Origin of the sequence: Streptomyces sp. HSG2 (genome assembly GCF_016598575.1) — a bacterium.
GTDB lineage: Bacteria > Actinomycetota > Actinomycetes > Streptomycetales > Streptomycetaceae > Streptomyces.
Genome location: NZ_CP066801.1, coordinates 1170172 through 1285514 on the forward strand (window position 1 = coordinate 1170172; position 115343 = coordinate 1285514).

103 protein-coding genes, 5 tRNA genes, 2 pseudogenes and 1 riboswitch (2 of these 111 only partly in view) are annotated in these 115343 nt (G+C 71.5%); of the genes and pseudogenes, 26 read left to right on the forward strand and 84 right to left on the reverse strand.

Annotated features, from left to right (window positions below; all coding sequences use genetic code 11):
- The 9 genes from JEK78_RS04580 to rpsB all read right to left on the reverse strand — a co-directional run.
- Positions 1-723, reverse strand: partial view of an ABC transporter ATP-binding protein gene (locus tag JEK78_RS04580; RefSeq protein ID WP_200262814.1) — the 5' portion only. Its footprint begins 363 nt before the window's first position; the window shows 723 of its 1086 coding nt (coding positions 1-723); its start codon is at positions 721-723; its stop codon lies off the left edge, out of view.
- Position 724: 1 nt separating this feature from the next.
- Complete coding sequence (locus tag JEK78_RS04585; protein WP_200262815.1) at positions 725-2413, reverse strand: iron ABC transporter permease; 1689 nt, start codon at positions 2411-2413, stop codon at positions 725-727.
- Positions 2377-3468 (reverse strand): thiamine ABC transporter substrate-binding protein, encoded by a 1092-nt coding sequence (locus JEK78_RS04590; protein WP_242483266.1) that lies wholly within the window; start codon positions 3466-3468, stop codon positions 2377-2379. Before JEK78_RS04590 ends, JEK78_RS04585 begins: the two co-directional genes overlap by 37 nt.
- A gap of 75 nt (positions 3469-3543) precedes the next feature.
- A riboswitch (TPP riboswitch) is annotated at positions 3544-3649 on the reverse strand.
- A 53-nt stretch (positions 3650-3702) separates the two neighbouring features.
- Positions 3703-4809, reverse strand: a complete 1107-nt coding sequence (gene rlmN / locus JEK78_RS04595) for a 23S rRNA (adenine(2503)-C(2))-methyltransferase RlmN (RefSeq protein WP_200262816.1) — start codon at positions 4807-4809, stop codon at positions 3703-3705.
- A 185-nt stretch (positions 4810-4994) separates the two neighbouring features.
- Entirely contained in the window at positions 4995-6086 is a 1092-nt protein-coding gene (locus JEK78_RS04600) for a phosphatidate cytidylyltransferase (RefSeq protein WP_200262817.1), read from the reverse strand.
- Positions 6086-6643: a ribosome recycling factor gene (gene frr / locus JEK78_RS04605; protein ID WP_200262818.1), complete on the reverse strand. Its 558-nt coding sequence runs from the start codon at positions 6641-6643 to the stop codon at positions 6086-6088. The genes JEK78_RS04600 and frr overlap by 1 nt, the downstream gene beginning before the upstream one ends.
- 139 nt (positions 6644-6782) lie before the next feature.
- Complete coding sequence (pyrH, locus tag JEK78_RS04610) at positions 6783-7541, reverse strand: UMP kinase (RefSeq protein WP_200262819.1); 759 nt, start codon at positions 7539-7541, stop codon at positions 6783-6785.
- 188 nt (positions 7542-7729) lie between these two features.
- A complete protein-coding gene (gene tsf / locus JEK78_RS04615) occupies positions 7730-8566 on the reverse strand; it encodes a translation elongation factor Ts (protein WP_200262820.1) in 837 nt (278 codons plus the stop codon).
- 161 nt (positions 8567-8727) lie between these two features.
- Positions 8728-9594 carry a 30S ribosomal protein S2 gene (gene rpsB, locus JEK78_RS04620; RefSeq protein WP_200262821.1) on the reverse strand — a complete coding sequence of 289 codons (867 nt, stop codon included), beginning with the start codon at positions 9592-9594 and terminating at the stop codon, positions 8728-8730.
- A 325-nt stretch (positions 9595-9919) separates the two neighbouring features.
- Between rpsB and JEK78_RS04625 the strand changes: the two are divergent.
- Positions 9920-10483: pseudogene (locus tag JEK78_RS04625) on the forward strand (M23 family metallopeptidase); the annotation flags it as partial.
- Between the two features lie 106 nt (positions 10484-10589).
- On the opposite strand, the gene JEK78_RS04630 reads toward JEK78_RS04625, so the two are convergent.
- The 15 genes from JEK78_RS04630 to JEK78_RS04700 all read right to left on the reverse strand — a co-directional run bounded on the left by JEK78_RS04630 (position 10590) and on the right by JEK78_RS04700 (position 22618).
- A complete protein-coding gene (locus JEK78_RS04630) occupies positions 10590-11147 on the reverse strand; it encodes a TetR/AcrR family transcriptional regulator (protein ID WP_200263995.1) in 558 nt (185 codons plus the stop codon).
- A 128-nt stretch (positions 11148-11275) separates the two neighbouring features.
- On the reverse strand, positions 11276-12118 hold the full coding sequence (gene whiG, locus JEK78_RS04635; protein WP_200262822.1) for an RNA polymerase sigma factor WhiG: 843 nt from the start codon (positions 12116-12118) through the stop codon (positions 11276-11278).
- 273 nt (positions 12119-12391) lie between these two features.
- On the reverse strand, positions 12392-13561 hold the full coding sequence (dprA, locus tag JEK78_RS04640; protein WP_200262823.1) for a DNA-processing protein DprA: 1170 nt from the start codon (positions 13559-13561) through the stop codon (positions 12392-12394).
- Positions 13561-15183, reverse strand: a complete 1623-nt coding sequence (locus JEK78_RS04645) for a YifB family Mg chelatase-like AAA ATPase (protein WP_200262824.1) — start codon at positions 15181-15183, stop codon at positions 13561-13563. Before JEK78_RS04645 ends, dprA begins: the two co-directional genes overlap by 1 nt.
- Positions 15183-15554 (reverse strand): YraN family protein, encoded by a 372-nt coding sequence (locus JEK78_RS04650; protein ID WP_200262825.1) that lies wholly within the window; start codon positions 15552-15554, stop codon positions 15183-15185. The genes JEK78_RS04645 and JEK78_RS04650 overlap by 1 nt, the downstream gene beginning before the upstream one ends.
- A gap of 120 nt (positions 15555-15674) precedes the next feature.
- Complete coding sequence (locus tag JEK78_RS04655) at positions 15675-15983, reverse strand: DUF2469 domain-containing protein (protein ID WP_003965949.1); 309 nt, start codon at positions 15981-15983, stop codon at positions 15675-15677.
- A 432-nt stretch (positions 15984-16415) separates the two neighbouring features.
- Positions 16416-17303 carry a signal peptidase I gene (gene lepB / locus JEK78_RS04660; RefSeq protein WP_347341200.1) on the reverse strand — a complete coding sequence of 296 codons (888 nt, stop codon included), beginning with the start codon at positions 17301-17303 and terminating at the stop codon, positions 16416-16418.
- Positions 17260-18417, reverse strand: a complete 1158-nt coding sequence (lepB, locus tag JEK78_RS04665; RefSeq protein WP_242483268.1) for a signal peptidase I — start codon at positions 18415-18417, stop codon at positions 17260-17262. The genes lepB (JEK78_RS04660) and lepB (JEK78_RS04665) overlap by 44 nt, the downstream gene beginning before the upstream one ends.
- Positions 18410-19156 (reverse strand): signal peptidase I, encoded by a 747-nt coding sequence (lepB, locus tag JEK78_RS04670; protein ID WP_200262827.1) that lies wholly within the window; start codon positions 19154-19156, stop codon positions 18410-18412. Before lepB (JEK78_RS04670) ends, lepB (JEK78_RS04665) begins: the two co-directional genes overlap by 8 nt.
- Positions 19157-19200: 44 nt before the next feature.
- Positions 19201-19551 carry a 50S ribosomal protein L19 gene (gene rplS, locus JEK78_RS04675; protein ID WP_200262828.1) on the reverse strand — a complete coding sequence of 117 codons (351 nt, stop codon included), beginning with the start codon at positions 19549-19551 and terminating at the stop codon, positions 19201-19203.
- Between the two features lie 138 nt (positions 19552-19689).
- Entirely contained in the window at positions 19690-20523 is an 834-nt protein-coding gene (gene trmD / locus JEK78_RS04680; RefSeq protein ID WP_200262829.1) for a tRNA (guanosine(37)-N1)-methyltransferase TrmD, read from the reverse strand.
- Positions 20523-21068 (reverse strand): ribosome maturation factor RimM, encoded by a 546-nt coding sequence (gene rimM / locus JEK78_RS04685; protein WP_200262830.1) that lies wholly within the window; start codon positions 21066-21068, stop codon positions 20523-20525. Before rimM ends, trmD begins: the two co-directional genes overlap by 1 nt.
- A 78-nt stretch (positions 21069-21146) precedes the next feature.
- On the reverse strand, positions 21147-21386 hold the full coding sequence (locus tag JEK78_RS04690) for an RNA-binding protein (protein ID WP_200262831.1): 240 nt from the start codon (positions 21384-21386) through the stop codon (positions 21147-21149).
- A gap of 2 nt (positions 21387-21388) precedes the next feature.
- Positions 21389-21805 (reverse strand): 30S ribosomal protein S16, encoded by a 417-nt coding sequence (rpsP, locus tag JEK78_RS04695; RefSeq protein ID WP_200262832.1) that lies wholly within the window; start codon positions 21803-21805, stop codon positions 21389-21391.
- 216 nt (positions 21806-22021) lie between these two features.
- Positions 22022-22618 carry a hypothetical protein gene (locus tag JEK78_RS04700; protein ID WP_200262833.1) on the reverse strand — a complete coding sequence of 199 codons (597 nt, stop codon included), beginning with the start codon at positions 22616-22618 and terminating at the stop codon, positions 22022-22024.
- A gap of 653 nt (positions 22619-23271) precedes the next feature.
- On the opposite strand from JEK78_RS04700, the gene JEK78_RS04705 reads away from it, so the two are divergent.
- Together JEK78_RS04705 and JEK78_RS04710 are read left to right on the forward strand one after the other, a co-directional pair.
- Positions 23272-24087 (forward strand): methyltransferase domain-containing protein, encoded by an 816-nt coding sequence (locus JEK78_RS04705; protein ID WP_242483269.1) that lies wholly within the window; start codon positions 23272-23274, stop codon positions 24085-24087.
- Between the two features lie 257 nt (positions 24088-24344).
- Positions 24345-25622, forward strand: coding sequence for a cytosine permease (locus tag JEK78_RS04710; protein WP_242483270.1), 1278 nt, complete (start codon positions 24345-24347; stop codon positions 25620-25622).
- Between the two features lie 173 nt (positions 25623-25795).
- Here JEK78_RS04710 and ffh read toward each other — a convergent pair whose 3' ends face one another.
- The 5 genes from ffh to JEK78_RS04735 all read right to left on the reverse strand — a co-directional run bounded on the left by ffh (position 25796) and on the right by JEK78_RS04735 (position 33396).
- Positions 25796-27343, reverse strand: a complete 1548-nt coding sequence (gene ffh / locus JEK78_RS04715; protein WP_200262836.1) for a signal recognition particle protein — start codon at positions 27341-27343, stop codon at positions 25796-25798.
- A 158-nt stretch (positions 27344-27501) separates the two neighbouring features.
- A complete protein-coding gene (locus JEK78_RS04720; RefSeq protein ID WP_200262837.1) occupies positions 27502-29964 on the reverse strand; it encodes a [protein-PII] uridylyltransferase in 2463 nt (820 codons plus the stop codon).
- Between the two features lie 23 nt (positions 29965-29987).
- The gene (locus JEK78_RS04725; RefSeq protein WP_200262838.1) at positions 29988-30326 is read right to left on the reverse strand and encodes a P-II family nitrogen regulator; all 339 of its coding nucleotides are present in this window, start codon (positions 30324-30326) and stop codon (positions 29988-29990) included.
- Positions 30323-31609: an ammonium transporter gene (locus JEK78_RS04730; RefSeq protein WP_200262839.1), complete on the reverse strand. Its 1287-nt coding sequence runs from the start codon at positions 31607-31609 to the stop codon at positions 30323-30325. The genes JEK78_RS04725 and JEK78_RS04730 overlap by 4 nt, the downstream gene beginning before the upstream one ends.
- 308 nt (positions 31610-31917) lie before the next feature.
- On the reverse strand, positions 31918-33396 hold the full coding sequence (locus JEK78_RS04735) for a hypothetical protein (protein ID WP_200263996.1): 1479 nt from the start codon (positions 33394-33396) through the stop codon (positions 31918-31920).
- A gap of 444 nt (positions 33397-33840) precedes the next feature.
- Here JEK78_RS04735 and JEK78_RS04740 point away from each other — a divergent pair, with 444 nt between their 5' ends.
- Complete coding sequence (locus JEK78_RS04740) at positions 33841-34518, forward strand: bifunctional DNA primase/polymerase (protein WP_200262840.1); 678 nt, start codon at positions 33841-33843, stop codon at positions 34516-34518.
- A gap of 66 nt (positions 34519-34584) precedes the next feature.
- Here JEK78_RS04740 and JEK78_RS04745 read toward each other — a convergent pair whose 3' ends face one another.
- The 3 genes and pseudogenes from JEK78_RS04745 to ftsY all read right to left on the reverse strand — a co-directional run bounded on the left by JEK78_RS04745 (position 34585) and on the right by ftsY (position 36510).
- On the reverse strand, positions 34585-35028 hold the full coding sequence (locus JEK78_RS04745) for a zinc ribbon domain-containing protein (protein WP_347341201.1): 444 nt from the start codon (positions 35026-35028) through the stop codon (positions 34585-34587).
- Positions 34976-35266, reverse strand: a pseudogene (locus JEK78_RS23215) (recombinase family protein); the annotation flags it as partial. The gene JEK78_RS04745 and the pseudogene JEK78_RS23215, both read right to left, overlap by 53 nt.
- 38 nt (positions 35267-35304) lie before the next feature.
- Positions 35305-36510 carry a signal recognition particle-docking protein FtsY gene (ftsY, locus tag JEK78_RS04750; RefSeq protein ID WP_200262841.1) on the reverse strand — a complete coding sequence of 402 codons (1206 nt, stop codon included), beginning with the start codon at positions 36508-36510 and terminating at the stop codon, positions 35305-35307.
- Positions 36511-36713: 203 nt separating this feature from the next.
- Between ftsY and JEK78_RS04755 the strand changes: the two genes are divergently transcribed.
- Both JEK78_RS04755 and JEK78_RS04760 read left to right on the forward strand, forming a co-directional pair.
- Entirely contained in the window at positions 36714-38168 is a 1455-nt protein-coding gene (locus tag JEK78_RS04755; RefSeq protein WP_200262842.1) for a cytosine permease, read from the forward strand.
- A 57-nt stretch (positions 38169-38225) separates the two neighbouring features.
- Complete coding sequence (locus JEK78_RS04760) at positions 38226-39263, forward strand: LLM class flavin-dependent oxidoreductase (protein WP_200262843.1); 1038 nt, start codon at positions 38226-38228, stop codon at positions 39261-39263.
- On the opposite strand, the gene smc is transcribed toward JEK78_RS04760, so the two are convergent.
- The 3 genes from smc to JEK78_RS04775 form a co-directional block, all read right to left on the reverse strand.
- Positions 39241-42798: a chromosome segregation protein SMC gene (smc, locus tag JEK78_RS04765; RefSeq protein WP_200262844.1), complete on the reverse strand. Its 3558-nt coding sequence runs from the start codon at positions 42796-42798 to the stop codon at positions 39241-39243. The two genes, JEK78_RS04760 and smc, sit on opposite strands and share 23 nt — an antisense overlap.
- Before the next feature lie 248 nt (positions 42799-43046).
- The gene (locus JEK78_RS04770; protein WP_200262846.1) at positions 43047-43250 is read right to left on the reverse strand and encodes a hypothetical protein; all 204 of its coding nucleotides are present in this window, start codon (positions 43248-43250) and stop codon (positions 43047-43049) included.
- 376 nt (positions 43251-43626) lie between these two features.
- Entirely contained in the window at positions 43627-43908 is a 282-nt protein-coding gene (locus JEK78_RS04775; protein WP_200262847.1) for an acylphosphatase, read from the reverse strand.
- A gap of 207 nt (positions 43909-44115) precedes the next feature.
- Between JEK78_RS04775 and JEK78_RS04780 the strand changes: the two genes are divergently transcribed.
- Positions 44116-45294 (forward strand): CAP domain-containing protein, encoded by a 1179-nt coding sequence (locus JEK78_RS04780; protein WP_200262848.1) that lies wholly within the window; start codon positions 44116-44118, stop codon positions 45292-45294.
- 70 nt (positions 45295-45364) lie between these two features.
- Here the strand turns inward: JEK78_RS04780 and mutM are convergent, their stop codons facing one another.
- The 9 genes from mutM to JEK78_RS04825 all read right to left on the reverse strand — a co-directional run bounded on the left by mutM (position 45365) and on the right by JEK78_RS04825 (position 54618).
- Positions 45365-46237 (reverse strand): bifunctional DNA-formamidopyrimidine glycosylase/DNA-(apurinic or apyrimidinic site) lyase, encoded by an 873-nt coding sequence (gene mutM / locus JEK78_RS04785; protein WP_200262849.1) that lies wholly within the window; start codon positions 46235-46237, stop codon positions 45365-45367.
- A 76-nt stretch (positions 46238-46313) separates the two neighbouring features.
- Positions 46314-47138, reverse strand: a complete 825-nt coding sequence (rnc, locus tag JEK78_RS04790) for a ribonuclease III (protein ID WP_200262850.1) — start codon at positions 47136-47138, stop codon at positions 46314-46316.
- A gap of 7 nt (positions 47139-47145) precedes the next feature.
- On the reverse strand, positions 47146-47319 hold the full coding sequence (gene rpmF / locus JEK78_RS04795) for a 50S ribosomal protein L32 (RefSeq protein WP_003951102.1): 174 nt from the start codon (positions 47317-47319) through the stop codon (positions 47146-47148).
- Between the two features lie 2 nt (positions 47320-47321).
- A complete protein-coding gene (locus tag JEK78_RS04800; RefSeq protein ID WP_200262851.1) occupies positions 47322-47966 on the reverse strand; it encodes a YceD family protein in 645 nt (214 codons plus the stop codon).
- A gap of 121 nt (positions 47967-48087) precedes the next feature.
- Positions 48088-49206 carry a cell division initiation protein gene (locus JEK78_RS04805; protein ID WP_200262852.1) on the reverse strand — a complete coding sequence of 373 codons (1119 nt, stop codon included), beginning with the start codon at positions 49204-49206 and terminating at the stop codon, positions 48088-48090.
- Positions 49207-49305: 99 nt separating this feature from the next.
- Positions 49306-49785 (reverse strand): pantetheine-phosphate adenylyltransferase, encoded by a 480-nt coding sequence (gene coaD / locus JEK78_RS04810; protein ID WP_200263997.1) that lies wholly within the window; start codon positions 49783-49785, stop codon positions 49306-49308.
- Positions 49786-49811: 26 nt separating this feature from the next.
- Positions 49812-50399: a 16S rRNA (guanine(966)-N(2))-methyltransferase RsmD gene (gene rsmD, locus JEK78_RS04815; protein WP_200262853.1), complete on the reverse strand. Its 588-nt coding sequence runs from the start codon at positions 50397-50399 to the stop codon at positions 49812-49814.
- Between the two features lie 145 nt (positions 50400-50544).
- Positions 50545-52791 (reverse strand): ATP-dependent DNA helicase RecG, encoded by a 2247-nt coding sequence (gene recG, locus JEK78_RS04820; protein ID WP_242483272.1) that lies wholly within the window; start codon positions 52789-52791, stop codon positions 50545-50547.
- Between the two features lie 123 nt (positions 52792-52914).
- Complete coding sequence (locus tag JEK78_RS04825; protein WP_200262855.1) at positions 52915-54618, reverse strand: DAK2 domain-containing protein; 1704 nt, start codon at positions 54616-54618, stop codon at positions 52915-52917.
- Between the two features lie 262 nt (positions 54619-54880).
- On the opposite strand from JEK78_RS04825, the gene rpmB reads away from it, so the two are divergent.
- Positions 54881-55066 (forward strand): 50S ribosomal protein L28, encoded by a 186-nt coding sequence (gene rpmB / locus JEK78_RS04830; protein ID WP_004924906.1) that lies wholly within the window; start codon positions 54881-54883, stop codon positions 55064-55066.
- Positions 55067-55168: 102 nt separating this feature from the next.
- Here rpmB and thiD read toward each other — a convergent pair whose 3' ends face one another.
- Both thiD and JEK78_RS04840 read right to left on the reverse strand, forming a co-directional pair.
- Positions 55169-55966: a bifunctional hydroxymethylpyrimidine kinase/phosphomethylpyrimidine kinase gene (thiD, locus tag JEK78_RS04835; protein WP_200262857.1), complete on the reverse strand. Its 798-nt coding sequence runs from the start codon at positions 55964-55966 to the stop codon at positions 55169-55171.
- Positions 55963-56931 carry a thiamine-phosphate kinase gene (locus tag JEK78_RS04840; protein ID WP_200262858.1) on the reverse strand — a complete coding sequence of 323 codons (969 nt, stop codon included), beginning with the start codon at positions 56929-56931 and terminating at the stop codon, positions 55963-55965. Before JEK78_RS04840 ends, thiD begins: the two co-directional genes overlap by 4 nt.
- A 229-nt stretch (positions 56932-57160) precedes the next feature.
- Here JEK78_RS04840 and JEK78_RS04845 point away from each other — a divergent pair, with 229 nt between their 5' ends.
- Entirely contained in the window at positions 57161-57394 is a 234-nt protein-coding gene (locus tag JEK78_RS04845) for an Lrp/AsnC ligand binding domain-containing protein (RefSeq protein WP_200262859.1), read from the forward strand.
- A 175-nt stretch (positions 57395-57569) separates the two neighbouring features.
- Here JEK78_RS04845 and JEK78_RS04850 read toward each other — a convergent pair whose 3' ends face one another.
- The 3 genes from JEK78_RS04850 to JEK78_RS04860 form a co-directional block, all read right to left on the reverse strand.
- Positions 57570-58727 (reverse strand): D-alanine--D-alanine ligase family protein, encoded by a 1158-nt coding sequence (locus JEK78_RS04850; RefSeq protein WP_200262860.1) that lies wholly within the window; start codon positions 58725-58727, stop codon positions 57570-57572.
- Between the two features lie 65 nt (positions 58728-58792).
- Positions 58793-59803: an NAD(P)H-dependent glycerol-3-phosphate dehydrogenase gene (locus tag JEK78_RS04855; protein WP_200262861.1), complete on the reverse strand. Its 1011-nt coding sequence runs from the start codon at positions 59801-59803 to the stop codon at positions 58793-58795.
- Positions 59800-60633, reverse strand: a complete 834-nt coding sequence (locus JEK78_RS04860) for a lysophospholipid acyltransferase family protein (protein WP_200262862.1) — start codon at positions 60631-60633, stop codon at positions 59800-59802. The genes JEK78_RS04855 and JEK78_RS04860 overlap by 4 nt, the downstream gene beginning before the upstream one ends.
- 155 nt (positions 60634-60788) lie before the next feature.
- On the opposite strand from JEK78_RS04860, the gene cofC reads away from it, so the two are divergent.
- The gene (cofC, locus tag JEK78_RS04865; RefSeq protein WP_200262863.1) at positions 60789-61427 is read left to right on the forward strand and encodes a 2-phospho-L-lactate guanylyltransferase; all 639 of its coding nucleotides are present in this window, start codon (positions 60789-60791) and stop codon (positions 61425-61427) included.
- Between the two features lie 9 nt (positions 61428-61436).
- Positions 61437-61640, forward strand: coding sequence for a hypothetical protein (locus JEK78_RS04870; protein WP_200262865.1), 204 nt, complete (start codon positions 61437-61439; stop codon positions 61638-61640).
- A gap of 128 nt (positions 61641-61768) precedes the next feature.
- Here the strand turns inward: JEK78_RS04870 and JEK78_RS04875 are convergent, their stop codons facing one another.
- The 4 genes from JEK78_RS04875 to leuC all read right to left on the reverse strand — a co-directional run bounded on the left by JEK78_RS04875 (position 61769) and on the right by leuC (position 65057).
- Positions 61769-62407, reverse strand: a complete 639-nt coding sequence (locus JEK78_RS04875; protein WP_200262866.1) for an HU family DNA-binding protein — start codon at positions 62405-62407, stop codon at positions 61769-61771.
- A 135-nt stretch (positions 62408-62542) separates the two neighbouring features.
- Positions 62543-62773, reverse strand: coding sequence for a hypothetical protein (locus JEK78_RS04880; RefSeq protein ID WP_200262867.1), 231 nt, complete (start codon positions 62771-62773; stop codon positions 62543-62545).
- 253 nt (positions 62774-63026) lie between these two features.
- Entirely contained in the window at positions 63027-63620 is a 594-nt protein-coding gene (gene leuD, locus JEK78_RS04885) for a 3-isopropylmalate dehydratase small subunit (protein ID WP_200262868.1), read from the reverse strand.
- Positions 63621-63626: 6 nt separating this feature from the next.
- Positions 63627-65057 carry a 3-isopropylmalate dehydratase large subunit gene (gene leuC / locus JEK78_RS04890; protein WP_200262869.1) on the reverse strand — a complete coding sequence of 477 codons (1431 nt, stop codon included), beginning with the start codon at positions 65055-65057 and terminating at the stop codon, positions 63627-63629.
- A 188-nt stretch (positions 65058-65245) separates the two neighbouring features.
- Between leuC and ndgR the strand changes: the two genes are divergently transcribed.
- Complete coding sequence (ndgR, locus tag JEK78_RS04895) at positions 65246-65962, forward strand: IclR family transcriptional regulator NdgR (RefSeq protein ID WP_200262871.1); 717 nt, start codon at positions 65246-65248, stop codon at positions 65960-65962.
- 146 nt (positions 65963-66108) lie between these two features.
- Here ndgR and JEK78_RS04900 read toward each other — a convergent pair.
- From JEK78_RS04900 to JEK78_RS04940, 9 genes are all read right to left on the reverse strand, one after another.
- A tRNA-Glu gene (locus JEK78_RS04900) sits at positions 66109-66181 on the reverse strand.
- A 28-nt stretch (positions 66182-66209) separates the two neighbouring features.
- Positions 66210-66281, reverse strand: a tRNA-Gln gene (locus JEK78_RS04905).
- A gap of 19 nt (positions 66282-66300) precedes the next feature.
- Positions 66301-66373, reverse strand: a tRNA-Glu gene (locus JEK78_RS04910).
- 27 nt (positions 66374-66400) lie between these two features.
- Positions 66401-66473 (reverse strand) — tRNA-Glu (locus JEK78_RS04915).
- Positions 66474-66493: 20 nt separating this feature from the next.
- Positions 66494-66565, reverse strand: a tRNA-Gln gene (locus tag JEK78_RS04920).
- 91 nt (positions 66566-66656) lie between these two features.
- Positions 66657-67391: an HAD family hydrolase gene (locus JEK78_RS04925; protein WP_200262873.1), complete on the reverse strand. Its 735-nt coding sequence runs from the start codon at positions 67389-67391 to the stop codon at positions 66657-66659.
- Between the two features lie 138 nt (positions 67392-67529).
- Positions 67530-69014: a glutamate--tRNA ligase gene (gltX, locus tag JEK78_RS04930; RefSeq protein ID WP_200262875.1), complete on the reverse strand. Its 1485-nt coding sequence runs from the start codon at positions 69012-69014 to the stop codon at positions 67530-67532.
- Positions 69007-69792 carry a fumarylacetoacetate hydrolase family protein gene (locus JEK78_RS04935; protein ID WP_200262876.1) on the reverse strand — a complete coding sequence of 262 codons (786 nt, stop codon included), beginning with the start codon at positions 69790-69792 and terminating at the stop codon, positions 69007-69009. The genes gltX and JEK78_RS04935 overlap by 8 nt, the downstream gene beginning before the upstream one ends.
- A gap of 113 nt (positions 69793-69905) precedes the next feature.
- Positions 69906-70100 carry a hypothetical protein gene (locus tag JEK78_RS04940; protein ID WP_200262877.1) on the reverse strand — a complete coding sequence of 65 codons (195 nt, stop codon included), beginning with the start codon at positions 70098-70100 and terminating at the stop codon, positions 69906-69908.
- A gap of 601 nt (positions 70101-70701) precedes the next feature.
- On the opposite strand from JEK78_RS04940, the gene JEK78_RS04945 reads away from it, so the two are divergent.
- From JEK78_RS04945 to JEK78_RS04980, 8 genes are all read left to right on the forward strand, one after another.
- Complete coding sequence (locus JEK78_RS04945; RefSeq protein WP_200262878.1) at positions 70702-74358, forward strand: nitrate- and nitrite sensing domain-containing protein; 3657 nt, start codon at positions 70702-70704, stop codon at positions 74356-74358.
- A 9-nt stretch (positions 74359-74367) separates the two neighbouring features.
- Positions 74368-74781 carry a roadblock/LC7 domain-containing protein gene (locus JEK78_RS04950; protein ID WP_200262879.1) on the forward strand — a complete coding sequence of 138 codons (414 nt, stop codon included), beginning with the start codon at positions 74368-74370 and terminating at the stop codon, positions 74779-74781.
- A 107-nt stretch (positions 74782-74888) separates the two neighbouring features.
- A complete protein-coding gene (locus JEK78_RS04955; RefSeq protein WP_200262880.1) occupies positions 74889-75287 on the forward strand; it encodes a DUF742 domain-containing protein in 399 nt (132 codons plus the stop codon).
- Entirely contained in the window at positions 75268-75843 is a 576-nt protein-coding gene (locus tag JEK78_RS04960) for an ATP/GTP-binding protein (RefSeq protein ID WP_200262881.1), read from the forward strand. Before JEK78_RS04955 ends, JEK78_RS04960 begins: the two co-directional genes overlap by 20 nt.
- A gap of 414 nt (positions 75844-76257) precedes the next feature.
- Positions 76258-79509 (forward strand): sensor histidine kinase, encoded by a 3252-nt coding sequence (locus tag JEK78_RS04965; RefSeq protein ID WP_200262882.1) that lies wholly within the window; start codon positions 76258-76260, stop codon positions 79507-79509.
- 10 nt (positions 79510-79519) lie between these two features.
- Positions 79520-79933, forward strand: a complete 414-nt coding sequence (locus JEK78_RS04970; RefSeq protein ID WP_055421938.1) for a roadblock/LC7 domain-containing protein — start codon at positions 79520-79522, stop codon at positions 79931-79933.
- A gap of 95 nt (positions 79934-80028) precedes the next feature.
- Complete coding sequence (locus JEK78_RS04975; RefSeq protein WP_200262883.1) at positions 80029-80601, forward strand: DUF742 domain-containing protein; 573 nt, start codon at positions 80029-80031, stop codon at positions 80599-80601.
- The gene (locus JEK78_RS04980) at positions 80582-81163 is read left to right on the forward strand and encodes an ATP/GTP-binding protein (RefSeq protein WP_200262884.1); all 582 of its coding nucleotides are present in this window, start codon (positions 80582-80584) and stop codon (positions 81161-81163) included. Before JEK78_RS04975 ends, JEK78_RS04980 begins: the two co-directional genes overlap by 20 nt.
- A gap of 82 nt (positions 81164-81245) precedes the next feature.
- On the opposite strand, the gene JEK78_RS04985 is transcribed toward JEK78_RS04980, so the two are convergent.
- The 3 genes from JEK78_RS04985 to JEK78_RS04995 form a co-directional block, all read right to left on the reverse strand.
- Positions 81246-81443, reverse strand: coding sequence for an acyl-CoA carboxylase subunit epsilon (locus JEK78_RS04985; RefSeq protein ID WP_200262885.1), 198 nt, complete (start codon positions 81441-81443; stop codon positions 81246-81248).
- 65 nt (positions 81444-81508) lie between these two features.
- Positions 81509-83092, reverse strand: coding sequence for an acyl-CoA carboxylase subunit beta (locus tag JEK78_RS04990; protein ID WP_200262886.1), 1584 nt, complete (start codon positions 83090-83092; stop codon positions 81509-81511).
- A 247-nt stretch (positions 83093-83339) separates the two neighbouring features.
- Entirely contained in the window at positions 83340-84095 is a 756-nt protein-coding gene (locus JEK78_RS04995; RefSeq protein WP_242483362.1) for an SDR family NAD(P)-dependent oxidoreductase, read from the reverse strand.
- A 264-nt stretch (positions 84096-84359) separates the two neighbouring features.
- Here JEK78_RS04995 and hpnR point away from each other — a divergent pair, with 264 nt between their 5' ends.
- Together hpnR and JEK78_RS05005 are read left to right on the forward strand one after the other, a co-directional pair.
- Positions 84360-85859, forward strand: coding sequence for a hopanoid C-3 methylase HpnR (gene hpnR, locus JEK78_RS05000; RefSeq protein ID WP_200262887.1), 1500 nt, complete (start codon positions 84360-84362; stop codon positions 85857-85859).
- 13 nt (positions 85860-85872) lie between these two features.
- The gene (locus JEK78_RS05005; RefSeq protein WP_200262888.1) at positions 85873-86757 is read left to right on the forward strand and encodes a DMT family transporter; all 885 of its coding nucleotides are present in this window, start codon (positions 85873-85875) and stop codon (positions 86755-86757) included.
- A 10-nt stretch (positions 86758-86767) separates the two neighbouring features.
- Here the strand turns inward: JEK78_RS05005 and JEK78_RS05010 are convergent, their stop codons facing one another.
- Positions 86768-88072 carry a glycosyltransferase gene (locus JEK78_RS05010; RefSeq protein WP_200262890.1) on the reverse strand — a complete coding sequence of 435 codons (1305 nt, stop codon included), beginning with the start codon at positions 88070-88072 and terminating at the stop codon, positions 86768-86770.
- Positions 88073-88236: 164 nt separating this feature from the next.
- On the opposite strand from JEK78_RS05010, the gene JEK78_RS05015 reads away from it, so the two are divergent.
- Positions 88237-88800 (forward strand): YceI family protein, encoded by a 564-nt coding sequence (locus JEK78_RS05015; protein WP_200262892.1) that lies wholly within the window; start codon positions 88237-88239, stop codon positions 88798-88800.
- A 48-nt stretch (positions 88801-88848) separates the two neighbouring features.
- Here JEK78_RS05015 and JEK78_RS05020 read toward each other — a convergent pair whose 3' ends face one another.
- From JEK78_RS05020 to JEK78_RS05045, 7 genes are all read right to left on the reverse strand, one after another.
- Entirely contained in the window at positions 88849-90201 is a 1353-nt protein-coding gene (locus JEK78_RS05020) for a hypothetical protein (RefSeq protein WP_200262893.1), read from the reverse strand.
- A gap of 80 nt (positions 90202-90281) precedes the next feature.
- A complete protein-coding gene (gene cimA / locus JEK78_RS05025; RefSeq protein WP_200262894.1) occupies positions 90282-91886 on the reverse strand; it encodes a citramalate synthase in 1605 nt (534 codons plus the stop codon).
- A 421-nt stretch (positions 91887-92307) separates the two neighbouring features.
- Entirely contained in the window at positions 92308-93396 is a 1089-nt protein-coding gene (locus JEK78_RS05030) for a branched-chain amino acid aminotransferase (protein WP_200262895.1), read from the reverse strand.
- A gap of 194 nt (positions 93397-93590) precedes the next feature.
- Positions 93591-94634: a 3-isopropylmalate dehydrogenase gene (locus JEK78_RS05035; RefSeq protein ID WP_200262896.1), complete on the reverse strand. Its 1044-nt coding sequence runs from the start codon at positions 94632-94634 to the stop codon at positions 93591-93593.
- Between the two features lie 80 nt (positions 94635-94714).
- A complete protein-coding gene (locus tag JEK78_RS23650) occupies positions 94715-94846 on the reverse strand; it encodes a hypothetical protein (protein WP_277953061.1) in 132 nt (43 codons plus the stop codon).
- Positions 94847-95214: 368 nt separating this feature from the next.
- Positions 95215-96855, reverse strand: coding sequence for an L-glutamate gamma-semialdehyde dehydrogenase (gene pruA / locus JEK78_RS05040; RefSeq protein ID WP_200262897.1), 1641 nt, complete (start codon positions 96853-96855; stop codon positions 95215-95217).
- A gap of 45 nt (positions 96856-96900) precedes the next feature.
- Entirely contained in the window at positions 96901-97827 is a 927-nt protein-coding gene (locus tag JEK78_RS05045) for a proline dehydrogenase family protein (RefSeq protein ID WP_200262898.1), read from the reverse strand.
- 141 nt (positions 97828-97968) lie between these two features.
- Here JEK78_RS05045 and JEK78_RS05050 point away from each other — a divergent pair, with 141 nt between their 5' ends.
- Entirely contained in the window at positions 97969-99198 is a 1230-nt protein-coding gene (locus tag JEK78_RS05050; protein ID WP_200262899.1) for a helix-turn-helix domain-containing protein, read from the forward strand.
- A gap of 144 nt (positions 99199-99342) precedes the next feature.
- Here the strand turns inward: JEK78_RS05050 and serA are convergent, their stop codons facing one another.
- From serA to JEK78_RS05080, 6 genes are all read right to left on the reverse strand, one after another.
- Positions 99343-100944 carry a phosphoglycerate dehydrogenase gene (gene serA, locus JEK78_RS05055; RefSeq protein WP_200262900.1) on the reverse strand — a complete coding sequence of 534 codons (1602 nt, stop codon included), beginning with the start codon at positions 100942-100944 and terminating at the stop codon, positions 99343-99345.
- A 261-nt stretch (positions 100945-101205) separates the two neighbouring features.
- Entirely contained in the window at positions 101206-102204 is a 999-nt protein-coding gene (gene ilvC / locus JEK78_RS05060; protein ID WP_200262901.1) for a ketol-acid reductoisomerase, read from the reverse strand.
- A gap of 104 nt (positions 102205-102308) precedes the next feature.
- Positions 102309-102833: an acetolactate synthase small subunit gene (ilvN, locus tag JEK78_RS05065; RefSeq protein WP_200262902.1), complete on the reverse strand. Its 525-nt coding sequence runs from the start codon at positions 102831-102833 to the stop codon at positions 102309-102311.
- A gap of 20 nt (positions 102834-102853) precedes the next feature.
- Positions 102854-104713 (reverse strand): acetolactate synthase large subunit, encoded by a 1860-nt coding sequence (locus JEK78_RS05070; protein ID WP_200262903.1) that lies wholly within the window; start codon positions 104711-104713, stop codon positions 102854-102856.
- 238 nt (positions 104714-104951) lie between these two features.
- Positions 104952-108020: an EAL domain-containing protein gene (locus JEK78_RS05075; RefSeq protein WP_200262904.1), complete on the reverse strand. Its 3069-nt coding sequence runs from the start codon at positions 108018-108020 to the stop codon at positions 104952-104954.
- Between the two features lie 495 nt (positions 108021-108515).
- Positions 108516-109463, reverse strand: coding sequence for a 2-hydroxyacid dehydrogenase (locus JEK78_RS05080; RefSeq protein ID WP_200263999.1), 948 nt, complete (start codon positions 109461-109463; stop codon positions 108516-108518).
- A 92-nt stretch (positions 109464-109555) separates the two neighbouring features.
- Here JEK78_RS05080 and JEK78_RS05085 point away from each other — a divergent pair, with 92 nt between their 5' ends.
- Both JEK78_RS05085 and JEK78_RS05090 read left to right on the forward strand, forming a co-directional pair.
- Positions 109556-110554 (forward strand): aldo/keto reductase, encoded by a 999-nt coding sequence (locus JEK78_RS05085; protein ID WP_200262905.1) that lies wholly within the window; start codon positions 109556-109558, stop codon positions 110552-110554.
- 123 nt (positions 110555-110677) lie between these two features.
- Positions 110678-111844, forward strand: a complete 1167-nt coding sequence (locus JEK78_RS05090; protein ID WP_200262906.1) for a PQQ-dependent sugar dehydrogenase — start codon at positions 110678-110680, stop codon at positions 111842-111844.
- 72 nt (positions 111845-111916) lie between these two features.
- On the opposite strand, the gene JEK78_RS05095 is transcribed toward JEK78_RS05090, so the two are convergent.
- The 5 genes from JEK78_RS05095 to gatB all read right to left on the reverse strand — a co-directional run.
- Positions 111917-112273 (reverse strand): hypothetical protein, encoded by a 357-nt coding sequence (locus tag JEK78_RS05095; protein ID WP_200262907.1) that lies wholly within the window; start codon positions 112271-112273, stop codon positions 111917-111919.
- A 548-nt stretch (positions 112274-112821) separates the two neighbouring features.
- Positions 112822-113013, reverse strand: coding sequence for a hypothetical protein (locus tag JEK78_RS05100; RefSeq protein WP_200262908.1), 192 nt, complete (start codon positions 113011-113013; stop codon positions 112822-112824).
- Positions 113014-113284: 271 nt separating this feature from the next.
- Positions 113285-113929: a hypothetical protein gene (locus JEK78_RS05105; RefSeq protein ID WP_200262909.1), complete on the reverse strand. Its 645-nt coding sequence runs from the start codon at positions 113927-113929 to the stop codon at positions 113285-113287.
- Between the two features lie 35 nt (positions 113930-113964).
- Entirely contained in the window at positions 113965-114552 is a 588-nt protein-coding gene (locus JEK78_RS05110) for a GNAT family protein (protein WP_200262910.1), read from the reverse strand.
- A gap of 248 nt (positions 114553-114800) precedes the next feature.
- Positions 114801-115343, reverse strand: partial view of an Asp-tRNA(Asn)/Glu-tRNA(Gln) amidotransferase subunit GatB gene (gatB, locus tag JEK78_RS05115; protein ID WP_200262911.1) — the 3' end only. The gene runs 972 nt beyond the window's last position; the window shows 543 of its 1515 coding nt (coding positions 973-1515); its start codon lies off the right edge, out of view; its stop codon occupies positions 114801-114803.

A 115343-nucleotide genomic window follows, 5' to 3' on the forward strand; every position in this document is an offset into this window, starting at 1 on the left:
GTCCAAGGGGGTCCCGGTCTGGACGATCCGGCCGTCGCGCATCACCACGACCCGGTCCGCGAGCGCGAATGCCTCTCCCTGATCGTGGGTGACGGCGAGCACGGTGGTGCCGAGGCGTCCGAACACTTCGCGGAGTTCGACCACCAGCCGCTCACGCAGGGAGCGGTCGAGTTGCCCGAGCGGCTCGTCCAGCATCAGCAGGCGAGGTCGCGGCGCGAGAGCGCGTGCCAACGCCACGCGCTGCTGCTCACCGCCGGAGAGGGCGGATACCGCCCGATCACCCGCGTCCGGCAGACCGACCAGGTCGAGCAACTCCGCGACGCGGTCGCGCTGCTCGGCTCTTCCCGCACCCTGTGCCCGAAGGCCGAAGGCGATGTTCCCGGCCACGTTGCGTTGAGGGAAGAGCTGATGGTCCTGGAACATAAGGCCCACTCCACGCCGGTGCGCCGGCACCGACGTCTGGTCTCGGCCGTCGAGCAGGACCCGCCCGGCGTCCAGGGGGCGCAGTCCCGCCACGGCCCTCAGCAGGGTGGACTTGCCACTGCCGCTCGGTCCCAGCAGACAGACCAGCTCGTGCTCGGCCACCGCCAGGTCGACTGCGTCGAGCGCCGTTCGCCCGCCGAAACGCACGGTGGCCCCTTCCAGGGTCAGCAGCCCGGCAGGACCGGGCGAGGCCCCGTTCACCGGTCTCGGATCGGGCCGGCTCGACAGGTCGGACGACATCTCAGAACTCCCCGGTCCGGTCGGTACGCAGCCGCTCCAGCAACAACAGCGCCACAGCACAAACGATCATGAGTATCGTCGACAGGGCCATGGCCTGGCCGTAGTTCGTCTCCCCCGGCCTGCCCAGCAATCGTGCCACGGCCACCGGGAGCGTGGGATCGTCGGGACGAGCGATGAACACGGTCGCTCCGAACTCCCCGAGCGACACCGCGAAGGCGAACCCGGCGGCGACCAGCAGCGCCCTTCGGACCAACGGCAGGTCGATCTCCCGCCACACCCGCCAGGGCGTCGCTCCGAGCACGGCCGCCGCCTCTCGGAGCCGGGTGTCCACGGCACGCAGCACCGGCACCATGATCCGCACCACGAACGGCACCCCGACCAGGGCCTGGGCCAAAGGCACCAGCATCCACGACGACCGCAGGTCGAGCGGCGGCTCGTCCAAGGCGATCAGGAAACCGAACCCGACGGTCACCGCCGAGATCCCGAGCGGCAGCATCAGCAGCGCGTCGAGGCCACGCACCCATCGGCCGGCCTCCCGGCGGGCCAGGGCGGCGGCGGCGAGACCCCCGATCGACACCGCGAGGGCGGTGGCGACGGCGGCGAAGCGCAGGGAGTTGCCCACCGCCTCGATGGGGGGCACGAGGAAGGCACCGCCGTCCTCGCGGGTCAGGGCCCGGTAATAGCCCCACGCGGGGGCCCGCAAGGAGCGCCGCACCAGCACTCCGAGCGGCAGCAGTATCAGGGCGACCACGGTGGCCAGGACGGAGACCAGCAGAGCCCATTGCCCGACGCCTCGGGGGCGACTCGCGGTGACCGCCGCGTCCACGAGGGTCAGGGCGGTCTCCCGGCGGCGGACGGTCGCCGCGTGGACGGCGAGGATCGAGGCGACCGCGGCGAACTGCACCAGAGTCAGGACGGCGGCGGTCGTCAGGTCGAACGCCTGGGAGGTCTGACGGTAGATCTCCACCTCCAACGTGGCGAAGGTGGGACCGCCGAGGATCTGCACGACCCCGAAGGAGGTGAAGGTGAACAGGAAGACCATGAGCGAGGCGGCGCCGACGGCGGGCGCGAGCGCGGGGAGCGTGATCGTGCGCCAGGCCCGGCTGCGCGAGGCCCCCAGCATCCTGGCGGCCTCCTCCTGCCGAGGGTCCAGTTGGGACCAGAGACCACCGACCGTGCGGACGACGACGGCGTAGTTGAAGAACACGTGTGCCAAGAGGATCGCCCAGACCGTCGTGTCCAGCCGCACTCCCCACAGATCGTCCAGGAGACCTCCCCGACCGACGAGGGCGAGGAACGCCGTGCCGACGACCACGGTGGGAAGGACGAAGGGAATGGTGACCACCGCCCGCAGCAGCCGCTTGCCGGGGAAGTCCAGGCGGGCGAACACGTACGCGCCGGGCAGGGCGATCAACAGCGTGAGCGCCGTGGAGGCCGACGCCTGCCAGGTGGTGAACCAGAGCACACCCCGGATTCCGGGATCGGCGACGACCTCCCCGATCCGGCCCAACTCCCAGAAGCCCTCGGGGCGCAGTCCCCGCGCGACGATGGCGGCCACCGGATAGGCGAAGAACACCCCGAAGAACAGCACGGGGAGGATCATCAGCGCCAGGCGTGCGCGGTCCCCCCGTGACCGCCGACCGTCCGTCGCGGCTACCTGAGGACCAGCGACGTCCACGACTTGACCCATGCGTCGCGGTGCTCGGCGATCTCCTCCGGATCCATGGTCCGGGGGTTCGCGACCGGAGGACCGTGCTCGGCGAACGCCTCGGGTATCCGAGCGTCCTCCCGGACCGGGTACACGAACATGTTCAGTGGCATGTCCTCCTGGAAGGTCCGCCCCACGAGGAAGTCGAGGAGAGCCTTGCCGCCCTCGGGGTTCGCCGCGTTGGCCAGCAGTCCCGCGTACTCGATCTGTCGGAAGCAGGTGCCCGTCGCGACTCCGGTGGGGGCCGTGTCCGGCTGCGGGTCGGCGAAGATCACCTCGGCGGGCGGAGAGGAGGCGTAGGAGACCACGAGCGGGCGCTCTCCACCGGCCTGACGCCCTCCGGCGGAACCGGAGAACTCCTCGTTGTAGGCCTGTTCCCAGCCGTCCACGACTTTCACGCCGTTGTCGCGCAGCTTCTCCCAGTAGTCCGACCATCCGGTCTCGCCGTATTCGGCGGCCGTCGCCAGGAGGAAGCCCAGCCCCGGGGAGGAGGTGGCCGCGTTCTCGGTGACGAGGAGATCCTTGTACTCGGGATCGACCAGGTCGTCGAGGGTGTCGGGCGGCGGCGTCCCGCGTTCGTCGAAGTAGGCCTTGTCGTAGTTGACGCAGACGTCCCCGGTGTCGACGGGCGTCACGCGACGCTCCTCCTCGTCGACGCGGTACTCGGGCAGCACCCGGTCGATCCCCTCGGCCTCGTACGACTGGAACAGGCCGTTCTCCAGGGCTCTGGACAACAGCGTGTTGTCGACCCCGAAGAAGACGTCGCCCTGGGGGTTGTCCTTGGTCAGGATCGCCTTGTTCACGGCCTGCCCGGCGTCGCCGTCCTCCAGGACGCGCAAGCGGTATCCGGAGGTCTTCTCGAACTCGGCGACCACGTCGTCGGATACCGCCCACGAGCCGTGGCTCACGAGCGTGACGGTCGACCGCTGGCCGTCCGCCTCGTCGGCGGCGTCTCCGGACGCGCCACAGGCGACCAGCCCGCAGGCCATGCCGAGTGCGCCGAGCGCCGCGACCCATCGCTTGTCGGTGTTCCCCACTGCTTCCTCCCGGGTGACCAGGAGAAGACGCGGCCCCGCCCGGCACCCACGACGGGTCCGGGTGGGACGCAACAGCTCGAGCGGTGACCGATCTCCCTACCCAGAATGACCTGGGCCAGGTTCGGAGGGTCTGCGGCCGATGCCGCACTCTCAGCGCTGTGGCGCTCCCCTGTCGGAATATGAAGATGGTCGGACGGGTGACCCGTCCGCCGAGGTGCCCTCGGACCGGCCACCCTACCTCTCGGTCGCGGCCAGCTGACCACAGGCCCCGTCGATCTCCTGCCCTCGGGTGTCACGGATCGTCACCGGCACCCCATGGGCGGCGACGGCCTCGACGAACGCCTTCTCGTCCTCGGGACGGGACGCGGTCCAGCGGGAACCCGGCGTCGGGTTGAGCGGGATCAGGTTGACGTGCACCGGTCTTCCCTTGAGTAGCCGGCCCAGGCGGTCGCCCCGCCACGCCTGGTCGTTGACGTCCCGGATCAGCGCGTACTCGATCGACAGCCGCCGTCCGGACCTCGCGCCGTAGGCGAAGCCCGCGTCCAGCACCTCGCGCACCCTCCACCGGGTGTTCACGGGGACGAGGGTGTCGCGCAACTCGTCGTCGGGCGCGTGGAGCGAGATCGCCAGCCGGCAGGTGAGACCCTCGTCGGCGAAGCGGTGGATCGCGGGAACCAGGCCCACCGTCGAGACCGTGATGCCACGCTGGGACAGCCCGAGGCCATCCGGTTCCCGGTCGGTGAGCCGCCGGATCGCGCCGACGACGCGCGAGTAGTTGGCGAGTGGCTCGCCCATGCCCATGAAGACGATGTTGGACAGTCGCGCGGGCCCCCCGGGCACCTCGCCGTCCCGCAGGGCGCGCACCCCGTCGACGATCTGGTGGACGATCTCCGCGGTGGAGAGGTTGCGGTCCAGACCGGCCTGACCGGTGGCGCAGAACGGGCAGTTCATGCCACACCCCGCCTGCGAGCTGACGCACATGGTGACCCGGTCGGGGTAGCGCATCAACACGGACTCCACCAAGGTCCCGTCGAACAGACGCCAGAGGGTCTTGCGCGTGGTGCCCGCGTCGGTGGACAGATGGCGGACCACCGTCATCAGTTCGGGCAGCAAGGCCTCACGCAGCCGCGCACGCGAACCGGCCGGGATGTCGGTCCACCGCTCCGGCTCGGGCGCGTAGCGCGCGAAGTAGTGTCGCGACAGCTGCTTGGCGCGGAACGGCTTCTCGCCGAGGGCGGCGACCGCCTCCCCACGCTCGGCGGGCGACAGGTCGGCGAGGTGCCGCGGCGGCTTCTTGGCTCCGCGGGGGGCGACGAATGTGAGCTCTCCGGGCTTGGGCATGGTCGTACCAGTGTCGCAGATCCCCACCGATGCACCGGACGGGTCCCGGGTGCCCTCCGCGACGGCGCCGACGCACCCCACGGCGGCCTATTCGTCACGCCCCGGGGGCAGGCACCCTGAAGAGCCACGAGGCCGCTGCCGGTGTTCGGTGACGGCACACGGGACGAGCCGACCTCTCGGCGCGGTCAGCCGCCGACGAAGATCACCAGGAGCAGCCACACCACCGGCGCCGTCGGGAGCAGGGAGTCGAGCCGGTCCATGATGCCGCCGTGCCCGGGCAGCAGCGAGCCCATGTCCTTGATGCCGAGGTCCCTCTTGATCATCGATTCGCAGAGATCACCGAGAGTGGCGCTGACCGCGACCGCCAGGCCCAGGACCAACCCCTGCCACCAGCGGCCCCCGTCGATCAGGAACTGCGTGCACAGTGCCCCGACCACCATCGCGAAGGCCACCGCGCCCAGCAGCCCCTCGCGGGTCTTGCCGGGGCTGATCCGGGGGGCCAGCTTGGTGGTGCCGAAGCGCCAGCCCACGGCGTATGCCCCGGTGTCGCTCACGACGGTGAGCAGCAGGAAGGTCAGGACCCTCCACGGTCCGTCCTCGGCGGTCAGCATCAACGCGACGAAGGTCGCGAGGAAAGGCACGTAGAAGGCGGCGAAGACACCGGCCGTGACGTCCCTCAGGTAATTCTCGGGAGGTTCGGTCATACGCCAGACGAAGACCGCAAGGGCCGTCAACGCCATGGCCACCCAGGCACCGTCGGCACCCCGGGCGTATCCGGCGACCACCATCGCCGCACCACCGACGGCCAGCGGCACCAACGGCACCCGAATGCCCCTGCGCTCCCGCAGGCGACGAGCCAGCTCCCACAGCCCGACCACCACCGCCGCCGCGATCACACCGACGAAGACGGCCTTCTGGACGAACAACGACACGATGATGACCGCACCGAGCCCGACGCCCACTCCTATCGCCGCGCCCAGGTCGCGCCCCGCGCTCTTCTTCTGCGGTGCCGGCTGGGACGGAGGCGCCGGGTTCGAGGCGTCGGGCATGGGCTCCGGATTCTGTCGGTCGCCCCGTCCGCCGTCCCGGCGCGCGTCGTACCCGGCGTCCTCGGGCACGCCGGGCACCACGGGCAGCGGGCGGGTGTGCTGAGCGCTGTGCGTAGGGTAAGCGGAATCCACCGGCGGCACCCCGGGGACATGGCCGGGGCGAGGCACCCGTTCGGCGGTCCCCACGTACCCGGTGCCCGTGGGTACGCCCCGGGAAGACTCGTCCATCAGACTTCGAGAAGCTCGGCTTCCTTGTGCTTCAGAAGCTCGTCGACCTGGGCGACGTACTTCGCCGTGGTGTCGTCGAGCTCCTTCTCCGCGCGGCGTCCCTCGTCCTCGCCGACGTCGCCGTCTTTGACCATCTTGTCGATGGCGTCCTTGGCCTTGCGACGGACGGACCTGATCGACACCTTCGCGTCCTCGCCCTTGCCCTTGGCGACCTTGATGTACTCGCGCCGCCTTTCCTCGGTGAGCTCCGGGAACACCACCCGGATGATGTTCCCGTCGTTGCTCGGGTTGACGCCGAGGTCGGAATCGCGGATCGCCTGCTCGATGTTGCGCAGCGCGCTCTTGTCGAAGGGCGTGACGACAGCCATCCGTGGTTCGGGGACCGAGAACGAGGCCAACTGATTGATCGGCGTCATCGCGCCGTAGTAATCGGCCACGATCTTGTTGAACATCGCCGGATGCGCCCGGCCCGTGCGGATCGCGGCGAAGTCCTCCTTGGCGACCAGGACGGCCTTCTCCATCTTCTCCTCGGCCTCGAGGAGGGTCTCTTCGATCACCACTTGCTCCTGCGTCTCTTGAGCGGGCCCGGCCGTCCTCGTGTCGTAACGGCGGCCGGCCGCGTCGCGTCTTGTTCCTGCACCGTTCCCGACCCGCGGGACATTGTCCATCCCCCGAATCGGCGCGGCGGTCTCCGGGTCAGTCCCGACCGCCCTGGTCACCCACCAGCGTGCCGATCTTCTCACCCTTGACGGCGCGCGCGATGTTGCCCTCCTTCAAGAGCTCGAAGACCACGATGGGAAGTCGGTTGTCACGACAGAGCGTGATCGCGGTGGCGTCGGCGACCTTGAGGTCGCGGGTGATGACCTCGCCGTAGCCCAGCGCGTCGAACCTCACGGCGTCCGGGTTGGCCTTCGGATCGGAGTCGTAGACACCGTCCACACCGTTCTTGCCCATGAGGAGCGCTTCGGCGTCGATCTCCAAGGCTCGCTGGGCCGCCGTGGTGTCGGTGGAGAAGTAGGGCATGCCCATGCCCGCGCCGAAGATGACCACGCGGCCCTTCTCCAGGTGACGGACGGCGCGGAGCGGGATGTACGGCTCCGCCACCTGCCCCATGGTGATCGCCGTCTGCACGCGGCAGTCCACGCCCTCCTTCTCCAGGAAGTCCTGGAGCGCCAGGCAGTTCATCACGGTGCCGAGCATGCCCATGTAGTCGGAGCGCGCCCGATCCATCCCCCGGACCTGCAGTTCAGCCCCTCGGAAGAAGTTGCCCCCGCCGATGACGATGGCGACCTGCGCCCCGTCCCTCACGACGGCCGCGATCTCACGGGCGATGGCGTGCACCACGTCGGGATCGACACCCAGGCCCCCGCCACCGGAGAACGCCTCTCCGGACAGCTTCAGCAGAAACCGGCCCCGGACCTTGCCGTCGTCGCTCTTCTCGCCCTTGGTGCTCATGGAGATCCCGCCTCTTCTGCGTGCTTCCCACATACGTGGAAGGCCATTGCCGGTGGGGTCGCGAACCCTTACGCGGCAATGGCCTCCTCGTCAATTCCGCTCTCGCCCGTGATGCGCGGGCACTCGACGGTGCCCGCGGACGGCCGCTGTCGACCCTACCCGGGTCGTGCCTCCGTCGCGGCGCGGACTCAGATGCCGACCTTGATGCGCGAGAAACGCTTCAAGGTGACACCGGCCTCGTCCAGCACCTTCTGCACGGACTTCTTGTTGTCCAGCGCGTACGGCTGGCCCAGGAGCGTGGCGTCCTTGAAGAACCCGTTGAGACGACCCTCGACGATCTTGGGGAGGGCGGCCTCGGGCTTGCCCTCGGCACGGGTGGTCTCCTCCGCGATTCGCCGCTCGGCCTCGACGACGTCCGCGGGGACGTCCTCCTTGGCCAGGTACTTCGGCGCGAAGGCGGCGATGTGCTGCGCGACGCCCTTGGCGACCTCGGCGTCGGGCTTGTCGAGCTCGACGAGGACGCCGATCTGCGGAGGCAGGTCGGGCATCGTGCGGTGCATGTAGGCGGCGACGTAGCCGTCGGCGAAGCGCGCGAAACGGTCCAGGACGATCTTCTCGCCGAGATTGGCGTTGGCCTCGTCGACGTAGGCCTGCACGGTCTTGCCGGGCTCGATCTCCGAGGCGAGCAGCGCCTCCAGGTCCGCCGGGCCGACCTTGGCGACGTGCTCGGCGATCGTCTTGGCCACGGCCTGGAACCTGTCGCCCTTGGCGACGAAGTCCGTCTCGCACTTCAGCTCGACGATGACACCGGAGGAGTTGTCCTCGGCGATGAGCGAGACGACGGCGCCGTTCTCGGCGGAGCGGCCCTCGCGCTTGGCCACGCCCTTCTGGCCCTTGATGCGAAGCGCCTCGACGGCCTTGTCGACGTTGCCCTCGGCCTCGTCCAGCGCCTTCTTGCAGTCCATCATGCCGGCGCCGGTGAGTTCACGGAGCTTCTTGACGTCGGCGGCGGTGTAGTTCGCCATGAGTCTGTGAATCCTTCTCGAGGGTCTTGCGGATCGAGGATCTGCGGGTGCCCGGGTCCGCGCGGGAACGCGAGGGCGGGCACACCGCTGACCGGCGATGCCCAGGCGGGAGGGCGCTGGTGCCGACCGCTCCCGCCTGGGTCATCCACGGATGAGAGGCGTCAGGCCTGCTCAGCCTCGGCGGCGGGGGTCTCGGCCGGCTTCTCGGTCTCGGCGGCCGGGGTCTCCACCTCGGCGACCTCCGGCTCGGCCTTCTTCTCGCCCTCCAGCAGGTCGCGCTCCCACTCGGCGAGCGGCTCGCCGGCGGCCTTCTCGCCCTTGCCCTCGCCGGCGGCGCCGGAACGGGCGATCAGGCCCTCGGCGACGGCGTCGGCGATCACACGGGTGAGGAGCGTGACCGAACGGATCGCGTCATCGTTGCCCGGGATCTTGTAGTCGACCTCGTCGGGGTCGCAGTTGGTGTCCAGGATGGCGACGACCGGGATGTTCAGCTTCCGGGCCTCGCCGACCGCGATGTGCTCCTTCTTGGTGTCCACGATCCAGACGGCGCTGGGCACCTTCTGCATCTCGCGGATACCACCGAGCGTCTTCTCCAGCTTGGCCTTCTCACGCGAGAGGACCAGCAGTTCCTTCTTGGTCAGGCCCGAGGCGGCCACGTCCTCGAAGTCGATCTGCTCAAGCTCCTTGAGGCGCTGCAGACGCTTGTAGACAGTGGAGAAGTTGGTGAGCATGCCGCCCAGCCAGCGCTGGTTGACGAACGGCATACCGACACGGGTGGCCTGCTCGGCGATGGCCTCCTGCGCCTGCTTCTTCGTGCCGACGAACATGACGGTGCCACCGTGGGCCACCGTCTCCTTGACGAACTCGTAGGCGCGGTCGATGTACGACAGCGACTGGAGCAGGTCGATGATGTAGATGCCGTTGCGCTCGGTGAAGATGAAGCGCTTCATCTTCGGGTTCCAACGGCGGGTCTGGTGACCGAAGTGGACGCCGCTCTCCAGCAGCTCCCGCATCGTGACGACGGCCATGGCCGTACTCTCCTCGTGTTGCTCGGTTGTGCCGCGGGGCCGGACGGCTCCCGCGCCTGACGCCCACGACGCGCCGTGCCACAAGGGACCGAGGGGCGCTGACACGAGCTTCGACGAGCGCGTGTCGGGGCGTGCGAAGTCGACCCGGTCACCCGGGCCGCCAGCAGAAGTGTACGGGACCCGCGAGCCCTCGGGTGACGCCCCTGTCCACAACCGGTGAGTAGTCCACAGCGTCCGTCGGCAGCCACCACGCGGAGGGGAGAGTTCGGTCATGAGACGGCGGCGACGGCACACCGGGGCCACTCTCCCGGCCTTGACCCTGATCATGACGGTCCTTCCGGCGCTCTTCCTCGGCGTGGGCGCCCGCCCGTCGGAGCCGACGGCGGCGGGGAGACCCGCGCCGACCCCGGGATCGTTCGGCGACGACGCGAGCGTCCCCGCCCTCGGGGTGCGCCGACCGGTCGACACCTCGCCACCGGTGATCCTGCGCGGCTGGGAACCCCCGGCGACGCCCTACGCGGCGGGCCACCGGGGGGTCGACCTGGCCGCGCCACCGGGGACGCCGGTGCGCGCCGTGGCGGCCGGACGGGTCTCCTTCGCGGGCCGGGTGGGTGGCCGGGGCGCCGTCTCGGTGGAACTGGCCGGCAGCGGAAACCCTCCGCTGCGTACGACGTACCTTCCCGTGCGGCCGAGCGTGGCGAGCGGCCGGACGGTCGCGGCCGGCGACACGGTGGGCACGATCGAACCGGACACATCGAAGCCCGCAGTCCGCCACTGTCCCCGGTCGTGCCTGCACTGGGGCCTGCGTCGCGGCGACGCCTACCTGGATCCGCTTCTCCTGATGCCGCCCGGGTTTCCGGGGACCGGGCCTTCACGACTTCTGCCGATCCCCGAGCCGGGGGCTCCAGGGCGCGGGGCGAGCCGCCGACGCCCAGGACCTCGGCACCGGGACGCCGGGCGAGGGCACGCGGCCAGACCTCCACACGCCCCGCACCTCACATCCGGACCCCGCGCAACACCATGGCGACGGCCGCGTCCACGACCTGGGGCGGGTCCTCCGCCGCGCCCAGCTCGATCCGTCGGACGGCCGCGTCCACGACCCCCTGAAGCAAGGACGCGGCGAGTCTCGGGCGGTCGTGGCCCATAGTCGCCAGGGCGGCGACGACGATGGTGATCAGCGCTCCGTGCGCTGCGCGGATCCGCTCCCGCGCCCCCGCGTCCAGTTCGCTCGCGGAGATGGCCACCACGGCGCGGTGCCGACGGTCCCCCACCATCTCCAGTTGGGCGCGCACATACGCCTCCACCCGGGCCTCGGGACTCGCCTCACGGGCCACGGCGGCCTCGACCTCGGCGGCCCAGACGGGGAAGTCGACGGCGCACAGTTCCTCGATGACGGCCGCCCGCGATCCGAAGTACTCGTAGACGGAGGACCGGGCCAGCCCGGTGCGCTCCGCCAGGGCGGGGAAGGTCAGCGCCTCCGTTCCGCCTTCGGACAACAGGGAGCGTGCCGCGTCCAGCAAGGCGGCGCGCTGCATCGACCGGTGCGCGGCCACCGAGGCCGCTCTGATCCTTGGCACCGCTCCACTGTACGGACGGGCGCCGCGGCACGGGACCGGATCCACCCGACCCCCGGCACCGGCCCCGCCCTCGGCCACCGGCAGGCTCGCCGCGGCGGGGCCGGTCAGCGACCGAAGCCGGCCAGCTTGGCACGCAACTGCAGGACGGACTTCGTGTGGATCTGGGACACCCGACTCTCGGTCACCCCCAGGACGTTTCCGATCTCGGCGAGGGTGAGACCTTCGTAGTAGTAGAGAGTGACCACGGTTTTCTCCCGGTCGGGCAGGGAGGTGATCGCCCGAGCCAGGAAGCGCCGCAGCTCCCGGTCCTCGGCCACCTCGACCGGGTCGGCGGCGTCGGTGTCCTCCAGGGTGTCCAGGAAGGTCAGGCGGTCGCCGCCGTCCGTCCCGGCGTGCAACAGGTCCTCCAGGGCCACGACATTGGCCAAGGACAGCTGCCGGAAGACGGCGTGGAGATCCTCCACGGGCATCGCCAGCTCCTCGGCCACCTCGGCCTCCGACGGCGTCCGCCGCAGGCGCGACTCCAGCGTGGCGTAGGCCCGCTCCACGTTGCGTGCCTTCTGTCGGACGGACCGCGGGATCCAGTCGAGGGCCCGCAACTCGTCGATGATCGCCCCTCTGATCCGGGTGATCGCGTACGTCTCGAACTTGATCTCCCGGTCGACGTCGAACTTCTCGATGGCGTCGATCAGTCCGAAGACTCCGGAGGAGACGAAGTCGGCCTGCTCGACGCTGGGCGGGAGACCCACGCCCACGCGACCAGCCACGTACTTGACCAGGGGCGAGTAGTGCAGGATCAGTTGCTCCCTCAGCCGCACGTCCCCCGTCGTCTTGTAGGACCGCCACAACTCGTCGAGAGCCGAGGGGGCGGGCGGCCGGGCGCTTCGCCCGGTCCGGACGGCTGGGGAGGTGGCCGCCCGGTCGGGTCCGGAGAGGTGCTGGGGCATTCGTCGCCTTGTGCCGTTCTGCCGTTCTGCCGTGATGGCGTGCTGCCTTGCGTGGTCGTGACACGTCTGGATCGGTGCGCCCGTGAGGGGCATCGTGAGCGTAGCGTGACTGGACGGTGGCTTTGAGCGAAGGTCGGAGTGTGGGACATCGCGGATACGTTCCTCGCGCGCCAGTCCGAGAGGCCGCCACCGTCGAGAGCACACTCCCGCTTCCCTCAACTACACGTGCTCCCAACGGTGTCGGGCGTCCCTCGGACGGCCGAACGACCTGGGTCAGCCCCCGACGGCCTCGCCTCGACCCGTGGCTCTGCCCTGGCGTGTCAACTTCCAACCATCGACGTGTCGTTCGACATGGCCGAGCGCCCGAAGCTCGTACAGCCGGGCGAGTGCGTCACCCTCCACGGTCTGCGCCCGACAGGCGACGTCCGCCGCGGACACGGTCCCGCCGGCGGGCAAGGCCTCCAGCACCCGCCGGGCCGGTGACGGCAGGAGATCACGAGGGATCACGGGTCCGCGGCGCTCGGGAGCGAGTTCACCCATCGCTCCGACCAGTTCGACGATGTCGGCGGCGTCGGTGACGAGCTCGGCCTCCTCCCGTAGCAGACGGTGGACTCCGGCCGAGCAACCGCTGGTGGCAGGCCCCGGGACCCCCATGACGAACCGCCCCAGACGCGAGGCCGCTCGCGCCGTCACCAACGACCCGCTTCGGTAGGCGGCCTCCACCACGACCGTCCCTCGGGTCAGCGCGGCGATCAGGCGGTTGCGGAGCAGGAAGCGCGTGGCCGTGGGATGGTCTCCCGGCGGCAGCTCTCCGACCACCAGCCCCTGCTCGGCGACACGGTCGAGCAGTCGGCTGTGTCCCCGGGGGTAGGGTCGGTCCAGACCCGAGGCGAGGACCGCGATGGTGGCGCCGCCGACGCCCAGGGCACCGCGATGCGCGGCGCCGTCGACGCCATAGGCTCCGCCCGACACCACCACCCACCCTCGTTCGGTGAGGTCCGCCGCCAGGGTGGCCGCCATGTGCGCGCCGTACTGGGTACAGGCGCGCGCCCCGACCACGGCCACCGACCGCAGGGCCCAGATGCGCAGATCCGGTCGGCCGCGCACCCACAGCCCCAGCGGTCGGGCGTCGCCGAGATCCTCGAGCGGTCCCGGCCACTCCAGGTCGTCCGGGATCAGGAAGCGCATCCCCGCCTTCCGGGCCGCGGAGAGATCGAGATCCGGCCGAGCCCGCCGAGCCCGGGCCCGCAGCCCCGCCCAACGTCGAGGCCCGACGCCCGGGAGGGCGGGTCCTTCCTCCGTCAGTCGGCGCGCGACCTCCACGAGACCGATCTCGCGGAGCCAACGCCCTCCGAGCTCGTCGCCCGGTTCGAACACCCGGGTGAGGAAGATCCTGTCCAGGCGTTCGTCCTCGCCGAACCGGGGCGGGTGGGTACGAGGCATCACGTGAAGGATCCGATGGACACGGGAACGCCGCTCGGCACTCCTGTACGCAGTTGCAGCGCGAGCCCCACGTCCTCGGCACGAGGCCGGTCGTGGCCGGAGAGGTCCGCCACCGTCCAGGCCACCCGCAACACGCGGTCGAGTCCTCGCGCGGTCAACGAGCCTCGCTCCAGACCGCGCTCCGCCCGGTCGAGGGCGCCGGGAGCCGGGGGCCACCGATCGCGCAGCTCTCGGCCCGGGACCTCGGCGTTGCTCCGCCAAGGCGTGCCGGCGAGCCGGGCGGCGGTCCGCTCCCGGGCGCCGCGGACCCGGTCCGCGACCCGCGCGGTGGAATCGCCTCGGGCCCCGGCCTCGGTGAGCTGGGCCCGGGTGACACGTTCCACCTCCACCCTCAGGTCGACCCTGTCCAGGAGTGGGCCGGACAGGCGGGCCTGGTACCTGCGGATGGCCGAGGGCGGGCACTCGCAGAGAGCGTCCTCCCGAGCGAGACGCCCACAAGGGCAGGGATTCGCCGCGAGCAGCATCAGGAACCTGGCCGGATAGCGAACCATGCCCGCACTGCGTGCCACGACGACGTGGCCGTTCTCCAGTGGCTGCCGAAGAGCGTCCAAGGCATGCCGGCTGAATTCGGGCGCCTCGTCGAGAAAGATCACGCCTCGATGGGCCAGCGAGACGGCTCCGGGTCGCGCGACACCGGGGCCACCGCCCACCAGGGCCTGCATGGTGGCCGAGTGATGGGGCGCGCAGTAGGGAGCGGAATCGATCAACGGTCTTCCTGGTGGCAGCAGCCCGGCCACGGAGTGGACCGCGGTCACCTCCAGCGACTCCCGGCGGGTCAGCGGCGGCAGCACGGCGGGAAGCCGCTCGGCGAGCATGGTCTTGCCCGCACCCGGCGGACCCTCCAGGAACAGGTGGTGCGAGCCCGCCGCGGCGATCTCCAACGCGGTCCGTGCCACCCGCTGACCCACCACGTCCGAGAGGTCGGGCACCGTCTCGTGTGGAAGGATCCCCGCCATCACCCCGGTGGCATCGGTCGTCCCGGGCAGTCGGAGTCCGGCCCTCGAAGGGTCGGGGCGCCGGCCGAGCGCGGGCTCCTCGTCGGGGGCCGGCTCGTCGGCCAGGATCGCCACCAGTTGCCTGAGGCTGCGCACACCGAGCACGGAGACGCCCGGCACGAGCGACGCCTCGACCGCGGAGCTCTCGGGTACCACGACGCGCTCGTAGCCCGCCTCGGCCGCGGCCAGGACCGCGGGCAGGACGCCCCGGACCGGCCGAGCCCCGCCGTCGAGGCCGAGCTCGCCGATCATGACGATGTCCGCCAGCGCACGAGGGTCCACGCGCTCCGCGGCACCGAGCACGGCCGCGGCGACGGCGATGTCGAACCCGCTGCCGCTCTTGGGCACCGATGCCGGACTGAGTCCGACGGTGAGCTTCTTCTGCGGCCACTCGATGCCCGAGTTGACGACGGCGGCCCGGACGCGGTCCCGGCTCTCGGTGAGGCTTTTGTCCGGCAGCCCGACCAGGGTGAAGGCCGCGACACCCGGTTCCAGCCCCGCCTGGACCTCGACTGGCACACCCTCCACCCCGACCAACGCCACGGAGCAGGTGCGCGCGAACCCCATCACGCCACCCCCTTGGCGTGCTCGACGAGGGGCCCGCCCCGACGGGGCAACACGATTCCCACGAGGTCGATTCGGATGCCGCCCGGCGGCGCGCCCCCATGGTGGTGCGCCCAGGTCGCCGCGAGATCACGGAGGCGCGCGACCTTGGCGGGTGGGACGGCCGCCATCGGTTGGGGGAGCACGCCCGCTCGACGGGTCTTGACCTCGCAGACGACCAGGACGTCGCCGTCTCGGGCGACGATGTCGATCTCTCCCGTGCGGCCGCCGCGCCAGTTGCGCGCCAGCAGCGTCATGCCCGCCTGGGCCAATCGGCGAGCCGCCAGGTCCTCGCCGTACCTGCCGAGAGCCCTGCGTGCCTGTGGGGTGGTCATGTCGGCACCTCCTTCGGTGGTGCCAACGGTCGCGCCTTCCCGGCTCGACAGTGGATCTTGGTGGACCGGCGGGCGGGTGTGGAAAACTTCGCCACTCGGCCGGGTGATGCGGTGACGCGGTCAGCCGCCCGGCAGTTCGAGGTCGCTCTTGTTCAGCTCCTCGATATTGACGTCCTTGAAAGTGAGGACCCGTACCTGCTTCACGAATCGCGCGGGCCGGTACATGTCCCAGACCCAGGCGTCGGCCATGGAGACCTCGAAGAAGACCTCGCCCTGGACGGAGTGCACCTGCATCTCGTAGTCGTTGGTCAGGTAGAAGCGGCGCTCCGTCTCGATCACGTACTTGAACAGACCGACGACATCGCGGTACTCCCGGTAGAGCTTCAGCTCCATCTCGGTCTCGTACTTCTCGAGGTCCTCGGCGCTCATGGCATGTTCCCCTTCAGCCGTGCGTCCCCCCATTGTGCGCCGGCCCCGCCGACCGCCAGTCGATTTCGGTGCGCGGAGTCGCCGGCCGGGACCGCGGGCGAGCCGCTCGCGCGGCAACGCGGTGTACGTGGTCGAGTACACCGTCTCACGAGCGGGGGCAGGCCCCGCGCGCGTCCCCCGGAGCACCCGAAGGGCCGGGCCACACGAGACGGCGTCCGCCGCCCGGCATCGGTCGTGATCAGAGGGTCGTCCGTCGCGGGGCTGGACGGCCACGCTCGTGGACCCGTCGAAGACGGGACCATGGCGTCGGCTCGCACGGACGGCCTGACGGTCGACGAAGCGTCGGCGGTCGTGGAGGGGGCGGGAGAGGGCGGACCGACCCCAGACGCTCGTGCCCGTCGTCCCGCGCGCCACTGCGGACCAGCGACGCGGTCAGCCCCGCGTTTCGTCCGCTCGGCGCGCCAGGGGCGTGTCGATCCTCCGGCGCTTCCAGAGGAGAAGCGGCGCGGCCCCGGCGAGGGCTGCTCCGTGCGGCGCCACGGACAGCAGTCGGGCAGCGGACGCCTGGTCGTTGAGGCCGGCCTGGTCGAAGGTCGAGGGGATCGGCAGGGTGTGCCAACGGTCGATCGGCCAGGCGACCACGATGGCTCGTCCGATCACATCCTCCACCGGCACCATGCCGCCGTTCTCGTCGCCGGTGTTGTAGCGCGAGTCGCGCGAGTTCTGCCGGTGGTCGCCCATGACCCAGATGAAGCCGTCCGGGACGGTTTTGTCGAACTGACCGCCCTGTTCGTCCACGCTGCAGGGCGTGTTGCCCGGGTAGACGTAGGGCTCGTCCAACGCCTTGCCGTTGACCATGACCGGGCCGGTGCCCTGGCACTGGACCCTGTCGCCGCCCACCGCGATGACCCGCTTGATCAGGTCCTGCTCCTCGGCGGACGGCATCAGGCCGATCCAGCTAAGGAAGGTCTGCAAAGCGTTCGGATCGGCGGTGGGCTCGCCCGCGAGCCAGTCGTCGGGGTCGTGGAAGACGACGACCTCGCCCCGCTCCGGCTCGGATCCGAACCAGGGCGTCAGCTTGTCGACGAGTACCCGGTCGCCCTCGGTGAGGGTGTTCTGCATCGACGCGGACGGGATGGAGAAGGCCTGGACCAGGAACGTCTTGATGAGGAGGGCGAGCACCAAGGCGACACCGATCAGGATCGGCAGTTCCTTCCAGAAGGAACGCTGCTTCTTCGCCTGTCCTCCGCCGGGGGACGCTCGTCGGCCGCCCTCTTCACCAGCGCCGGCGCGTCCGTCCTCGGACCCGTCGTTCGTCACCGCGCCACCCTCTGTCGCCGGTCCGTCGTTCTCCGGGGTGGAAGCGCCGCCCGCGCCCGTGGTAGCCGCTTCCACGGACCGCCCGCGGTCGTCTTCGCCACCCTGTCCGGACCGTGCGCCAACCGCCACATCCCCCACGCCAACTCCTTCTTCCGTGCCGCCGCCCGCGCCGTGCGCGGCGCGGGCCCAGTACTCCCATAACGAGCGGGAGTACCGCAGGGATCGGGAGCCAGATCATCTCTTTCGCATCGTAGGCGCCAACCCTATGCGAAGCGGCGGAGGCGACTCCCGCGGGGGATTCCGCGTCGGGCACGGCGGCATAGGTGTCCGGCCTGTCCAGGGTGGCCCAGTGCCCGAACGGCCACGCGATGAGCATGGCCCGCCCCAGCACGTCGTCCTTCGAGACCGTACCGGAGTAGGTCTCCTGGTGTTCCCTGGAGTCGGCGGAGGCGGAGCGGTGGTCGCCCATGACCCACAGCCGGCCGTCCGGGACGGTGATGTCGAACTCCTCGCGGGAGGGCAGGTCCCCGGGGTAGAGGTAGGCGCGCTCGTCCAGCGGGACGCCGTTGACGGTGACGCGGCCCTCCGCGTCGCAGCAGCGGACACGGTCACCGCCCACACCCACCACCCTCTTGATCAGATCCTGCTCGTCGTCCGACGGCAACAGACCGATCAGGGCCAGGCCCTTCTTGACCTGCCCGACGACGAGGGGGTCGTCGGAGACCGGAGTACCCTCCCCTCGCAGCCAGCCGCCGGGATCGCTGAAGACGACCACGTCTCCCCGCTGCGGCTCGGCCCCGAACCATGGGGTGAGCTTGTCGACGATGACCCGGTCTCCGACCCGGATGGTCTGCTCCATGGACCCGGAGGGGATCACGAAGGCCTGGAGCAGGAAGGTCTTGAGGACCAGCGCGATCAGCACGGCCACGCCGACGAGAAGCGGCACCTCCTTCACGGCTCCGCTCCTGCGCCGCCGCCTGACCTTGCGCTGGAGCTTCCGCCGCTCCGCGCGGGAGCGACCGCCGGACGGTTCCCTGGCCCTCCTGGTGCCGGTGGGCAAGAGGCTCTCCGCGGAACCGGCGGCCCCCCCGCGCGGCTTGCCGCGACTACCCACGGGGCCCCTCCGGGACGCCTTGGTCGAGGTCCACCGGAGAAAGCCGACCGACCGACGGCGGGCCCGCCGCTCGTTCCAGGCGGGAGGCGTGGTCGCGGGGCCACACGATCCAGTCGGCGCGGCCGATCACCCGATCCGCCGGGACCATGCCACCCCCCGGCGAGCCCAGCAGGTCGCGCGAGTCGCGCGAAGCGGAACGGTGGTCGCCGAGGAGGAACAGCCTGCCCTCGGGCACCCGCACGTCGAAGTCCACGGCGGAGGCGCTGTCACCCGGGTGAAGGAACGTCGACTCGTCGACGGACCGTCCGTTCACCCGAAGCCTCCCCTCCTCGTCGCAGCAGGTCACACGGTCCCCGCCGACGCCCACGACGCGCTTGACGTAGACGCCGTCCCCGAAGTGGCCCGTACCGTCGAAGACGACGATGTCGCCGCGCATCGGCCGGTCATCGAAACGGTACGCCAACTTGTTGGCGAGTACGCGGTCTCCCACCGCCAAGGTGGGCTCCATGGATCCACTCGGGATCCTGAAGGGCTGCGCGACGAAGGCGGAGAGCGCCGGGGGGAACACTGCCAAGGCCAGCAGAACACACGTGACCAGGCCGCCCGGCACCAGGCGCGTGATCCGCCGTGGAACGAGCGAACGCGACCGCCCTCCTCGTTCCCTCGGAACCGAGATCTCCTCGGGCGAGGGGGAACGGGTCGAACGGTCGCGCTCGGGCCGATTCGGTGGGGTCTCCATCGAAGTCAGACGCCGTCCACGACGATGGACACGCCGAGGCGCGATCAGTTCTCGCGCTTCTCCTTGATCTTCGCGGCCTTGCCCCGAAGGTCACGCAAGTAGTAGAGCTTGGCGCGCCGGACAGCGCCCCGGGTGACCAGCTCGATCTTCTCCACGATCGGGGTGTGCACCGGGAAGGTGCGCTCCACGCCGACGGAGAAGGAGACCTTGCGAACCGTGAAGGTCTCGCGCACGCCGGAGCCCTGGCGACGGATGACCACACCCTTGAACTGCTGCACACGGGAGCGGTTGCCTTCGATGACCCGCACGTGCACGTTGACCGTGTCACCGGGGCGGAAGGCGGGGATGTCGCTGCGCAGCGACGCGGCGTCGACGGTGTCGAGCACGTGGGACATGTGGACTGCTTTCCTCGCCGATGCCACGGGTCATCAGCGGAACGTAGAGGTTCGATTCGGTGCCGCGCGAGTCGGGGCGGGCGTCGTCTCCCCCCGTGGCAGGGGCGCCCACCGGACATGCGTACGACCGGCAGCGGCCTATTCTTCCACGAGGTCGCCCCGGCGCCAAAACCGGCCGCGACGCTCCCCTCGCGGATCCGGTTCCCAACCCAGGACCGACAGTGTCTCGCGATCCCGCCGGTCGAAGGTCTCCGGCGGGCACCGCTCGATCAGATCGGGACGGTGGGCGGCGGTCCGCTCCAGTGCCGCGTTCCTACGCCACCTGGCGATGCGGCCGTGGTCCCCGCTGAGCAACACCTCCGGAACCGCCCGGTCCCGCCACCGCGGCGGCTTGGTGTAGACCGGCCCCTCCAACAGGTCGGCCATGGCGCCGGGCGCGAAGGAGTCGTCCCGGTGGGACTGCGCGTTGCCCAGCACTCCGGGCAGCAGGCGTGCGACCGCCTCGATGATCACGAGCACGGCGGCCTCGCCGCCGGCGAGGACGTAGTCGCCGATGGACACCTCGTACACCGGCATCCTCGCGGCGTACTCGTCCACGACCCGCCGGTCGATGCCCTCGTACCGGGCGGGCGTGAAGATCAGCCAGGGACGCTCCGAGAGGCGACCGGCGAGTTCCTGGGTGAAGGGGCGCCCCGAGGGTGTGGGCACGACGAGCGCCGGCCGGCGACCGCCCCGTTCGTAGCCGTCGGCCAACACCGTGTCCAGGGCGTCGCCCCAGGGCTCGGTCTTCATGACCATGCCGGGCCCGCCCCCGTATGGCGTGTCGTCGACCGTGTGGTGCCGGTCGTGGGTCCAGTCGCGCAGATCGTGAACGTGGACTCCCAACCGGCCTCGGGCACGCGCCTTGCCGACCAGGGAGACGTTCAACGGCTCCAGGTACTCGGGGAAGATGGTGACGACGTCGAGGCGCATCAGGCGTCGCCCTCGTCGGGTACCGGGGCGCCGACCGCCTCGTCGATCAGCCCGGGCGGCGGGTCGACGACCGCGCGCTGCGCGTCGAGGTCGATCTCGGTGACGATCTCGCCGACGAACGGCACGTAGACCTCGCCACCGTCCGCCCGCTCCACCACGAACAGGTCCTGGGTGGGCAGGTGGGAGATCCCGGTGATCCTGCCGACCGGCGTGCCGTCGACGGTGACCACGTCCAGGTCGATCAACTGGTGATCGTAGTACTCGTCCTCCCCGTCGGGTCGTTCGTCCGGGTCGACCTCGGCGATCAACAGAGTGTTGCGCAGTGCCTCCGCGGCACCGCGGTCCCGGATTCCGACGAAGCGCAGCAGCAACCGACCGCTGTGGACACGACCGGTCTCGATGGTCAGGGGGCCGACGGCGGGGGGGTCGGTCGCCAGGACGGCACCGGGGCCGAGCCGGAGCTCCGGCTCGTCGGTGCGCACCTCGACACTCACCTCGCCCCTGATGCCGTGGGCACGACCGATGCGCGCGACTACCAACTGCACTGTGTGATCTCCTGTCCCACGACCACGGGCCGGGGAGGGCCGACGGCCCTCCCCGGCCCGAGCCGGTGCTGCGAAGCTTCAGCGGACGTGATCCACGTCGACCAAATCGACGCGGACGCCCCGGCCGCCGATGGCGCCCACGACGGTACGCAACGCGCGTGCGGTGCGACCGTTGCGGCCGATCACCTTGCCGAGGTCCTCGGGGTGTACCCGAACCTCCAACACGCGGCCGCGCCGCAGGGTGCGCGACGCCACCCGCACATCGTCGGGGTTGTCGACGATGCCCTTCACGAGGTGCTCGAGAGCCTCCTCGAGCATGCTCAGGCCTCGGCGCCGGACTCGGCGGCGGCCTCGTCCTTCTTCTCAGCCTTCTTCTTCTGGGTGATCGCCTCACCCTTGCCCTCGTCCTCGCCGCCGAGCGCCTCGAACGTGGGTCGGGCCGCCTTCTCCGCCGGCTGCAGCAGCGGCGCCGGGGCGGGCTCGCCCTTGAACTTCTGCCAGTCGCCGGTCTTCTTCAGGATGGCGAGAACGGGCTCGGTCGGCTGGGCGCCGACCGAGAGCCAGTAGGCCACGCGGTCCGCGTCGACCTCCATCACCGACGGGTTGTACGTCGGGTGGTACTTGCCGATCTCCTCGATCGCACGGCCGTCACGGCGGGTGCGGGAGTCGGCGACGACGATGCGGTAGTGAGGCGAACGGATCTTGCCCAGACGCTTCAGCTTGATCTTGACTGCCACGGGAGTGGATTCTCCTGGATTGACGTGGTAGGGCACGGCGGGACGCCGCGTGGGGCTGCGGTACCCGAACTGCCCGATGGACGCGTCAGCCGGAGGAGAGAGGGATCCTGTGCGGCTGTCGAGTACAGCTGACCATTCTGCCACACGGCCCGGGCGGCCTCGGGACCGCTCCCGTTCCCCGACCTCGACCGGCGGCCACGAGACGCCGGTCGCGAGTCAGCCCGCCGCCGCGCCCACCGGTTCCGGGATCCGGAAGGGCTTCCCGCAGCCCCCACAGACGATCGGCGCCTGCGCCAGCACGGACGGGACGACCCGGACGTTGCGTCCACAGTCGCAGACGGCCTTGACCCGGACACCGCCCCCGGACGACCCGTGACGAGCGGCGGGGCCTCGGAAGGTCCGGGCGGAGTCCGCCTCGGTGGCCGCCGAGTGCGCCTTGAGCGCGCGGTGCAGGCGTTCGATGGTGGGCCGATAGCGGCGCTTCGCCTCGGCGCTGAGGGTGACCAGGGAGAAGCCGCTGCTGGGGTGGGGTTCCTCCGGGTGGTCCAGCCCCAGCTCCCCGGCGATCACCAGGAATCTGCGGTTGTGGTACCGCCCGGCTCGGGAGGTGTCACGGACTCCACGGGCGGCGGCGATGCCGTGGACCGCCTCGTGGAGCAATCGCTCGAAGGAGAGTCCGTGCCCGCAAGCGGACGACGACTCCCCGATCAGGGACTCGGGCGCGGCGAGATCCGGCAGTTCGGGGTGGTGCCGCTGAATGTCGGCCCACGCCCGCGCCAGCTCTGCGGCGAGAACAGGTGGTGTCGTGCTCACGTAATGACAACGAGCCCGGGTGCCTCGGTGTTCCGATTCCGGGGCATCGCAAATATTTTGCTCGTACCCGTCAGTTTCCGTTGATGCTTCCGGACGAGGGCGGCTGCGCGGTTCTGCGGACAAGTCTCGCGTCTCATGGCAAGCCGGTGCGTAGCTCGCGCTACGCACGCACCGGTAGCGGGCCCCATCGAGGTCCCACCGAACGCCCGAGGGGGTCGCGGAGCGGGAACGGCACCTTCGGCGAGCGTCCAACGTCACCGTGACGGTACCCAGTGGCCAGCGGGAGGGAGCCACCGGGGCCCGTGCGACCGGTGCGACGGACAGGCACCGGACCATCGCGCGAGGCCCGGGGGGCCGGGACGGGAGCCCGCTCGCACGCGTCCGGACGACCCGTGACGAACGGACCCCCGCCACCCCTGGACGCGAGGCCGAGCCGGCGGTTTCCTGACCTACGGGGGGAATGCGTGCGCTCACCCGGGGTCACGACCCCGGGTGCAGCGACAGCCGACGGACTCTCGTCGATCGGAGCGTTCTCGATGGCACCTGTGCTCACGGCACCCGCACACGCGCGCCGCCCTCTCCCGCCCGGGACCGGAGGATCCCCGAGAGAGGCTCCCTGCCCCGCCAGGGACTGGTCGGAGATCCAGGAACGGATGTTCGTCCCCCTCTACGAGGCGGTGTACCGGCGACTCGCCGTGGGGGCCGGGACGCGCCTGCTGGGAGTGGGCTGCGGATCCGGCCTGGCACTGCTGATGGCCACCGCGCTGGGCGCCAGAGTGACCGGCGTCGACGCGGACCCGGAACGCCGCGCGCTCGCGCGCGAGCGATTGGACCCGCGTACGCGGGACACCGGACGGGTTCCGACCCGCCACACCGGGCAAGGTGGGCCCCTGGAGGGCGGTCGGGGCCTGCCCCCGAACCGCGGTCGGGCCCCCGGGGGCGGGAACGTCGTCGGCGAGGCACATGCGCTGCACGGGACGGCGGACGGCCCGTACACCGTGGTGACCGCATTGGAACCGATCGGCCTCGGGACCGATCTCGACGCCGTCGTGGAGTCGCTGACGGCGGCGATCCGGCTGGCCGAGCACCAGACGCCGGTGGTGCTGACCGGCTGGGGGCCGACGGAGCGGTGCACGACGCCCTCCGTGCTGGCGACGGTCGCCCGTCTCGCCCAGGCATCGGACGGGGCCGCCTCGGAAACCGACGGCGACGCCGCGCTGCGGGAGGTGGCCCGTCGAACAGGGCTCGTCCCCGACGGCTCCGGGGAAGTCTCCTGCCCGTTCGGCTACGCGGATGTCGACAGCGCCGTCCGGGGGCTGTGGTCGACGGGGTTGCTGAACGCCGCCTGCGAGGCGGACCGGTCGCTGGTCGAGAAGGAGTTGGCCGAGGCGCTCCAGCCGTATCGCCGCGCCGGCGGGGCGGTGTGGATGCCGAACGTCTTCCGCTACCTCGTCACACGCACGCGCTGAGCGCGGGGCGTTCCCGCCGGGAGGCCATCGTCCATGACTGAGGGGTGGGCGGCGTGGCGGGAGCGCGCCCGCACCGTGAGTTCGAGAGGCTGTCGCGGAGCCCTGCCGCCGCGCGGGCGAGGAACTCCTCGTCGGGCGCCGAGGGGCACCCGCACGCGGCTCCGCTTCGCAGACCCTTCGAACGTGGAGGAACGATGCACGGCTCGCGTGCGCGGGGCCGGTCCGCAAAGGCTCCGAGGAGCCTTGACGACTACACGATGAGACGCGTCCCGGAGCGGGCGAAGCGGGTGTGGTACGTCATGCTCGTACAGAGACTCGGCCAGCTCTCCGCGCTCACGCAGTTCATGATCGGCACGACCCTCGGCATGGGGATGACGTTCCGCGACGCGGTGATCGCGATCACCATCGGCTCCGTCTTCCTGGAACTCGTCACGATCCTGACCGGAATCGCCGGAATGCGGGAAGGTCTGCCGACAGCGCTGTTGGCACGCTGGACAGGCTTCGGCGGCGGAGGATCCGCGATCGTGGGCCTCGTCATCGTGCTCACCACCGTCGGCTGGTTCGGGATTCAGAACACGTTCCTGGCGCGGAGCCTGGAGCGGACCGTGGGCGGTCCGCAGTGGGCCTGGTGCCTGCTCGGCGGCGCCATCGTCATCGCGGTCGTCGTCTACGGATTCGCGTCGATGACGTGGGTGGCCTTCGCCGTGGTCCCACTGTTCCTTGCATTGATCGCGTTCACCGTGCTGCGGACCCTGAACGCCCACTCGCCGGCCGATCTGGTCACCTCTCCTCCTCCTGGGTCACCGCTGACCATCGGCGCGGGCGCCACCCTGGTCGCCGGTGGCTTCATCGTGGGCGCGATCTTCACGCCCGACATGACCCGCTTCAACCGAAGCGCGTCGGACGTGGTCAAACAGACCGTCGTCGGTGTGACCGTCGGCGAGTACACGGTCTGCCTCAGCGGAGTGCTGCTCGCCCACGCGACGGGATCCTCGGACATCGTGGCCATCGTGCTGGGCTCGGGCGGGGTGGTCGCCGCAGTGATCGTGATCACCGCCGTGCTGAAGGTGAACGACTGGAATCTCTACGCCTCCTCGCTGGCCACGGTGAACTCGGTCGATGTGCTCTTCGGAGGCAGGAGGCCATCGCGCGTCGTGGTCGCCGTGACCCTCGGCTCGGCCGGATCGGCCCTCTCGGCCGTAGGCATCATCGAGCAGTTCACACCGCTGCTGACGGCGATGGGGGTGGTTCTGCCACCGGTAGCGGGCATCATGATCGCCGAGTACTTCGTGGTGAGGACGTGGCGGGGAGCTCTCGACGACGCTCGTCGACGCGGCGAGCTGCCCGCCGAACCGCCACGATGGTCGATCCCCTGCCTGGCGGTGTGGGCCGCCTCCGCCGCGGGAGGTCACTGGCTCCAATTCGGCGTCCCGGCGCTGAACTCCATCGCCCTGGCCTTCGGGCTCTACTCCGCCCTGGGAAGACTCGGATCGACCGGCGGCACCCGCGGGACTCGAAGCGGGCGCACCGCATGAGGGCGTCCGACCGGGCCACCCCGGTGCGTCTCGACGCTCGCCCCCGCACGGGAGGACCGCGCTCGCGAAGCCGGGACCCGAGCCCACCAAGGGCTCGGGTCGGCCGCTCCGACGGCTCGACATCGCCGAGCGGCCGGAGTGTCAGCGGGTCAGCGGGTCAGCGGGTCAGCGGGTCAGCCCATGAACTTCTTGAACTCGTCCGGCAGTTCAAAGTCCTTGTCGCCCTGCTGCGGGAGACCGAAGGCACCACCGCTCTGCGCGGCGGCGCGCCTCGCCGCCTCTTCCTGTTCCTGCTGGCGGCGCTTCATGGGGTTGCCGGAGCGCTGCTTGCCCTTGGCCTTCTTCGCCTGCTTCTTCTGACGGCCGGGCCCGCCTCCCGCCCCGGGCATCCCCGGCATCCCGGGCATGCCGCCCCCCTGGGCCATCCGCGACATCATCTTGCGGGCCTCGAAGAACCGCTCGACCAGGCCCTTGACGGCGCTGACCTCGACCCCTGAACCGCGCGCGATACGGGCACGGCGCGAGCCGTTGATGATCGTCGGGTCCTGTCGCTCGCCCGGCGTCATGGACTTGATGATGGCGGCGGTGCGATCGACGTCCCGCTCGTCCAGATTGTTGATCTGGTCCTTGATCTGCCCCATGCCGGGGAGCATGCCGAGCAGCTTGCTGATGCTGCCCATCTTCCGGACCTGCTCCATCTGGGACAGGAAGTCGTCCAGAGTGAAGTCCTGGCCCTTCTTGGACGCCAGTTTGGAGGCCATCTTCTCGGCCTCTTCCTGACTGAACGTCTTCTCCGCCTGCTCGATCAGGGTGAGGAGATCACCCATGTCGAGGATGCGCGAGGCCATCCGGTCCGGGTGGAACGCGTCGAAGTCGTCGAGCTTCTCGCCGTTCGACGCGAACATGATGGGCTTGCCGGTGACCTGTCGGATCGACAGGGCCGCACCACCCCGGGCGTCGCCGTCGAGCTTGGACAGCACGACACCGTCGAAGCCGACGCCGTCGCGGAAGGCCTCCGCCGTGTTCACGGCGTCCTGGCCGATCATCGCGTCGACCACGAAGAGGATCTCGTCCGGCGAGACCGCGTCCCGGATGTCGGCGGCCTGCCGCATCATGTCCTGATCGATGCCGAGGCGACCGGCCGTGTCCACGATCACGATGTCGTGGACCTTGGCCTTGGCGTGTTCGACGGAGTCCCGGGCGACCTCGACCGGGTCGCCCACGCCGTTGCCCGGCTCCGGGGCGTAGACGGCCACGCCCGCGCGCTCGGCGACGACACCGAGCTGGTTCACGGCGTTGGGGCGTTGCAGGTCGCACGCGACGAGCAGAGGGGAGTGCCCCTGCTCCCGCAGCCAGCGCCCGAGCTTGCCCGCGAGCGTGGTCTTGCCCGCGCCCTGGAGACCGGCCAACATGATCACGGTGGGCGGCTGCTTGGCGAAGCGCAGCCGCCGGGTCTCGCCGCCGAGGATGGTGACGAGTTCTTCGTTGACGACCTTGATGAACTGCTGTGCCGGGTTGAGGGCCTTGGAGATCTCGGCTCCGAGTGCCCTTTCCTTGACGTTCTTGATGAACGTCCGGACGACGGGCAGGGCGACATCCGCCTCAAGGAGCGCGATACGGATCTCGCGCGCCGTGGCGTCGATGTCAGCCTCGGACAGCCTGCCCTTGCCGCGGAGGCTCTTGAACGTCGCGCTGAGGCGGTCGGAGAGGGTATCGAACACGGTGGCGTCGGTTCCTCGAAGTCGGAGTCGGTGTGGATCGCACTCCAGGGTATCCGGCGCGACGGGCGGATCGCCCCCGCCCGTCGTCTCGCCCCCGGCCCTTCACCGAGGACGTCCTCGGCGACCTCGCGCGCCCGGTGTGGGACACGCCACCCACGTCACCCCCGGAGTGCCCGCTCCAGGCCGCTCGCCAGCGACGCGGCGGCGTCCCCCGGCAGCGGTGCGCCGTCGCTCGCGGTGACGTAGAAGGCGTCGACCACGTTGGCCCCCAGCGTCGAGACGTGGGCGCTGCGCACCCGTACCCCCGCTGCCTCCAACTCCCGACCGATGCGATAGAGCAGACCCGGCGCGTCCTGGGCCCGGACCTCGATGACGGTGGCGTGCCTCGACGCGGCGGGCGCCACGGCGACCCGGGGCGGCGCGGCGACGACTCCCCGACGGCGCGGCTGCGCCGCGTCGCGCTCCGCCAGTCTGGCGCCGATGTCCAGAGCACCGTCCAGCGCCCTCACCACGTCCGCGCGGAGGCGGGCCGCCTGGGGTGGAGATCCGTACTCGGCGGCGATGCGCCACTCCAGCAGCAGCACGGCGTCGCCGACGCGGTCGGGGAGCGGCAGGGTGCGCAACTCCGCCGTGCGGACGGTCAGACGATGCGTGGCGAGCACTCCGGCCACCGCGGGCAACACCCCTGGACGGTCGGGCAGGGCGATCAGCAACTCGACCCCGAGGGGGCGCGGTGCGGCGTCGGAGGTCGTCCGGGGAACGGCGCACTCGGTCGGCGGTTCGGACCGCGTGCGCAGCGCCAGCACAGGGCCGTCGACGCGCCGAGCCTCCACGGCGAGCCGTTCCTGCTCGGCGGTGGGGGTGGCCGGCTCGGGGGCGGGGGCCGGATCGCCGAGGAGCGCCCCGGAGACCCGCTTCACCAGGTCCCCGACGAGCGAGGCACGCCAGGACGACCACGCGGCGGGACCCGTGGCGAGTGCGTCCGCCTCCGTGAGGGCGTGGAGGAGGTCGAGAGTGCTCTGTGATCGGACGGCGTCGACGACCACCCGGACGGTGGTGGGGTCGTCCAGATCCCGTCGAGTGGCGGTGTCGACGAGAAGCAGGTGGTGCCGGACCAGGGTGGCGACGACGGCCGCGTCCGCGCGGTCGAAGCCGATGCGGCCGGCCACGTCGGCGGCGATCGTCTCGCCGGCGACGCTGTGGTCCCCCGGCCATCCCTTGCCGATGTCGTGGAGGAGGGCGGCCACCAACAGCAGGTCGGGGCGGTACACGCGACGGGCGAGTGCCGAGGCTCGCACCACGGTCTCGATCAGGTGGCGGTCCACCGTCCAGACGTGCACCGCGTTGCGTTGCGGACGGCAACGGATCCGCTCCCAATCGGGCAGCAGGGCGCCGACGAGGCCCTCGGCCTCCAGGGCTTCCCAGACCTCGACGGTGGGTCGACCCGAGCCGAGCAGGGTCACCAACAGCTCCCGCGCCTCGGCGGGCCAGGGTGTGGGCAGCGGACGCGCCGTGGCGGCAAGGTGCCGGACGGCGTGCGGCGAGAGCGGGAGACCGGCCTGGGCCGCCGCCGCGGCGGCCCTCAGCGGCAGGACCGGGTCCCTGTCGGGCCGGGCCGCGCGGGCCAGCCCCACTTCACCGTCCTGCTCCACCACCCCTTCGGCCAACGGGGTGCGGGCTGCCGCGGTCCGGCCACCCGGAAGCAGGGCCCGTAGGCGGGGGCGGGCCGATCGGGAGCGCAGCACCCGGGTCACCTCGCGCCAGGTGACGTCGCTCGCGTACGAGACGACACGCGCCGCCTCGTACACCTGGCGCAGCAGGTTGTCGGCGTCGAGCAGCCCCAGGGCCGCCGCGACCTGGTCCTGTTCCTGGAGCGCCAGTCTGTCGGTGGCCCGGCCGGTGGACAGATGCAGGGCGTCGCGGACGTCGAGCAGTGTGCGGCGTGCCTCGCCCAACCCCCGGCGCGGGGCGTCGGCGACCCAGGAGGCGGCCACCGCTCGCAGGGCCGTGGTGTCGCGCAGTCCTCCGCGTGACTCCTTCAGGTCGGGTTCCAGCAGGAAGCGCAGCTCTCCTTGACGCGCGGCGCGTTCGGAGCACATCTCCCGCAACTCGGGGAGGCGGCGTGTGGCGTGGTTTCGCCAGTCGGCCAGGACGGTGGTGCGAAGCGCCGCGGTGAGGCCGAGATCGCCCGCGATGTGACGGGCGTCCAGCAGCCCGAGATGGACCTTGAGGTCCTCTCCCGCCGTCTCGCGCGCCTCGGCCGGTGTGCGCACGGAGTGGTCCAGGGAGAGGCCGAGATCCCAGACGGGATACCAGAGGCGGTCGGCCACCTCCGCGATGCGGCCGGACTCGGCCCCATGGTGGAGCAGGAGCAGGTCGAGGTCGCTACGCGGCGAGAGCTCGCCTCGCCCGTACCCTCCGATCGCGATCAGGGCCACGCCGGGCCGCCCGCGGGCAGCCGTCGTGAAGAGCCCGGCCAACCAGCGGTCGGTGGCCTCGGCGAGGGCCGCGCGTCGGACCGCCCCCGTCCGCGCGTCCTCGGTGAGGATGCGCAGGCGGGCCGCCGCGTATCCGCCCGCGCCGGCGTCCCCGGCCTCTTTCGTCACGTCCACACGTGCCACCCGGCGACTCCCGTCCTGGTGTGTCAGAGCGCGTCGGGACCGCGCTCGCCGGTCCGTACCCGCACCGCGGTCTCGACGGGCACGGACCACACCTTCCCGTCTCCGATCTTTCCGGTTCGAGCCGCCTTCACCACGACCTCGACGAGCTGGTCGGCGTCCTCGTCCTCCACGAGGACCTCGATGCGGATCTTGGGGACCAGGTCGACGGTGTACTCGGCTCCCCGGTACACCTCGGTGTGGCCCCGTTGCCGGCCGTACCCGCTGGCCTCGGTGACCGTGAGGCCTTGGACGCCGAAGGACTGGAGGGCTTCCTTGATCTCGTCGAGTCGGTGTGGTTTGACGACGGCGGTGATGAGCTTCATGCCTCAACCTTCTTGCTCTGGTCCTGGGACGCGACGCCGGGGGCGACCGCGGCGGCGGTGCGGGCGGCGCCTCCGCCGGCACCGCTGAAGTCGTAGGCGGTCTCGGCGTGGGCGGCCTGGTCGATGCCGCCGACCTCGTCCTCCTCGGGGGCGCGGAAGCCGATGGTCTTCCGCAGGGCGAGGGCGAGGATCAGCGTCACCACGAAGGTGTAGCCCATGACCGCGAAGGCTCCGACGGCCTGCGAGACGAGCTGGTCCCAGCCACCGACGCCGTCGATCGCCAGGAGGCCGACCATGAGGGTGCCGAGCAGTCCCCCCACCAGGTGGACGCCCACCACGTCGAGGGAGTCGTCGAAGCCCAGCCTGTACTTGAGGCTGACGGCCCACGAGCAGGCGACTCCGGACACCAGGCCGATCGCCAGGGCACCGAAGACGTTCACGTTGCCCCCGGCGGGGGTGATGGCCACGAGTCCGGCCACGGCGCCGGAGCACGCGCCGAGCGTGGTGAAGGCCCCGTGTCGGATCCGCTCGTAGGCCAGCCAGCCCAGGACGGCGGCGGCGGTGGCCACCTGGGTGTTGATCGCCATCTGCGCGGTGGTCCCGTCCACGCCGAGTTCGGATCCCGCGTTGAAGCCGAACCAGCCGAACCAGAGCAGGGCCGTCCCGAGCAGGACGAGCGGCATGTTGTGCGGGCGCATCGGGTCCCTCTTGAAACCCACGCGGTTGCCGACGACGAGGACCGCCGCGAGGCCGGCCACGCCCGCGTTGATGTGGACCGCCGTGCCTCCCGCGAAGTCGATCACGGCCGGGGAGAGGTCGGCCAGCCAACCGCCGCCCCAGACCCAGTGGGCGACGGGGAAGTACACGACGGTGACCCAGAGTCCGATGAAGATCATCCAGGAGCCGAACCTGACGCGGTCGGCCAGCGCTCCACTGATCAGGGCGGCGGTGATCACCGCGAACAGCATCTGGAACAGGGAGAAGGCGAAGACGGAGATGTTCTCGCCGGCGAAGTTCTCCATCACGCTGTCGGCGGTCACACCCCGCAGTCCGACCATGTCCAGATCGCCGACGAATCCGCCCGAGTCACCGCTGAAGGCGAGGGAGTGCCCGTACAGCACCCACAGGACGCTGACGACCCCGAGCGAGATGAAGGACATCATCAACATGTTCAGGACGCTCTTGGAGCGGACCATGCCGCCGTAGAACAGGGCCAAACCAGGCGTCATGAGCATGACCAGCGCTGCGCTGATCAGTACGAATCCGGTGTCTGTGCCGTTCAATGCCGGTATCTCCTCGTCGTGGACACGGCCCCGTGCGCGAAGCCTGAGCGGGGTGAGGGGTGGGCCGGTTGTGGGCACGAGACTGACGCGGCGCGGTTTCGACCGGTGCCCGTCGCCGTTTCGCCGCGATGACGAACAGGCGCGGTGTGTTACGTCTCGGTGAACCGCCGCATGGGGGCGACGACCCGGTGGTGCGGCCCGCCACGACGGGTCCGGCCGCGGCCGGCCTTCCGACGACCTGGCGATGGGGGAGCCGAGTCGGGCGGTTCGGGAGGGCCGGCCACGGCCGGGGACTGGGAGCGGCAGAGTCAGACAGCCTCGGGGATCTCCCCGGCGGAGCGCTCGGTGAGGTCGACCACGTCCGCCAGGTCCCCGAAGTCGCGCACGGCGGTGTCGATCGTCTTGCGAATGCGGGTGTTGACGCGTTCCGAGCGGACCTTGCCGGCGACCCGTACCGCCTGGGCGGCGAGCGAGGCGCCCTCCTCGGGCTCGCGGCGCAGCAGGTGGACAGTGGCCAGGCCGATCAGATTGAGCGCGTAGGAGCGCTGGTACTCCCCGTCGGCGGCGAACAACTCCACCGCGCGCCGCATCAGGGGTTCCGCCAGCGAGGCGTAGGTCGGACTCCGGCCGGCGACGTAGGCCAGGTCGCGGAAGGAGTGAGAGTTCTCTCCGAACAACTCGGCCTCGGAGAAGAAGCGGATCCAGTCGGGATCGGGCTCGTCCCACTCGGCGGCCTCGGCGAAGGTGTCCTCGGCCATCCGCACGGCGCGCTTGCAGCGGCTCGGCTGCCCCATGTTGGCGTAGGCACGGGCCTCCATCGCATACAGCATGGACTGGGTACGCGGGCTCGCGCAGTCCCGACTTCCGTACTGCGCGAGATGGATCAGCTCCAAGGCGTCGTCGGGACGGCCCAGATGGATCATCTGACGGCTCATGCTGGAGAGGATGTACGAGCCGAGCGGTCGGTCCCCGGCCTCCTTCGCGGCGTGCAGCGCGAGGACGAAGTACTTCTGCGCGGTGGGCTGCAACCCGATGTCGTACGACATCCACCCCGCCAGCTCCGAGAGCTCCGCGGCGACCTTGAAGAGGCGGGCCCTGGTGGGACCGGAGTGAGGCTCTTGGAGCAGATCCGTGACCTCGTGCAGCTGCCCGACGACGGCCTTGCGGCGCAGTCCTCCCCCGCACTGCGCGTCCCACCGGCGGAACATGACCGTCGTGGTTTCCAGAAGGTCCAACTCCGGCCGGGAGAGCCGGATCCGCCCGGTGTCGGCGGGCGGCGACTCGCTCCCGGCGCCGGCCGGGGCCGGGACGAGCCAGCGCTGCATGGGCTCGACGAGCGACGGTCCGGCGCTGAGACCGAGCGAGGCACCGAGAAAACCTCGGCGCGCGAGCATCAGGTCGCTCCGCGAGAACTCGCTGAGCAGTGCCACGGTCTGCGGACCGGTCCAGGGGAGGTCGACCCCGGTCGCGGACGGGGCCGGACGGGCGCTCCGCAACCCCAGATCCTCGACCGACACCACCGAGCCGAACCGCTCGGAGAACAACTCGGCCAGGATGCGCGGGATCGGCTCCCGGGGGTTCTCCCCGTCCAGCCAGCGACGCACACGGGAGGTGTCGGTCGAGACGTGGTTGGCGCCCAATCGCCGCGCGCGCCGGTTGACTTGGCGGGCAAGCTCGCCCTTGGACCAGCCACTACGCACGAACCAGGAGGTCAGCAGGTCGTTCGCGCGCTTCTCGGCCAGCGGGGCGCCGCCGACGTTCTTCCCGTTCTCGCTGTCGCCGCCCACTGGCACGCCCCCATCCCTCAGCCGACCGCCCCTCGCCGCGTGCGACGGGCGCTAACAGAATGCCGGTGTCGCGGACGCACGTCCGACCCCTGTCATCCTTCGAACGAGGCCGACTTGCCTCCGGCATACCCACGACCCAGGAGTCTCGAGCCCTCGTACACACAACGTAATGCGACGATCACCCGTGTCGCCATGGCGTTCCAGGAAACGCCACCATTCGCCACCCCTTCGAAACCGGGCCCGACGCATATCGGGTGCCGTATACGGCCAAGGACCCGGGACATGGGCGCGATAGAGCACGCGGGGGCGCACGCCACCGAGTCGTACCACCAACCGCGCGACGCACGCCGTCGGTGGCTCGCACGGAGGCGACCGTCGCACACGGAAGGTCACGACCGGTGGTCGGCGCGTAACCGGGGCCTCCGTCCGGGCGTTGGACGGCGTATGGGGTTCGCGATCGGCGGCAGTCGGACCATGCGGGAACTCGCTCGGGGCGGATTGCGACGCGCGCACCCACCGGAGTGCGCCGTCGCCGCGGAGTTCACGAGGCTGTGGGGCTGGGATGTCGTACCGGGCGCACGCGCGGCGGGCGGCTCGTGTTCCTGCGGGCGACGAGGCTGCCCGACCCCCGGCGCGCACCCTCTCGACCTCGACGCCCGTTTACCCGCCGGCACGGGCCCCGACGAGGTGGCCAGGGCATGGGCCGAGGTGCCCGGGGCTTCCGTGATGCTGCCGGTCGGAAGGGCCTTCGACATCCTGGAGGTGTCGGCCGTGGTGGGAGCGCGAGCGCTGGCCCGGTTGGAGCGCATGGGACTGCCGAGCGGGCCGGTCATGGTCACGCCGCGAGGTCGAGCCCTGTTCCTCGTCGCCCCGGGAGCCGCGAAGGAGCTGCCCCGACTGCTGTACCGCACGGGTTGGGACCACCCGCTCGCCTTGGACCTGACGTGCCTCGGGCCCGGCGCCTTCGTGACCGCCCCTCCCTGCGACCACGGGGGAGAGGGTCCGGTCCGGTGGCTCAGGCGGCCCCCACTCGACGCCCCGGTCGATCCGCCGGAGGCCCGACTGCTCGTGGGCACCTTGGCGCACCTGGCACACCGCTCACGGAGGTGCAGGGACGGGTAGAACCGCCGCTCAGAGCCTCAGCGGCTCTCGGCATTCCGAGCACTTCGGCCCGGAAGGTCCGTCTCGTCACCAAAGCGTGAGAGCTTCGGCTTGAGTACGGTCTCTCGTTTCTGTCTGCCGCTGGTGGGGCGAGGTCGCGCCGCCTGCCCGCCCCGCCCCCACCTCGCGGCGGGTGCGGGTGGCGCGGGTCCTACGGTCGGCTCCACGAGGCTTCGACACCACCGGGGCGGTGCCCTGGTCTCCGGCCACTCCGGTACCGGTCACGCAGGCCGCCGCGAGAGCGGCGAGGTTGAGCGCGGCGTTGTCGTCCCGGTCGACGACCAGGTGGCAGGCGTCGCATTCGTAGGTCCGCATGTGCGGCGGCAGCTTGGCTTTCACTGTCTTGCACCCGGAACAGGTCTTGGAGGAGGGGTACCAGCGGTTCGCGACCACGAGGCGGGTGGCGTGGCGCCGTCCGGACGACCAGGCGCCACCCGGACGCCGGCAGGGCCGCTTCGAGGTGCTCGACACCGAACCGGGCCGGCCGGTCGCGGTGCTCGACCACGATCACCGCGGGCCTGCGGGTCGCACAGCACCCGGTGCAGCTCGCGCCGCCGCCCGTTCAGCCCCGACCCGACCTCGGTCACGACCTCCCCGACCGGAAAGCCCAGCCCGGTGGCCGCCTGGACCCGCGGGCCACCTGCCGGTCGAGGTCCGCTTCCTGGTCCGCCGAAGAGACCCGGCAGTACGCCACGACCCGCGCGGACGCCTCCGGGGCGGGCACATCGACGATCCGCGGCCGATCGCTCAGTCTCCGATCAGTGCGTCGACGAAGGCCTCCGGCTCGAACGGCGCGAGGTCGTCCGCGCCCTCTCCGAGCCCGACGAGTTTGACCGGCACCCCCAGTTCCCTCTGGACGGCGACCACGATGCCCCCCTTCGCCGTGCCGTCCAGCTTGGTCAGCACGATGCCCGTGATGTCCACGACCTCGGCGAAGACCCTGGCCTGGACGAGTCCGTTCTGGCCGGTGGTCGCGTCGAGCACCAGCAGCACCTCGTCGAGGGGCGCCTGCTTCTCCACCACGCGCTTCACCTTGCCCAGCTCGTCCATGAGACCGGTCTTGGTGTGCAGTCGGCCGGCGGTGTCGATCAACACCACGTCGGCGCCGATCTCCTTGCCCTCCTTGACCGCGTCGAACGCGACGGAGGCGGGGTCGCCGCCTTCGGGGCCGCGGACCGTGTGGGCGCCCACCCGGTCACCCCAGGTCCGAAGCTGATCGGCGGCGGCGGCGCGGAAGGTGTCGGCGGCGCCGAGGACGACCGTGCGGCCGTCGGCGACGAGCACCCGGGCCAGCTTGCCGGTGGTGGTGGTCTTGCCGGTTCCGTTGACTCCGACCACCATCACGACGCCCGGTCCGCCGGTCTCCGACTCGGTCCTGACCGTCCGGTCCTGCTCGACACCGACCAGCGCGACCAATTCGTCGCGGAGCAGTGCGCGCAGTTCCCCCGGCGTGCGGGTGCCGAGCACCTTGACGCGCTCACGCAGCCGCTCCACCAGTTCCTGCGTGGACTGGACTCCGACATCGGCCGTCAGCAGGGTGTCCTCGATCTCCTCCCAGGTGTCCTCGTCGAGGTGTTCACGGGACAGGAGGGTAAGCAGACCCCTGCCGAGCGCGTTCTGGGAGCGGGACAGCCGGGATCGGAGCCGGACGAGTCGACCGGCGGCGGGTTCCGGGATCTCCAGTCGGGGAGCCTCCGGCTCCTCGTCGGCCACGGGCGGTTCCGCGACGGGCGCGACCTCGGCGGGAAGATCGACTTCCTCGATCGTCCGGCGCGGCTCCTCGCGCGGTTTCTCGGCCTCGTCGCCGACGTGCGGCTCGGCGGGCGGGGCGGTCAGGTCGGGAGCGGAGGGCGGCGGTGGCACGCGCTTCGCGCGGCGCGTGCCCACGACGAGCCCGCCGAGCGCGCCGATCACGACCACGGCGATGACTACAGCAAGGATGACGATGTCCATAACCGCTCCAGTATCAGTCATGGCCCGCCGGACCCACGCCGGCCGCCCGACGGGGCACCCTGAACCACCCGCGAGGGACAAAAGCCCCTGGAAGGGATCACCTACGCCAAAGTACGATACGGGAGCCTCCTCCCCCCGCACGGAGTGCGCGCCCCACCCCTGATCGACCCGCGCGGGAGGGTCCCGGGAGCCACGGCCACCAGATGAGCAGGACGACCAGAACCGGAAGCACGCTGGAGACCCGGGGCATCGAGCAGATTCCCGACGCGGAGCGGACCGCCCGGGTCCGGGGGTTGTTCCCGACCTGGGTCGGTGCCAACATCAGCGTGCTGCTGCTCACCATGGGCGCGGGACTGGCCGTGGTGTACGGCCTGAACTTCTGGCAGGCGCTCGTCGTGGCCGCCGTGGCGCCGATCGTCTCCTACGGACTCGTGGGCCTCATCGGCATCGCCGGCAAGCGTGGTGGGGCGCCCGGCATGGCCCTGTCCCGGGCGGTGTTCGGGCAGCGCGGCAACCTGCTCCCCGGTTCGCTGATCTGGGTGGCCCGGTGGGGCTGGGAGACCATCAACGCGGTGGCGGGCGCGTACGCCCTGCTCACGGTCCTGGCCATCGTGTTCGGCGTGCGCCCCAACCCGGTGCTGGTCGTGACGATGCTGTTCGCGTTCGTCGTGGCCACCTTCGCCATCTCCGGGCTGGGCATCCACGCGGTGCGCAGGGCGGGCGCCTATGCCACTGCGCTCTTCGGTCTCTTCACGGTGCTGGTCCTCGCCCACCTGATAGCCGTCACCGACTGGTCGGCGGTCTTCGACCGCCCGGCCGGGCCGACGACCGCGGTGGTCGCGGGCGTCGGAATCATCGCGGCCGGTGGCGTCAGTTGGATCCCGTCGGCCCCCGACTTCACCCGGTATCTCCCGCGCACGGCCTCCGCCAAGGGCATCGTGGGGGTGACCGTGGGCGGTGCGGGCGTGGTCGTCCTGCCGATGGTGCTCATGGGCATGGTGATGGCCGTGGCCAGCCCGGGCCTCGCCTCGGCGGCCGACCCGGTCTCCTTCCTCGGGGAGATCCTGCCGACCTGGCTCGCGGTGCCCTACCTGCTGATCGCGCTGATCGGCATGTTGATGATCAACTCGATGTCGATGTACTCGGCGGGTTTCACCGCTCAAACCCTGGGCTTTCGGATGCCACGCCACTGGGCGGTCTCCGTCAACGCGCTGATATCCCTGGTCTTCGGCGGAGTGCTGATCATGGCCGCGACCAGCTTCCTCGGTTCGTTCATCGCCTTCCTGTCGCTTCTGGCCGTCGCGTTCTCCGCCTGGGTCGGCGTCTTCGGCGCCGACATGCTGCGGCGGACCGACTACGACGGGCGCGCGCTCGCCGACACCGGCCGCACCAGCGCGTACTGGTACCGGGGCGGTTTCTGCGTCGCCGCCTGCGCGGCCTGGGCGATCGGGTTGACCGCCGGGTTGATGTTCACGGCGTCCGACTGGTTCACCGGCCCGCTGGCCACGAACAACTTCGTCGGCGAGTACGGACTGGGCTGGGTGGCGACGATCCTGGTCTCCGGCCTGCTCTACCTCGCGCTGCCCAAGCCGCCCGGCCCCGTGCCCGCCCCGGCGCGCGAGGAACGCGACGAGGTTCCCGCGACCCTGGCGGACTGAGCCTCCGTCGGCTAGCGTCCCCCCCTCCGCGCCCGCCGGAGGAGGGGAGTCCCACCCGTGTCGGTCACCGTCATGCGGTTCAACCTGGTCGAGCCCTCGGCCACGCGCGCCTCGCTCGCCGCCCGCTACCGTGCCGCCTTGGAGATGGCCGCCTACGCCGACGACCACGGGCTCACGGCGGTGCAGACCGAGGAACACCACGGCTGCCCCGACAACTGGATCCCGTCGCCCCTGTCCTTCGCCGGGGCGGTACTCGGCGCCACCCGACGGCTCACGGTGACGGTGTCGGCGGCCATCGGCCCTTTGTACGACCCGCTGCGACTGGCCGAGGACATCGCCGTGCTGGACCTGCTGAGCGGTGGGCGCCTGGTGACCGTCGTGGGTGTCGGTTACCGGCCGGAGGAGTACGCGCGGGCCGGGGTGGACTTCGCCCGACGCGGTCGACTTCAGGACGAATTGCTCGCGACCCTTCTCGCGGCATGGACCGGCGAGGAGTTCACCCACCGCGGGCGGATCGTCCGGGTCACCCCACGCCCCTTCTCCGACCCGCATCCCCCTCTCATGGTCGGCGGCGCCTCGCGCCCCGCCGCGCGCCGGGCCGCGCGGTTCGGGCTGCCCTTCTTCCCCAGCGCCCACCTGCCCGAGCTGGCCGCGTACTACGAGGCCGCGAGCGCGGCACGCGGCGGGGGCGGTTTCGTGGTGATGCCCGCCCCCCGGACGCACCTGATCCATGTCGCCGAGCGTCCGGAGCGCGTGTGGGCCGAGTACGGCGGCCACTTCCTGCACGAAGCGCGGACGTACGCCTGCCGGCAACCCGACGGACAGCGCACGGCGGTCCGGTCGGTCGCCCGCACTGTCGAGGAGCTGCGCGCGGAGGGCGTGTACCGCGTGCTGACCCCGCAGGAGTGTGTGGAACTCGCCGCGCAGGACTCCGCCGCAACGGTGCTGCATCCGCTGGTCGGCGGGATGCCGCCGGAGGAGGGGTGGCGCGGCGTCCGACTGTTCTGCGAGCGGGTTCTGCCTCGACTCCGGGAGCGGGCCGGGGACCCGGGCCCGAGCCGTCCGGGCCGGGCTAGCGGAGGCGCTGACCGATGACCTTCGACACCCCGTCGCCCCGCATGGACACCCCGTAGAGGGCGTCGGCGACCTCCATCGTGCGCTTCTGGTGCGTGATGACGATCAGTTGGGAGACCTCGCGCAGCTCCCGCATGATCCGGATCAGGCGCCTCAGGTTGGTGTCGTCGAGCGCCGCCTCGACCTCGTCCATCACGTAGAAGGGGCTGGGCCGGGCTTTGAAGATCGACACCAGCAGGGCCACGGCCGTCAACGAGCGCTCCCCGCCGGACAGCAGCGACAGTCTCCTGACCTTCTTGCCGGGCGGCCTGGCCTCCACGTCCACGCCCGTGTGCAACAGGTCGTCCGGGTCGGTGAGAACCAGGCGTCCCTCTCCCCCGGGAAAGAGCCGGCCGAACACACCTTCGAACTCGCGAGCGGTGTCGGCGAAGGCCTCCGCGAACACCCGCTCGACTCTCTCGTCGACCTCCCTGACCACCCGGAGCAGATCGGCGCGCGTCTTCTTCAGATCGTCCAGCTGTTCCCCGAGGAATCGGTGTCGTTCCTCCAGGGCGGCGAACTCCTCCAGAGCGAGCGGGTTGACCTTGCCCAACCGCTGGTACGCGCGCTCGGCCGCCCTCAGACGCTCTTCCTGCTCCGCTCGGACGAAGGGCCGAGAGGCGTCCGCGCCGTGCTCGGCGGTGCTCCCTCGGTCGTCGGAGCCCTCGGACGCCGGGGCCGGGACGGGCTGCCCGGGACCGTAGTCGGCCACCAGGGAGTCCGGCTCGACGCCCATCTCCTCCAGCGCCTTGGTCTCCAACTGGGCGACGCGCAGTCGCTTCTCGGCTCCGAGGACCTCTCCCCGGTGCACCGAGTCGGTCAGACTGTCCAGTTCGGCCCGCGCTTGCCGGGCCGCCGTCCGCGCCGCCACCAACTCCCGCTCGGCATCGGCCTCCGCCTCCTCGGCCGCGACCCGTTCGGCATCGGCACGATCGGCCGACGCCTGGGCGCACACGAGCAGACGCCGGGCCCCCTCGGTGACCGCCTCGGCTACCGCCGCCTCCGCCCGCAGGCGAGCCCGCCGCCCCTCGGCACGCGCGCGGACCTCTCGCTCCCCGCGGGCCGCCCGGTCTAGGGCGTCGGCCCGACCGGCGAGGGCCTTGGCCCTCTCCTCGTGCGTCCGGAGCTGGAGACGTGCCTCCATCTCGACATGTCGGGCATCGGCGCCGGCGGCGGCCAGTCGCTCGCGTCGCGAGGTGTCGGGCTCCTCCTCCGTCGGGAGCTCCTCCGCGACGGCGAGTCGCTCGGCGAGTTCCTCGGCCTCCTGTCGCGCACGTTCAAGATCCCGCCGCGCGCGATCGGCGGCCCCCCGCGCGCGATCGGACTCGTCGTCGGCACCCCTGACCTGTCCGGCCAGGCGGGCCAGCCGTTGGTCCGCGGCGGCTCTCTCCCGGTCCGCGACCCGAATCCGCTCGCCCAGCTCCGCCACGCTCGTGGCACGCTCCCGAAAGCTCCTCTCGGCAGCGGTCCGCGCGTCGGCCAGGCCCTCGCGACGCGCGGCCAACTCGACCAACTCGGCGTCCGTCTCCTCCAGACACGCCCGCAACTCCAACAGGCCGGGTTCCCGGGCGGCTCCACCGCGCGCGAGGAGTGACCCGAGAACGTCGCCCTCGGAGGTGACAGCGGTCAACGCCGGCCGGGCCCGGACCACCTCCTCGGCCTCCGCCAGGGTGTCGACCACCACCGTGCGGCCGAGCAGTCGGCGCACGGCGGGCATCAGTTCGACCGGACCGCGCACCAGATCGGCGGCGGAGCGGAGCCCGGCCGGGACGACCACCGCGGGAGCGTCGTCCACGGCCTCGCCCGCCAGCAGCAGAACCACCCGGCCGGCGTCGTCCTTGCGCAGCGCCCGGAGAGCGTCGACGGCGGGACCCAGACCCCGGACGGCCACGGCTTCGGCCGCCGCGTCCAAGGCGGCGGCGAGCGACGTCTCGTGACCGGGCTCCACACGCAGCAGGTCGGCGACGGGCCCGAGTACGCCCGTGAGCCGATCCCCGGCACTCAGCAGTGCCGGGGTCCCGTCCTGCCGACGCAGCGCCAGGGAAAGGGCCTCATGCCTCGCCCGCGCCGCGGCGTGGCGGCGCTCGGCCTCCGTTCCGGCCTCACGGGCGGACTCCAGCGACCGGCGCGCGGCGTCCAGTCGTTCCTCGGCCGCCTCCCGCGAGGCGGCGAGCCCGGCGTGCTCGGCATCGAGAGCGGCGACCCGGACGCGCCACTCCTCGTGTTCGGCACGGGCCGCCGCCGCACGGGCGTGGCCCTCGTCTCGGGTGGCGGCCAACCGTTCGACCTCGGCTCCGGCCGCCGCCGCCCGGGATCGGGCCGCGGCCACCTGGCCCTCCAGGCGGGCCAGGCCCTCGCGGCGATCGGCGTCGGCACGGGCCGCGTCCTTGAGTCGGCGCTCCTCCCCGGCGAGTTCTTCCTCCAGTTCGGCGCGGTGGGAGACGGCGTCGCCCAGCGCCCTGCGAGCGGCCTCCAGTGCCGTCTGCGACTCCACCTCCCGCTCGCGGATCCGGGCGGCCTCCGCTTCCAGGTCCTCCGGGTCGCGTCCCCGGCGCTCCTCCGGTGGCTCGGCCGAGGCACGGTCGAACCGGGCCTCGGCGAGCGAGACGGTGCCGCGCACCCGCTCGGCGAGGCGGGAGAGCTCGTGCCAGTGGAGCTGTGACTGACGCGACCGCGGACCGAGTTCTCGAACCTCGGCCTCCCAGCGTTCCTCCCGGTGCCGCGCCTCGGCCAGTGCCCGTTCGGCGGCGTTCTTCCTCTCCTTCAGGGCGGCCTCGTCGGCGATCTCGGCCCGCAGGGCCTCGCGGAGCCGGACGAGGTCGTCGGCCAGCAGCCGCAGTCGGGCGTCGCGCAGATCGGCTTGGATCGTGGCGGCGCGGCGGGCCACCGCCGCCTGCCTTCCCAGCGGCTTGAGTCGTCGCCGGAGTTCTTCCGTGAGGTCGCGTACGCGTGCGAGGTTGGCCTGCATCGCGTCCAGCTTCCGCAGCGCCTTCTCCTTGCGCTTGCGGTGCTTGAGGACGCCTGCCGCCTCTTCGATGAAGGCCCGACGGCCCATGGGGTCGGCCCGCAGGACGGAGTCCAGCCGGCCCTGGCCGACGATCACGTGCATCTCGCGGCCGATGCCGGAGTCGGAGAGCAGTTCCTGGACGTCGAGGAGGCGGCAGGTGTCGCCGTTGATCTGGTACTCGCTGCCCCCGTTGCGGAACATGACCCGGGTGATGGTGACCTCGGCGTACTCGATGGGCAGGGCTCCGTCGGCGTTGTCGATGGTCAGCGACACCTCGGCACGCCCGAGCGGGGGGCGATCGGCCGTCCCGGCGAAGACGACGTCCTCCATCTTGCCGCCGCGCAGCGACTTCGCGCCCTGCTCGCCCATCACCCAGTTCAGGGCGTCCACGACGTTGGACTTGCCTGATCCGTTCGGGCCTACGACGCAGGTGATCCCGGGCTCGAAGCGGAGCGTGGTCGCCGAGGCGAACGACTTGAACCCACGGAGGGTCAGGGCCTTCAGGTGCACGCCGTCGGACTCTACCGGCCCGGATCGGCTCCCTCCACGACCCTTCGGATCCTCGCGGTTTCACCGGTGAACGGGTCGGGCACATCAGACGTTAGAGAAGGCGAGGAGGGGGATACGCCCGAAGGGGTCGAGACGGTCTGCGGCTCGACATGGGACAGGGACGCCTGGGGCGTCCCTGACAACGAGGCGATGGAGCAGGACAGAATGGACCGATCACAGCCCGCCGCCTTTTCTGCGCGGAGCGGTGATCAGGTCAGCGCGGGCTCCGCCTGGTGTGCGTCAACGCTCTCCATGATCCTGTCATGAGAAGCGGCGGCCGCCAGTGCCTCGTTCTCCGCCTGGATGCGCACGAGCTCGGATTCCAGGTCTTGGACACGCTGCTGGAGCCGTCGCATCTCGGCGAGGAGTCGAGGGTCCGAGCCGCCGACGTAACCGAGAAGCGCCTTTGCCATGATGGATGGTCCTCCACAAATGAGTGACCGACCGTAGCGGTTTGGGTCGTAGGGGTTACGCACCCGGGTGCCTGACACTCTTCACTTGTCTCTGCCGTTCATCCATGCCAAACAGCCGAGGTGCGCGGGGACTTTCAGCGTCTCACCAAAAAGTTTGACGGTCAACACGATCACACCCGCCGTCGGGGCTCGACCGACGGCCCGAGCCACCCCTCCGGGTACCCGCGTCGACCGGGGTCGGACTGTCGCCGGACACCCCGGTCGCGTCCGCATCCCTTCCCGGTGTCCGCCCCTCGCCGGTCACCTGCCGTTTTGCGGCGCACTTGTCCACCTGAGACGGCCTTCACCGGTCGGGCGGGCGGCGAGACCGGCGCGATCAGCGGATGGCGAATCCCTCGTACCGACCGCGCGGTGTGTCCCAGATCTCGGTGACACCATCGACCCGTCCGGGCGTGTCGCCACCGCGCAACCAGTTCAGCAAGTCCTCGCAGCAAGCCCTCGGCCCCTCCGCGACGATCTGCACCCGCCCGTCGGCCAGGTTGAGCGCGAAGCCGGTCACGTCGCCGACCTCGAGCGCCCGGGCCCGGGTGAACCAGCGGAAACCCACACCCTGCACGCACCCCCGCACCCACACGAGCAGGCGAACATCTTCGCTCACGGATGCGACGGGACCGGCCGATGTCGTTCCGGACACTTCCACCCTCTGCGCCATGCGGTACCGTCCCGACCCAATGAACTCATATGAAACTCACTCGATCAGGTGAGTTTAGTGATGCTCCTCGCGCCAGGCCGACCGGTCGTCGCGCCGAAGCCCCACCGGAGCATCGTGACGAAGGTTCGAGCGCGGACCAGGAAGGCGCACGACATGGGACGCCATCGACGCTCCGACACCCCGAACTCCGACACGGACCACCGGGGGGAAGCATCCGCCGCGGCGGCGCCGACGCCCGACGGCGACCCCACGCGACCGGGCCCGACGGAAGAGCACCCGGTGGGCATCGCCCTCTACCTGGACCCCGACGCCGCCGAGCGGGCGCGAGCCGACCAAGCCTACGCGTTCGCTCGGGGCGAGGACTCCTCCACCCCGGCGGAGGTCGGGCGGAGCGTCGGCCTCTCCCACCGTCACGGCTTCGCGCCCGACACCGGAGGTCGTCGAGTCCCCGCGCACCGACGCCGCCGTCCCCGCCCGGTGGCGGATCCGCTCCGTACCGGCCTGCTAGGCGCCACCGCCGCCGTCGCCTTCGGCACGATCGCGGTCGCCACCGGCGTGGTCCCCGGCCTCGACGACTACCGCATCGGGTCGGGGGAGGGCGGGGACGAACCGGCCAAGGCGGCGGCACCGACCGGAGACGCCGCCCCGCACGACGGCACCACCGAGGCTGGGGAAGCAGAACGCGGGGACACGGGCACCAGCCGAGACCGGGAGCGGACCGTCCTCCCCTCCGAGGACCCCTCGCCGGCCGTGCCCGACGCGCCGATCGCCACGCCTGAGGCCGACGAGACGGAGGCCCCGGCTCCGTCGACGACGACGCCCGAAGCCGAGGGCCCACGGGACGCCGAGGATCCACGCGCGCCGTCCGCCGCCGACGACGTGAACGACCCGGAATCGATTCCCCGGGAGATCGAGGAGGCGGAGCGGCCCGCGGCACCCGCGACGGAGCCGCCGGAGGGAGTCGCCGAGGCCGAGGTGGTGAGGCTGGTCAACATCGAGCGGGCCCAGGCCGGCTGCCGCCCGCTCGAAACGGACGGGGCTCTCGCGGGGATGGCGGGCGACTTCAGCCGGGCCATGGCCGAACAGGGCTTCTTCGACCACACCGCCCCAGGTGGGACGACCCCCTGGGACCGCGCCGAACAAGCCGGGATAGCCGACCTGGGCGGGGAGAACATCGCCCGCGGCCAAGCGGACGCGGCGACGGTGGTGGACGCGTGGATGAGCAGCCCGGGCCACCGCGCCAACATACTGAACTGCGACTTCCGCACCCTGGGGGTGGGGGTCCACTTCGGTTCGGGCGGCCCCTGGTGGACACAGGACTTCGGCTACTGACCGTTCCCGCCGGGCTGCCCCGAACTCCGATGAGCTCGCGTGAGGCCGTGTCGGGGCCGACCACGGCCCCTCAGTGGTCCGACCGCCGGACCGGGCGAGGTGGTGGCTGGCACCTCGGGCAGAAATGGCTGGAGCGGTTCATCCACGCCACGCGCCGTATCGGGGTGTCGCAGCGACGACAGGGCGCGCCTTCGCGCCCGTAGGCGTCCAGTGATCGGTCGAAGTAGCCGGATTCGCCGTTGACGTTGACGTAGAGGCTGTCGAAGCTGGTACCGCCCTCGGCCAGCGCGTCGGACATCACGTCGCGAGCGTGGTCGACCAAGGCCAGGCTCCGGTCGCGGCCCAGGGTGGCGGTGGGGCGGTCGTGGTGCAGGCGAGCCCGCCACAGCGCCTCGTCCGCGTAGATGTTGCCGACCCCACTGATCAGTGACTGGTCGAGCAGCGCTCGTTTGACCGTGGTCCGCTTCCCGCGCAGTGCCCTCTGGAAGGCCTCCGCGTCGAAGCGCGGGTCGAGCGGGTCCCGGGCGATGTGTCCGACGGCTTCCGGCAGGCCGTCGCCCCTGGTGTCGTGCAAAGACAGCCCGCCGAAGGTGCGCTGGTCGACGAAGCGGAGCTCGGTTCCGAGATCGTCCGCGAACCGGAATCGCGCCCTCAGGTGCCGCTCGTCCGGAGCGCCGTCGGGCCGGACCAGAAGCTGGCCGCTCATGCCGAGGTGGGCCAGGACCGCCTGCCCGGTCTCCTCAAGCGGCAGCCAGAGGTACTTCCCGCGGCGGCCGGGCGGGCCGATGAGGTGTCCGGCGGTCCGAAGCGCGAAGTCCTCGGGCCCGCCGGGGTGCCTGCGCACCGCGCGGGGGTGGAACACCTCGACGGTGTCGATCGTCCTGCCGGCGACCCACCTGTACAGGCCGCGCCGCACGACCTCGACCTCGGGCAGCTCCGGCATCGTTCCTCCCGGTGTGCCATGACGCCGCCCGCGCGGGTCGGCGACCGCGGCGGACGGTCGTTCGGCGCCCTCGTGTTCAGGTGCCGGGCGACGGCGGGGCGCCATGGGGGGGATCGGCCGCGTCCACCGCGCGTCGATCGGCGACGGACCGGATTGACCGCCAAGCGGTCTCGGCGGCCTGCTGCTCCGCCTCCTTCTTGCTGCGGCCGGTGCCGGTGCCGTACGAGACGCCTCCGACGCGGGCGGCAGCGGTGAAGACCTTCTCGTGGTCGGGGCCCGTCTCCGACACGAGGTACTCGGGGACACCCAACCCTTCGGTGGCGGTGAGTTCCTGCAACGAGGTCTTCCAGTCCAGACCGGCACCGAGACCAGAGGACTTCTCGATCAGCGGATCGAAGAGTCGGTGCACCAATTCGGACGCCGCGTCCAGTCCCCGGTCGAGGTACACCGCGCCGATCACGGCCTCCAGGGTGTCGGCGAGGATGGATGCCTTGTCCCGTCCGCCCGTGCCCTCTTCGCCGCGGCCGAGCCGGATGAAGGAACCCAGGTCGAGCCCGCGTCCGACCCCCGCCAGCGCGCGCGAGTTGACCACGGCGGCCCGTAGCTTGGCCAACTGGCCTTCGGGCAGGTCGGGGTGGGTGCGATACAGCGTGTCCGTGACCACGAGACCGAGGACGGAGTCCCCCAGGAACTCCAGCCGCTCGTTCGTGGGGAGGCCGCCGTTCTCGTACGCGTAACTCCGGTGCGTCAGCGCACGCACCAGAAGGGCGGACTCGACCTGGTAGCCGAGCCGCCCCTCCAGAAGCGTGTGGGACGAGGCCTGGTTGTCCGCCTTCTTCCTGACAGGAGGAGCCGACTGGGGGTCTTCCGTCTTCTTGGCAGTGGACACAGTGCCTGTCACCAGCCGCTCAGACCTCGAGGACCTGGCGCTTGTTGTAGGTGCCACATGACGGGCACGCGATGTGCTGCTGCTTGGGCTCGTGGCAGCGCTCACACGCAACCAGGGTGGGGACCGCAGCCTTCCACTGCGACCGGCGGTGGCGCGTGTTGCTGCGCGACATCTTCCGCTTCGGAACAGCCACGGCTACTTCTCCTGCTTCTCGTCGACGCCCGGTTCGGCGCCGCTCTTCTCGTCGTTCTCGCCGTCCCTGATGGATTCGGCGAGTCCCTGCAGTGCCGCCCAACGGATGTCGACGGCGTCATGGTGGTGTCCCGGGTCGTCCGCGAGCCGTGCTCCACACTCGGCGCACAGCCCGGGACAGTCCTCCCGGCACACCGGCCGCATCGGCAGTGCGAGCACCACCGCGTCACGCAGCACGGGTTCGAGGCCGATCAAGCCGTCCTCGACATGGAGCCTGTCCTCGTCGTCCTCGGCGTCGTCGCCGGGCTCCGCGATCACGCGGCCCCGGTCGTCGGCGTCAGGGTACGAGAACATCTCCTGGAAATCCGCTTCGAGCTCCAGCTCGACCGGCTCCAGACACCTTACGCACTCCCCCGTGGCCCGTGCACGGCCGGTGCCCGTGACGAGGACACCCTCCATCACCGACTCGAGCCGAAGGTCCAGCTCCAGCGGAGCGCCCTCCGGGACTCCGACGACCCCGGCGATCCCCAGCTCCGCCGGGGCGTCGAGGTCCCGGGTCAGCCGCCTCATCGCACCGGGTCGACGACCCAGCTCATGAGTGTCGATCACGAGGGGGTCACGGTGGTCGAGGCGGGCGTTCAGAGCCATTCCTGCTTTCGATCTTCGGGCTCGGTGAGCTGCCGCCGGCGACGGGGCAGCGCTGATCGCTGACGTGCGCGCGACCGAAGAGCCAGGATACTGGACCTTCCGCCGTTGACCCAACCCGGCCTCAGCGGCCCCCCTCGTCGTAGGGCGGATCATAGCGAATCGGCTGCTCAGGGCCGACCTCGGCGGTCCCGTAGGGGTCGGTGTCCGGGTAGCCGCCCCTCGCATCGCCGGGGGCCGCCGGATCGTAGGCGGCGACGCCGTAGCCCCCCACTCCGTCGCCGTACCCCTGATACCCGCCGTAAGGCTCGGCGGATCGACCGTCGGCGTAGGCGGCGTACCCAGGGCCGTATCCATAGGGTTCCGGGGCGCCCGGCGACACCGGTGTCGGTGGCTCGGCGTAGTCCTCCGTCCGCGACATGCGGACGCGCGGCGCAGGCACCGGCGTATGCGAGTAACCCTTGCCGGGCTCCTGGGCACGCGGCGCGGGCACCGTCGCCCCGCGGTCGGCGGGGGTGTCGGCGGGGGCCGCGAGGTCGGCCAGGTAGTCGGCGTCGCTGGAGTACCTCGACGGGCTCGACTCCTCGGCGAGAGCGCCGAGGTCGTCGGTCGCGATCCGGCCGTGCAGCTTCTCCCGGCCTCGTCCCACGGCCTCCAGGGTGGCGGTGAGCACCGACTCGAAGGCACCCAGCTTGGCGTCGACGTACGCGTCGGCGTCCTGGCGGCCGGACTCCGGGTCCTGACCGCGCCGAGGGTAGTCGTCCTCGGAGTCGAGGTTGCCGCCGCCGGTGCTCGGGAGATCACCGCCCAGGAGCCTCTCCCGTCCGCGACCCACCGATCCGAGCGTCTTGGTCAGGACCACCTCGAAGTTGGCGAGCTTGGAGTCGACGTACTCGTCGGCCTCGGCGCGGATCGCCTCCGCCTCCTCGCGGGCTTCGGCGAGCATCCGATCGGCCTCGGCCCTCGACCGGCGTGCCACCTCCGTGTCGGAGACGAGGGAGCCGCGTTCGGCGTGCGCGGCACCGATGATCCGGTCGGCCTCCTCCCGGGCCCGGGTGACCACCTGGTCGCGATCGCCGATCAACTCCTCGGCCCTGGCCAGGGAGCCCGGCAGGGCGTCTCTCACCTCGTCGAGCAGCGCGAGGAGACCGGCGCGGTTGATCACGCACGAGGCCGACATGGGCATGGCGCGGGCACCCGCGACCAAGGTGACGATCTCGTCCAGCTTCTTCTGCACGTCCACCGTGTGCTCGCCACTCCCTACGCGACTGGATGGTCGGACGGAAGACGACTGTACGGCGCCGCACCGCGGGAGGGGGACCGCCTCGGGGGCGGGTCCGCCTCAGCGGTCTCCCAACCGCGTGTCCAGCGCGGCCAGGACCGCGGGCGGGACCAGGTGAGCGACGTCACCACCCCAGGTGGCCACCTCCTTGACCAGGGACGAGGAGAGGAAGCTGTAGGTGGGGTTGGTGGGAATGAAGAGGGTCTCCACACCGGAGAGGCCGTTGTTCATCTGGGCCATCTGCAGCTCGTAGTCGAAGTCGCTGACGGCGCGCAGGCCCTTGACGATGGCGGGGATGTCGCGTGCCCGGCAGAAGTCGACGAGCAGACCGTGGAACGACTCGACCCGGACGTTCCCGTACTCGGCCGTGACCTCGCGGATGAGGTCGATGCGTTCCTCGATCTCGAACAGCCCCCGCTTGGACTGGTTGATCATCACCGCCACGTAGACCTCGTCGTACAGCCTGGAGGCACGGGCGATGATGTCGAGGTGTCCGTTGGTGATCGGGTCGAACGACCCGGGGCAGACGGCGCGGCGCACTGGTGATCCCTCGCTCTCCGGTCCGGTCATCGTGCGTGGTCGCACGGTGAGGCGGCGCGACCGTACCAAAGCGTGCCCTCGCCGTAGCGACGGGAGCGGAGCGCCCGGATGCCCTCCGGCCAGTCGAATTCGCCGCCCCTGCTACCGCGCTCCACGGTGACGAGGGCCTCGACGGCGAGCCACCCTCGTGCGAGGAGTGTGATCAGGATCTCTCGAAGATCGTCGTCCGCGACGGCGTAGGGAGGGTCGAGGAAGGCCATGTCGAAAGGGTGCTCCGGCGGGGCGCCGCGGACGATCCGCTCGGCCTGACCGATCCGGACCTCCGCGCCGGGCAGACCGAGGGCGCGGACGTTCTCCCGGACTGTGCGGGCGGCACGCGGCTCCGCCTCGACGAGCAGGGCGTGACTCGCGCCCCGGGACAGCGCCTCAAGACCGACGGCGCCCGAGCCCGCGTACAGGTCGAGCACGCGCTCGCCGCACAAGGGCCGCCCCAGGAGCGACCGCCAGGTGGAGAAGAGGGCCTCGCGGGCCCGGTCCGACGTGGGGCGGGTCCCCGTCCCGGGAGGGACGGCGAGTCGGCGTCCGCCGGCCACGCCGGCGATCACGCGGGTCATCTGTGTCGAATCCTTGGTGGAGGGGACGTGTGGCTCCCCAGTGTGGCAGGCGCGGCGGCGGTGACAGGGGGCGCGGCGTGCGGCCCGACGGGGTCGGTCGGCGGGTGCGGCCCGACGGGCGGCTCCAACGCCCGGCCCGCGGACCTCACCCCTTCTCCAGATAGCGCTCCCGCTCGGCGTCGAGCAACGCCTCCAAGGCCGTGCGCAGCCCGGGCAGATGAGTCAGCTCCGGGTCCGCGGACACCACCGCGAACGCCTCCTGTCGCGCCTCCTCGATGATGTCCTCGTCCTCCAGAACGGTCAGTACGCGCAACGACGTCCGAGCCCCGGACTGGGCCCTGCCCAGCACGTCTCCCTCACGGCGCTGCTCCAGGTCGACCCGGGACAGTGCGAAGCCGTCCTGCGTCGAGGCGACGGCTGCCAGCCGGCGGCGGGCCGGGCTCCCCTCCGGCGCCTCGGTGACCAGCAGGCACAGCCCGGCCGCGGCACCGCGACCGACCCGGCCGCGCAACTGGTGGAGCTGGGAGACCCCGAAGCGGTCGGCGTCCATGATCACCATGACGGTGGCGTTGGGTACGTCCACCCCCACCTCGACGACGGTGGTGGCGACGAGCACGTGCGTCTCCGCCGCCGAGAAGCGCCGCATCGCGGCGTCCTTGTCCTCGGGTGGCATCCGGCCGTGCAGGACGCCCACGGAGAGGCCGCGGAGCGGACCGGCGGCGAGCCGGTCCGCCATGTCGAGGACGGCGACCGGCGGGCGTCTGTCGGTCGTCTCCTCGGAGTCGGACGGCGCGTGCCCGGACGACCGCTCTCCGGGCTCGCCCTCCTCGTCCCCGATGCGGGGGCACACCACGTACGCCTGGTGCCCTCGGATCACCTCCTCGCGGACCCGCTCCCAGGCGCGGGTGAGGAAGTGGGGCTTGTCGGCGGCCGGGACGACGTGGCTGGCGATGGGCGAGCGTCCGGCCGGGAGTTGGTCGAGGACCGAGGTGTCGAGATCCCCGAAGACGGTCATCGCGACCGTGCGCGGGATGGGCGTGGCGGTCATGACCAACAGGTGCGGGGAGCCCCCGCCGCGGGCGTCCGCCTTGCCGCGCAGGGCGTCGCGTTGCTCCACACCGAAGCGGTGCTGCTCGTCGACGACGACCAGCCCCAGATCGTGGAAGCGCACGGAGTCCTCGATGAGCGCGTGGGTCCCGACGACGATCCCGGCCTCGCCGGTGGCCAGTTCGAGGAGGACCCGGCGCCGCTCCGCTGCGCTCGTGGAACCCGTGAGCAGTGTCACCCTCGTGGCGTGCTCGGCGGCGTCGAGCATGCCGCCCCGCCCCAGCCCTCCGAGCATCTCGACCATGGAGCGATGGTGCTGCTGCGCCAGCACCTCGGTCGGCGCCAGCATCGCGGCCTGCCCGCCCGCGTCGACGACTGCGAGCATGGCACGCAGCGCCACCAGCGTCTTGCCGGAGCCGACCTCCCCCTGGAGGAGTCGGTGCATCGGATGGTCGGAAGCGAGGTCGTCGAGGATCTCCAGGGACACTCGCCGTTGGCCGTCGGTGAGAGTGAAGGGCAGCCTCTCGTCGAAGGCGGCCAGCAGACCGTCCGGGGCCGCCTTTCTCGCCACGGCGGGGAGCAGGTTCTCCGCGTGCCGGCGGCGGGCCAGCGCGACCTGGAGGACGAAGGCCTCGTCCCACTTCAGTCGCGCGCGGGCGCGATCGACGTCGACCTGGGATCGAGGGCGGTGGATCTTGACCAGCGCCTGGGACAGGGAATCGAGGTCCCGCCCCTCGCGCAGGGTCGCGGGCAGAGGGTCGATCGCGTCCTCGGCGGCGGGCAGCACGGTCTGGACGGCCTTGGCGATCTTCCAGGACTCCAGCTTGGCGGTGGCCGGGTACAGGGGGATCAGGGAACCGGCCCAGTCCTCGGCCGCGGCGTCCTCGGCGGGCTCGCCCCCCTCGTCGCGCAACAACTCGTACGCCGGGTGCGCGAGCTGGAGCCGGCGGTTGAAGACGGAGACCCTGCCCGCGAACATGGCCCTGGTTCCCGGCAGCAGTTCCTTGTGGGGCTTGTGCGCGCCGGCGCCGAAGAAGACCAGCCGCAGCCGACCGCTGCCGTCGGTGATCGTCACCTCGAGTCGACGGCCCTTGCCGCCAGGAGCCCTGGCGGAGGCGAAGGCGTGGAGTCGGGCCTCCGCCACCTGGGCCACGACCGTGACGTGCTCGTCCATGGGCAGATCGACGAGGTGGGTGAGCCGGCCGCGCTCCTCGTACCGACGTGGGTAGTGGTGGAGGAGGTCGCCGACGGTGTGCAGGCCGAGATGCTCGGCCATCACCTTCGCCGTGGTGGGGCCGAGCACCGCCTTCAAGGGGCGTTCCAGAGGTTCTCGCAGCGCGGGCACGGGTCCATTGCACACCACGGCACCGACAGCGGCGCGGTACGCGCCGCTCCTCCCGCGTGTACGGCTCCGGCCCGCCGGGGCGCACGGCCTGGGCACCCGGTCGGGCGGCGCGAACCTCGGCGCCTATTCGACGCCGATGAGCAGGGGGGCGCCCTGCCGTCCCCCCCTGTGGACCACCGTGTCCACGGCGAGGTACGCGCCGCGCACACGCGCGCGCAGCAGGTCGGCGACGCCCTGCGGCGCGTCGTCGCCCAGGACCAGGGTGACCAACTCGCCACCGGCCGCCAACATCCGGTCCAGTACCGCCTCGGCGACGCCCGCCACGTCGGAGCCGATCACCGCGACGTCTCCGTCGATGAGGCCCAGCACGTCGCCCGCCTGGCAGACGCCGGCGGTGGTCCAGGCCCGCCTCTCGGCCACCGCCACCTCGGCGTACCTGGTGGCACCGGCCGCCGAGGTCATCGCCACGACGTCCTCGTCGAACCGGCGGCCGGGTTCGTGGACGGCGAGCGCGGCGATGCCCTGGACGGCGGAGCGGGTGGGGATCAGTGCCACCCGCGCCCCCTCCGCACGGACCTGCTCGACCGCGACCGCCGCGGTGTGGCGCAGCTCGGCGTCGTTCGGCAACACGACCACCTCGTGCGCGTGCGCCCGCCGTACGGCCTGTGCCAGTTCCCCGCTGGCGAGTGGCTCCCCGGGGCGAGCGAGCAGGGTCGTGGCCCCGCACTCGGCGTACAGCGCGGCCAGCCCTTCCCCCGGCACGACGGCGACCACCGCGCGCCGCGCCCGCTCGGCCGGGTCCTGGAGGGGCGTGGCCGGCATCCGGGCGTGCGCGTCGTCCCGGTCGAAGTGGGTGACGCGGATGCGGTGCGGCCGGCCCGCCTCCACGCCGGCCTCGATCGCGGCACCGGCGTCGTCGACGTGCACGTGGACGTTCCACAGTCCGTCGCCTCCGACGACCACCAGGGACTCGCCGAGGGTGTCCAGGCGGGCACGGAGGCGTTCGACCGAGGTGTCGTCGGCTTCCAGGAGGTAGACGACCTCGAAAGCGGGACCGCCCGCCGGGTCCCCCAAGCCGGCGGGATCGGCGGGAGTCTCGGCGTGGGGGGCGGGCGCGGCAGAGGTCGTCGAGGTGCCGTGCCCGTGCGCGTCCCCCCCGGACCGGCGCTCGGGTTCGCGGCGGGTCTCTCCGGTGAGGACCTCCAGCAGCGCGCCGAGCACGGTCACCAGGCCGAGCCCACCGGCGTCGACGACCCCCGCCCGGCCGAGGACGGACAGTTGCCCCGGGGTTCGCGCGAGCGCTTCGCGGGCGCCCCGGTGCGCGGCACGGACCACCCCGGCGCAGTCGGTCCCGCCGCCCTCGGCCGCCGCCGCGGCGGCGGCGGCCACGGAGAGGACGGTGCCCTCGACCGGGTGGGCCACGGCCTCGCGGGCGGAGTCGGAGGCCCGGCGCAGGGCCCGGCGCAGGGCGACGCCGTCGACGCCGGACCCCTCCTCGCCGCCCAGCACCTCGGCCATGCCGCGAAGCAACTGGGCCAGGATGGTGCCGGAGTTCCCGCGGGCGCCCAGGAGAGCTCCGTGGGCCATCGCCCGGACGGCGTCGGCGAGGGGAGGGCCGTCCGGCTCGTGGGCGGTGAAGACCGCCTCCACCGCCCCGGTCGCCGACTCAAGGGTGAGGTAGAGGTTGGTCCCGGTGTCGGCGTCCGCCACCGGATAGACGTTGATCGCGTCGATTTCCTCGCGCGCGCGGCCGAGCGAGGCCAACGCGGTCCCGCACCAGGCGCGCACGGCCGGAGCGTCGATGGTTCCCCTCGGCACCTGCGCCACCCGTGCCTCCCTGAGCTGCTCGATGTCCCCGCAGCGTAGACCGCCCGACGTCGGGCGCCGGAGCGGGGCGAGGCGTCCCCTTCACCTCACCGGTTTCCTCCTGCCGAGACAGTCGTTGTATGATGCTCCGGTTGCCCGATCCCGATCGGGCCGTTCCCCTGGCACAGCCACTCGGGTCTCGAAGCGTCCGTATGGACCGAGCGCCTCGATCCCGGCATGCCGGGATCAACCGTAAGTGCATCTGAAGTCTTTGGAGTGACCCGTGGCTGCCAACTGCGACGTCTGCGGCAAGGGGCCGGGCTTCGGCAACAACATCTCGCACTCTCACCGCCGTACGCCCCGTCGCTGGAACCCCAACATCCAGCGTGTGCGTACCGTGGTCGGCGGGACGCCGAAGCGCGTGAACGCTTGCACCTCGTGCATCAAGGCCGGCAAGGTCTCGCGCTGACGCTCAGCAACAGCGCGCGGTCACTGCCGGTCCGCTGCGAGAGCCGGTCCACCCTCGGGTGGACCGGCTCTTCGCCGTTCCCGAGCGGGGCACGGGCAGGGGTCACCCTCGCGGGCCGAGCGCCCAGCCGTGGTCCACGGGGCCGATCCCCGAACCCAGCGGGAAGCCGGCGCCGATCGCGCCCGTGACGTACGCCTTGGCGGCGGCGACCGCCTCGGGTACCGACCGTCCCCTGGCCAGTCCGGCGGCGACCGCCGAGGCCAGGGTGCAGCCGGTGCCGTGCGTGTGCCGGTTGTCGTGACGCGGAGCGCGCAACCAGTGCTCGACGGAGCCGTCGGTCAGCAGGTCCACGGGCTCACCGGGCAGGTGGCCGCCCTTGATCAGCGCCCATCGGGGCCCGAGGGCAAGCACCGCCCCCGCCGCGCGGCGCATGTCGGCCTCGGACTCCACCCGGACCCCGGTCAGTTGGGTCACCTCGTCCAGATTCGGAGTGGCGACGGTGGCCAGGGGAAGCAGCGCCGCCCGCACCGACTCCACGGCCGAAGCGGCCAACAGGGGGTCGCCGTGCTTGGACACGCCGACCGGGTCGACGACCAGCGGGGCGTCGGTTCCGTCGAGCAGTTCGGCGACCGCCTCCACGAGTTCCGCGGAGGCGAGCATCCCGGTCTTGACCGCCTGCACTCCGATGTCGTCGACGACGCTGCGGTACTGGGCGCGGACCGCTTCCGCCGGAAGCTCCCAGGCCCCCCGCACGCCCTGGGAGTTCTGGGCCGTCACCGCCGTCAGGACGCTCATTCCGTGGACGCCGAGCGCGAGCATCGTCTTCAGGTCCGCCTGGATCCCGGCACCGCCGCCGGAGTCGGAACCGGCGACGGTCAACACCCGCGGCGGGCCGCTCACGACTCGATCTCCCCTCCGAAGTGGTCCCAGCCGCCCTCGCCGGTCCACGGCGCGCCGTCGACGGTGATCCGGGGCAGCGCGGAAGGGTGGAGGACCTCCCCGATCACCTTCCAGCGGGCGGGCAGCTTCACCTCCGGCGGGAAGGTGGCGACGATGGCGTGGTCCTCTCCTCCTGTCAGCACCCACAGCATCGGATCGACGCCGACGGCCTGGCCGATGTCGTGCATCTGGGAAGGGATGTCCACTGCGCCGGATCGCAGGTCGATCCGGACCTTGCTGGCCTCGGCGATGTGGCCCAGGTCGGCGATGAGCCCGTCGCTGACATCGCACATCGCGGTCGCTCCCAGCCCCGCGGCGGCGGGACCGGCGTCGTATGGGGGTTCGGGGCGTCGGTGTGCCTCCACGAAGGCGCGCGGCGAGCGGAAACCGCGGGACAGGACTGCCAGGCCCGCGGCCGACCAGCCCAGCCAGCCCGTCACCGCGACCAGGTCGCCGGCTTGGGCTCCCCCCCGGGTCACGGGGTCCTGGTTGCGCAGATCGCCCAGGGCGGTGATGGACAGTGTGACGGTGTCGCCGCCGACGACGTCTCCCCCGACCACGACGGCTCCGGCCACCTGGCACTCGTCGCGCAGGCCGTCCATCAGCTCGGTGGGCCAGGTCACCGGCAGTTCGCCGGGGACCACGAGGCCGAGCAGCAACGCCGTGGGCACCGCGCCCATGGCGGCGATGTCGGCCAGGTTCTGGGCCGCGGCCTTTCGGCCCACGTCGTACGCGGTCGACCAGTCCCGACGGAAGTGGCGTCCCTCGACGAGGACGTCCGTGCTGGCCACGACGCGACGATCGGGGGCCGCGACCACGGCGGCGTCGTCGCCCGGCCCGACCCGCACCACCGGGCCGGATGTGAGGCGGGAGGTGAGCTCCCTGATCAGCCCGAACTCGCCGAGCTCACCTACCGTGCCCTTCATCGTCCACTCCCCTTCCGGCCCGGTCCTGCCAGGTCGCGCGTCGTCTGTGTCCTCGGCTACGGTCGAACGGACCGTCGGGGGCGAGGTGCCCCTCGCGATCGTCGCCGTCCTCCCGCCCCATGCTCCACGGTGGACGAGCCGTCCGGCCACGGGTCTCCCGGCCGGGGGCCCGGGCGCGATAGCGTGTCCCCCCACTCCCCCATGATCCTCGTGGCGACCTGGAGGCTCCGTGGTACAGGCGTACATCCTGATCCAGACCGAGGTCGGCAAGGCCTCGACCGTCGCCGAGACGATCGGTGAGATCCCGGGGGTGCTGCGGGCCGAGGACGTCACGGGGCCCTATGACGTCATCGTGCGGGCCGAGTCCGAGAGCGTCGACGCCCTGGGACGCATGGTGGTCGCCCGCGTCCAACAGGTGGACGGCATCACCCGCACGCTGACCTGCCCGATCGTCCACATCTGACCCCCGTCGCAGGTCCGCCCCGCCCGGCGCGATCGCATCCCGTGGTGCCGTCTTCGGACGACGCGGGGACGTGGTGTGGCGGGCTCTCGTCCTCGGACGGGAGCCCGCCGATCATACTGCGGACAGGTCGTAGGCCACACGGCCGGAGCGGCCGGGGCACCTCCCGGGAGCGGGGTCAGCGCAGGCCGGTGGATCGACGCAGTGCGGCCTGGAGCAGCCGGTCGACGAGTTCCGGGTAGGACACCCCGCTGGCCTCCCACATCTTCGGGTACATCGAGATCGGGGTGAATCCGGGCAGGGTGTTGATCTCGTTGATGACGAACTCGCCGTCGTCCCCGAGGAAGAAGTCCGCGCGGACAAGTCCCTCGCAGGAGACCGCCTCGAACGCCTCCACGGCCAGCCGACGCACCTCGGCCGACTGCTCGTCCGTCAGCGGGGCGGGCACGACCCCGGGCGTGGAGTCGATGTACTTGGCCTCGAAGTCGTAGTAGGCGTGGGCGGCGGGCGGGGGGATCTCGGCGGGCACCGATGCCCGGGGCCCGTCCTCGAACTCCAGCACCCCGCACTCGATCTCACGACCGCGCAGCGCGGCCTCGACCAGGATCTTGGGGTCGTGCCGCCGGGCCTCGGCGAGCGCCTCCTCCAGCCTGCCCGGCTCCTCGACCTTGGTGATGCCGATGGAGGACCCGGCGCGAGCCGGCTTCACGAAGATCGGCCATCCGTGCTCGCCGACCAAGTCCGCGATCTTCCTGCGGGCGCCGTCGGGCTCCCGCTCCCACTCACGCGGGCGGATCACCACGTAGGGACCGACCTTGAGCCCGAAGGAGGCGAAGACCCGCTTCATGTACTCCTTGTCCTGCCCCACGGCCGAGGCGAGCACACCGGAGCCGACGTAGGGGACGCCGGAAAGCTCCAGCAGTCCTTGCAGGGTGCCGTCCTCCCCGTAGGGACCGTGCAGCACCGGGAAGACCACGTCCACCTCGCCGAGTGCCTTGGGGACCGACCCGGGCTCGCTGTAGACGACTTCGCGGTCGGCCGGGTCGACCGGGAGCACCACTCCGCCCTCGATGGTCTCGGCGAGGTCGTCGACGCTGGGGGTGCGCCGGTCGGTGATCGCCATGCGCTCGGGGGCGTCCGCGGTGAGGGCCCAACGGCCGTCCGAGGTGATGCCGATCGGCAGCACGTCGTAGCGGTCGCGGTCGAGAGCCGCGAGGACGGCGCCGGCGGTGACCACGGAGATCCCGTGTTCGGAGCTGCGCCCTCCGAACACCACCGCCACACGCGGTCGGCGAGGCTGCTGCTGGGGGCTCTGGGGGAGGTTCTCGCTGCTCATATCGCGCTGAGCGTACCCGCCCTCGGGGGTGGGTGACAGCCTCGGCGTGGCGATCGGGCACCCGGTCAGCGCCGCTCCGGTTTGGCGCTGCGGGACATCAGCTCCTCCAGCGCGACCACGGGCGGCTTGCCTCCGTGGACGATCCCGACGACCGTCTCGGTGATCGGCATGTCCACACCGTGCCGCCGTCCCAGATCCAGCACGGACTCGCAGGACTTGACGCCCTCCGCCGTCTGCCGGGTGGCCGCGACGGTCTCGCTCAGGGACATGCCCTTGCCGAGGTTGGTGCCGAAGGTGTGGTTCCGCGACAGCGGGGAGGAACAGGTGGCCACCAGGTCGCCCAGACCCGCGAGTCCGGAGAAGGTCAGCGGGTCGGCTCCCAGCGCGGCTCCGAGCCGGGTCGTCTCGGCGAGGCCGCGGGTGATCAACGACCCCTTGGCGTTGTCCCCCAAACCCATGCCGTCGGCGATGCCCACGGCCAGCCCGATGACGTTCTTCACCGCTCCGCCGAGTTCGCAGCCCACGACGTCGTCGTTGGTGTACGGGCGGAAGTAGGGGGTGTGGCAGGCCGCCTGGAGTTCGCGGGCCACGCTCTCGTCCCGGCAGGCGACGACGGCCGCGGCCGGCATCCGCGCGGCGATCTCCCGAGCCAGGTTGGGGCCGGTGACCACGGCGATCCGATCCGCGGCCACCCCGGCGACGTCCTCGATCACCTCGCTCATCCGCATCGCGGACCCCAATTCGATCCCCTTCATCAGCGACACCAGCACGGTGTCCGGTTCCAGCAGGGGAGCCCACTCGGCGAGGTTGGCACGGACCGTCTGGGACGGCACGGCGAGCACGGTGAAGTGCGCGCCCGACGCCGCGCGGGCGGCATCGGTCGTGGCGCTCAGGGAGTCCGGCAGGCGCACGCCCGGCAGGTAGTCCGGGTTGGTGCGGGTGGAGTTGACGGCGTCGGCGAGGTCGGCGCGGCGCCCCCACAGGGTCACCTCGCACCCGGCGTCCGCCAGGACCATGCCGAAGGCGGTCCCCCAGGACCCGGTGCCGAACACGGACGCCTTGACGGGAGCCTTCACGCGCCCTGTCCTTCCACCTGTTTGCCGTGCGTTCCGGCACGACGGTCCACGGAATCCGAGCCCCGGTCGCCACGCCCGTCGTGCCGCCCTCGCGTCTGGGCCCGGGTACGGCGGCGTTGCTCGCCACGCTCCCGGCGGGGGTCGTAGGGGGTCTTCGGGGCCTTCTCCCCTCGGATCTCCTCCAACTGCCGGGTGATGGCCGCCATGATCTCCTCGGTGGCCTCCCTCAACAACTCGGCCGTCATCTCCCGGCCGTAGAAACGGGAGAGATCGACCGGGGGACCCGCCTGGACGTGGTGGGTCTTGCGGGGCAGCGGCTTGGGTCGCCTGGCGTAGGGGGGAAGCAGTTCGTTGCAGCCCCACTGGGCAACCGGGACGACCGGGCACCTGGTCTGCAGGGCCACCCGCGCCGCCCCGGTCTTTCCGGTCATCGGCCAGCCGTCCGGGTCCCGGGTGAGCGTTCCCTCGGGGTAGAAGGCGACGCACTCTCCCCGCTCGACCGCGTCGATCGCCGCTCGGAAGGCGCTCAGCGCGTCCGTGCTCTCGCGATAGACCGGAATCTGTCCTGTCCCGCGCATCACTGCGCCGACGAACCCTTTCCGGAAGAGGCCGCTCTTCGCCAGAAATCGCGGAACTCGCCCGGTCTCGTACTGGAAGTGCGCGTATCCGAAGGGGTCCACGTGCGAATTGTGGTTCACGGCCGTGATGAATCCGCCCTCGGCGGGGATATTGTGCATTCCCCGCCAGTCCCGCTTGATCAGAACCATCAGCGGCGGTTTGCAGATCACCGCGGTGAAGCGGTACCAGAACCCGATTCTGCGGCGGGGCACGCGAACACCTTCCTTCCAGGGCCCGGACGAGGCCGGGGGCCGCACAAGTGTCACCCCCGGCCGGCTTTCTGTCGAGCACACCGTACGCCCCGCTCACGTCGTCGCCTCGCCCGCCGGGTGACAATGGCGGCGACAGGGGGAGGGAAGGAACGCTCGTGCAGTGGACCTTGGTCGTACCGGTGAAGCCCTTGGCCCGGGCCAAGAGCAGGCTCGCCGACACGGCGGACGCCGGGGTGCGACCCGAACTCGCGCTCGCCTTCGCGACGGACACCGTGGAGGCCGCCCTGGACTGCCCGGCCGTGGCCGGTGTGGTGGTCGTCACGGGCGACGGGCGAGCCGGTCGAACACTCGCCGCGCTCGGCGCGAGGATCGTCGGGGACGAACCCGCCGGCGGGCTCAACGCCGCGCTCGCTCACGCGTCCCGGACCGTTCGTCGATCGCACCCGTCGTGCGCTTTGGCGGCGTTGAACGCCGACCTTCCGGCACTGAGATCGGCGGAATTGGGGAGGGTGCTGCGCGCTTCCGCGGATTTCCCCCGGGCCTTTCTTCCGGACGCGGCGGGAACCGGAACCACTCTCCTGACCGCCCGCCCGGGGCGGGAACTGCGCCCGGCCTTCGGGCATCGCTCGCGGGAGCGACACCGGAGCGGAGGGGCGGTGGAACTCACACTCGGCGCGGTCGATTCGGTACGACAGGACGTGGACACGGGCTCGGATCTTCGGACCGCTCTCGCCATGGGCGTGGGGGCCCGCACGGCGGGCGTCGCCGCGCGGCTGCTCATCCCGGGACAGTAGGCTGGACCCATGCAGGCGACCGCGTACACCTTCGATCCGCGGACCCGTTGCGGGCGGGTTCTCCTCGACGACGGCACCCCCGTGTCGTTCGACACCGCGGCCTTCGACGCGGGCGGCCTGCGACTGCTGCGGCCCGGCCAACGGGTGCGCCTGGAAACCGAGCGGCGAGGCGAGACGTACCGGATCACGTTGGTGACCCTGCAGACGCTGTGAGCAGCCTCGCCCGCCCCGCCCTCACGGCGCGGGACGACCCCGGGCGACGCCCCGCCCGCCGAGCCGCCGCGGGCCGGGCCCCGGGGAGGGGGCCGGCCCGGTGTGCGAAAGCCTCGGCGCGCCGCGCGCTACTTCTTGCGGGCGGCGGACTTCTTGGCGGTGGTCTTGCGCGCGGTCGACTTCTTGGCCGGCGCCGTCTTCGCGGTGGCCTTCTTCGCCGGGGCCTTCTTCGCGGCGGTCTTGGCCGCTGTGGCCTTCTTGGTGGCGGCCTTCTTGGCCGCCGCGGTCTTCGTGGCGGCCGTCTTCTTGGCCGCGGTGGTCTTCTTCACGGCGGCCTTCTTGGCCGCCGCGGTCTTCTTGGCCGCCGCCTTCTTGGCGGTGGTCTTCTTCGCCGCCGCCTTCTTCGCCGCGGCCTTGGCGATCGTGGGCGTCGGGCCGGAGAGGCTGCCCTTGGGCGCCTTCTTGACCGCGATGTCGTTCTTGGGAAGCTTCTTCGAGCCGCTCACCAGGTCCTTGAATCCCTGCCCCGCGCGGAAACGCGGCACCGAGGTCTTCTTGACCCGAACCCGATCCCCCGTCTGGGGGTTGCGGGCGTAGCGGGCGGGGCGGTCGACCTTCTCGAAGGATCCGAATCCGGTGACCGAGACCCGGTCCCCCGCGACCACCGCGCGGACGATGGCGTCCAGGACCGCGTCCACGGCGTCGGCGGCCTGCTGCCGACCGCCCATCTTGTCGGCAATCGCTTCTACGAGCTGCGCCTTGTTCACGTCTTCCCCTTCGGAGACATTGCCAGAACGAGAATGTTCAAGCTTTTCGCACGTTAGGCAGATATATACCGCAAATCAAACACGAAACGGGCTAATCACCCTTGTGCCGCAACGGACTCGGCCGTCTCCGGGGGTTCAGCGTTCCCGGTCGGGCAGGCGCCCGGCCTCCAGGTCCGTCGTGAACCGCTCCAGTCGCCTTGCCGCGTGGGCGAGATCGTGCTTGGCCGCGGCCGTAATGACCAGCAGCTTCCGGGTCAGCGCCATCCGTACGCCCTCCGGTACTTGCAGTGCGCGCACTGTCGCATGCGCTTCTTTCAGCCGGATCGCGACCAGCCGGTAGAGCTCGAGTTGGCCATCGCGTTCCATGCACAGATTGTGCCATCTGGGGCGAGTTGTCGCCCGCGCAGGGGGGCAACTACCGCCCCGGGGCCCTCCGCGTCCACCCGCGACAGGCATTCACATCCCCTCAACTCGCTTACAGCGCATACTCGTTGTCGACCACGGGAGTGACCCGGGGCAGCCTGCCTCGGACGACGAAAAGCCGTACCCCCGATCGGGCCGATCGGGGGTACGGCTGGCTCGTCGGGGTGGCCGAAAGTCGACCGTCGACGGGGAGGTGTCAGACCTGGAGGGTCCGCGGCTTGAACGAGGGGCGACGACTCTCGTAGGCGGCGATGTCCGCTTCGTCCCGGAGCGTGATCGAGATGTCGTCGTGCCCGTTCAGCAGCCGCCAGCGGGCATTCTCGTCCAACTCGAACGCCGCGGTGAAACCGGGCGCCCGCACCTCGCGGGCGTGCAGGTCGACGGTGACCTCGGCCTGCGGGTCGGCCTCGTGGATCTCCCAGAGCGCTTCCACCTCCCGCTGCTCCAGTACCACCGTGAGCAGGCCGTTCTTCAGCGAGTTACCACGGAAGATATCGGCGAACCGAGAGGAGATCACGGCCTTGAAGCCGTAGTTCTGCAAGGCCCAGACGGCGTGTTCACGGGACGAGCCGGTTCCGAAGTCCGGGCCCGCGATCAGCACCGAGGCGCCTTGGCGCTCCGGCTGGTTGAGGACGAACGCCTCGTCCTTGCGCCAGGCCTCGAACAAACCGTCCTCGAACCCGTCCCGGGTGACCTTCTTGAGCCAGTGGGCCGGGATGATCTGGTCGGTGTCGACATTGCCGCGGCGCAGCGGCACGGCGCGGCCGGTGTGGGTGGTGAACGCTTCCATGGCTGATCAGGCTCCTGCCGGAACGGGGGCTTCGACGGTGGTCAGGTCGGCCGGGGAGGCCAGTCGGCCCAGGACGGCCGTGGCGGCGGCCACCTGGGGCGAGACCAGGTGCGTACGCCCCCCCTTGCCCTGCCGACCTTCGAAGTTGCGGTTGGAGGTGGAGGCCGAGCGCTCTCCCGGGGCCAACTGGTCCGGGTTCATCCCCAGGCACATGGAGCAGCCGGCGTGCCGCCATTCGGCTCCGGCCTCCTTGAACACCCGGTCCAAACCTTCCGAGACCGCCTGGAGGCCGACCCTCGCGGAGCCGGGCACCACCAGCATCCGCACGCCGTCCGCGACTTCGCGTCCCCGCAGCACCTCCGCGGCGGCGCGCAGGTCCTCGATCCGGCCGTTGGTGCAGGAGCCCACGAAGACCGTGTCGACCTCGATGGCGCGCAGCGGCTGTCCCGCCGAGAGCCCCATGTACTCCAAGGCCTTCTCGGCGGCCAGCCTCTCCGAAGCGTCCTCGTACGAAGCCGGGTCGGGGACCTCGGCGGAAAGCGGCGCACCCTGACCGGGGTTGGTCCCCCAGGTGACGAAGGGCGCCAGTTCCGAGGCGTCGATGACGACCTCGGCGTCGAACTCGGCGTCGTCGTCGGTCCGCAACGTCTTCCAGTGGGCGACCGCCGCGTCCCACTCCTCGCCCCGCGGGGCGTGCGGGCGGTCCTTCAGGTAGGCGAAGGTCGTCTCGTCCGGAGCGATCATGCCCGCCCGTGCCCCGGCCTCGATCGACATGTTGCAGATGGTCATCCGGGCCTCCATGGAGAGCCGCTCGATGGCCTCCCCCCGGTACTCCAGGACGTAGCCCTGTCCGCCTCCCGTGCCGATCCGCGCGATGATCGCCAGGATGACGTCCTTGGCCGTGACTCCCTCGGGTGGCTGACCGACCAGGGTGACGGCCATGGTCCGCGGACGGGTCATCGGCAGTGTCTGGGTCGCCAGCACATGCTCGACCTGGGAGGTTCCGATGCCGAACGCCAACGCGCCGAAGGCACCGTGCGTCGAGGTGTGCGAGTCGCCGCAGACGACGGTGGTGCCCGGTTGGGTCAGCCCCAGCTGGGGTCCCACGACGTGGACGACGCCCTGCTCCACGTCGCCCAACGGGTGCAGGCGGACGCCGAACTCGGCGCAGTTCCGCCGCAGCGTCTCCAGTTGGGCCCGGGAAACGGGGTCCGCGATGGGCTTGTCGATGTCGAGCGTCGGGGTGTTGTGGTCCTCGGTGGCGAGGGTGAGGTCGGTACGCCGCACGGTCCGGCCGCTCTTGCGAAGCCCGTCGAACGCCTGCGGGCTGGTCACCTCGTGCAGCAGGTGCAGATCGATGTAGAGGAGGTCGGGCTCACCCTCGACCCGTCGGACGACGTGGTCGTCCCAGACCTTCTCCGCCAGTGTCCTACCCATCGCTTTCCCTCCGGCCGACGACCACGCGCCGACGCAACTAGAGATCTTGAGGAGGCGCCGTCCGCCTCGCCGGACTCGACGGCCACCAGGCCCGTTCGTCCAGGGGCTCCGTCGTCCTGATTCCAGGGTGGCGCGTTCCACGCGAAATTGAACTTGCGTTTCACAGAGTGAGACGTGAGTATCGTTTCATGGACAACAGTAGCGGCGTCGGCGTTCTGGACAAGGCGGCACTCGTCCTCAGCGCTCTGGAGTCGGGTCCGGCCACCCTCGCGGGGTTGGTCGGGGCCACCGGACTGGCTCGACCCACGGCCCACCGTCTGGCCGTGGCCCTGGAACACCACCGCATGGTGGCGCGCGACATGCAGGGGCGGTTCATCCTGGGCCCCCGCCTGGCCGAGCTGGCCGCCGCCGCGGGCGAGGACCGCCTGTTGGCGACCGCGGGCCCGGTCCTCACACACCTGAGGGACGTCACTGGCGAGAGCGCCCAGCTCTACAGACGCCAGGGGGACATGCGCATCTGCGTCGCGGCGGCCGAGCGACTGTCCGGTCTGCGGGACACGGTTCCGGTCGGCTCCACGCTCACCATGAAGGCGGGGTCCTCCGCCCAGATCCTGATGGCCTGGGAGGAGCCGGAGCGCCTGCACCGCGGACTTCAGGGCGCGCGTTTCACCGCGACCGCGCTGTCGGGAGTGCGCCGGCGCGGGTGGGCCCAGTCCATCGGCGAAAGGGAGCCCGGGGTGGCGTCCGTGTCGGCACCGGTTCGCGGGCCGTCGCACCGCGTCGTGGCCGCGGTGTCGGTGTCGGGGCCCATCGAACGACTGACACGCCACCCAGGACGCATGCACGCGCAGGCGGTGATCGACGCCGCCGGACGGCTCTCCGAGGCCCTGCGCCGCTCGGGGTGACTCCGCCTGCGGCCGAAGTGGGCACCTGGGACGCCGCAGGGCCTCTCGGGTGCCGGGCGGTCCATCGCGACGCGACGAGCACCTCGGCCATCGCCCCGGAAGCGCGGCAGGGCCCCTCGCCGAAGCGAGGGGCCCTGCCGACCATGTACCCCCGACCGGATTCGAACCGGCGCTACCGCCTTGAGAGGGCGGCGTGCTAGGCCGCTACACAACGGGGGCGTGGACCCTGCGTTTCCGCAGGTCCGAGCTGGTCTACCTGGACTCGAACCAAGACTAACTGAACCAGAATCAGCCGTGCTGCCAATTACACCATAGACCAATGTGGTTTAGACCAGTCGTACCCCCGACCGGATTCGAACCGGCGCTACCGCCTTGAGAGGGCGGCGTGCTAGGCCGCTACACAACGGGGGCCCTAGCGAACACTGTAGGTGATCACCGTACCCCCGACCGGATTCGAACCGGCGCTACCGCCTTGAGAGGGCGGCGTGCTAGGCCGCTACACAACGGGGGCATGCAGATGTGCTCTGCGAGCTGGCCTACCTGGACTCGAACCAAGACTAACTGAACCAGAATCAGTCGTGCTGCCAATTACACCATAGGCCACTGGAACGCAAACCTGTCACGGAAAGTCGCTCTAGTACTGCGCCTCGGAGTCGGGCCTCGCGGTCCGCGCCCCGGTGGCGCAGGAAGAACATTACCCGAAGGTGGACGGGGCTCCAAAACGCGTATCGGCGCAGAGGAGCGCGGGGAGTTCGGCGAGCGTGGCGATCCGGAGCGCGCCCGCCCCGGGGGTGATCGCCGACCGGGGACCACCGCGATCGACCCAGACGGACAGCAGTCCGGCCTCGGCTGCTCCTCTGCCGTCGATCTCCGGATGGTCTCCCACGTAGGCCACCTCGTCGGGAGCGAGCCCCAAGGCGGCGCAGGCCGCGTGGAAGGCGCTCGCGTCGGGTTTGGAGACGCCCAGTTCGGCGGCGCACAGGATGCTCTCGAACCGGTCATGGACGCCCAGTGTCCTCAGCTTGCGGTCCTGGACGCGGATGCTGGAGTTGGAGAGCACCCCGTGCCGGTAGTCGCCGGCCAGCGCGTCGAGTGCCGGAACCACGTCCGGAAACAGCGACCAGGCCGACTCGTAGTGCGTGAGATACCGCTCGAACCAGGCGTCGGCCTCGGCGTTCGTCAGTCCTGCACGGCCCACGAAGACCCGTGTGCGGTCGCGTCGCAGCGTGGGGTAGTCCACCTCGCCTGCGGCATGACGAATCCACTGCTCCTCGCCGATCTCGCGCCAGCGGCTCAGCGCCTCCTCGCCGGAGTGGTGCGCGGCGAGCTCTCCCTCGGCGACGAGGTGGGAACGGAGGCCCTCGCGATCCGCGCTCGTGTGGTCGAAGAGCGTGTCGTCGACGTCCCAGACGATGGCTTTGACGGGCATGGCGTCGACGGTACCGCCCGGGCCCCGCCGGGGGGCAACGTTCCGGCCGCGGGTCGCCCGGGCCGCGAGGCGGCTCCGCGGCGTTCGCCTCGGAGTCGCCTCGGAGCGGGCCGAGGGGCGGATTTCGGCACCCTGCCGCTAGGAAGCGAGTCGGGCAAGGGCCGCGTCGATCCTGGCGAGAGCCCGGTCCCGACCCAGCACCTCCAGGGACTCGAACAGCGGGAGCCCGACGGTCCGTCCGGTGACCGCCACTCGCACGGGGGCCTGGGCCTTGCCCAGTTTGAGGCCGTGCGCCTCACCCGCGGCCAGCACCGCCTCCTTGAGAGACTCGGGGGAGCTCCAGTCCGCCACCGCCAACTTCTCCCGTGCCGTGCGCAGGAGCGCGTCCGAGCCCTCCTTCATCGCCTTGTCCCAGGAAGAGGCGTCCCACACCGGCTCGGGCAGGAAGAGGAAGTCGACGTTGTCGGTGATCTCGGAGAGGACCCGTAGGCGGGTCTGGGCGTGCGGCGCGATCGCCCGCCAGCGGTCCTCGTCGAAGTCCTCCGGGGACCAGGGGGCGAAGGGTGCCTCCAACCACGGTCGGCACCGTCGCGCGAACTCCTCCGCGTCCAGCAGGCGGATGTGGTCTGCGTTGATCGCCTCGCACTTCTTCAGGTCGAAGCGGGCCGGGTTGGGGTTGACGTCCGCGACGTCGAACGCGGCGACCATCTCCGCCGTCGAGAAGACGTCCCGGTCGGCGGCGAGCGACCATCCCAGCAGGGAGAGGTAGTTGAGCAGTCCCTCGGGGAGGAAACCGCGGTCGCGATAGAGGTTGAGGCTGGACTGCGGATCACGCTTGGAGAGCTTCTTGTTTCCCTCGCCCGTGACATAAGGGAGGTGGCCGAAGTGCGGGACGCTCTCGGCGAGTCCCAGCTTCGTCAGCGCGCGGTACAGGGCGATCTGGCGCGGGGTGGACGAGAGCAGGTCCTCTCCGCGCAGGACGTGGGTGATCCCCATCAGGGCGTCGTCCACCGGGTTGACCAGCGTGTACAGCGGCGCGCCGCCGGCCCGGACGATGCCGTAGTCGGGGACGTTCTCCGGGGTGAAGGTCAGTTCGCCGCGCACGAGATCAGTGAAAGTGATCGTCTCGTCCGGCATGCGAAAGCGGACGATGGGCGCCCGGCCCTGGGCCCGGTACTCCTGAACCCGTGCGTCGGCGAGGTCGCGGCAGTGGCCGTCGTACCCCGACGGCCTGCCGGCGGCGCGGGCGGCCTCGCGTCGGGCGTCGAGTTCCTCCTGGGAGCAGTAGCAGTGGTAGGCGTGGCCGGACTCCAGGAGCTTGCGCGCGACCTCGGCGTACAGGTCCGTCCGCTCGGACTGGCGGTACGGGGCGTGCGGGCCGCCCACCTCTGGCCCCTCGTCCCAGTCGAGTCCCAGCCAGCGCATCGCGTCGAGCAGCTGCCGGTAGGAGTCCTCGGAGTCGCGGGCCGCGTCGGTGTCCTCGATGCGGAAGACGAGCGTGCCCTGGTGGTGACGGGCGAACGCCCAGTTGAACAAGGCGGTGCGGACCAGGCCGACGTGGGGGTTGCCGGTCGGGGACGGACAGAATCGGACGCGTACGGGGGAGGCGGGTGCGCTAGCCACGCTGGACAACCTTATTGGTGAGAGTGCCGATGCCTTCGATGGTGACGGCGACCTCGTCGCCGACACGGAGGGGGCCCACCCCGGCCGGGGTGCCCGTGAGGATGACATCGCCGGGGAGCAGCGTCATGGCCTCGGAGATGTTGACGACCAGGTCCTCGATGGAGTGGACCATCTCACTGGTGCGGGCGAGCTGACGTTGCGCTCCGTTGACGGTGAGCTGGATCGTGAGGTCCGCGGCGGTCGCCAGGTCGATGTCCGTCTCGATCCAGGGGCCGAGCGGGCAGGCGGTGTCGAAGCCCTTGGCCCTCGCCCATTGCTTCTCGCGCCGCTGGACGTCCCGGGCGGTGACGTCGTTGGCGCACGTGTACCCCATGATCACATCGGCGACTCGCTCACGCGGCACCTCGCGGCACATCCGGCCGATGACCACCGCCAGCTCGGCCTCGTGGTGCAGCTCCTCGGAGAAGGAGGGGTGGCGGATCTCGTCTCCGGGGCCGATGACGGACGTGGAGGGCTTGAGGAAGGCGAACGGAGCGTCGGGCACCTCGTTGCCCAGCTCGCGGGCGTGGTCGGCGTAGTTGCTGCCGAAGGCGACGACCTTGTTGGGCAGCACCGGCGGCAGCAGCCGCACGCCGCTCAGGGGGACCTTGGTGCCGGAGAGCTCGAAGTCCGCGAACGGAATGCCCTTGACGACGTCGAGGACGAGCTCGTCCGGTCGGTCGCCCTCGACCGCGCCGAAGGCGACGTTGCCGTCGATGGAGAACCTGGCGATACGCACGGGTTGCTGGCCCCTTGACTGAAGCGCTGGAATCTGACGCTCCAGGCTAGCGCGGCCCCGAGGACCGTCCGCCGGGAGTGGACCCGGGCGGACGGCGCGCGGGCCTCGCGCCTCTACCGGTCCGCGACGGCGAGGGTCTCGGGCGGGAGCTCCATGAGGACGGTCCGCCGGGGGTTGGCGGTCCGCTCGGGCAGGTCCAGGCTGTGCTCCGGCCTCTCCGGGGTCCACATGCCGGCGGCGTCGTCCAGATGGGCCAGCGTGATGCGCCGAGGGTTGGCGGTCTGGTGGAGCGTCATCGTCGTCTTCACGGTTGCGGGAGACCTCGTCGTGTGCTTGGCCCCCGTGGCGCGCCGGAGCGGGTCGCGGGGGCCGAATCGTCGGGTGGGGCGCTGCTCAGGGCGTCAGGCTAGACAGGCGGATGCCCGTCGACTGAGGCGGACCCCCTCCTTCCGGGTGTGAGTTTCCTCACCACTCAAGCCCTAAACCGGTCAATTCAGGCCGACGGCAACGCTCGACGAAAGGGACGGGAGACCATCGAACCACGCATTCCGCTCCCGATCATGCCGACTGGGACACCACGAGGGAGCCACCGAATCGCGGACGTACGTCCGATTTACGGATGACCGGCGTCTACATCCGGTGACTCGTTCCTCACATGGGGTCACTGATGTCGTGGCGTGGCCCACGGGCCTTGTTGGAGATCCGGCACTGTGCTGGAATTCCACGGACCGCCGCGGAATCGAGCCGGCGCACGGGGCGCCGAGCAGCGCCGAGGGTGGCGGACACGAGGGGGGAGCGAGCGCCGGTCACCCACGATCAACAAGGGGGCGTGTTCAGGGCGCCCCACGACGCCGACATAGTGCTCGGCCGCTGAAGCGGCGGGCGCCTGGTCCAGAGGTTGCGACGCTAGTGCAGGGACGTTTCAAGAGGGATGGCAACGCTCCGGCGGATCCGGAGCACGGCGGGACCGGCCCGATGGCCGCCAATGCCTCGCCCCAGCACGGCCGGAACCACACTCAGGCTCCTCCCGCCGACGACGAGCGCCCCGCTGGGGCGGCGCACGGGGAGGATCCGACACCCGGGAAGTCGGCGGCGAAGAAGTCGAAGGACCCGACCGGCCACGGTTCGCGAATAGCCCTTCGGAACTGGCGCATCTCCACCCGACTCGTCTCGCTCCTGGCGCTGCCCGTGGTCGCGGCCACCTCGCTGGGCGCACTGCGCATCAACGAGTCCATGGAGAACATGCAGCAGCTCGACAACATGAAGCTGCTGACGGAGATGACCAAGCAGGCCACCGAGCTCGCGGCGGCCCTCCAAGAGGAACGGGACCAGTCGGCGGGCCCGTTGGCCCACGGTTCGAGCGCCAGCGCGGCCATCATCGAGGGCGACCGCGAGAAGACCGACCGGGCCCGGGACAACTTCCTCGCCGGCTCCGACGCGCTCGACGAGGCCGCGCAGGACGGCCGTCTGGAAGGTGTCCGCGAGACCGTCGTGGGCCTGGCTCGCGACCTCAACGGCCTCAACCGGATCCGGACCGGCGCCTACGAGTCCGAGGGCAACTCGACCCAGACCGTCGAGGCCTACCACCGTCTCATCACCAACCTGCTCGACCTCTCGCAGGACATGGCGGAGGCCACCAGCAATCCGGAGATGATCCAGCGGACCCGAGCCCTGGCCGCGTTCTCCTCGGCCAAGGAGTACGCCTCCGTCCAACGTGCGGTGATCGCGGCGGCCTTGCCCGCCAACAACAGCACGTACGGCGAGCTCTCGGAGAACGACCGGCTCTACGCCGAGGCGGCACTCCAGGGGCAGCGCTCGGACATTCGCAGCTTCACCGGCATCTACGGGGCGGGTGCCGAGGACCTCCTCCAGCCCATCACCCAGGGCAGCCCCACCATCGAGGCCGCCGATCAGTACGCCAGCCGGGCGCTGGCCGACGACAGCGGTTTGGAATCGCAGGAGAAGCGCTCCTACCAGGACTGGATCGACGAAAGCTCGACCAAGATCCAGCAAATGGCGAACATCGAGAGCACGCTGCTCCAGGAGATGGAGCAGAAGGCCCGCGAGCTGCGGAGCGTCTCCGAACGCGAGGCGATCATCTCCGGCGCGCTGATCCTGATCGTGCTCGGCGTATCCCTGGTCGGCGCCTTCGTCGTGGCCCGTTCCATGATTCGCTCGCTGCGTCGGCTGGAGGACACCGCGACGAGGGTCGCCTCCGACCGCCTTCCCGAACTGGTCAAGCAGCTCTCGGAGTCCGACCCCCAGGACGTCGACACCTCGGTGGAGTCCGTCGGCGTCCACTCCCGCGACGAGATCGGTCGGGTGGCCGCGGCGTTCGACGACGTGCACCGCGAGGCCGTCCGACTCGCCGCCGAGCAGGCGCTGCTGCGGGGCAACGTCAACGCCATGTTCACCAACCTGTCCCGCCGCTCCCAGGGCCTGATTCAGCGTCAGTTGTCGCTGATCTCGGAGCTGGAGTCGCGAGAGGCCGACCCGGACCAGCTGTCCTCGCTGTTCAAGCTCGACCACCTCGCCACCCGCATGCGCCGCAACGGCGAGAACCTCCTGGTCCTGGCGGGCGAGGAGCCGGGGCGCCGGTGGACCCGCCCCGTGCCACTGGTCGACGTGCTCCGCGCCGCCGCCTCCGAGGTGGAACAGTACGAGCGGATCGAACTCTCCTCGGTGCCCACCACCCAGGTGGCCGGCCGCGTGGTCAACGACCTCGTGCACCTGCTGGCCGAGCTGCTGGAGAACGCCACGTCGTTCTCTTCTCCGCAGACCAAGGTGAAGGTCACCGGACACGCGCTGCCCGACGGCCGGGTCCTGATCGAGATCCACGACACCGGCATCGGCCTCTCCCCCGAGGACCTCGCGGCGATCAACGAACGCCTGGCGTCGCCGCCCACCGTGGACGTGTCCGTCTCCCGCCGTATGGGCCTCTTCGTGGTCGGCCGCCTGTCCCAACGACATGGCATCCGGATCCAGTTGCGTCCGTCCGACTCCGGGGGCACCACCGCTCTGGTGATGCTGCCCGTCGACGTCGCACAGGGCGAGAAGAGGCCGCCGGCCAGGACGGGGCACCCCGGTTCAGGTGGTGGTCCGGCCGCCGCCCAGGCGGCGGCCGGCGCCGCCGCGGCCCGACGCGCGGCCGGTGGCGGCAAGGCCGGACCCACCCTCGGCCCGGGACGACCCGGCGCCGGCACGCTCGGCGCCGGACAGGGACCCCGGCCTGCGTTGCCCGGCAGCGGCGGCGCATCGGGAAGCGCACCGGACCACCGATCTCCGACCGTTCCCGCACCGCCGCGGGACCAGCGGCCCCCACGACCGACCAGCGCCGACAACGGGCTCGGCCGGCCTCTGGAGGCACCCGAGAGCCACCCGGGCGCGGGGCCCCGAACGCCCCAGGTCCCCCTGGTCCCGGACGCCTTCGGCGGGCGGGACCAGGCCCAGGGAGGCGACACCGCCCACGCGGGCGGTCCGGACGCCCGTCGGCGGCCGGTCGGACCCGCCGGGCCACCGGCCGAACTGCCGGCCGGCGTGCCGCAGCCGCGCGTTCCCGACTGGGGGGCCGAGGCCGCGCCACCGACGAAGCCACACGTCTCGCCGGACGCCCAGCGCGACCACCTGGAGCCCGAGGACACGCACCGCCCGCCCCGACACCGCCTCGACCCGGCCGCCACGGCCGAGTTGCCGGCCGTGCCCGAGTACGGCACGCCGTCGGATGCCGGCTCCACCGCCCGGCACGCCCGTCACGAGACCGACCAACCAGCCACCGGAACCACGTTCGGCTCCACGGGCTCCGAGAGCGCGCCCGAGGGGCCGGGAGCGGCGACCGGGGAACGGGAGAGCGGCGACTACGTCCGGTCGGACGTCTTCGGCACTCCCGGCCACCAGAGCCCGTCCCACTCCCCGGAGCGGGGCGACGTCCGCCACGAGGACGCACACGGCGCGTCCGCGGCGGCGGTCGACTCCCGGGGTCCGTCGTCCTACGATCACGCCGCCACCGGCGAGTTCCAGGCGGCCCGGCCCTACGACAACGGCACCCACCAGGGCCTCGGGAGCCCGGGCGGGCTCGCCGACGCCGATCTCTCGGAGGGGCTGCCGCCGGCGAGCGGTCCGGGAGACGGACGCACCCCGCTGTACGACACGCTGGAGACCAACTGGTTCCGCGGCGAACGGCGGGCGCGACCGCAGGGCACCGACCCCGCGCCGGCCGAGCCTCGGGCCGAGACGCCGGAGGAGCCCTCCGCGCCGTCCGGCGCGCCGCAGACGTCTTCCTGGCGCAGTTCGCCCAACGACGATCTCGTCCGGCAGGCGGAGCGGGTCCGACAGCCCTCGGCCGGTGGTGTCACCACCTCCGGCCTGCCGCGCCGGGTGCCCCGGGCGAACCTCGTGCCGGGCACCGCGGAGCAGCAGGCGAGCGGCGGCGGTCCACAGGTCTCCCGGGCGCCGGACGATGTGCGGGGCCGACTGACCAACCTTCGTCGCGGTATCGCACAGGGTCGCCAGGCCGGTCCCCAGCAGACCGGCACCAACCCGCGGCCCACTCACCAGCAGGAGCGATAGTTGAGCCCGATGAGCCAGGCGGCACAGAACCTGAACTGGTTGATCACGAATTTCGTGGACAGCACACCGGGGGTGTCCCACACCGTCGTCGTGTCCGCCGACGGACTTCTCCTGGCGATGTCCGAGGGGTTCCCCAGGGACCGAGCGGACCAGTTGGCGGCCGTCGCCTCGGGGCTGACCTCGCTGACCGCCGGCGCGTCCCGGATATTCGAGGGCGGCACCGTGGCCCAGACGGTCGTCGAGATGGAGCGTGGCTTCCTGTTCCTGATGTCCGTCTCGGACGGCTCCTCCCTGGCCGTCCTCGCCCACCCGGAGTGCGACATAGGCCTCGTAGGCTACGAGATGGCGCTCCTCGTCGATCGCGCGGGCGCGGTCCTCACCCCGGACCTGCGCGCCGAGCTGCAAGGCAGTCTGCTTCACTGACCGACCCGGCACCACTCGTCCCAGCCCTCACCGTCCGGCCGCCACGACCCCCACCGGCCCCGCTAGACGGCACGACCGACCGACTTGCTGTCCCGCCCGGAGGATCCATGACCCCGCCCACCGCCTCTCATGATCCGTACGCGGAACCGTACGAGGACGAGGGCGACCAGCCGCTGGTACGTCCCTACGCGATGACCGGCGGCCGGACGCGGCCCCGCTACCAACTCGCCATCGAGGCGCTGATCAGCACGACGGCCGACCCGGCGGCGCTCATGGGGCTGCTCCCGGAGCATCAGCGCATCTGCCATCTCTGCAGGGAGGTGAAGTCGGTGGCCGAGGTCTCGGCGCTCTTGGCGATGCCTCTCGGTGTCGCCAGGATCCTGGTCGCGGACCTCGCCGAGGCGGGTCTCGTCGCCATCCACCAACCGGGCGGCGACGAGAGCAACGGCGGCGCTCCGGACGTGACTCTGCTCGAAAGGGTGCTCAGTGGACTTCGCAAGCTCTGACGGGGGTCGCTCCACCACCTCCGCGAAGATCGTGGTGGCGGGCGGCTTCGGCGTGGGTAAGACCACGTTCGTCGGCGCCGTCTCGGAGATCAACCCGCTGCGCACCGAGGCCGTCATGACCTCCGCCTCGGCAGGCATCGACGACCTCACCCACACCGGGGACAAGACCACCACCACGGTCGCCATGGACTTCGGCCGCATCACACTCGACCAGGACCTCATCCTCTACCTGTTCGGCACCCCCGGACAGGACCGCTTCTGGTTCATGTGGGACGACCTCGTCCGCGGCGCCATCGGCGCCGTCGTCCTCGTCGACACCCGACGCCTCGCCGACTGCTTCCCCGCCGTCGACTACTTCGAGAACTCCGGGCTCCCCTTCGTCATCGCCCTCAACGGCTTCGACGGAAACCAGCCCTACACCCCCGACGAAGTCCGCGAAGCCCTCCAGATCGGCCCCGACACCCCCATCATCACCACCGACGCCCGCCACCGCGCCGACGCCAAATCCGCCCTCATCACCCTCGTCGAACACGCCCTCATGGCACGACTCCGCTGAACCTCGCGGACGGCCGCACGGGTCTGGCAGTCAAGTGTGGAGCGCCAGCCGGAAGTTGCCGTGGACGGGGGAGGGTCGACCGCGTCGTGGGACGAGGGTCGGCCCTCCCCGTTCATAACGTTTCGGCAGAGGAATCGCGGGCAGGAGACACGCGTCGCGCACATGTGGTCTCGCTGCGCTCACATTCCCCCGCCTTTTGACGTCCCTCGCTCTGTATGACCGATTTTTCGATGCCGCGCCGGGCTCGCCGGTCCCCGACGTACTGTTTGGAAGAGCCCTGGTCGGCGTGCTGGAATGCCAGAACTGCCCCGTGCGCCGAGACGTTTGCGACGCCGGCTCGTACGTGAGGGCGCAGGGGAGGCTGAGACATCGCGGCACGAGGTAGGTGCCGACCGCCGAGAGGTTGTTGGTCGAGTGAGGCGAAGCAAGAAGGGACCCGAGCCCTCGGCTCGGGGCAACTTCACCCCGCCGTCGCGCGCGGCGACGGCCGCCCCCGGTCCCGACGACGCGTCCGAGGACCGTCCCGCTCCTCCGCGGGGCCGTCGACTCGGCCCCCGCAACTGGCGGGTGGCCACCCGGCTGAACGCCATCCTGCTCATACCCGCGCTGGTAGCCCTCGTCATGGGGGGCTTCCAGGTGAAGGGGTCGGTCGACACCTGGCGGGACGCCGAGGCCGCCGAGCACACCGCCCGACTGGTGCGCGCCGCTCTCACCTACGCCGACGCCCTGTACATCGAGCGTGACGTCTCCGCCGCGCCGCTGCTGCGAGGCGACACGGACGATCCGGCGGTCGGCGAGGCCCGCGCGGCCACGGATCGGGCGGCCGAGGTCTTCGACCGGGAGGTGCTGGACATGCCCGACCAGCCCGGCCTCCGGCGGCGGCTGCAACTCCTTCGCGAGCAGGAACCCAAGCTGGAGTCCCTGCGCGCCGCCGCCTACACCTCCGAGCTCAAGGGCGTCGAGACGCAGGAGGGCTACCTGCGGATCGCCCACCCCCTGACCGAGTTCGCGAACGAGCTGGGCCTCGGCACGGGGAACGTCACCTCCTACGGCCGCACGGTCTACGCCATGTCGCTGACCAAGTCGGCCCTGTCGCTGCAACGCTCCATCGGCACGCAGCTCCTCGTCGAGCCGGGGCCCGACCCGGGTCATCTGGCCGCCCAGCGTGTCGCCCTCTCCTCGTACGCCTACCTGGAGCGCGTGGCGATCGAGGAGTACGTGGGCGGTGGCACCGAGGAGGACGCCCGGAGGCTGGAGGAGGCACAGGCGAAGCTGGCGGAGGACAGCGTGTCCCTGGTCCAGGAGGCGGAGGCCGCCGACCCGGACTATGTGCCCCCACCGACCAATCCGGCGACGATGGTGACCGAGGTCGCGCTCCTGGAGTCCACGGACGAGGCCGAGCGGGTCGCCTTGGCCGCCCAGGGCATCACCCCGGAGAACTGGTGGGCCGTCACCACCCTGCGTTTTGACGCCTATCGGGCCCTGGAGGCCGATCTGGCCGACCGCGCGGTGTCCGAGGCATCCGGGATCGCCGACGCCGCCGAGCGGGACACCTACATCACCGGTGCCGTGGTCGTGGTCGCGCTCCTGGCGGCGTTCGTCCTCGCGGGGATGGTGGCGCGGCAGATGAGCCGTTCCATGCGGCGCCTGCGCAACGCGGCCTTCGGCGTCGCCGAGGAGCGTCTGCCGTTGCTGGTCGACCAGTTGTCCCGGACCGACCCGGGTCGCGTGGACACCCGGGTCCCCCCGATCGCCGTGGAATCCACCGACGAGATCGGCGAGGTCGCCCGCGCCTTCGACCGGGTCCACCGCGAGGCGGTACGACTGGCAGCCGAGCAGGCCATGCTGCGGGGCAACATCAACGCGATCTTCACCAACCTCTCGCGACGCAACCAGTCCCTCATCGAGGGGCAGTTGAACCTGATCACGGAGCTGGAGAACAGCGAAGCGGATCCGGACCAGTTGCAGAGCCTCTTCAAGCTGGACCACCTCGCCACCAGGATGCGGCGCAACGGCGAGAACCTCCTGGTCCTCGCCGGCCAGGAGCCCGGGCGCCGCTGGGACCAACCGGTCCCACTGGTCGACGTCCTCCGTGCGGCGTCGTCCGAGGTGGAGCAGTACGAGCGAATCGAGCTGTCGGGTGTCCCCGAGGCGGACATCCACGGTCGGGCCGTGACCGACCTGGTCCATCTCCTCGCCGAACTGCTGGAGAACGCGACCACGTTCTCCTCCCCGCAGACCAAGGTCAGGGTCACGGCGACCCGGCTGCCCGACGACCGCCTGATGATCGAGATCCACGACAAGGGCATCGGGCTGACCGCCGAGGACTTCGCCGACATCAACCACCGGCTCGCCAACCCGCCGACGGTGGACGCGACCATCTCCCAGCGGATGGGACTCTTCGTGGTGGGTCGGCTGGCCGAGCGACACGACATCCGCGTTCAACTGCGCCCCTCCGGAGAGCAGGCGGGCACCACCTCGCTGGTGATGCTGCCCGACGCGATCACTCACGGCGGGGGTGGCGAAGGGGCGGACGGCGACGAGTTCACCGTGTCCCAGATGATCCCGGAGCAGGTGGCCGGAGGCGAGGACTTCGGTCGGCCCACGCGCACCGCCGCCGAACTGGGCTTCGACGACAGCCGTTACGCGCCCGCCCCCGGGGACGCCGACGCCTCCGCACCGAGGGTCGGTCCGCCGCCCCGGCAGGCTCCGCCCGACGTGACGGCCGTCCCGGTCGCGGGAGACGCGGGCCCGACGCCACCCGGCGGGGGTTTCACGTCCCCGCCGTTCCTGGACGAGCGGCCGGGTCGGACCGACGACCAGTACGCGGCGTCGGCGGGCCGGGAGGACCCGGCCGGCCACGGCGGGGCGCGCCGCCCCGACCACCCGGAACAGCCCTTCGGCGAGCGGACGTACCCGCGGGATCCGTACGGGGAGCGGTCCTACGACGCGGGGACCCACGGCCATCCGCCTCACCTCGCCGAGCGGGACGGGCAAGGGTCGTGGGGGCACGCTCCCGATGCGACGACGCCGACCGCGGGCCCCGCCCCGACTCCCGCCGGCCCGCGGCCGACACTCGACGCCCCGGGGCATCCTCCGTCCGGTCGACACCCGGACGACCTCGTCGGTTTCCCCGACCACGGCTCCGGCGCCGCGGGCGCGTATGCCACCGGCGCCGGTGGGGCCGAGTCGACGCGGGCCGCTGACGGGAGCGCCACGAACGGCGTAGGCTTCGGGAGTCCCCTGCCGGAGGAGTCGGCCGGGCACACGCTGACCGACGCCGGACTGCCGCGCCGCGGTTCCCCCGCGAACGGCGCGGGCGACGCGCGGCGGGTGGACACCGTCCCACCGGCCCCCGCGGCGACCACCGGACACGGCTCGCGGGCGGGGAACGACGAACGCTGGCAACAGGCGTCGGCGTTGAGGAAGCCGAAGGCGGGCGGGGTGACCTCCTCCGGCCTTCCTCGGCGGGTGCCCAGGGCCAATCTGGTCGAGGGCGCCGCCGAAACCACCTCCCAGGGAGGCCCTCAGGTCTCCCGCGCCCCGGAGGACGTCCGGGGCAGGCTGAGCAACCTGCGACGCGGCGTCCAACGAGGCCGCACCGCAGGCAGTGAAACGAACGGCCAGGGCCTCGGTCCTGACAGCACCTACGACCAGGAGCGTTAGTGTGAGCCCGATGAGCCAGGCGGCACAGAACCTGAACTGGTTGATCACCAACTTCGTGGAGAACACCCCGGGGGTGTCCCACACGGTGGTGGTCTCCGCCGATGGACTCCTTCTGGCGATGTCCGAAGGCTTCCCGCGCGACCGCGCCGATCAACTCGCGGCGGTCGCCTCCGGCCTGACCTCGCTGACCGCGGGTGCCTCGCGCATCTTCGAGGGCGGCAGCGTCAATCAGACGGTCGTGGAGATGGAGCGGGGTTTCCTCTTCATCATGTCCATCTCCGACGGCTCCTCGTTGGCGGTGCTCGCGCACCCCGAGGCGGACATCGGTCTCATCGGGTACGAGATGGCCCTCCTGGTCGATCGCGCCGGAACGGTCCTGACGCCCGACCTGCGTGCCGAGTTGCAGGGGAGCCTTCTCAACTGACGAGCGGGCGGTGCGTTTCGTCCGCCCCCGGGCCGAAGGCTTTCGGGACGCGGCTCCACGGTGTTGGATGCCAGACACAGTCGGAGGAGGAGAACGTGGCGACATACCCGGACGGACCGTCCTCGGAGACGTGGTCGTACGGCCCCGACCGGGGTCGGGACGACAGGTCGACGACCCCGTACGGCCACCCGCACACGCCCGGCCCCCGACGGCCGCAGGCTCCCACGGAGCGCGGCCCCGTGTCGTACGGCCGATCTCCGGCGCCGCACGACCACGTCGCGTGGCCTCGGCGCCACGACGGCGAACCGACGCCGACGGAGGCGTCCCACAGTCCCTTGGTACGCCCGTACGCCATGACGGGCGGGCGTACCAAGCCGCGGTACCAGCTCGCCTTGGAGGCGCTGGTGCACACCATCGCGCAGCCGCACCAGATGCAGGGCCAGTTGCCCGAGCATCAGCGGATCTGCCAGCTCTGCCGGGAGATCAAGTCGGTGGCCGAGGTCTCGGCGCTGCTGACCATCCCTCTCGGTGTGGCCAGGATCCTCGTCGCCGATTTGGCGGAGGCGGGCCTGGTCGCCATCCATCAGCCCGGCGGCGACGAGGTCGCCGGCGGCCAGCCAGACGTGACACTGCTCGAAAGGGTGCTCAGTGGACTTCGCAAGCTCTAGCGGCGGTCCTTCCCGCTCCACCACCTCCGCGAAGATCGTGGTGGCGGGCGGCTTCGGCGTGGGCAAGACCACGTTCGTCGGCGCCGTCTCGGAGATCAACCCGCTGCGCACCGAGGCCGTCATGACCTCCGCCTCGGCAGGCATCGACGACCTCACCCACACCGGGGACAAGACCACCACCACGGTCGCCATGGACTTCGGCCGCATCACACTCGACCAGGACCTCATCCTCTACCTGTTCGGCACCCCCGGACAGGACCGCTTCTGGTTCATGTGGGACGACCTCGTCCGCGGCGCCATCGGCGCCGTCGTCCTCGTCGACACCCGACGCCTCGCCGACTGCTTCCCCGCCGTCGACTACTTCGAGAACTCCGGGCTCCCCTTCGTCATCGCCCTCAACGGCTTCGACGGAAACCAGCCCTACACCCCCGACGAAGTCCGCGAAGCCCTCCAGATCGGCCCCGACACCCCCATCATCACCACCGACGCCCGCCACCGCGCCGACGCCAAATCCGCCCTCATCACCCTCGTCGAACACGCCCTCATGGCACGACTGCGCTAGGGCGTGTCCGGGCGCCGGGCAGCCGGCCGTGTCGACGAGAGGAGCGGTGCCCCTCGCTGGTCGGGGGCACCGCTCTTCGTCGTCAGCGCCAGCTGTGCGGGGCGCGGAAACCCGGTTCGCGCTCCAGGCGTCGCCAACCCGCGCGGACCGGACCGCCTGCACGGACCGCCGCCGGCTCGGCGGGGCCGGCCCCGGCGCGGGCCAACAGCACGGCGGTGATGGCCGCGACCTCCTCGGGGCCCGCGAGGCCCTTCTCGACCCTGATGTCGGGCAGTTTCATGTCGGTCTCCGTGGGACAGGGCCCCGCGAGGGTGTCGCGCGCACGGCGGGGCTGGGGCGGGGTGGCTACTGCGGGGGGTTGCCGTGCTTGCGCGAGGGCAGGTCGGCGTGCTTGTCCTGGAGCATCGCCAGCGAGGAGACGAGCACTTCTCGCGTCTCGGCCGGATCGATCACATCGTCCACGAGGCCGCGCTCGGCCGCGTAGTACGGATGCATCAACTCGGCCCGGTACTCCTTGACCATGGTCTGGCGCATCTCGTCGGGGTCCTCGGCCTCGGCGATCTGCCGCCGGAAGATGACGTTCGCGGCGCCCTCCGCGCCCATCACGGCGATCTCGTTGGTCGGCCAGGCGTAGGTCAGGTCGGCCCCGATCGACTGGCTGTCCATGACGATGTAGGCACCGCCGTAGGCCTTGCGCAGGATCAGCGAGATCCGCGGCACGGTGGCGTTGCAGTAGGCGTAGAGCAGCTTCGCGCCGTGTCGGATGATCCCGCCGTGCTCCTGGTCGACGCCCGGGAGGAAACCCGGCACGTCGAGGAAGGTGACGATGGGGATGTTGAAGGCATCGCACATCTGAACGAAGCGGGCGGCCTTCTCACTGGCCTCGATGTCCAGCACGCCCGCCAGCGTCTGCGGCTGGTTGGCGACGATGCCCACGACCCGCCCGTCGAGTCGTGCCAGGGCGCACACCACGTTGCGCGCCCAGCGCTCGTGGACCTCCAGGAACTCGCCGTCGTCGACGATCTCCTCGATGACCTTGGTCATGTCGTAGGGTCGGTTGCCGTCCGCGGGGACCAGATCGAGCAGGGTGTCCGAACGGCGGTCGACAGGGTCGTTCGACGGTGCCGCCGGCGGGTTCTCACGGTTGTTCTGCGGCAGCAGCGACAGAAGGTATCGGACCTCGGCGAGGCAGGTCTCCTCGTCGTCGTAGGCGAAGTGGCAGACCCCGGAGGTCTCCGCGTGCACGTCGGCGCCGCCCAGCCCGTTCTGGGTGATCTCCTCACCGGTGACCGCCTTGACCACGTCGGGCCCGGTGATGAACATCTGCGAGGTGTCGCGGACCATGAAGACGAAGTCCGTCAGGGCCGGGCTGTAGGCGGCCCCGCCCGCGCACGGCCCCAGCATCACGCTGATCTGCGGGATGACACCGCTGGCCCGGGTGTTGCGCTGGAAGATGCCGCCGTAGCCCGCCAGGGCGCTGACGCCCTCCTGGATCCGGGCGCCGGCGCCGTCGTTGAGGGAGACCAGCGGAGCGCCCGCGGCGATGGCCATGTCCATGATCTTGTGGATCTTGGTGGCGTGAGCCTCGCCCAGGGCGCCGCCGAAGATCCGGAAGTCGTGGGCGTAGACGAAGACGGTGCGGCCCTCCACCGTGCCCCATCCGGTGACCACGCCGTCCGTGTAGGGCTTCTTCTGTTCCAGGCCGAAACCCGTCGCCCGATGCCGACGCAGCTGCTCCACCTCGCGGAAGGAGCCGGCGTCGACGAGCAGCTCGATCCGCTCGCGCGCGGTCAGCTTGCCTTTGGCATGCTGCGCCTGCGTCGCCCTCTCGCTCGGTCCCGCCAGCGCCTGCGCACGGATCCCGTGCAGTTCGGCCACCCGCCCCCGCGCATCCGAAGGCTCGCTCGGCACCTCATCCAAAACGGTCATGTAGCGACCTTACGAAGTCGACCAAGAATTGCCAGCCGTCCACTCCGTACAGTCTCCGACGGGTTTTCCTGGTCCCCTTGGACAGAACCGGCGTGACATGCAGCCTTCTCGACTGCCCCGCACCCGTCGGCGTTGTGGGAATAAGACAAAGGAGGCCACTCTCCTCCGTGGCCCGACCGGCGGCGGCGCGCTCGACCGACCGAGCGACGGCCCGATGCGACACGCGCACCCGGCCCCTGCCCCGCACTCACCCGAAGCGGTGCAGCAGCCGACGATACAGGGCCGGCGCGACGCCTCGGACCCGGGCCGGCAGCGCCACCCAGCCGGGGACGTGGACGTCGTCCCGCCCCTGCAGCACCGCCCGCCAGACGGCGTCCGCGACCCGGTCGGGCGGCGTCGGTCGGGGGTGGGAACGTTGGTAGGGCGTGCCCCGGCGGTCGAAGAACGCGGTGGCCACCGGACCGGGCACCACGTGCGTCACGCCCACCCCGCTCCCCCGCAGCTCCTGGCGCAGCGCCTCGGCGAACGCCGCGATCCCGGCTTTGCTGGCCGAGTACACGGCCTCCTCGCGCACGCCGACCACGCCGGCGACGGAACCCACCAGCACCAGGCGCCCCCGTCCGGCGGCCACCATCGCGGGCAGTACCTCACGCACCAGGCGGAGCGTCGCACCCAGGTTGACGTCGAGCACCTCCTCCAAGGCCGCCGGCGGCATCTCGGTGAATCGTCCTGCCCAGCCGACGCCCGCGCCGGCGACCAGCAGGTCGATCCGCCCCTCGGCCGCGAGCGCGGACCGGGCCAGGCGACGAGGCCCCTCGGGGGCCGCGAGATCGACAGGCAGGGCCAGCCCCGACGTGCCGGCCGCGGTCCCCGCCAACCGTGCCGGGTCGCGACCGCTGAGCAGCGTCCGCCACCCCTCCGCGGCGAGGCGACGCGCGGTGGCGGCGCCGATTCCGGAGGAGGCGCCGGTGACGAGGGCCACCGGTCGGTCCGTCGGATCGATGTGGCGGAACGACGCGGACGAGGCGGTGGAGAGCGGGGCTGTCTGGCTCACAGGGCGGTCTCCCGGGCGGCGGTGCTCGGCTGTCAGGAGCCAATCACACCGGCGGCCGGCCGGCGCGCCGACTCCACCCTGGGGGTCCGGCGGGTGCGCCAGCCGGCGGTACGGCCGGTGCGTGCCCGGCGGTGGCGGGATACGTAGGGAGGTACCCCGCGCGTTCCGGTTCTCTCCGCTCCGGATCGCCACCGATCCGTGCCGAGGTGACCCATGCGTGTGCTGCTCGTCCACCCCAGCGCCCTGATGTACTCGGAGATCTTCCTGCGACTCGAACCCCTGGGCCTCGAACGGGTGGCGGGGGCGGCCCGGGACGCGGGCCACGAGGTGCGCGTGGTGGACTTGCAGGTGTTGGGCACGGACCGGCTCCGCTCCGAGGTGCGCTCGTTCCGACCCGAGGCTCTGGGCGTCTCCCTGAACTACCTCGCCAACATCCCCGAGGCCATCACCCTGGCCCGGGCGGTCAAGCGGGAACTGCCCGACTGCTTCGTCTTCCTCGGCGGCCACAGCGTCTCGTTCGTCGCCGAGGAAGTGCTCGAACAGGCCGCCGGCTCGGTGGACGCGGTGGTGCGGGGCGAGGGGGAGCCGGTGATGGCCCCGCTGCTCAGAGCGGTGCGGGAGGGGGGCGTGGAGGGGGTGCCGGGCATCGTGACACCGTCCGGCCGGGGGCCCGGACCGATCATGCTGCACAGCATCGACGACCCGCTTCCGGCCCGGGACCTGATGCGCAACCGACGCAGGTACTTCATCGGCGAGCTGGATCCGTGCGCCTCGATCGAGTTCACCCGGGGCTGCCCCTGGGACTGTTCGTTCTGCTCCGCTTGGACGTTCTACGGCCGCAGCTACCGCAAGGCGTCGGCCGAGGCGGCGGCCGAGGACCTCGCGCGGATCCGGGAGCCGAACGTGTTCATCGTGGACGACGTCGCCTTCATCCGACCCGAGCACGGCGACGCCATCGCCGCCGAGGTCGAGCGGCGCGGCATCCGGAAGCGGTACTACCTGGAGACCCGCAGCGACGTGCTGTTGCGCCACCCGGAGGTGTTCGAGCGATGGTCCCGGCTGGGGCTGCGCTACATGTTCCTCGGGATGGAGGCCATCGACGCCGAAGGGCTCGACCTCTTCCGCAAGAGGATCAGCCCGGACGAGAACTTCCGGGCCCTGGAGACCGCCCGACGGATCGGCATCCAGGTGGCCATCAACCTGATCGTGGATCCGGCGTGGGACGAGGAACGGTTCCGTGTCGTGCGCGAGTTCGCCCTGTCCGTGCCGGAGATCGTGCACTTCACGGTGATGACGCCGTACCCCGGAACGGAGATCTGGCACACCGAGTCGCGTCGGCTCACCACGCGGGACTACCGGCTCTTCGACATCCAGCACGCCGTGGTCCCGACGACGTTGCCTCTCGAACACTTCTACGAGGAGCTGGTCCGGACCCAGGCGGTGATCAACCGGAAACACCTGGGGATGCGCACGGCGTTCGGGGCGGCGCGCGTACTCGGCCGCAACCTGCTGCACGGCCAGACCAACTTCGCCCGGATGCTCTGGAAGTTCAACCGGGTCTACAACCCGCGCCGGCAGATCGCCGACCACGCGATGCCCGTCCGCTACGAGTTGCCGCTACCCCAGCGGGTCGACGTGGGCGACCGCCGTCGGCTGTACATCCACGATCGGGCGGATTCGCGAGGACACCGGCGGCAAGGAGCGGACGAGTGAGCGCGCGACCCCGATGACCGTCGCCGTGCTCGCGTCGCTCGCCGCCGGCCTGTGCTTCGCCGTGGCCGGTGTGCTGCAGCAGCGGGCGGCCGGAGCCCGTCCCGACGAGGAGGCGCTGTCCCCCCGGTTGTTGAAGCACCTGCTCGGCGACCGACTCTGGCTGCGGGGCATCGGTCTGGCCGTCCTCGCGTACGGCTTCCAGTCCCTCGCGCTGGCCTTCGGGCCGCTGAGCCTGGTGCAACCGCTGATCGTGACAGAGCTCCTCTTCGCGGTGCCGCTGTCGGCCCACCTTCACCGGACGCGCCTCGGGGCCCGGGAGTGGTTCGGCACCCTCGCCGTGGCCTGCGGCTTGGCCTTGGCCCTGTTCTCGGCCCGCCCCCGGGGCGGGAACGCGACCGCCTCCCTGTCGGCCTGGGTGCTGGTGGTCGGGGCGACGATCGCGCTGGTGGCGTCGGCCCTGACGCTGGCCCGCTCGCTGCCCTCGGGGCCGTGGCGCGCCTCGGCGGTGGCGCTGGCGGCGGGTGCCCTGATGGGAACCCAGTCGGTCCTCCTGGCGGCCACGGTCGAGCACCTGGAGCGCGGCCTGGTCGCGACACTGGCCGCCTGGCAGACCTATGCCCTGGTCCTCGCCAGCGTGGGCGGCCTGCTCTTGATCCAGAGCGCCTTCCAGCAGGGCCCGCTCGCCGCGAGCCTGACCGTCATCGACGCCACCGAGCCCGTGGTGGCCGTCACCGTGGGGGTCCTGGTGTTCGGCGAGGCGGTGCGCGGCGGTTGGCCGGTGACGGCGGTGACCGTCGCCGGCCTGGTGCTCGTGGTTGCGGGCATCGCCGCACTCGACTCCTCCCCACTGGTAGCTGCCCTGCACGGTGACCAACGGGCCCGCGCGAGGCGCGCCTGAGCGTCGGCGCTCACGCTGCCCGAGGAGCGCGCGGGGCTCCGGACGCCGCCGCGGGGAACCAGGCGGGGAGGAGGTCCTCGGCGAGCACGCGATCCCAGGAGGGGTGTCGCTCCTGGGAGGTCGTGGCGGCGGCTCGACGGACCGCGGCGAGCCGCCGTGGGTGGTCGACCAGGCCGCACAGGGCGTCCGCCCAGTCCTCGGCGTCGTCCCGTCCCACGACGATGCCGTCCGTCCCCGGTTCGGCCAGCCAACCTGTGGTGGCGGCGCCGTCGGGGAGGACGACCGCGAGGCCACTGGCCATCGCCTCGGCGACGACGTTGCCCACGGTCTCGGTACGGGAGGGGAACGCGAAGACGTCGCACCCCGCGTAGACTTCGGCAAGACGCTCCTGCGGCAGCGGCCCGAGCAGCGTCGCGTCGGAACCGAGCGTCGCGCGCACGGCGTCCTCCTCCGCCCCCGCGCCCGCGAGCACCAGGTGGGCGCGCCGGCCTCGACCGCGCAGCAACCGGAGGCTGTCGGTGAGCAGTGGCAACCCCTTGGAGTCGTCGAGTCGTCCGGCGAACACGACCAGGGGTCGGTCGGCGGGGACGCCGTGCTCCCGGACCAGTCTGTCGCGGGCCCCCGGCCGGGGTCGGAACCGCTCGTGGTCCAGTCCGCGGCGCAGGGGACGCACCCGATCGGCCCCCAGGTCCCCCGCGAGTTCCGCGCGGCCGGCCGCGGTCGGAGACAACACCAGGTCGCAGCCGCGCAGCAGTCGGTCGCGTCGTCGTCGCATCCACTGCTCGGCGTGCCGAGCGGTGAGGCCCGCGAGGGTCCGTACCGGCGCCCGCTCACCGGCCGGGAGACGGCGTTCGGCCAGGTAGCGGGTGTAGACGCCGATCAGCGCGGGCACGTCGGTGTGCACCGAGGCCACCAGCCGCGGGCGGTGCGGCACTCGTCCGGCCAGATGGGCGGCGGTGGTCGCGTACGCGAAGCCGTGGGTGAGGTGCCAGACGTCGTGGCGTGGGAGCAAGGCGGCCAGGCGGGGATGGTAGGGAGCCAGATCGGTGACGTCCTCCGCCCCGACCGCCGACGTCAGCGCCCCGCTGCCCAACACGGGCCGCAGCATCACGAAGCGCACGTGGGGGGCGAGAGTCTCCACGCGTTCCCGGTCTCCGAGGAAGTAGACGGTCAGGTCGGGCGGTCGACCGCCGGGAACGCCGTCGACGTGCCCCGTGAGCCGGGCCGCGCTCTCGGCGAAGCGCTCCCAGCACTTGATGTGGCCGCCTGACGTGCCGACGCGCGCCAGCTCGACCAGGATGGCGATCGAGGACACCACCGGCGGGTACCACCCGCCGGGCGGCCCAACCACGTCTTCACGCGCGTGGGCCCGGGAATCGCGTCCGGACGAGCCCGGGACTCGACCCTCGGCGCGGTGTGAGGGCGTCCGGGTCGGGTCGCGGCGCGAGCACACCCGCCCGAGCACCACAGGAGGTCACCGTGAACACGTCCGCCGGAACCGATCCGACCGCCCTCACCGGCGAGTACACCCTCGACCCGGCGCACACCACGATCGGGTTCCTGGCACGCCACGCCATGGTCACCAATGTCAAGGGCGAGTTCCGCGAGTTCAGCGGCGTCCTGCGGCTCGACGGTGCCGACCCGACGCGGTCCGGTGCCTCCCTGGACGTGGTGATGGACAGCATCGACACCGGCAACGCCGAACGTGACGGGCACCTGCGCAGCGCGGACTTCTTCCGGACGGAGGAGTTCCCCGTGATGACCTTCCGGTCCACCTCGGCGGAGGCGCTGGGCGGCGAGGACTACCGTGTCACCGGCGACCTGACGATCCTGGGCAGGACCCGACCGATCATCGTCGATCTGGAGTTCAACGGCGCCGCCAGGGATCCCTTCGGCAACGAGCGGGTCGGCTTCGAGGGCCGGGCCGAGCTGCTTCGCTCGGAGTGGGGACTGACCTGGAACGCGGCCCTGGAGACGGGTGGGGTCCTGGTGTCCGACCGGATTCGGCTGCGCCTGGACGTGTCGGCGATCAAGAAAACCTGAAGTCGGAGCGGGGACGCCGGGGACCTTGGAAGGGGCTTACGGCGGGTCTCAGAAGCCGCCGAAGTCGCCGCCCCCGAAACCACCGCCCCCGAAGTCGCCGCCTCCGAAACCGCCCCCGAAGTCGTCGGAGCCGAAGTCGGCGCCGGAGACGTCGCCGCCCTCGTAGTCCCCGAAGTCGCCGTACCCGGAGCCGTAGTCGGCGGCGTAGGCGGGGCTCGCCATCATGCTCCCGAGCATGGTGCCCAGCAGAAGGCCGGGCAGAATACCGCCGCCGAAGTACCCACCGACCCAGGGGCCGTAGGCGGGACCGGCCTCCCAGTAGGGGCGCCGTCCGGACTCGGTGTCCACCTCCCGGACCATGGGGTCGAGTCCATCGGCGAGGCGTGCCCGGTCGGCCGCGCAGACCGGGACCTGGCGCGGGGCCCCGCCGGCGGGCGTCCACTCGATGTCCGCGTCCGAGGGGCCGTGCCGCGGGTCGAAGAAGCAGGGCGGCCGACGCTCGGGGAGCGCTCGCCCCTGGCGGCGCGCGGCGAGTCGCGCCAAGGCGAAACGCCCCTCCTCCAGTTCCTCCGTCACCGTGCGCACGTCCTCGGGACGGCCCGCGCGGGCCATGGCCCTCTTGGCCTGTTCGTACGCGTCCAGCGACCGCGCGTAGTCGGCCCGCCGGGCGTCGTCGGCACCTGGCTCCGCGGGGTGGAAGTCGAGGCGGTCCAGTTCCTCGCCGAACGCCGTGATGTCCTCGTCGACGACCACCCGCAGCCTCTCGAGCGCCTCGCGCCGCGCCTCCTCGTGTCGCCGCCGGTTGCGGCGCACGACCGCGTAGACCCCGACGGCCCCGGCGGCCAGGAACGCACCCGTGGTGATCAGTCCGGCGACCGGCGTGCCATCGGCCGCGGAGCCTCCGCCCCAACCGCTCGGGCCCGACCCTCCCAGGTCGCCGCGGAGGGCGTTGTCGACGAAACCGTTGAGCTGAGCGTCGGCGTCGCCGGTCCCCTGTGCCGCGGCGACCAGGTTCCGCACGCCGTCGGTTCCGAGGACGCCGGAGTCCGCCCGGGCGTCGAACCGGTCTCCCAGTCGGACGCCGTAGAGCCCGGTGACGCCGGTCTCGGTGCTCAGGTTCCGGAAGAGGTCCTCGGTCGGATAGTCCCCGGGGAGGACCACGACGAAGATCGGCTCGTCGGCGGTCTCGATCTTCTCCGCGAGCGCGTCGGCGTCCGTCGAGGAGAGCACGTCGGAGGCGTCCGGGTCCACGTACACGGGGCTCTCGCGCAGGGCCTGGCCGACCTCGGAGAGATCGGTGGCGGCGTAGGCCCCGGTGGCGCCGACCGCCAGCATCGCCAAGGCGGCGACGGCCGGAACGACGACGAAGCGGATCAGAAGCCGTTTCCACGTGACCTTCATAGTTCGAAAGTACCCGAACAGCGAAGAAAGCGGAGATCCCAGGGGGGACCGACGAGCCGCCGGGCGGCGGCCACCGGGCCTCAGCCGGTGGGGACGACCCCCGCACGGAGCAGGCCGTAGGTGTAGGCGTCCTCCAACGCCTGCCAGGAAGCGGCGATCACGTTGTCGGCGACCCCCACCGTCGACCACTCCGCCTCGCCGTCGGAGGTCGTGATCAACACGCGGGTGGTGGACTGGGTTCCGTGCCGACCCTCCAGGATGCGGACCTTGTAGTCGACCAGGTCCAGCCGGACCAGTTCGGGATGGATCCGCTCCAGCGCGACCCTGAGGGCCCGGTCCAGGGCGTTGACCGGACCGTTGCCCTCGGCCGTGGCGACGATCCTCTCGCCCTTGGCCCACAGCTTGACCGTGGCCTCGTTGGCGTGGCTGCCGTCGGGCCTGTCCTCGGCGATGGCCCGCCAGGACTCGGTGCGGAAGTACCGGAGCGGGCCGCCCGCCACCTCGGCCCGCAGCAGCAGCTCGAAGCTGGCGTCGGCGGCTTCGTAGGTGTAGCCGGCCGACTCCCTCTCCTTGACCCGGGCGACCACCCGGCCCACCAACTCCCGGTCATCGCCCAGGTCGATGCCGAGTTCCCGCCCCTTGAGCTCGACGGAGGCGCGCCCGGCCATGTCGGACACCAACGTCCGCATCGTGTTGCCGACCCGCTCGGGGTCGATGTGCTGGTACAGGTCGGGGTCCACCTTGATGGCGGAGGCGTGCAGTCCGGCCTTGTGCGCGAACGCGGACACGCCGACGTAGGGCTGGTGGGTGGGCGGGGTGAAGTTGGCGATCTCGGCGATGGCGTGCGAGATCCGTGTCGCCTCCCGCAACCGCCCCTCGGGCAGCACGCGCTTGCCGTACTTCAGCTCCAGCGCCGCGACGACCGGGAAGAGATCGGCGTTCCCGACGCGTTCCCCGTAGCCGTTGGCCGTGCACTGGACGTGCGTGGCGCCCGCGTCGACGGCGGCGAGGGTGTTGGCGACGGCACACCCGGCGTCGTCCTGGGCGTGGACGCCGAGCCGGGCGCCGGTGTCGGCCAGCACTGTGGCGACCACCGCCCGTACCTGCGCCGGCAGCATCCCCCCATTGGTGTCGCACAGCACCACGACATCGGCGCCCGCACCGGCCGCCGCGCGAACGACCTCTTTGGCGTACTCGGGGTCGGCGCGATATCCGTCGAAGAAGTGCTCGCAGTCGACGAAGACCCTTCGGCCTCGCGAGGTGAGATGCCGGACCGTGTCGCGGACCATCTCCAGGTTCTCCTCCGGGGTGGTGCGCAGGGCCACCTCGACGTGACGGACGTGAGCCTTGGCCACCAGCGTGACCACCGGGGCCTCGGATCGCAGGAGCGCCTCGACCTGCGCGTCCTCGGCGGCGGTGGTTCCGGCGCGGCGGGTGGCTCCGAAGGCGACAAGCCGGGCGTGGCGGAACGTGATCTCCCGCCGGGCCCGGGCGAAGAACTCGGTGTCACGAGGGTTGGCGCCGGGCCAACCGCCCTCGACGAACCCCACGCCGAAGTCGTCGAGGTGGCGGGCGATGGCCAACTTGTCCGCCACCGTGAGGTTGACGCCTTCGCGCTGCGCGCCGTCGCGCAGGGTGGTGTCGAAGACGTGGAACGCGTCGTCGAGAGCACGGGGTGCGGTCATGGGTCGAGGGCTCCTGTGAGAGGTGCGAATTTCCGGATTAGCCGATTCCGCCTCGGTCCGTGACCTCTCGCGCTCCGCTCGCCGACTGTCGGTGGGCCGGAAAACGAAAAAACCCCTCGCGGGTGCGAGAGGTCTGCGCGCGGGTCTGGGACGACGGTGGCCGCCCGTACCGGGTCGTACGGGGCGGTCACTACGGACCGGCGCGCCTGCTGCCAATCATCGTGGCGAACGAGAGCACGCCATGAGTCAACCACAGTTCACGCCCGATGCCGGACTTGTCTCAACATGTGGGCCGAGCACCGAGGCCGCTCCGGCCCGACCCCTCTGCCCGACGCCGGCCGGGCCGCGTACGCCCACCTCGGTGCCCGTCCGGGTCCGGCCGGGCACCGAGGTGGGCGCGCCCCCTGGGGGCGAGGTGTGGTCAGAGGACCCGGTGCATCCAGCCGTGCCGGTCCTCCGCGGCGCCCCGCTGGATGTCGAGCAGGGCCCGGCGCAGCCGCATGGTGACCGGGCCCGGCTCTCCGCCACTGTGCCGCCACTCCGCGCCCGTCCGCTTCACGGTGCCCACCGGGGTGATCACCGCGGCGGTGCCGCAGGCGAAGACCTCCGTGAGGGCGCCGCTCTCGCCGTCCCGCTGCCACTGATCGAGGGCGATCCGGTCCTCCTCCGCCTCGTAGCCGAGGTCCCGGGCCACCGTGAGCAGCGAGTCACGGGTGACGCCCTCCAGGAACGAGCCGGTGAGCGAGGGGGTGACGATCCGGTCCCCGTACACGAAGTACAGGTTCATCCCGCCGAGCTCCTCGACCCAGCGGCGCTCCGCCGCGTCGAGGTAGCAGACCTGGTCGCAGCCCTCCGCCGCGGCCTCGGCCTGGGCGCGCAGCGACGCCGCGTAGTTGCCGCCGGTCTTGGCGTCTCCCATGCCTCCGGGCACGGCACGGACCCGGTCCTCGGAGACCCAGATCGACACCGGCTTGACCCCGCTCGGGAAGTAGGAACCCGCGGGCGAGGCGATGACCAGGAAGAGGTACTCGGAGGCGGGCCGGACCCCGAGGCCCACCTCGGAGGCGATCATGAACGGGCGCAGGTAGAGGGAGCCCTCCCCTCCGTGGTCGGGCACCCAGGCCCTGTCCTGACGCACCAGGACGTCACACGCCTCGACGAACGTCTCCACCGGCAGCTCGGGCATGCCGAGCCTGCGCGCGGACGACCGGAACCGCCGGGCGTTGCGCTCCGGACGGAAAGTCGCGACGGACCCGTCGGGCCGACGGTAGGCCTTCAGCCCCTCGAAGATCTCCTGCGCGTAGTGCAGGACCATGGTGGCCGGGTCGAGGGCGAGCGGCCCGTAGGGGACGAGTTCGCCGTCATGCCACCCGCGCCCCTCGCTCCACTTGATCGTCACCATGTGGTCGGTGAAGTGCCGGCCGAACCCGGGCTCGGCCAGGATCTCGCGCCGCTCGGCGTCCGAACGCGGGTGAGCGGAGGGCTTGAGCACGATCGTGGGCGTCGTCATGGATGTGATGTCCTTCGCGGGTCGTCGTGACGGGCCGCGGTCACGCCCGCACGGCCGGCGGGCCAGTACGAGGACGTCCGAGCATTTCCTCTTGTCGCGGCTTTGTGTCCGATTATCGCGCGTGGCCCTCCACCCGTGAAGCGGGGTGGGCGAGAGGTGTCCCGACGCCGAGGCGTCGGCCGACGCCCGCCGTGTCAGCCGGCCACGGCCGCGGCGAGGGCGTCCCCGATGTCGCGCGTGGAACGGGCGGGCCTCCCGGCACGCCCCGACAGGTCCGCGGCCACGGCCTCCTCCACACGCACGGCCTCGGCCTCGTACCCGAGGTGGCGCAGCAGCAGGGCGACGGAAAGGACCGTCGCGGTGGGGTCGGCGACGCCTTGGCCGGCGATGTCGGGGGCCGAGCCGTGCACGGGCTCGAACATGGACGGGAAGTCCCCGGAGGGGTTGATGTTCCCGCTGGCCGCGACCCCGATGCCGCCCGAGACCGCCGCGGCGAGATCGGTGACGATGTCGCCGAAGAGGTTGTCGGTGACGATCACGTCGAACCGCTCCGGTTGGGTGACCATGTAGATGGTCGCGGCGTCGATGTGGAGGTACTCGGTGGTGACATCCGGGTACTCGGTGGCGACTCGCTCGAAGACGTCGGTCCACAGCCGGCCCGCGAAGGCGAGCACGTTGTTCTTGTGGATCAGCGAGAGCTTCTTCCGGCGGCGCGAGCGGGCCCGGTCGAAGGCGTCCCGGACCACGCGCTCGACCCCGTAGGCGGTGTTCACCGAGACCTCGGTGGCCACTTCGTACGGGGTGCCCCGGCGGACCGTGCCGCCGTTCCCCGTGTAGGGGCCTTCCGTGCCCTCACGGACGACCACGAAGTCGATCTCGGGCTGACCGGCCAGCGGAGTGGCCACACCGGGCAGGAGCCTCGCGGGGCGGAGGTTGACGTGGTGGTCGAAGGCGAAGCGCAGCTTGAGCAGGAAGCCGCGTTCCAGCACCCCCGACGGCACGGACGGGTCGCCGATCGCCCCGAGCAGCAGGACGTCGTGACGCCGCAGGGCCGCCAGGTCGGCCTCGGTGAGGGTCTCGCCGGTGGCGTGGTAGCGGCGGGCCCCGAAGTCGTATTCGGTCGCCTCCAGTTTCACGTCGTCGGCGAGGACGGCCGAGAGCACCTTCAGAGCCTCGGCCACGACCTCCTGGCCGATGCCGTCACCCGGGATCACTGCGAGATCGATGTTGCGCGACATGGCCGCACCCTACTCTTCGTCCCAGGTGATGACATTCGGCGTCCGCCATGCGGACGGGGCCGCGGGGGTCCTGGGTGGGATCAGTGCCCGGTGGCTCCGCCGTTGTCCCGACGATCCAGCGAGCGCTGAAGCGCGGCGGCGGCGTTCTTGCGGTCGACCTCGCTCGTACGGGTCAGGTGACGGGCACGGCGGCGGGCGGTCGTCTCGGCCATGATGCGGCTCCTTCGACGGACGGGGGGTGCCAGAGGGATGCGAGACGCCGGAAGGGGCGGGGAGTGCACGGGCCGCAGGGATCGCCTGCGCGGAGCCCGACTCGGAACCGCCGTTCGCTCGATCAAGCGAGTCGTTCGGCTCCCACCAAAGTAAGGCAGCGACCCGTGTCTGTCTCCAGGATTACTCGGCCTTCCTACTATCTGAGACGGCACCGCACCGGACCTCGTCCGACCGGCGGGAACGGCGGCTCACGGCTCCGACCCATCCCACCCCGGCGCACGGTCCGAGGTCCGAATCCGCCCCCCGACACGACGGGCGGGCCCGGTCGCGTGGGACCGGGCCCGCCCGGGGCGGCGAGGCGGAAGCCTCAGCCCATGTGCGGGTAGCGGTAGTCGGTCGGCGGGACGAGCGTCTCCTTGACGGCCCGGGTGAGCGTCCACCGCATCAGGTTCTGCGGCGCGCCCGCCTTGTCGTCCGTGCCCGAGGCCCGGCCGCCGCCGAAGGGCTGCTGTCCGACGACGGCGCCGGTCGACTTGTCGTTGATGTAGAAGTTGCCCGCCGCGTAGCGCAACCTCTCCATGGTGTGCGCCGCCGCCGCGCGGTCCCGCGCGATGACGGAACCGGTGAGGGCGTAGTCGGAGACGGACTCCATCTGGGTGAGCATCGCGTCGTACGCCCCCGGCACGGCGTCGTCGTAGACGTGCACGGCGAGCACGGGGCCGAAGTACTCGGTACGGAACACCTCGTTCTCCGGGTCGGCGCACTCGATGACCGTCGGACGGACGAAGTAGCCGACGGAGTCGTCGTACGAACCGCCGGCGACGATCGCACACGTCTCGTCCTCCCGGGCCCGCTCGATGGCCGTCCGGTTCTTGGCGAAGGCCCGTTCGTCGATCAGGGCGCCCATGAAGTTCGACAGATCGGTGACGTCTCCCATGGTGAGCCCGTCGACCTCGGCGGCGAACTCCTCACGGAAACCGGAGTTCCACAGCGAGGCCGGGATGTAGGCGCGCGAGGTCGCGCTGCATTTCTGCCCCTGGTACTCGAACGCCCCCCGGGTCAGGGCGGTCTTCAGCACCGCCGGATCGGCCGACGGATGGGCGACCAGGAAGTCCTTGCCGCCGGTCTCGCCCACCAGGCGTGGGTAGGTGCGGTACTTGTCGATGTTCTCGCCCACCGTCTTCCACAGGTACTGGAAGGTCCGAGTGGATCCGGTGAAGTGGATGCCCGCGAGGTCACGGTGGGTCAGGGCCACCTCGGACACCTCGACGCCGTCACCGGTGACAAGGTTGATCACGCCCTTGGGCAACCCCGCCTCCTCCAACAGCCGCATCAGCAGCACGGCGGCGTGGGTCTGCGTGGGCGACGGCTTCCAGACCACGACATTGCCCATCAGCGCCGGGGCGGTGGGCAGGTTGCCGGCGATGGCGGTGAAGTTGAACGGGGTGATCGCGTAGACGAAGCCCTCCAACGGCCGGTGGTCCAACCGGTTCCACACGCCGGGCGAGTTGGCCGGTGGCTGCTCGGCCAGGATGCGACGGGCGTAGGAGACGTTGAACCGCCAGAAGTCGATCAGTTCGCAGGGAGTGTCGATCTCCGCCTGCTGGGCCGTCTTGGACTGGCCCAGCATGGTGGAGGCCGCCAGCGTCTCGCGCCACGGTCCCGCCAGCAGCTCGGCGGCGCGCAGGATGATCGCGGCTCGGTCGTCGAAGGCCATGGCCCGCCAGGCCGGGGCGGCGGCCAGAGCCGCGTCCACGGCGTCCTGGGCGTCCTGCCTGGTGGCGTTGGCGTAGGTACCCAGGCGCGCCTTGTGGTTGTGCGGCTGCACGACGTCGACGCGCTCGCCGCCGCCCATGCGCCGCTCGCCGCCGATGGTGCAGGGAAGGTCGATCGGGTGCTCGGCCAGCTCCCGAAGCCTGGCCTCCAGCCGGGCGCGCTCGGGGGAGCCGGGCGCGTAGCCGTGCACCGGCTCGTTGACGGGGGTGGGGACCTGGGTCACAGCGTCCATGGGATCCGTTGCTCCTTGGGTTGGGCGGGCGGGCGTGGTGGGCGGTCAGCCCCTGGTCGCCATCGAGCGGACGAAGAAGCGCAGGTTCGCCGGCTTCTCCGCGAGACGGCGCATGAAGTACCCGTACCAGTCGGTGCCGTAGGCCGTGTAGACGCGCATCCGGTGGCCCTCCGCGGCGAGCCGCTCCTGCTCCTCGCCTCGGATGCCGTACAGCATCTGGAACTCGTACTCGTCGGGCTTGCGTCCGGCGCGGCGGGCGAGTTCCTGGGCGATGGTGATGAGACGGGGGTCGTGGGATCCGATCATCGGATACCCGTCGCCCTCCATCAGCGTCCTCAGGACACGGACATACGCCTTGTCGATCTCGTGCCGGTGCTGGTGGGCGACCCGCGCCGGCTCCTTGTACGCCCCCTTCACCAACCGTACGCGGCTGCCGCTCGCGGCGAGCCGACGGGCGTCGGCCTCGGTGCGGAAGAGAGAGGACTGGACGACGCACCCCGTCTGCGGCGCGTCGTCGCGCAGCTCCGCGTGGATGGCGAACATGGTGTCGAGGGTGGTGTGATCCTCGGCGTCCAGGGTGACCGTGGTGCCGATGCCGGCCGCCGCCTCGACGACGGTCCGGACGTTCCTCAGGGCCAGTGCCGGACCGTCGGGCAGGCCCTGGCCGAACATCGAGAGCTTGACGGACAGCTCGGCGCGCGCGCCCAGAGCGAGCGGGCCCAGCCGTTCGATCAGCTCCAGATAGGCGTCGCGCGCGGCCTGCGCCTGTTCGGGGCGGGTGACATCCTCGCCGACGACGTCCAGCGTCACCCCCAGCCCCCGGTCGGCGAGACGCCGAACGACGGGCAGGACCTCGTCCACGGTCTCCGCGGGGACGAAGCGGTCCACGACCTGCCCGGTCACGGGCGCCGCCGAGACCAGGCGACGCATCCGGTCGCTGCGCGACGCGGCGAGAATCACGGGACCCAGCACGGGGCACCTCCACAGACCGAGCGATGGCCGGCCACCGACCACGGTCGACGGCGGCACGGGGAACCACCGTGAAAACTAAGGATGCCCCCGGCCGTCGGCCATCGACAGCTGTCACACATCCGCGTCATGGATCTCAGACAGATGTATGAAGACGTGGGGTCGCGGAGGCAGAATGCCGGGGTGACATCGGATTTCGCGCGTGGCTACCAGGAACTGATCGACGAGCTCACGGAGCTGTTGGGCGCCCCCGCGACGCTGGAGAGCCGTCATTTCGAGTTGATCGCCTTCGGGGCACACACGGGCGAGGACGATCTCGACCCCACCGCGCTCGACCCGGTCCGGGCCCGCTCCATCCTCACCCGGCGCTCGACGCCCGCGGTCCGTTCGTGGTTCGAGGGATTCGGCATCACCCGGGCGACCGGTCCGATACGGATCCCCCCGGCACCGGAGGCGGGAGTGCACCGCGGTCGGATCTTCCTGCCGGCCCGCCATCGGGGGGTGACCCTCGGCTATGTCTGGCTCCTGGACGGCGACCCCGCTCCGTCCGTCGCGCGGCTGGCGGCGGCGATGGACATCGCCGCGCGGATCGGCGCGCTGCTGGCGGACGAGGCGCGGCACGGCACCGATCTGGGCGCGGAACTGCGCGCGGCGCTCGGCTCCGAACCGGGGCGGCGGCGCGACACGGCGATCGCCGAGCTGATCGGCGCCCTCGGGAGCGGGGCGGACGCCGCGCACACACTCGTCTGCGTCGCGCCGTGGCCCTCTGACGATCCGAGGACCAGACCCACGGCGCGGGCGGTGCCCGCCGCCTCCGCGATGTGCTCCCTGCCCTGGCCGACGGAGGGAAGCTGCCTGGCCGTCCTCGTCCGGCTGCGCTCCCGCGACGTCCTCGCCCCGGCCGCTTCGGCGGCCACCCGCCTGCTGGAGCGGGCCCGGAGCCTGGGTGCCCGGGAGGCTGGAGCGACGGTGGCGGGCATCGCTGCCGGGCGGACCGGGCTGGGGGACCTGGGATCCGCCTGGCGCGAGGCCTCGGCGGCGGCCCGCGCGGCTCGGGCGGAGGAACGGCTGGGCCCGGTCGCCGAGTGGGGATCGATCGGGCCCTTCCGGGTGCTCACCGCCCTACCGGGGGCGGCGTATCGGGACCCGGCCGTCGAACCGCTGCTCTCCCCGGCACACCGGGAGTCGGCCCGCACCGCGGAGGTGTACCTGGACTGCGCCGGACAGGCCGGTCGGGCCGCCGCCGAGCTGGGCATCCATCGCCAGACGCTGTACTACCGATTGTCCCGGGTGGAGCGCCTGACCGGACTCGACCTGGACGACGGAGAGGACCGCCTGCTGCTGCACCTGGCCCTGAAAGGCACCCGGCTCTGATCAGACGTCCCAGTGCTTCCCTCGGAGCCGGACCGTCGGCGCGAGCCATCCCGTGGGTTCCTTCCCGACCCGTCGACCGAGTACGGGCCGGGTCGGCGGGTCGACGGCCCCAAGCGGATCACGGGGCAGCCGAACGTCCACCGCTCAGGCCAGGTTGACCGAACGGGCCGAGGTGGCGCCGATCTCCGCCGCGACCTCGGCGAGCACCGAGGGACCGACGGTGTCATCGACCGTCAGCACCGCCAGCGCCTCGCCCCCCACTCCGGCACGCGCGACCTGCATGCCGGCGATGTTCAGCCCGGCCTCGCCGAGGATCCGCCCGACTGTCCCGACGACACCGGGACGGTCCTCGTAGCGCAGCACGACCATGTGGTCGGCGAGTGCCAGGTCCACGTCGTACTCGCCGATGGCGACGATCTTCTGGAGATGCTTGGGGCCGGCGAGCGTTCCGGAGACCGAGATCTCCTGGCCGTCACCCAGGGTGCCGCGCACGGTGACGACGTTCCGGTGGTCCGCCGACTCCGAGCTGGTGGTCAGGCGTACCTCCACCCCGCGTTCCTGGGCGAACAGCGGGGCGTTCACGTAGGACACCGTCTCGTCGACGACGTCCTCGAAGACGCCTTTGAGGGCCGACAGTTCCAGCACCTTCACGTCGTGCTGAGTGATCTCGCCGTACACCTCGACGTCCAGGCGGACGGCGACCTCGCCTGCCAGCGCGGTGAAGATCCTGCCGAGTCGTTCCGCGAGAGGCAGGCCCGGCTTGACGTCCTCGGCGATGACCCCGCCCTGCACGTTGACCGCGTCCGGCACCAACTCTCCGGCCAAGGCCAGGCGGACCGAGCGTGCGACCGCCACGCCCGCCTTTTCCTGGGCCTCGTCGGTGGAGGCTCCGAGGTGCGGGGTGCAGACGACCTGGTCGAACTCGAAAAGCGGGGAGTCGGTGCACGGCTCCTTGGCGTAGACGTCCAGACCCGCGCCGGCCACCCGACCTTCCTTCAGGGCCGAGTAGAGCGCCTCCTCGTCGACGATGCCGCCGCGCGCGGCGTTGACGATCCGAACGCCGGGCTTGACCTTGCGCAGGGCCTCCTCGCCGATCAGGCCTAGGGTCTCCGGTGTCCTGGGCAGATGGACGGTGATGAAGTCGGAGGCGGCCAGGAGCTCGTCCAGCGAGAGGACCTTCACTCCCATCTGCGCGGCGCGAGCCGGCTGGACGTACGGGTCGTAGGCGACGACCCGCATCCCGAAGGCCGACATGCGCTGCGCCACCAGAGCACCGATCCGACCGAGCCCGACGACACCCAGAGTCTTCTCGGCCAGTTCCACCCCGGTGTACTTGCTGCGCTTCCACTCGCCTCGCTTCAGCGCCGCGTTGGCCTGGGGGATGTTGCGAGCCGTGGCGACGAGCAGACCACAGGCCAGCTCCGCCGCGGTGACGATGTTCGAGGTGGGGGCGTTGACGACCATCACGCCGGCCTTGGTGGCCGCCGCGACGTCCACGTTGTCGAGGCCGACTCCGGCGCGGGCGACGACCCGCAGCCGGCCCGCGGCGGCGACGGCCTCCGCGTCGATCTTCGTGGCCGAGCGGATGAGGACCGCGTCCACGTCGGCGAGGGCGGGCAGCAACTCGGCGCGGTCGGCTCCGTTGCACCGCCGGATCTCGAAGTCCGGCCCCAGCGCGTCGACGGTCGCGGGCGAGAGTTCCTCGGCGATGAGCACCGTGGCTTTGTGACTGGTGTTCGAGCTCACGTGAGTCCTCACATGTCCGATGCGGACGGCCGTCCCGACGGCCGCAGGCGGTGGAGGGGGAAAGCCGCGTGGAAGACGCACGACACTGTGAGCCCGACGCGATCGTTGTGGGCAGTCTAGTGGCGCCGGCGGGGTCGTCCCGCGCCTCCGCGGAAGGATCACCCGTCCGGGGCGCGGACGGGGCGGGCCGGCGGGCGGCGGAAGTGGCGTCGCCGGCGCCGGTCGGGGACGGGGCGGTCGCCTCGTCCCCGACCGCGGGGACTACGCCTGCTCGTCGACCCAGCTCATGAGCTTGCGGAGCTCGCGCCCGGTCGTCTCCAGCAGGTGCTCGGAGTCCTGCTTCTGGTACGCGGAGTACTTCTTCAGGCCGCTGTGGTACTCGTCCATCCAGTTCCGGGCGAACGAGCCGTCCTGGATCTCTGCGAGGACCTTGCGCATCTCGGCCTTCGTGGCGTCGGTGATGATGCGCGGGCCGGTGACGTAGTCGCCCCACTCCGCCGTCTCGGAGATGGACCAGCGCATCTTCTCGAGACCGCCCTCGTACATCAGGTCCACGATCAGCTTCAGCTCGTGGAGACATTCGAAGTAGGCGATCTCCGGCTGGTACCCGGCCTCCACCAGCGTCTCGAAACCTGCCTTGACCAGGGCCGCGGTGCCACCGCAGAGAACGGCCTGCTCACCGAAGAGGTCCGTCTCGGTCTCCTCCGCGAAGGTCGTCCTGATGACACCGGCCCGGGTGCCGCCGATGCCCTTGGCGTAGGAGAGCGCCAGCGCGAAGGCCTCGCCGGAGGCGTCCTGCTCGACGGCGACGATGCAGGGAACCCCGCGGCCCTCCTCGTACTGGCGGCGCACCAGGTGCCCGGGGCCCTTGGGCGCGACCATGCAGACGTCGACGCCGGCCGGGGGCTTGACGAAGCCGTAGCGGATGTTCAGTCCGTGACCGAAGAACAGGGCGTCGCCGTCGCGGAGGTGCGGGGCGATGTGCTCCTCGTAGACCCGCGCCTGGATCGGGTCCGGGACGAGGACCATGATGACGTCCGCCTCGGCGGCGGCCTCCGACGGCGACACCACCCGCAGGCCCTGCTCCTCGGCCTTGGCCTTCGAGCGGGAGCCCTCGTGCAGACCGACGCGCACGTCGACGCCCGAATCGCGGAGCGACAGGGCGTGGGCGTGGCCCTGACTGCCGTAGCCGATGACCGCTACCTTGCGGCCCTGGATGATGGACAGGTCGGCGTCGGCGTCGTAGAACAGCTCGGCCACTTTGGGTTCTCTCCTTGGGTGCGGGGTGTCGCGTCCCACCGTATGCCGATGGGGGGTGGAAGGGACTGAGGGTCTCGCCATGCGGGCGGCGGAGACCGTCCGGATCAGGCGCCGCGGTCGAGGGCGCGCAGGGAACGGTCGGTGATGGAACGGGCGCCGCGGCCGATGGCGATCGTGCCGGACTGGACCAACTCCTTGATGCCGAAGGGTTCCAGCATCTTCAACATCGCCGAGAGCTTGTCACCGCTACCGGTCGCCTCGATGGTGACGGCGTCCGGCGACACGTCGACCGTCTTGGCGCGAAAGAGCTGCACGATCTCGACGACCTGGGAACGCGTCTGGTTGTCGGCGCGCACCTTCACCAGCACGAGTTCTCGTCGCACGGACTGCGCGGGCTCCAGCTCGACGATCTTGAGAACGTTGACCAGCTTGTTGAGCTGCTTGGTCACCTGCTCCAGCGGCAGATCCTCGACGTTGACCACGATGGTGATCCGGGAGATGTCGGGGTGCTCGGTGACGCCCACGGCGAGGGAGTCGATGTTGAAGCCGCGCCGGGAGAAGAGCGCAGCGATCCGGGCGAGGATGCCCGGCGTGTTCTCCACCAGGACGGACAGCGTGTGCTTGGACATGGTCGGTGGCTCTTCCTCGCTCAGTCGTCTTCGCCGTCGCCGAAGTCGGGACGGACGTCCCGGGCTGCCATGATCTCGTCGTTGGAGGTGCCGGCGGCGACCATCGGCCAGACCATCGCGTCCTCGTGGACGACGAAGTCGACGACGACCGGTCGGTCGTTGACGGCGTTCGCCTCCTCGATGACCTTGTCGAGGTCGGCCGGGTCCTCACAGCGGAGGGCGTGACACCCCATGGCCTCGGCGAGCTTCACGAAGTCAGGGACACGGGTGCCGCGAGCTCCCGGGTTGACGTCGTCGGGACCGGAGTGCAGCACGGTGTTGGAGTAGCGCTGGTTGTAGAAGAGCGTCTGCCACTGCCGCACCATCCCGAGGGCCCCGTTGTTGATCACGGCCACCTTGATCGGGATGTTGTTCAGGGCGCAGGTGGTCAGCTCCTGGTTGGTCATCTGGAAGCAGCCGTCGCCGTCGATCGCCCAGACCGCCGCTTCCGGGACGCCGGCCTTGGCCCCCATCGCGGCCGGGACGGCGTATCCCATGGTCCCGGCACCCCCGGAGTTCAGCCAGGTGGCGGGCTTGTCGTACCGGATGAAGTGCGCCGCCCACATCTGATGCTGGCCGACGCCCGCGGCGAAGACCGTACCGTCCGGGGCGAGTCGGCCGATGCGCTCGATGACCTGCTGGGGCGAGAGGGAGCCGTCCTCCGGCTGGTCGTAGCCGAGCGGATAGGTCTCGCGCCAGCGGGAGAGGTCCTTCCACCACGCGCCGTAGTCGCCGCGCCGGCCGTCGTCGTACTCCCGTTGCAGCGCTTGGACGAGGTCGGCGATCACCTCGCGGGCGTCGCCGACGATCGGCACGTCCGCGTCACGATTCTTGCCGATCTCCGCCGGATCGATGTCCGCGTGGACGACCTTCGCATCGGGGGCGAAGCTGTCGAGTCTGCCGGTGACGCGGTCGTCGAAGCGGGCGCCGAGGGCGACGATCAGGTCGGCCTTCTGCAGCGCGGTGACGGCCGTCACCGCGCCGTGCATGCCCGGCATGCCCACGTGCAGGGGGTGGCTGTCGGGGAACGCGCCGAGGGCCATCAGCGTGGTCGTCACGGGCGCGCCGGCCAGTTCGGCGAGGATCTTCAGCTCGGCGGTGGCACCCGCCTTCAGGACGCCGCCTCCCACGTAGAGGACGGGCCGCCTGGCGGCGGTGATCAGCTTGGCGGCCTCACGGATCTGCTTGGCGTGCGGCTTGGTCACCGGTCGGTAGCCGGGCAGGTCCATCACGGGCGGCCAGGAGAACGTGGTCCGTGCCTGGAGGGCGTCCTTGGCGATGTCGACCAGGACCGGTCCGGGACGCCCGGTCGAGGCGACGTGGAAGGCCTGCGCGATCACGCGGGGGATGTCCTCGGCGGCGGTCACCAGGAAGTTGTGCTTGGTGATCGGCATGGTGATGCCCACGATGTCCGCTTCCTGGAAGGCGTCCGTGCCGATCGCCTTGGAGGCCACCTGCCCGGTGATCGCCACCAGCGGCACGGAGTCCATGTGGGCGTCGGCGATGGGGGTGACCAGATTGGTGGCGCCGGGTCCGGAGGTGGCCATGCACACGCCCACCTTGCCGGTGGCCTGCGCGTACCCCGTGGCGGCGTGACCGGCGCCCTGCTCGTGGCGGACCAGGACGTGGCGGACCTTGCGGGAGTCCATCAGGGGGTCGTACGCGGGGAGGATGGCACCGCCGGGAATGCCGAACACCGTGTCGGCGCCTACCTCCTCCAGCGAGCGGATGAGGGACTGCGCGCCCGTGACCTGCTCGACGGTGACGGACCGCGGTCCGCTGCTCGATCGGGGTCGCGGCTGCGGTTCGTTGGCCCCGGTGGCCTGCTCGGTCATCGGCATTCTCTTCTCGATGCTGAGGGTTTTGGCATGGTTCGCGCGGTCCGTGACCGCGGTCGGCGGGTGCCGGTGCAACAAAAAACCCCTCGTGCCGGTAGGCAAGCGAGGGGAGCGCGTCGGGCGGGAGGGCGCCGGTGGTCCGGAGGGTGTCCGGACATCACCGACTTCAGCCGACGCGCTGTCCAAGTACGAGAATTCGGGTGCGCATGCGACTGACGATCCCCCCGGCACGCACCGACTGTCAAGTGGGTGGGACAGGCGTCTCATTATGTGAGCGAAGGACCGTACCGCCTCCGAGAACGGCCGGAAGATGACTGTTCATACCTCCCGTCGTCCCGGTCGCCAGCCCCTTGGGGAGCACCCGAGCCACACCGCCATGCGGCCCTCCCCCTCCGTGGCCCCCCGAGGACGCCCCGCCCACGAGCGCGGGTTCACCCGGTCCCGGCGGCAGGGGATAGCGACCACCGCCCAGAGCGCGACGCAACCGGTGTTCGTCCAGGGGTCCGGAGAAGGCCATGCCCTGTCCGTGCGTGCAGCCCAGGGCGCGCAGGGCCACGACTTGCTCGACGAGGTCCACCCCGTCGGCCACGGACGACAGCCCCAGGTCGGCGGCTATCCTCAGCAGCCCGCCGGTGATCTTGTGCAGCCGCGCGGACTCCACGACGCCCTCGACCAGACCTCGGTCCAGCTTCAGCACGTCGACCGGAAGCCGTCGCAGTGCGGAGATAGTGGCCTGACCGCTGCCGAAGCCGTCGAGGGCGATCCGGACGCCGAGCCGCTTGAGCGCCCTCAAGCGGCGTTCCAGCTCGTCGAGTCCCGACCGGGGGTCGGTGTCGGTGAGCTCGATCACCAGCGAACCGGCCGGTAGCGCGTGGCGGACCAGGAGTGCCTCCAGCGACCCGAGCGGCATGGACCGGTCGAGCAGTCGGCGGGCTCGGACGCGCACGGCCACGGGCACGCCACGCCCGGACCCCGCCCGCGCCGCCGCCTGCTCCACCGCCTCGTGCAGGACCCAGCGGTCCAGTTCGGCGGCGCGATCCGTGCCGTCCGCGACCCTCAGGAACTCCGTCGGGGTGAAGAACACCCCCTGCGAAGACCGCCAGCGGGGCTCCGCGCAGACCGAGGCGATCCGACCGTCGCGTAGATCCACCACGGGCTGGTGCAACAAGGCGAACTCGCCGTCGTGCAGCGCGGCTCGCAGCCGGGTGGCCACCTCCGCCTTGCGGACGACGTCCTGCCGCATGTGCGGTCGGTAGAGCTCGACACGACCCTTGCCCGCCGCCTTCGCCCGGTACATCGCCAGATCCGCGTCGCGCAGCAGCTCACCCGCGCCGAGACCCGGCTCCGCGAAGGCGACACCGATCGAGGCGTTGACCCGGACATCGTTGCCGTCGATGACGTAGGGCTGGGAGAGGGCCACCCTGAGCCGGTCGGCGAGATCCAGGATGTCCCGCTCGCGAGCCGACCGGTCCCGGCCGCCGTCCCCGACGATCAGGGCGGCGAACTCGTCGCCTCCCAGCCGGGAGGCGGTGTCGCCTTGCCTGACCGCGTCGTGGAGGCGGCGAGCGGCCTGAACGAGGAGTTCGTCCCCGGCCTGGTGACCGATGCTGTCGTTGACGCCCTTGAAACCGTCCAGATCAATGAAGAGGACGGCGGTGCCGCGCCCGCCGGCGCTCCGGTCCGACGCACGTCGACCGGACAGGGCCTGCTGCACGCGCCGGGTGAACAGGGCACGGTTGGGCAGGTCCGTGAGCGGGTCGTGCTCCGCGTTGTGTTGGAGCTGCGCCTGCAACCGGACGCGTTCGGTCACGTCCCTGCTGTTGAAGATGAGTCCGCCGTGGTGACGGTTGACCGTCGACTCGACGTTGAGCCAGCCCCCTCTCCCGGAGCGGAACCGGCACTCGATCCGCGTGGTCGGCTCGTGCGCCGGGTCGGCTGCCAGAAAGCGCCGCACCTCGTGCAGGACTCTCCCGAGGTCCTCGGGGTGGATCAGGCCGGCCAACTCGCTACCGACGAGGTCCTCGGCCGGGCGGCCGTAGACGCCGGCCGCGGCGGGCGAGACGTACCGGAGGACGCCGGTGGGCGCGGCGATCATGATCACGTCACTCGACCCCTGGACCAGCGAACGGAAGTGGTTCTCCTGTCGCGCGAGCTCCCGGGTCAGGGTGATGTTGTCCAGCAGCATGATGCCCTGGCGGACGACCAGTGCCAGCACGACCGTGCCACCGGTGAACAGCACCACCCGGTCCACGCTTCGACCGTGGAGGACGTTGTAGAGGATGCCGAGGGTGCAGACGGCGGCGGCCAGATAGGGAGTGAGCGCCGCCAGGGAACCGGCGATGGGCCGGGCCGCCTCCGCGGAGGAGCCTCCACCCGTGCCGGCGCCCGGGGGGGCGAACGCGCCGGGCGCCGGCGCCTCGCGCTCCCGTCCCGTCGGCGTCGCGCCGCCCTCGGCGCCCGGCGAACGACCGGTGCGCGGCCCGGCCCACGGAGCGTAGGCCAGCAGCAGCGATCCGGCGAACCATCCGGCGTCCAGCAGTTGGCCCGAGCGGTAGTCGCTGTTCAGGAGCGGTGATGTGAACAAGGCGTCGCACATGACCGTGAGCGCGAGCCCACCGATGGCGGTGTTGACCGCCGACCGGTAGAGGGGCGCCCGCCGGAAGTGCAGGGCGAGCACCATGCTGACCAACGCGATGTCCAACAACGGATAGGCGAGCGAGAGCGCCGTGTGTGCCACGCCGGTGCCCTCGCCCCGGGCGGCCTGGGCGAGCGCCAGGCTCCAGGCCAGGGTCAGCAACGAGCCGCCGATCAACCACGCGTCCAGGCCGAGGCAGACCCACCCCGCACGTGTCACCGGCCGCTTGGCGAACACCAGCAGACCGACGATGGCGGGCGGAGCGAAGCACAGGAAGAACAAGTCGGCCGAACTGGCCGCGGGGACCGGCCGACCGAGGACCACCTCGTACCACCCCCAGACCGCGTTGCCCAAGGCGGCCATGGCCGAGGAGAGGGCGAACAACAGCCAGGCGGGCCGGAACCGCGCGCCCCCGCTACGGGCGTAGAGAAAGCAGGAGACCGCCGCCAGACCGGCCGCCACGGCCAGGCCGAAGTCGCCCATGATCAGAGCGAGTCGGGGCGAACCCCACCCCAGGCCCGAGCCGATGGCGTACGCGCCGCAGAGCAGGGCCAGCAGCAACGGCCGGACCAGGCTCGGGGCACCGGCCTCGGCCTCGGCACCCGCCGCCGGGCCGGGAACGACCGGCAGGGGACCCGGCCGGGCCGCGTCGAGTGCGGGCGCCGGCGGCGTCACCGGACACTCCCGGTCCACTCCGCTCCTCGCGCGCGACGGACCGGACACGGCGGCCGGCCGGCCCCGCGCGGAGCGCCCGCCCTCCCGCGGTGCCGTCGGCGATGGCTGTCGCTGCCGCGCGCGTCCCCGGCGCGCGAGGGCCGCCGCCGCCGGCGGCTCCGCAGCATCGGATCGTTGGTCCCCAGGCCGTGCATCGTCCGTCGCCCCCCTCGCAGTCCCAGTCGTCCATCCCCGGCGCCGATCGGTGCGGCGCAGCCCCTGTCGGGACGATACACCAGGACCGTCACTCAGGGACATAGCTTCTCTACTCTCCGTGACGACCTGCGACTATGCATACACCCACCGCTTTCGGAGAACTGCGGAGAGTGCCGGAAGGGGACTCTTCGGCCTTCCGGGTGCGCCCGCGCGTTCACGGCACCGACGCCGCGCCCCGGCGGATACCCCTTTCTCCACACGCCGCGGCGGCGGGGACGAGGCAGCCGAACAGGGGTCGACTCAGCCGGTGCGGCCGGTCGTCAGGACGACGTTCAGCAACGGTTCACCCCGCGTGAAGCGCCGCAGTTGATCGGCGACCAGACGTTCGGCGCGCGGCCGGAAGGCGGTCGTGGGCCCCCCGACGTGCGGGCTGATCAGCAGGCCCGGGGCTCGCCACAGCGGATGCCCGGGCGGCAGCGGCTCGGGGTCGGTCACGTCGAGCGCCGCGGTGAGGCGACCGGCCTCCAACTCCCCCAGAAGGGCGTCCGTCACGACCACGGGTCCGCGCCCGACGTTGACCAGGAGGGCGCCGTCCTTCATACCGGCCAGGAAGGCGGCGTCCACCAGGCCGCGCGTGGCCTCCGTGAGCGGGGTCGTGAGGATGACGATGTCCGCGTCGGGCAACAGCGACGGCAGATCGGTGGCCGGGTGCACAGGCCCGCGCGCTGTGGTGCGCGCCGAGCGCGCAACGCGCACGACGCGCGCCACCTCGAACGGGACGAGCCGGTCCTCGACAGCCTGGCCGATCGCCCCGTATCCCACGATGAGGACGTTCTTGTCCACGAGGGAGGGGTGGAAGGCCCCCTGCCAACGCTCCTCCCCCTGCGCCCTGACGAACCCGGGTATCCCCCGCAACGACGACAGGGTCAGCGTGAGCGCCAGTTCAGCGGTGCTGGACTCGTGCACGCCCCGCGCGTTGCACAGGCGCACGCCGGGGCCGACCGCCCCGAGTCCCGGCAGGACGTCGTCCACCCCGGACGTCAGCGTCTGCACGACCCGCACGCCGCTCAGCCGAGGCAGGGGCCGGATCTTGACGTGTCGGCGCTTCATGTACGGCACGACGTAGAAGACGCAGTCCCGGGGGTCACCGGGAAACGGCTGATCGCCGTCGTCGCCGCCGTCCCAGAACAGGTATCGGAGACCGTCGGGCAGTCCGGCGATCTCGTCGGGCGGCAGGGGCAACCACACGTCCTTCATGGCGGGAGCCTACGCGAGGCGCTCGACGGGCGGGAGTTAGGTTGGGGCGGCCCGCAGGCCTCACGAGGGAGGGTCACGACCAGGTGGAGCGCAGGACTATCGGCTCGGCCGCGCTCGCGGTGGGAGCCGTGGGACTCGGGTGCATGCCGATGAGCGGGGCGTACGGCACCTCGCGGCAGCGCGGAGCGGAGTCGCTGCGGGCCGTGCACCGAGCCCTGGACCTGGGCGCCTCGCTGTTGGACACGGCCGACGTGTACGGCCCCTTCACCAACGAACTCTTGATCGGGCGGGCGTTGCGGGAGCGGCGTGGCGACGCCTTCGTGTCGACCAAGGTCGGCCTGTCGGCGGTGGACCGGCACATCGTGGCCAACGGGCGCCCCGGCCACGTACGACGAGCCTGCGACGCCTCGCTGCGCCGACTCCAGACCGACGTCATCGACCTCTACCAGCTGCATCGGGCCGACCCGGAGGTCCCCGTGGAGGAGACCTGGGGTGCGATGGCCGACCTGGTCGCCGCCGGAAAGGTCCGCGCCTTGGGGTGGTGCGCGGTGGGCACTCGGCAGGGACGCCGGGCCTCGGGGGACTCCTACGACGCGACCATCGAGCGTCTGGAACGGGTACAACAGGTCTTCCCCGTCAGCGCGGTGGAGGCGGAGTTGTCCGTGTGGTCGCCGGCGGCACTGGGTTCCCTGCTCCCCTGGTGCGAGTCGCGCGGCATCGGGTTCCTCGCCGCGATGCCGCTCGGCAACGGCTTCCTGACCGGCACGCTGACCCCGGGCGGGGGATTCGAACCGGACGATCTACGGGCACGTCACCCCCGCTTCACCGCGGAGATGATGGCGACCCACCAGCCCCTGATCGCGGGGCTGCGGCGGATAGCCGCCCGACACGGCGAGTCGGTCACGCCCGCCCAGGTCGCCTTGGCCTGGGTGCTGGCGCAGGGGGCGCACGTCGTGCCGGTGCCCGGCGCCAAACGGGCGGGGTGGGTGACGGAGAACGCGACGGCCGGGGATCTCCGGCTGACCCGACGCGACCTGACCGAGGTCGAGTGTCTGCCCGCTCCGCTCAGGTCCTGGGACTGAGTGCTCGGCCCGACGGCCGGGTGCCCCCGGATCGCGGGGGCGGGCCTTCGGGGAGGCGGCCCCCAACGCCCGCGAGGCCGTGTAGGAAGGGACGGGATCGCGGACCCGGGCTTCGAAAGGATCTTGATCGTGCGACGTCGAACCGTGAAGGCCGCACTGGCGGCCACCCTGGTGCTGGCCGCCGCCGGATGCTCTTCCGGTGTCGGTACCGCCGAGCCGCCCGAAAGCGCGACTCCCGATCGAAGCGTCGGACGGTCGCCGACCGACCCCTCGGTTTCCGAGTCGCCCCCGCCCTCCGAGGGATCGGTCGAGGTGATCCGGACCGTCGCCACGGACCTGACCTCCCCGTGGGGACTCGCCCCGCTTCCCGAAGGCGATCTGCTGGTGTCCTCCAGGGACGAGGCGACGATCACCAGGGTCGACGCGGACTCGGGGGAGCTCACGACGGTGGGCGAGGTGCCCGGGGTCGAGCCGGCCGGTGAGGGCGGCCTGCTGGGGATCGCCCTCTCCCCCGAGTACGCGGCGGACCGGATGATCTACGCCTACTTCACCTCGGCCTCGGACAATCGGGTGGTCAGGATGAGGTACGACCCCGACGAACCCGAGGGCGAGCGGTTGGGCGCCCCGGACACCGTCTTCCGCGGCATCCCCAAAGGCATCGTCCACAACGGCGGGCGCATCGCCTTCGGGCCCGACGGCATGCTCTACGTGGGGACGGGCGAGGCCGGCCGGCCGGATCTGTCCCGCGACCCGGAGTCCACCGGGGGGAAGATCCTCCGGCTCACGCCCGACGGGGAACCGGCACCCGACAACCCCTCCCCGGACTCCCCCGTGCTCTCCTCCGGCCACCGCAACGTGCAGGGACTGGCCTGGGACGCCCACCAACGCCTGTTCGCCTCGGAGTTCGGCCAGGACACCTGGGACGAACTGAACGCGATCGAACCCGGCGGCGACTACGGCTGGCCCGAGGCGGAGGGACGGTCCGACGACGGGACGTTCGTCGATCCCTTGGAGCAGTGGCCCACCGACGTGGCCTCGCCCAGTGGGATCGCCCTGGTCGAAGGGTCCGTGTGGATGGCGGGGCTGCGGGGCGAGCGGCTGTGGCGGGTCCCGCTGGACGGCACCGAGCCGGCGGGCGCACCCCAGGCCTTCCTCCAAGGCGAGTACGGCCGGCTGCGCACCGTGGCCGCGGCGGGAGGCGACCGACTGTGGCTGGTCACCGGAAACACCGACGGCCGGGGCGACCCCGAGGACGACGACGACCGAATCCTGGAACTCCGGGTGCGCTGAGGGAGGGGCACACGACCGGGACGCCCCGGCGAGCACGACCGATGGTGGCGTGCCCCGGCCCGCGGGACGCCCTCAGCGGGTCCGGCCGTCCTCCGCGCACCACCCGCGACGTCGCCCGCGTCCACCCTCGGGCCGCCGAGGGTGAGCCGCGCGTTCGGCCTCGACGATCGCCTCGGGGCCGGGCTCGCACAGCATCACCCAGCCGGCCGCCAGGGCAAGAACCCTGGCATGAAGCCGGGACGGGTGAAGCCCGTCGAGCGCCTCCTGGGCGCGGGCCAGTGCCCGGCGGCCGTCCCCGCGAGTCTGTCCGTGGACGGCCGGCCCCCGCTGCGTCCAGAACCAGGCGGCGCGCGGCAGGTCGGGGCGCTGCGCCAGCAACCCCAGCGCTCGGTCGAGGAGTCTGACCACACGCTCGGTCTCACCGCCCACGCGTCCGGCTTGGGCGGCCTCCGCGAGCAGGTCGACGAAGCGCGTCGACGTGTCGGCCGAACCGCTCCCGGGTGGTGGGTAGGAGTCCGCGACCTGTGCCGGCCTCAGCTTTCGTCGGCGTCTCCTCGGGAACGGCGTCCCACAGCCCCATCGCACGCTCCAACAGACGCAGCCGCTCGACATGGGCGTGCCGGCGTCGTGCGTCCGCGGCGGCGTCGAGCACCGCGGGGAGTGCGCGGACGGGGTGGCGGGCCCGGCAAGGCGGCGGTGAACGGCGCGTACGGGATCGCGTCGGCTCCGATCTCGACACACCCTCCGAAGGCCGGAACGACGCCGAGGGCACGCGCGGCGGCGGCGAATTCCTCGGCCATGCGGGTCTTGCCGACCCCCGACTCCCCGGCGAGGAGCCCCGCCTGCGGCGTGCGCGATTCGTCGGCTCGACCGACGAAGACGGGACTGGGCGACCTGGAATCCACGCACCCGAGCATCGCACGCGGGTGCGACGCCATGGGGGGAACCGGATGCGTCATCCGCCGGTGCCGGCCCTCTCAGGGCTCCTCGCCCGCGTGTCCCGAAGGCCGTCGCCCCGCGCGCTCGCCGGGTCGGGCGGAGTCGCGGGAGGGGGTTCGTCGGGCCGCGCGGGCGGCGCTGAGCGCCGTGCGGGCCAGTCGCTCCCGTCGGGCCCGGCGGATCAGCTTCGCGGTGCGTTGCTCGTGGGCCGTGGTGCGGAACAGGTCCACGCCGGGTCTCCGGTCGGAGCGGCGCGGACGGCGACACGTCTCGACCTTCGTCCACGGGACGACGGCGGCGCATGCGGCGAGTTCCCCATTTCGGCGGGGGACGGGGTACCCGGGGAGCGGCGCGGGCACCCGAGCGGTTGGGCGGAGCCATGGGCAAGCGGGCCCGAGCGCCGCCGGGGAGCGGCGGCCGGCCCCGGCGTCGGGCCTTGGTGGCGCGGGAGACTCCGGTCGACGGTGGTCCCGGTCGACGGCGGCCGGACGGCGCGTCGGGTCAGCCGGTGGAGGGCAGCCCCAGCAGGACCCCGGTGTAGGTGAGGACGGCCAGAACCAGGCCGAGGGCGCCGAGGGCGACGCCCGCCCAGGCGACGGAGGTGATCCACGGCGTCTGCCGAGGGCCCGGCGTTCCGAAGGCCGGGCGCGCGAGTACCGCCAGGCCGACGAGCAGCGCGACGACCGCGAACAGCCCACCCCACAGGGCCGTGGCCCGCCATGCCTCGCCGTAGCCCTTCTCGATCATCTGGGCGATGTCGGAGGAGGAGGTCGTCTCCAACTGTCCGATGAGCGAGCGCCGGGCCGAGGCGATCGTGCCGACCCATCCGCCGGTCAGGGAGACCACTCCGAGAGCGGCGGCCACGACCGCGCCCGCGCCTTGGCCGACCTCGGTGGGTTCGGTGGAGGGAACGTCGTCGCTCTCCTCCCGCTCGGGGGCGGAGGCGGGCGCGTCGGGCGCGCCGTCGGCCTCCTCCGGTTCCGCGACGGGTCGGTCGCCGCCGGCCGGTCCGGCGTCGATGTCCCGCGGGGCGTTCCGGTCCGCGCCGGCCTCGTCGGCCCGCTTCGTCCGTGCCGGGTCCGTGTCGGGGTCGGGGTCGGCCGGAGTCGCTTCCCGTGAGGTCCCGCCTGTTGCCTTCGTCTCCATGCGCGTCACCGTACGGAGGCTCTCTGAGAGGTCTCTTAACGGGGGTCGGCGGATCCGTCCGGCTCGGGTGCGTCCGGGGCCGTCGCCCGCCAGTCGGGAGCGAGGACGGCCCACACCTCCATGTCGTGACGGACGCCCCGATGGGGGAAGCTCTGCCTGAGCACGCCCTCGCGGACCATGCCGAGCCGGCGGGCCGCGTTGACGCTGGGAGTGTTGGCCGAGGCGGCGTGCCACTCCACGCGGTGCATGCCGCGCTCGGCGAAGGCCCAGTCGATCAGAACCCGGGCGCCCCGGGCGACCAGACCGTGTCCGGTGCCGGCGGGTTCCAGCCAGCAGCCGATCTCGCAGGTGCCGGCGGCGGCATCGAAGCGGACGAAGAGCAGCCCGCCGACGAGTCGGCCGTCGAGCCAGATTCCGTGCAGTGAGCCGCTGTCGGCCGCGCGCTTGTCGGCGTGGGAGCGGAGCAGGGATCGGGCGGACTCCACGTCGGTCACCCGTGAGCCGAAGGGGATGTAGCGGTTGACGAATTCCCTGCCGCGGTCGAGGTGTTCGAGGAACTCCCGGGCGTGCCAGATCTCCAGGGGGCGGATTTCGGCCCCGTCGCCCAGTGGTCGCGCGTACATGCCGTCGCCGCCCCTTCCTCCGCTCTCGGCGGGCCGCCCCGCGCGGACCGCCGGGCCAGCCTCTCACGGACCTCCGGCCATGATCGGGGCACCCGCGCCGCCGGCGAGGAGCGCGGACGGCGCCGTCTCTCGCGTGGGCCGCCCACCGTGTCCGACCGTGCGGTGGTCACGGCGGCGGGGCGCTCTCTCCGGGAGGCCGCGGCGGGGCGGGTGCCCCGCCCCGCCGCCGCTGCGTCCGCACGAGGGGGTCAGCCCTCGGAGACCCCCAACCGGCTGAGGATCAGTTCCTTGACCCGTGCGGCGTCGGCCTGTCCGCGGGTCGCCTTCATCACGGCGCCGACGAGGGCGCCGGCCGCGGCCACCTTGCCGCCGCGGATCTTGTCGGCGATGCCCGGGTTGGCCTCGATGGCCTCGTCGACAGCACCGGTGAGCGCGCCGTCGTCCGAGACGACCTTCAGCCCACGACTCTCGACCACCTCGTCCGGGGCTCCCTCACCCGCCAGGACCCCTTCGATGACCTGTCGGGCCAACTTGTCGTTCAGCTCGCCGGAGGCCACCAGGTCGCAGATCCGGGCCACCTGGGCGGGGGTGATGGCCAGAGCCTCCGGGGGGACTCCGGACTCGTTGGCGCTGCGGGCGAGTTCGCCCATCCACCACTTGCGGGCGGCGGCGGGGTCCGCTCCGGCGTCGATGGTGGCCACGATCGGCTCCAGCGTCCCGGCGTTCAGGATGGCCTGCATCTCGGTGGCCGAGACGCCCCACTCTTCCCGGAGGCGGTTGCGTCGGGTCAG

Coding starts and splice junctions, on each gene's coding strand:
- leuC (WP_200262869.1), bottom strand. CDS start 65,057: ATGGGTAGGACACTGGCGGAGAAGGTCTGGGACGACCACGTCGTCCGA.
- JEK78_RS05070 (WP_200262903.1), bottom strand. CDS start 104,713: ATGCCGATGACCGAGCAGGCCACCGGGGCCAACGAACCGCAGCCGCGA.
- JEK78_RS05110 (WP_200262910.1), bottom strand. CDS start 114,552: ATGTACGCGCGACCACTGGGCGACGGGGCCGAAATCCGCCCCCTGGAG.
- ndgR (WP_200262871.1), top strand. CDS start 65,246: ATGGACAACAGTAGCGGCGTCGGCGTTCTGGACAAGGCGGCACTCGTC.
- mutM (WP_200262849.1), bottom strand. CDS start 46,237: ATGCCGGAGCTGCCCGAGGTCGAGGTCGTGCGGCGCGGCCTGTACAGG.
- whiG (WP_200262822.1), bottom strand. CDS start 12,118: ATGCCCCAGCACCTCTCCGGACCCGACCGGGCGGCCACCTCCCCAGCC.
- JEK78_RS04755 (WP_200262842.1), top strand. CDS start 36,714: ATGAGCAGGACGACCAGAACCGGAAGCACGCTGGAGACCCGGGGCATC.
- tsf (WP_200262820.1), bottom strand. CDS start 8,566: ATGGCGAACTACACCGCCGCCGACGTCAAGAAGCTCCGTGAACTCACC.
- trmD (WP_200262829.1), bottom strand. CDS start 20,523: ATGCGCCTCGACGTCGTCACCATCTTCCCCGAGTACCTGGAGCCGTTG.
- pruA (WP_200262897.1), bottom strand. CDS start 96,855: ATGGACGCTGTGACCCAGGTCCCCACCCCCGTCAACGAGCCGGTGCAC.
- pyrH (WP_200262819.1), bottom strand. CDS start 7,541: ATGAGCACCAAGGGCGAGAAGAGCGACGACGGCAAGGTCCGGGGCCGG.
- JEK78_RS04770 (WP_200262846.1), bottom strand. CDS start 43,250: ATGGCAAAGGCGCTTCTCGGTTACGTCGGCGGCTCGGACCCTCGACTC.
- JEK78_RS04645 (WP_200262824.1), bottom strand. CDS start 15,183: ATGGGGTTCGCGCGCACCTGCTCCGTGGCGTTGGTCGGGGTGGAGGGT.
- JEK78_RS04780 (WP_200262848.1), top strand. CDS start 44,116: ATGGGACGCCATCGACGCTCCGACACCCCGAACTCCGACACGGACCAC.
- JEK78_RS04990 (WP_200262886.1), bottom strand. CDS start 83,092: ATGACCGTTTTGGATGAGGTGCCGAGCGAGCCTTCGGATGCGCGGGGG.
- JEK78_RS05035 (WP_200262896.1), bottom strand. CDS start 94,634: ATGTCGCGCAACATCGATCTCGCAGTGATCCCGGGTGACGGCATCGGC.
- JEK78_RS04870 (WP_200262865.1), top strand. CDS start 61,437: ATGCAGGCGACCGCGTACACCTTCGATCCGCGGACCCGTTGCGGGCGG.
- JEK78_RS04925 (WP_200262873.1), bottom strand. CDS start 67,391: ATGCCCGTCAAAGCCATCGTCTGGGACGTCGACGACACGCTCTTCGAC.
- JEK78_RS04740 (WP_200262840.1), top strand. CDS start 33,841: ATGGGGTTCGCGATCGGCGGCAGTCGGACCATGCGGGAACTCGCTCGG.
- lepB (WP_200262827.1), bottom strand. CDS start 19,156: ATGGAGACCCCACCGAATCGGCCCGAGCGCGACCGTTCGACCCGTTCC.
- JEK78_RS05105 (WP_200262909.1), bottom strand. CDS start 113,929: ATGGAGACGAAGGCAACAGGCGGGACCTCACGGGAAGCGACTCCGGCC.
- JEK78_RS04655 (WP_003965949.1), bottom strand. CDS start 15,983: ATGAGCGCCGAGGACCTCGAGAAGTACGAGACCGAGATGGAGCTGAAG.
- JEK78_RS05005 (WP_200262888.1), top strand. CDS start 85,873: ATGACCGTCGCCGTGCTCGCGTCGCTCGCCGCCGGCCTGTGCTTCGCC.
- JEK78_RS04985 (WP_200262885.1), bottom strand. CDS start 81,443: ATGAAACTGCCCGACATCAGGGTCGAGAAGGGCCTCGCGGGCCCCGAG.
- hpnR (WP_200262887.1), top strand. CDS start 84,360: ATGCGTGTGCTGCTCGTCCACCCCAGCGCCCTGATGTACTCGGAGATC.
- JEK78_RS04585 (WP_200262815.1), bottom strand. CDS start 2,413: ATGGGTCAAGTCGTGGACGTCGCTGGTCCTCAGGTAGCCGCGACGGAC.
- JEK78_RS04950 (WP_200262879.1), top strand. CDS start 74,368: ATGAGCCAGGCGGCACAGAACCTGAACTGGTTGATCACGAATTTCGTG.
- JEK78_RS05030 (WP_200262895.1), bottom strand. CDS start 93,396: ATGACGACGCCCACGATCGTGCTCAAGCCCTCCGCTCACCCGCGTTCG.
- rlmN (WP_200262816.1), bottom strand. CDS start 4,809: ATGCCCAAGCCCGGAGAGCTCACATTCGTCGCCCCCCGCGGAGCCAAG.
- cimA (WP_200262894.1), bottom strand. CDS start 91,886: ATGACCGCACCCCGTGCTCTCGACGACGCGTTCCACGTCTTCGACACC.
- JEK78_RS05020 (WP_200262893.1), bottom strand. CDS start 90,201: ATGAAGGTCACGTGGAAACGGCTTCTGATCCGCTTCGTCGTCGTTCCG.
- JEK78_RS05050 (WP_200262899.1), top strand. CDS start 97,969: ATGTATGAAGACGTGGGGTCGCGGAGGCAGAATGCCGGGGTGACATCG.
- JEK78_RS04800 (WP_200262851.1), bottom strand. CDS start 47,966: ATGGCTCTGAACGCCCGCCTCGACCACCGTGACCCCCTCGTGATCGAC.
- JEK78_RS04850 (WP_200262860.1), bottom strand. CDS start 58,727: ATGAGCAGCGAGAACCTCCCCCAGAGCCCCCAGCAGCAGCCTCGCCGA.
- JEK78_RS04705 (WP_242483269.1), top strand. CDS start 23,272: ATGTTCGTCCCCCTCTACGAGGCGGTGTACCGGCGACTCGCCGTGGGG.
- JEK78_RS04650 (WP_200262825.1), bottom strand. CDS start 15,554: ATGACCACCCCACAGGCACGCAGGGCTCTCGGCAGGTACGGCGAGGAC.
- rplS (WP_200262828.1), bottom strand. CDS start 19,551: ATGTCCCACGTGCTCGACACCGTCGACGCCGCGTCGCTGCGCAGCGAC.
- ilvN (WP_200262902.1), bottom strand. CDS start 102,833: ATGTCCAAGCACACGCTGTCCGTCCTGGTGGAGAACACGCCGGGCATC.
- JEK78_RS04840 (WP_200262858.1), bottom strand. CDS start 56,931: ATGAAGGGCACGGTAGGTGAGCTCGGCGAGTTCGGGCTGATCAGGGAG.
- rsmD (WP_200262853.1), bottom strand. CDS start 50,399: ATGACCCGCGTGATCGCCGGCGTGGCCGGCGGACGCCGACTCGCCGTC.
- JEK78_RS04710 (WP_242483270.1), top strand. CDS start 24,345: ATGAGACGCGTCCCGGAGCGGGCGAAGCGGGTGTGGTACGTCATGCTC.
- JEK78_RS04600 (WP_200262817.1), bottom strand. CDS start 6,086: ATGGACGAGTCTTCCCGGGGCGTACCCACGGGCACCGGGTACGTGGGG.
- dprA (WP_200262823.1), bottom strand. CDS start 13,561: ATGCCTCGTACCCACCCGCCCCGGTTCGGCGAGGACGAACGCCTGGAC.
- JEK78_RS04970 (WP_055421938.1), top strand. CDS start 79,520: ATGAGCCAGGCGGCACAGAACCTGAACTGGTTGATCACCAACTTCGTG.
- JEK78_RS23650 (WP_277953061.1), bottom strand. CDS start 94,846: ATGGCCGAGACGACCGCCCGCCGCCGTGCCCGTCACCTGACCCGTACG.
- JEK78_RS04880 (WP_200262867.1), bottom strand. CDS start 62,773: ATGGAACGCGATGGCCAACTCGAGCTCTACCGGCTGGTCGCGATCCGG.
- JEK78_RS04690 (WP_200262831.1), bottom strand. CDS start 21,386: ATGCTCGAGGAGGCTCTCGAGCACCTCGTGAAGGGCATCGTCGACAAC.
- JEK78_RS04955 (WP_200262880.1), top strand. CDS start 74,889: ATGACCCCGCCCACCGCCTCTCATGATCCGTACGCGGAACCGTACGAG.
- leuD (WP_200262868.1), bottom strand. CDS start 63,620: ATGGAAGCGTTCACCACCCACACCGGCCGCGCCGTGCCGCTGCGCCGC.
- ftsY (WP_200262841.1), bottom strand. CDS start 36,510: ATGGACATCGTCATCCTTGCTGTAGTCATCGCCGTGGTCGTGATCGGC.
- JEK78_RS04725 (WP_200262838.1), bottom strand. CDS start 30,326: ATGAAGCTCATCACCGCCGTCGTCAAACCACACCGACTCGACGAGATC.
- rpsB (WP_200262821.1), bottom strand. CDS start 9,594: ATGGCCGTCGTCACGATGCGGGAGCTGCTGGAGAGCGGCGTCCACTTC.